107 protein-coding genes, 2 pseudogenes and 1 riboswitch (2 of these 110 running past the window's edge) are annotated in these 112,933 nt (G+C 67.7%); of the genes and pseudogenes, 73 read left to right on the top strand and 36 right to left on the bottom strand.

Translation table 11 applies throughout. The features are described from left to right. The 6 genes in view from ACWDUN_RS14940 to iolC are tightly spaced (at most 14 nt apart) and all read right to left on the bottom strand, a layout consistent with a single transcriptional unit that may run on beyond the window. A protein-coding gene (locus ACWDUN_RS14940) for a Gfo/Idh/MocA family protein (RefSeq protein WP_449929870.1) crosses the window boundary here: on the bottom strand, positions 1-475 show its start. 557 nt of this gene lie to the left of the window's left edge; only the first 475 of its 1,032 coding nucleotides appear in the window; it begins with the start codon at positions 473-475; its stop codon lies off the left edge, out of view. A 12-nt stretch (positions 476-487) separates the two neighbouring features. Further along, the gene (locus tag ACWDUN_RS14935) at positions 488-1,408 is read right to left on the bottom strand and encodes a sugar phosphate isomerase/epimerase family protein (protein WP_449929868.1); all 921 of its coding nucleotides are present in this window, start codon (positions 1,406-1,408) and stop codon (positions 488-490) included. A 14-nt stretch (positions 1,409-1,422) separates the two neighbouring features. Further along, positions 1,423-3,372, bottom strand: coding sequence for a 3D-(3,5/4)-trihydroxycyclohexane-1,2-dione acylhydrolase (decyclizing) (gene iolD / locus ACWDUN_RS14930; RefSeq protein ID WP_449929866.1), 1,950 nt, complete (start codon positions 3,370-3,372; stop codon positions 1,423-1,425). A 3-nt stretch (positions 3,373-3,375) separates the two neighbouring features. Next, on the bottom strand, positions 3,376-4,245 hold the full coding sequence (iolB, locus tag ACWDUN_RS14925; protein ID WP_449929864.1) for a 5-deoxy-glucuronate isomerase: 870 nt from the start codon (positions 4,243-4,245) through the stop codon (positions 3,376-3,378). A gap of 2 nt (positions 4,246-4,247) precedes the next feature. After that, positions 4,248-5,132 carry a Cgl0159 family (beta/alpha)8-fold protein gene (locus ACWDUN_RS14920; protein ID WP_449929862.1) on the bottom strand — a complete coding sequence of 295 codons (885 nt, stop codon included), beginning with the start codon at positions 5,130-5,132 and terminating at the stop codon, positions 4,248-4,250. Continuing rightward, positions 5,125-6,111: a 5-dehydro-2-deoxygluconokinase gene (gene iolC, locus ACWDUN_RS14915; RefSeq protein ID WP_449929860.1), complete on the bottom strand. Its 987-nt coding sequence runs from the start codon at positions 6,109-6,111 to the stop codon at positions 5,125-5,127. Before iolC ends, ACWDUN_RS14920 begins: the two co-directional genes overlap by 8 nt. A gap of 149 nt (positions 6,112-6,260) precedes the next feature. Here iolC and ACWDUN_RS14910 point away from each other — a divergent pair, with 149 nt between their 5' ends. Continuing rightward, complete coding sequence (locus tag ACWDUN_RS14910; protein ID WP_449930183.1) at positions 6,261-6,998, top strand: GntR family transcriptional regulator; 738 nt, start codon at positions 6,261-6,263, stop codon at positions 6,996-6,998. Between the two features lie 19 nt (positions 6,999-7,017). Here ACWDUN_RS14910 and ACWDUN_RS14905 read toward each other — a convergent pair whose 3' ends face one another. Further along, complete coding sequence (locus tag ACWDUN_RS14905) at positions 7,018-7,782, bottom strand: TIM barrel protein (RefSeq protein ID WP_449929858.1); 765 nt, start codon at positions 7,780-7,782, stop codon at positions 7,018-7,020. Positions 7,783-7,926: 144 nt separating this feature from the next. Between ACWDUN_RS14905 and ACWDUN_RS14900 the strand changes: the two genes are divergently transcribed. The 5 genes from ACWDUN_RS14900 to ACWDUN_RS14880 all read left to right on the top strand — a co-directional run bounded on the left by ACWDUN_RS14900 (position 7,927) and on the right by ACWDUN_RS14880 (position 12,596). After that, positions 7,927-8,937 (top strand): LacI family DNA-binding transcriptional regulator, encoded by a 1,011-nt coding sequence (locus ACWDUN_RS14900; protein ID WP_449929856.1) that lies wholly within the window; start codon positions 7,927-7,929, stop codon positions 8,935-8,937. A gap of 145 nt (positions 8,938-9,082) precedes the next feature. Further along, positions 9,083-10,102, top strand: coding sequence for a substrate-binding domain-containing protein (locus ACWDUN_RS14895; protein ID WP_449929855.1), 1,020 nt, complete (start codon positions 9,083-9,085; stop codon positions 10,100-10,102). Between the two features lie 22 nt (positions 10,103-10,124). After that, positions 10,125-11,183, top strand: a complete 1,059-nt coding sequence (locus ACWDUN_RS14890) for an ABC transporter permease (protein ID WP_449929853.1) — start codon at positions 10,125-10,127, stop codon at positions 11,181-11,183. A 4-nt stretch (positions 11,184-11,187) separates the two neighbouring features. Beyond that, a complete protein-coding gene (locus tag ACWDUN_RS14885; protein WP_449929851.1) occupies positions 11,188-12,009 on the top strand; it encodes an ATP-binding cassette domain-containing protein in 822 nt (273 codons plus the stop codon). A 113-nt stretch (positions 12,010-12,122) separates the two neighbouring features. Then, complete coding sequence (locus tag ACWDUN_RS14880; protein ID WP_449929849.1) at positions 12,123-12,596, top strand: SRPBCC family protein; 474 nt, start codon at positions 12,123-12,125, stop codon at positions 12,594-12,596. A 63-nt stretch (positions 12,597-12,659) separates the two neighbouring features. Here ACWDUN_RS14880 and ACWDUN_RS14875 read toward each other — a convergent pair whose 3' ends face one another. From ACWDUN_RS14875 to ACWDUN_RS14860, 4 genes are read right to left on the bottom strand one after another with little or no spacing between them, the layout of a single operon-like run. Continuing rightward, positions 12,660-13,631, bottom strand: coding sequence for a Gfo/Idh/MocA family protein (locus tag ACWDUN_RS14875; RefSeq protein ID WP_449929847.1), 972 nt, complete (start codon positions 13,629-13,631; stop codon positions 12,660-12,662). Then, positions 13,628-14,494, bottom strand: coding sequence for a sugar phosphate isomerase/epimerase family protein (locus ACWDUN_RS14870; protein WP_449929845.1), 867 nt, complete (start codon positions 14,492-14,494; stop codon positions 13,628-13,630). Before ACWDUN_RS14870 ends, ACWDUN_RS14875 begins: the two co-directional genes overlap by 4 nt. Then, positions 14,491-15,498: a Gfo/Idh/MocA family protein gene (locus ACWDUN_RS14865; RefSeq protein WP_449929843.1), complete on the bottom strand. Its 1,008-nt coding sequence runs from the start codon at positions 15,496-15,498 to the stop codon at positions 14,491-14,493. Before ACWDUN_RS14865 ends, ACWDUN_RS14870 begins: the two co-directional genes overlap by 4 nt. Continuing rightward, the gene (locus ACWDUN_RS14860) at positions 15,495-16,655 is read right to left on the bottom strand and encodes a phytanoyl-CoA dioxygenase family protein (RefSeq protein WP_449929841.1); all 1,161 of its coding nucleotides are present in this window, start codon (positions 16,653-16,655) and stop codon (positions 15,495-15,497) included. The genes ACWDUN_RS14865 and ACWDUN_RS14860 overlap by 4 nt, the downstream gene beginning before the upstream one ends. Before the next feature lie 172 nt (positions 16,656-16,827). Between ACWDUN_RS14860 and ACWDUN_RS14855 the strand changes: the two genes are divergently transcribed. The 7 genes and pseudogenes from ACWDUN_RS14855 to ACWDUN_RS14825 all read left to right on the top strand — a co-directional run. After that, positions 16,828-17,829, top strand: coding sequence for a LacI family DNA-binding transcriptional regulator (locus ACWDUN_RS14855; protein ID WP_449929839.1), 1,002 nt, complete (start codon positions 16,828-16,830; stop codon positions 17,827-17,829). 115 nt (positions 17,830-17,944) lie between these two features. Beyond that, positions 17,945-18,790 carry a PfkB family carbohydrate kinase gene (locus tag ACWDUN_RS14850; protein ID WP_449929837.1) on the top strand — a complete coding sequence of 282 codons (846 nt, stop codon included), beginning with the start codon at positions 17,945-17,947 and terminating at the stop codon, positions 18,788-18,790. A gap of 314 nt (positions 18,791-19,104) precedes the next feature. Further along, on the top strand, positions 19,105-21,033 hold the full coding sequence (locus tag ACWDUN_RS14845; protein WP_449929835.1) for a 2-oxoacid:acceptor oxidoreductase subunit alpha: 1,929 nt from the start codon (positions 19,105-19,107) through the stop codon (positions 21,031-21,033). Continuing rightward, positions 21,030-22,109 (top strand): 2-oxoacid:ferredoxin oxidoreductase subunit beta, encoded by a 1,080-nt coding sequence (locus tag ACWDUN_RS14840; RefSeq protein WP_449929833.1) that lies wholly within the window; start codon positions 21,030-21,032, stop codon positions 22,107-22,109. The genes ACWDUN_RS14845 and ACWDUN_RS14840 overlap by 4 nt, the downstream gene beginning before the upstream one ends. A gap of 9 nt (positions 22,110-22,118) precedes the next feature. Beyond that, a complete protein-coding gene (gene mobA, locus ACWDUN_RS14835; protein WP_449929831.1) occupies positions 22,119-22,688 on the top strand; it encodes a molybdenum cofactor guanylyltransferase in 570 nt (189 codons plus the stop codon). A gap of 1,141 nt (positions 22,689-23,829) precedes the next feature. Beyond that, positions 23,830-24,063, top strand: a pseudogene (locus ACWDUN_RS14830) (transglycosylase family protein); the annotation flags it as partial. Positions 24,064-24,392: 329 nt separating this feature from the next. Next, positions 24,393-24,623 (top strand): annotated as a pseudogene (locus tag ACWDUN_RS14825) (transglycosylase family protein); the annotation flags it as partial. A gap of 167 nt (positions 24,624-24,790) precedes the next feature. On the opposite strand, the gene ACWDUN_RS14820 reads toward ACWDUN_RS14825, so the two are convergent. Then, entirely contained in the window at positions 24,791-25,939 is a 1,149-nt protein-coding gene (locus ACWDUN_RS14820) for an FAD-dependent oxidoreductase (RefSeq protein WP_449929829.1), read from the bottom strand. Between the two features lie 113 nt (positions 25,940-26,052). Here ACWDUN_RS14820 and ACWDUN_RS14815 point away from each other — a divergent pair, with 113 nt between their 5' ends. The 3 genes from ACWDUN_RS14815 to ACWDUN_RS14805 are packed head-to-tail and all read left to right on the top strand — an operon-like array spanning position 26,053 to position 28,501. Further along, entirely contained in the window at positions 26,053-26,586 is a 534-nt protein-coding gene (locus ACWDUN_RS14815; protein WP_449929827.1) for a dimethylamine monooxygenase subunit DmmA family protein, read from the top strand. Continuing rightward, positions 26,583-27,527, top strand: coding sequence for a PDR/VanB family oxidoreductase (locus tag ACWDUN_RS14810; protein ID WP_449929825.1), 945 nt, complete (start codon positions 26,583-26,585; stop codon positions 27,525-27,527). Before ACWDUN_RS14815 ends, ACWDUN_RS14810 begins: the two co-directional genes overlap by 4 nt. Further along, on the top strand, positions 27,524-28,501 hold the full coding sequence (locus tag ACWDUN_RS14805) for a heme-dependent oxidative N-demethylase family protein (RefSeq protein ID WP_449929823.1): 978 nt from the start codon (positions 27,524-27,526) through the stop codon (positions 28,499-28,501). The genes ACWDUN_RS14810 and ACWDUN_RS14805 overlap by 4 nt, the downstream gene beginning before the upstream one ends. Before the next feature lie 56 nt (positions 28,502-28,557). Here ACWDUN_RS14805 and ACWDUN_RS14800 read toward each other — a convergent pair whose 3' ends face one another. Both ACWDUN_RS14800 and ACWDUN_RS14795 read right to left on the bottom strand, forming a co-directional pair. Beyond that, entirely contained in the window at positions 28,558-28,776 is a 219-nt protein-coding gene (locus tag ACWDUN_RS14800; protein ID WP_449929821.1) for a hypothetical protein, read from the bottom strand. After that, entirely contained in the window at positions 28,777-30,108 is a 1,332-nt protein-coding gene (locus ACWDUN_RS14795) for an ammonium transporter (protein ID WP_449929819.1), read from the bottom strand. 210 nt (positions 30,109-30,318) lie between these two features. Here ACWDUN_RS14795 and ACWDUN_RS14790 point away from each other — a divergent pair, with 210 nt between their 5' ends. From ACWDUN_RS14790 to ACWDUN_RS14720, 15 genes are all read left to right on the top strand, one after another. Next, entirely contained in the window at positions 30,319-30,939 is a 621-nt protein-coding gene (locus ACWDUN_RS14790; RefSeq protein ID WP_449929817.1) for a hypothetical protein, read from the top strand. A 21-nt stretch (positions 30,940-30,960) separates the two neighbouring features. After that, positions 30,961-32,925, top strand: a complete 1,965-nt coding sequence (locus ACWDUN_RS14785; protein WP_449929815.1) for an alpha/beta fold hydrolase — start codon at positions 30,961-30,963, stop codon at positions 32,923-32,925. 11 nt (positions 32,926-32,936) lie between these two features. Next, on the top strand, positions 32,937-34,193 hold the full coding sequence (locus ACWDUN_RS14780) for a saccharopine dehydrogenase family protein (RefSeq protein WP_449929813.1): 1,257 nt from the start codon (positions 32,937-32,939) through the stop codon (positions 34,191-34,193). Between the two features lie 68 nt (positions 34,194-34,261). Beyond that, positions 34,262-34,858, top strand: a complete 597-nt coding sequence (locus ACWDUN_RS14775) for a DUF937 domain-containing protein (protein ID WP_449929811.1) — start codon at positions 34,262-34,264, stop codon at positions 34,856-34,858. 109 nt (positions 34,859-34,967) lie between these two features. After that, complete coding sequence (locus ACWDUN_RS14770) at positions 34,968-37,607, top strand: valine--tRNA ligase (protein ID WP_449929809.1); 2,640 nt, start codon at positions 34,968-34,970, stop codon at positions 37,605-37,607. Between the two features lie 13 nt (positions 37,608-37,620). Further along, positions 37,621-39,045: a bifunctional tetrahydrofolate synthase/dihydrofolate synthase gene (gene folC, locus ACWDUN_RS14765; RefSeq protein ID WP_449929807.1), complete on the top strand. Its 1,425-nt coding sequence runs from the start codon at positions 37,621-37,623 to the stop codon at positions 39,043-39,045. A 1-nt stretch (position 39,046) separates the two neighbouring features. Further along, positions 39,047-39,502 (top strand): DUF4233 domain-containing protein, encoded by a 456-nt coding sequence (locus tag ACWDUN_RS14760; RefSeq protein ID WP_449929805.1) that lies wholly within the window; start codon positions 39,047-39,049, stop codon positions 39,500-39,502. A 27-nt stretch (positions 39,503-39,529) separates the two neighbouring features. Further along, positions 39,530-39,949: a nucleoside-diphosphate kinase gene (ndk, locus tag ACWDUN_RS14755; RefSeq protein WP_449929803.1), complete on the top strand. Its 420-nt coding sequence runs from the start codon at positions 39,530-39,532 to the stop codon at positions 39,947-39,949. A gap of 295 nt (positions 39,950-40,244) precedes the next feature. Then, the gene (locus tag ACWDUN_RS14750; RefSeq protein ID WP_449929801.1) at positions 40,245-43,331 is read left to right on the top strand and encodes a translation initiation factor IF-2 N-terminal domain-containing protein; all 3,087 of its coding nucleotides are present in this window, start codon (positions 40,245-40,247) and stop codon (positions 43,329-43,331) included. 162 nt (positions 43,332-43,493) lie between these two features. Then, positions 43,494-43,817 carry a 50S ribosomal protein L21 gene (gene rplU, locus ACWDUN_RS14745; RefSeq protein WP_449929799.1) on the top strand — a complete coding sequence of 108 codons (324 nt, stop codon included), beginning with the start codon at positions 43,494-43,496 and terminating at the stop codon, positions 43,815-43,817. A 13-nt stretch (positions 43,818-43,830) separates the two neighbouring features. Beyond that, the gene (rpmA, locus tag ACWDUN_RS14740) at positions 43,831-44,097 is read left to right on the top strand and encodes a 50S ribosomal protein L27 (protein ID WP_019513236.1); all 267 of its coding nucleotides are present in this window, start codon (positions 43,831-43,833) and stop codon (positions 44,095-44,097) included. Positions 44,098-44,200: 103 nt separating this feature from the next. After that, positions 44,201-45,640, top strand: coding sequence for a GTPase ObgE (gene obgE, locus ACWDUN_RS14735; protein ID WP_449929792.1), 1,440 nt, complete (start codon positions 44,201-44,203; stop codon positions 45,638-45,640). A gap of 126 nt (positions 45,641-45,766) precedes the next feature. Then, a complete protein-coding gene (gene proB / locus ACWDUN_RS14730) occupies positions 45,767-46,879 on the top strand; it encodes a glutamate 5-kinase (protein ID WP_449929790.1) in 1,113 nt (370 codons plus the stop codon). Positions 46,880-47,071: 192 nt separating this feature from the next. After that, positions 47,072-47,695 (top strand): PIG-L deacetylase family protein, encoded by a 624-nt coding sequence (locus ACWDUN_RS14725; protein WP_449929788.1) that lies wholly within the window; start codon positions 47,072-47,074, stop codon positions 47,693-47,695. 2 nt (positions 47,696-47,697) lie between these two features. After that, positions 47,698-48,990 (top strand): protoporphyrinogen/coproporphyrinogen oxidase, encoded by a 1,293-nt coding sequence (locus tag ACWDUN_RS14720; protein WP_449929786.1) that lies wholly within the window; start codon positions 47,698-47,700, stop codon positions 48,988-48,990. A 7-nt stretch (positions 48,991-48,997) separates the two neighbouring features. Here ACWDUN_RS14720 and ACWDUN_RS14715 read toward each other — a convergent pair whose 3' ends face one another. Further along, the gene (locus ACWDUN_RS14715) at positions 48,998-49,624 is read right to left on the bottom strand and encodes a TetR/AcrR family transcriptional regulator (protein ID WP_449930181.1); all 627 of its coding nucleotides are present in this window, start codon (positions 49,622-49,624) and stop codon (positions 48,998-49,000) included. Between the two features lie 75 nt (positions 49,625-49,699). Between ACWDUN_RS14715 and ACWDUN_RS14710 the strand changes: the two genes are divergently transcribed. Further along, the gene (locus ACWDUN_RS14710) at positions 49,700-50,965 is read left to right on the top strand and encodes a cytochrome P450 (RefSeq protein ID WP_449929784.1); all 1,266 of its coding nucleotides are present in this window, start codon (positions 49,700-49,702) and stop codon (positions 50,963-50,965) included. 32 nt (positions 50,966-50,997) lie between these two features. Here ACWDUN_RS14710 and ACWDUN_RS14705 read toward each other — a convergent pair whose 3' ends face one another. Next, complete coding sequence (locus tag ACWDUN_RS14705) at positions 50,998-51,834, bottom strand: SIR2 family NAD-dependent protein deacylase (RefSeq protein WP_449929782.1); 837 nt, start codon at positions 51,832-51,834, stop codon at positions 50,998-51,000. 37 nt (positions 51,835-51,871) lie between these two features. Here ACWDUN_RS14705 and ACWDUN_RS14700 point away from each other — a divergent pair, with 37 nt between their 5' ends. From ACWDUN_RS14700 to ACWDUN_RS14690, 3 genes are all read left to right on the top strand, one after another. Then, positions 51,872-52,798: a phosphotransferase gene (locus ACWDUN_RS14700; protein ID WP_449929780.1), complete on the top strand. Its 927-nt coding sequence runs from the start codon at positions 51,872-51,874 to the stop codon at positions 52,796-52,798. A 55-nt stretch (positions 52,799-52,853) separates the two neighbouring features. Further along, complete coding sequence (locus ACWDUN_RS14695; protein ID WP_449929778.1) at positions 52,854-54,890, top strand: NAD(+) synthase; 2,037 nt, start codon at positions 52,854-52,856, stop codon at positions 54,888-54,890. A 95-nt stretch (positions 54,891-54,985) separates the two neighbouring features. Continuing rightward, positions 54,986-57,499, top strand: coding sequence for a CocE/NonD family hydrolase (locus ACWDUN_RS14690; RefSeq protein WP_449929776.1), 2,514 nt, complete (start codon positions 54,986-54,988; stop codon positions 57,497-57,499). Here ACWDUN_RS14690 and ACWDUN_RS14685 read toward each other — a convergent pair. Then, complete coding sequence (locus ACWDUN_RS14685; RefSeq protein ID WP_449929774.1) at positions 57,476-58,288, bottom strand: enoyl-CoA hydratase/isomerase family protein; 813 nt, start codon at positions 58,286-58,288, stop codon at positions 57,476-57,478. The genes ACWDUN_RS14690 and ACWDUN_RS14685 overlap by 24 nt on opposite strands. 32 nt (positions 58,289-58,320) lie before the next feature. Beyond that, entirely contained in the window at positions 58,321-59,172 is an 852-nt protein-coding gene (locus ACWDUN_RS14680; RefSeq protein ID WP_449929772.1) for a ribokinase, read from the bottom strand. A 57-nt stretch (positions 59,173-59,229) separates the two neighbouring features. On the opposite strand from ACWDUN_RS14680, the gene ACWDUN_RS14675 reads away from it, so the two are divergent. The 8 genes from ACWDUN_RS14675 to ACWDUN_RS14640 all read left to right on the top strand — a co-directional run bounded on the left by ACWDUN_RS14675 (position 59,230) and on the right by ACWDUN_RS14640 (position 66,168). Continuing rightward, complete coding sequence (locus ACWDUN_RS14675) at positions 59,230-60,468, top strand: glutamate-5-semialdehyde dehydrogenase (RefSeq protein ID WP_449929770.1); 1,239 nt, start codon at positions 59,230-59,232, stop codon at positions 60,466-60,468. A 23-nt stretch (positions 60,469-60,491) separates the two neighbouring features. Further along, positions 60,492-61,376 (top strand): AAA family ATPase, encoded by an 885-nt coding sequence (locus tag ACWDUN_RS14670; protein WP_449929768.1) that lies wholly within the window; start codon positions 60,492-60,494, stop codon positions 61,374-61,376. A 10-nt stretch (positions 61,377-61,386) separates the two neighbouring features. After that, the gene (locus ACWDUN_RS14665; protein ID WP_449930179.1) at positions 61,387-62,829 is read left to right on the top strand and encodes a vWA domain-containing protein; all 1,443 of its coding nucleotides are present in this window, start codon (positions 61,387-61,389) and stop codon (positions 62,827-62,829) included. Between the two features lie 125 nt (positions 62,830-62,954). Further along, a complete protein-coding gene (nadD, locus tag ACWDUN_RS14660; protein WP_449930177.1) occupies positions 62,955-63,569 on the top strand; it encodes a nicotinate-nucleotide adenylyltransferase in 615 nt (204 codons plus the stop codon). Continuing rightward, positions 63,566-63,946 carry a ribosome silencing factor gene (rsfS, locus tag ACWDUN_RS14655; protein ID WP_449929766.1) on the top strand — a complete coding sequence of 127 codons (381 nt, stop codon included), beginning with the start codon at positions 63,566-63,568 and terminating at the stop codon, positions 63,944-63,946. Before nadD ends, rsfS begins: the two co-directional genes overlap by 4 nt. Continuing rightward, positions 63,943-64,599: a glucosyl-3-phosphoglycerate phosphatase gene (gpgP, locus tag ACWDUN_RS14650; protein WP_449929764.1), complete on the top strand. Its 657-nt coding sequence runs from the start codon at positions 63,943-63,945 to the stop codon at positions 64,597-64,599. The genes rsfS and gpgP overlap by 4 nt, the downstream gene beginning before the upstream one ends. Further along, entirely contained in the window at positions 64,589-65,335 is a 747-nt protein-coding gene (gene octT, locus ACWDUN_RS14645; protein WP_449929762.1) for a diglucosylglycerate octanoyltransferase, read from the top strand. The genes gpgP and octT overlap by 11 nt, the downstream gene beginning before the upstream one ends. After that, the gene (locus ACWDUN_RS14640) at positions 65,332-66,168 is read left to right on the top strand and encodes a DegV family protein (protein WP_449929760.1); all 837 of its coding nucleotides are present in this window, start codon (positions 65,332-65,334) and stop codon (positions 66,166-66,168) included. Before octT ends, ACWDUN_RS14640 begins: the two co-directional genes overlap by 4 nt. On the opposite strand, the gene ACWDUN_RS14635 is transcribed toward ACWDUN_RS14640, so the two are convergent. Then, complete coding sequence (locus ACWDUN_RS14635; RefSeq protein WP_449929758.1) at positions 66,152-67,207, bottom strand: NAD(P)H-dependent amine dehydrogenase family protein; 1,056 nt, start codon at positions 67,205-67,207, stop codon at positions 66,152-66,154. The two genes, ACWDUN_RS14640 and ACWDUN_RS14635, sit on opposite strands and share 17 nt — an antisense overlap. An 87-nt stretch (positions 67,208-67,294) precedes the next feature. Between ACWDUN_RS14635 and ACWDUN_RS14630 the strand changes: the two genes are divergently transcribed. The 6 genes from ACWDUN_RS14630 to holA all read left to right on the top strand — a co-directional run bounded on the left by ACWDUN_RS14630 (position 67,295) and on the right by holA (position 72,736). After that, positions 67,295-67,975, top strand: coding sequence for a TetR/AcrR family transcriptional regulator (locus tag ACWDUN_RS14630; RefSeq protein ID WP_449929756.1), 681 nt, complete (start codon positions 67,295-67,297; stop codon positions 67,973-67,975). Continuing rightward, positions 67,972-68,859 (top strand): alpha/beta fold hydrolase, encoded by an 888-nt coding sequence (locus tag ACWDUN_RS14625; protein WP_449929754.1) that lies wholly within the window; start codon positions 67,972-67,974, stop codon positions 68,857-68,859. Before ACWDUN_RS14630 ends, ACWDUN_RS14625 begins: the two co-directional genes overlap by 4 nt. A gap of 16 nt (positions 68,860-68,875) precedes the next feature. After that, positions 68,876-69,277, top strand: coding sequence for a DUF6841 family protein (locus ACWDUN_RS14620; protein WP_449929752.1), 402 nt, complete (start codon positions 68,876-68,878; stop codon positions 69,275-69,277). 102 nt (positions 69,278-69,379) lie between these two features. Next, entirely contained in the window at positions 69,380-70,186 is an 807-nt protein-coding gene (locus tag ACWDUN_RS14615; RefSeq protein ID WP_449929750.1) for a ComEA family DNA-binding protein, read from the top strand. A gap of 9 nt (positions 70,187-70,195) precedes the next feature. Next, complete coding sequence (locus ACWDUN_RS14610) at positions 70,196-71,701, top strand: ComEC/Rec2 family competence protein (RefSeq protein ID WP_449929748.1); 1,506 nt, start codon at positions 70,196-70,198, stop codon at positions 71,699-71,701. A gap of 90 nt (positions 71,702-71,791) precedes the next feature. Then, complete coding sequence (gene holA / locus ACWDUN_RS14605; protein WP_449930175.1) at positions 71,792-72,736, top strand: DNA polymerase III subunit delta; 945 nt, start codon at positions 71,792-71,794, stop codon at positions 72,734-72,736. A gap of 71 nt (positions 72,737-72,807) precedes the next feature. Here holA and rpsT read toward each other — a convergent pair whose 3' ends face one another. Then, the gene (gene rpsT, locus ACWDUN_RS14600; protein ID WP_449929746.1) at positions 72,808-73,068 is read right to left on the bottom strand and encodes a 30S ribosomal protein S20; all 261 of its coding nucleotides are present in this window, start codon (positions 73,066-73,068) and stop codon (positions 72,808-72,810) included. Positions 73,069-73,362: 294 nt separating this feature from the next. On the opposite strand from rpsT, the gene ACWDUN_RS14595 reads away from it, so the two are divergent. From ACWDUN_RS14595 to ACWDUN_RS14585, 3 genes are read left to right on the top strand one after another with little or no spacing between them, the layout of a single operon-like run. Further along, positions 73,363-74,922, top strand: coding sequence for a circularly permuted type 2 ATP-grasp protein (locus tag ACWDUN_RS14595; RefSeq protein WP_449930173.1), 1,560 nt, complete (start codon positions 73,363-73,365; stop codon positions 74,920-74,922). Beyond that, positions 74,922-75,899 carry an alpha-E domain-containing protein gene (locus ACWDUN_RS14590; protein ID WP_449929744.1) on the top strand — a complete coding sequence of 326 codons (978 nt, stop codon included), beginning with the start codon at positions 74,922-74,924 and terminating at the stop codon, positions 75,897-75,899. Before ACWDUN_RS14595 ends, ACWDUN_RS14590 begins: the two co-directional genes overlap by 1 nt. A gap of 3 nt (positions 75,900-75,902) precedes the next feature. Continuing rightward, positions 75,903-76,742 carry a transglutaminase family protein gene (locus ACWDUN_RS14585; RefSeq protein ID WP_449929742.1) on the top strand — a complete coding sequence of 280 codons (840 nt, stop codon included), beginning with the start codon at positions 75,903-75,905 and terminating at the stop codon, positions 76,740-76,742. A gap of 10 nt (positions 76,743-76,752) precedes the next feature. Here ACWDUN_RS14585 and ACWDUN_RS14580 read toward each other — a convergent pair whose 3' ends face one another. After that, positions 76,753-77,610: a ribonuclease Z gene (locus ACWDUN_RS14580; protein ID WP_449929740.1), complete on the bottom strand. Its 858-nt coding sequence runs from the start codon at positions 77,608-77,610 to the stop codon at positions 76,753-76,755. A 109-nt stretch (positions 77,611-77,719) separates the two neighbouring features. On the opposite strand from ACWDUN_RS14580, the gene ACWDUN_RS14575 reads away from it, so the two are divergent. The 6 genes from ACWDUN_RS14575 (at position 77,720) to ACWDUN_RS14550 (ending at position 82,709) form a co-directional block, all read left to right on the top strand. Then, positions 77,720-78,148: a CBS domain-containing protein gene (locus tag ACWDUN_RS14575; RefSeq protein ID WP_449929738.1), complete on the top strand. Its 429-nt coding sequence runs from the start codon at positions 77,720-77,722 to the stop codon at positions 78,146-78,148. A 9-nt stretch (positions 78,149-78,157) separates the two neighbouring features. Further along, entirely contained in the window at positions 78,158-78,763 is a 606-nt protein-coding gene (locus ACWDUN_RS14570) for a GNAT family N-acetyltransferase (RefSeq protein ID WP_449929736.1), read from the top strand. Further along, positions 78,729-78,869, top strand: a riboswitch (cobalamin riboswitch). (Overlaps the previous gene by 35 nt.) A 42-nt stretch (positions 78,870-78,911) precedes the next feature. Further along, positions 78,912-79,928 (top strand): ABC transporter substrate-binding protein, encoded by a 1,017-nt coding sequence (locus ACWDUN_RS14565; RefSeq protein ID WP_449929734.1) that lies wholly within the window; start codon positions 78,912-78,914, stop codon positions 79,926-79,928. Continuing rightward, positions 79,928-80,935 carry an ABC transporter substrate-binding protein gene (locus ACWDUN_RS14560; RefSeq protein ID WP_449929732.1) on the top strand — a complete coding sequence of 336 codons (1,008 nt, stop codon included), beginning with the start codon at positions 79,928-79,930 and terminating at the stop codon, positions 80,933-80,935. The genes ACWDUN_RS14565 and ACWDUN_RS14560 overlap by 1 nt, the downstream gene beginning before the upstream one ends. Beyond that, positions 80,935-81,957: a FecCD family ABC transporter permease gene (locus ACWDUN_RS14555; protein WP_449929730.1), complete on the top strand. Its 1,023-nt coding sequence runs from the start codon at positions 80,935-80,937 to the stop codon at positions 81,955-81,957. Before ACWDUN_RS14560 ends, ACWDUN_RS14555 begins: the two co-directional genes overlap by 1 nt. Then, complete coding sequence (locus tag ACWDUN_RS14550; RefSeq protein ID WP_449929728.1) at positions 81,954-82,709, top strand: ABC transporter ATP-binding protein; 756 nt, start codon at positions 81,954-81,956, stop codon at positions 82,707-82,709. Before ACWDUN_RS14555 ends, ACWDUN_RS14550 begins: the two co-directional genes overlap by 4 nt. Here the strand turns inward: ACWDUN_RS14550 and ACWDUN_RS14545 are convergent. The 4 genes from ACWDUN_RS14545 to ACWDUN_RS14530 are packed head-to-tail and all read right to left on the bottom strand — an operon-like array spanning position 82,706 to position 86,758. After that, positions 82,706-84,124: an NtaA/DmoA family FMN-dependent monooxygenase gene (locus ACWDUN_RS14545; protein WP_449929726.1), complete on the bottom strand. Its 1,419-nt coding sequence runs from the start codon at positions 84,122-84,124 to the stop codon at positions 82,706-82,708. The genes ACWDUN_RS14550 and ACWDUN_RS14545 overlap by 4 nt on opposite strands. Further along, positions 84,121-85,050, bottom strand: coding sequence for a MetQ/NlpA family ABC transporter substrate-binding protein (locus ACWDUN_RS14540; RefSeq protein ID WP_449929724.1), 930 nt, complete (start codon positions 85,048-85,050; stop codon positions 84,121-84,123). Before ACWDUN_RS14540 ends, ACWDUN_RS14545 begins: the two co-directional genes overlap by 4 nt. A gap of 26 nt (positions 85,051-85,076) precedes the next feature. Beyond that, positions 85,077-85,760: a methionine ABC transporter permease gene (locus tag ACWDUN_RS14535; protein ID WP_449929722.1), complete on the bottom strand. Its 684-nt coding sequence runs from the start codon at positions 85,758-85,760 to the stop codon at positions 85,077-85,079. Continuing rightward, positions 85,757-86,758, bottom strand: coding sequence for a methionine ABC transporter ATP-binding protein (locus ACWDUN_RS14530; RefSeq protein ID WP_449929720.1), 1,002 nt, complete (start codon positions 86,756-86,758; stop codon positions 85,757-85,759). Before ACWDUN_RS14530 ends, ACWDUN_RS14535 begins: the two co-directional genes overlap by 4 nt. 283 nt (positions 86,759-87,041) lie before the next feature. Here ACWDUN_RS14530 and ACWDUN_RS14525 point away from each other — a divergent pair, with 283 nt between their 5' ends. After that, positions 87,042-87,215: a hypothetical protein gene (locus ACWDUN_RS14525; RefSeq protein ID WP_449929718.1), complete on the top strand. Its 174-nt coding sequence runs from the start codon at positions 87,042-87,044 to the stop codon at positions 87,213-87,215. Further along, on the top strand, positions 87,206-88,300 hold the full coding sequence (locus tag ACWDUN_RS14520) for an LLM class flavin-dependent oxidoreductase (RefSeq protein WP_449929716.1): 1,095 nt from the start codon (positions 87,206-87,208) through the stop codon (positions 88,298-88,300). The genes ACWDUN_RS14525 and ACWDUN_RS14520 overlap by 10 nt, the downstream gene beginning before the upstream one ends. A gap of 83 nt (positions 88,301-88,383) precedes the next feature. On the opposite strand, the gene ACWDUN_RS14515 is transcribed toward ACWDUN_RS14520, so the two are convergent. Beyond that, the gene (locus ACWDUN_RS14515; protein ID WP_449929714.1) at positions 88,384-88,971 is read right to left on the bottom strand and encodes a type II toxin-antitoxin system PemK/MazF family toxin; all 588 of its coding nucleotides are present in this window, start codon (positions 88,969-88,971) and stop codon (positions 88,384-88,386) included. A gap of 244 nt (positions 88,972-89,215) precedes the next feature. Here ACWDUN_RS14515 and ACWDUN_RS14510 point away from each other — a divergent pair, with 244 nt between their 5' ends. Beyond that, positions 89,216-90,739: a SulP family inorganic anion transporter gene (locus ACWDUN_RS14510; RefSeq protein WP_449930171.1), complete on the top strand. Its 1,524-nt coding sequence runs from the start codon at positions 89,216-89,218 to the stop codon at positions 90,737-90,739. Here the strand turns inward: ACWDUN_RS14510 and ACWDUN_RS14505 are convergent. Further along, a complete protein-coding gene (locus tag ACWDUN_RS14505; protein WP_449930169.1) occupies positions 90,733-91,113 on the bottom strand; it encodes a MerR family transcriptional regulator in 381 nt (126 codons plus the stop codon). The two genes, ACWDUN_RS14510 and ACWDUN_RS14505, sit on opposite strands and share 7 nt — an antisense overlap. 147 nt (positions 91,114-91,260) lie before the next feature. On the opposite strand from ACWDUN_RS14505, the gene lepA reads away from it, so the two are divergent. Genes lepA through ACWDUN_RS14485 form a run of 4 tightly spaced genes read left to right on the top strand, consistent with a single transcriptional unit; the run spans position 91,261 to position 95,974 of the window. Further along, positions 91,261-93,168 (top strand): translation elongation factor 4, encoded by a 1,908-nt coding sequence (lepA, locus tag ACWDUN_RS14500; protein WP_449929712.1) that lies wholly within the window; start codon positions 91,261-91,263, stop codon positions 93,166-93,168. 31 nt (positions 93,169-93,199) lie between these two features. Beyond that, positions 93,200-93,922 (top strand): sensor domain-containing protein, encoded by a 723-nt coding sequence (locus tag ACWDUN_RS14495; protein ID WP_449929710.1) that lies wholly within the window; start codon positions 93,200-93,202, stop codon positions 93,920-93,922. Positions 93,923-93,942: 20 nt separating this feature from the next. Next, positions 93,943-94,482: a class I SAM-dependent methyltransferase gene (locus tag ACWDUN_RS14490; RefSeq protein ID WP_449929708.1), complete on the top strand. Its 540-nt coding sequence runs from the start codon at positions 93,943-93,945 to the stop codon at positions 94,480-94,482. Between the two features lie 58 nt (positions 94,483-94,540). Further along, on the top strand, positions 94,541-95,974 hold the full coding sequence (locus ACWDUN_RS14485) for a DUF222 domain-containing protein (RefSeq protein WP_449929706.1): 1,434 nt from the start codon (positions 94,541-94,543) through the stop codon (positions 95,972-95,974). Positions 95,975-95,994: 20 nt separating this feature from the next. On the opposite strand, the gene ACWDUN_RS14480 is transcribed toward ACWDUN_RS14485, so the two are convergent. Together ACWDUN_RS14480 and ACWDUN_RS14475 are read right to left on the bottom strand one after the other, a co-directional pair. Continuing rightward, the gene (locus ACWDUN_RS14480) at positions 95,995-97,983 is read right to left on the bottom strand and encodes a glycoside hydrolase family 15 protein (protein ID WP_449929704.1); all 1,989 of its coding nucleotides are present in this window, start codon (positions 97,981-97,983) and stop codon (positions 95,995-95,997) included. A 65-nt stretch (positions 97,984-98,048) separates the two neighbouring features. Then, positions 98,049-99,215: an FAD-dependent oxidoreductase gene (locus tag ACWDUN_RS14475; RefSeq protein WP_449930167.1), complete on the bottom strand. Its 1,167-nt coding sequence runs from the start codon at positions 99,213-99,215 to the stop codon at positions 98,049-98,051. 95 nt (positions 99,216-99,310) lie between these two features. Between ACWDUN_RS14475 and ACWDUN_RS14470 the strand changes: the two genes are divergently transcribed. The 6 genes from ACWDUN_RS14470 to ACWDUN_RS14445 all read left to right on the top strand — a co-directional run bounded on the left by ACWDUN_RS14470 (position 99,311) and on the right by ACWDUN_RS14445 (position 103,591). Further along, positions 99,311-99,505, top strand: a complete 195-nt coding sequence (locus ACWDUN_RS14470) for a hypothetical protein (RefSeq protein ID WP_449929702.1) — start codon at positions 99,311-99,313, stop codon at positions 99,503-99,505. Positions 99,506-99,640: 135 nt separating this feature from the next. Further along, positions 99,641-99,733: an Ms4533A family Cys-rich leader peptide gene (locus ACWDUN_RS14465; protein WP_449929700.1), complete on the top strand. Its 93-nt coding sequence runs from the start codon at positions 99,641-99,643 to the stop codon at positions 99,731-99,733. 120 nt (positions 99,734-99,853) lie between these two features. Then, a complete protein-coding gene (locus tag ACWDUN_RS14460) occupies positions 99,854-100,876 on the top strand; it encodes a sulfate ABC transporter substrate-binding protein (RefSeq protein WP_449929698.1) in 1,023 nt (340 codons plus the stop codon). Positions 100,877-100,917: 41 nt separating this feature from the next. Continuing rightward, positions 100,918-101,718: a sulfate ABC transporter permease subunit CysT gene (cysT, locus tag ACWDUN_RS14455; protein WP_449930165.1), complete on the top strand. Its 801-nt coding sequence runs from the start codon at positions 100,918-100,920 to the stop codon at positions 101,716-101,718. Beyond that, entirely contained in the window at positions 101,715-102,533 is an 819-nt protein-coding gene (gene cysW / locus ACWDUN_RS14450) for a sulfate ABC transporter permease subunit CysW (protein ID WP_449929696.1), read from the top strand. The genes cysT and cysW overlap by 4 nt, the downstream gene beginning before the upstream one ends. A gap of 14 nt (positions 102,534-102,547) precedes the next feature. Then, entirely contained in the window at positions 102,548-103,591 is a 1,044-nt protein-coding gene (locus tag ACWDUN_RS14445) for a sulfate/molybdate ABC transporter ATP-binding protein (RefSeq protein WP_449929694.1), read from the top strand. Here the strand turns inward: ACWDUN_RS14445 and ACWDUN_RS14440 are convergent. The 3 genes from ACWDUN_RS14440 to ACWDUN_RS14430 are packed head-to-tail and all read right to left on the bottom strand — an operon-like array spanning position 103,588 to position 106,650. After that, a complete protein-coding gene (locus tag ACWDUN_RS14440) occupies positions 103,588-105,057 on the bottom strand; it encodes an amidase (protein ID WP_449929692.1) in 1,470 nt (489 codons plus the stop codon). The genes ACWDUN_RS14445 and ACWDUN_RS14440 overlap by 4 nt on opposite strands. Continuing rightward, positions 105,054-106,004, bottom strand: coding sequence for a sterol desaturase family protein (locus tag ACWDUN_RS14435; RefSeq protein ID WP_449929690.1), 951 nt, complete (start codon positions 106,002-106,004; stop codon positions 105,054-105,056). The genes ACWDUN_RS14440 and ACWDUN_RS14435 overlap by 4 nt, the downstream gene beginning before the upstream one ends. A gap of 1 nt (position 106,005) precedes the next feature. Beyond that, positions 106,006-106,650 (bottom strand): TetR/AcrR family transcriptional regulator, encoded by a 645-nt coding sequence (locus ACWDUN_RS14430; RefSeq protein WP_449929688.1) that lies wholly within the window; start codon positions 106,648-106,650, stop codon positions 106,006-106,008. Positions 106,651-106,840: 190 nt separating this feature from the next. Between ACWDUN_RS14430 and ACWDUN_RS14425 the strand changes: the two genes are divergently transcribed. After that, positions 106,841-107,917, top strand: a complete 1,077-nt coding sequence (locus ACWDUN_RS14425; RefSeq protein WP_449929686.1) for a class I SAM-dependent methyltransferase — start codon at positions 106,841-106,843, stop codon at positions 107,915-107,917. Positions 107,918-107,920: 3 nt separating this feature from the next. Here ACWDUN_RS14425 and ACWDUN_RS14420 read toward each other — a convergent pair whose 3' ends face one another. The 3 genes from ACWDUN_RS14420 to ACWDUN_RS14410 are packed head-to-tail and all read right to left on the bottom strand — an operon-like array spanning position 107,921 to position 111,052. Continuing rightward, positions 107,921-108,664, bottom strand: coding sequence for a sirohydrochlorin chelatase (locus tag ACWDUN_RS14420; RefSeq protein ID WP_449929684.1), 744 nt, complete (start codon positions 108,662-108,664; stop codon positions 107,921-107,923). Continuing rightward, entirely contained in the window at positions 108,643-109,350 is a 708-nt protein-coding gene (locus ACWDUN_RS14415) for a phosphoadenylyl-sulfate reductase (RefSeq protein WP_449929682.1), read from the bottom strand. The genes ACWDUN_RS14420 and ACWDUN_RS14415 overlap by 22 nt, the downstream gene beginning before the upstream one ends. A gap of 7 nt (positions 109,351-109,357) precedes the next feature. Beyond that, complete coding sequence (locus tag ACWDUN_RS14410; RefSeq protein WP_449929680.1) at positions 109,358-111,052, bottom strand: nitrite/sulfite reductase; 1,695 nt, start codon at positions 111,050-111,052, stop codon at positions 109,358-109,360. A 311-nt stretch (positions 111,053-111,363) separates the two neighbouring features. Between ACWDUN_RS14410 and hemW the strand changes: the two genes are divergently transcribed. Beyond that, positions 111,364-112,497 (top strand): radical SAM family heme chaperone HemW, encoded by a 1,134-nt coding sequence (gene hemW / locus ACWDUN_RS14405; RefSeq protein WP_449929678.1) that lies wholly within the window; start codon positions 111,364-111,366, stop codon positions 112,495-112,497. A 175-nt stretch (positions 112,498-112,672) separates the two neighbouring features. On the opposite strand, the gene ACWDUN_RS14400 is transcribed toward hemW, so the two are convergent. Further along, on the bottom strand, positions 112,673-112,933 hold the 3' end of the coding sequence (locus ACWDUN_RS14400) for a type I polyketide synthase (RefSeq protein WP_449929676.1). It continues 4,857 nt past the right edge of the window; 261 of the gene's 5,118 nt are visible here — the last part of the coding sequence; its start codon lies beyond the right edge, outside the window; the stop codon is at positions 112,673-112,675.

Below are 112,933 nucleotides of genomic sequence, written 5' to 3'. Positions count from 1 at the left end.
CAGGGTTGCGATGGGTACAGTGCAGGACGAGTGCTCGGCCCAGATCACCGGAGTCCAACAGCGCCTTCAGCTTCGCGTACTCGTGATCGAAGCGTCGCATGAAGCCGACCTGGATGAGGCGCTTGCCCAGCTCGGCTTCGCGCTTGACGACCTCCAATGACGTTGCGACGTCGGTGGTCAGCGGCTTCTCGCACATCACCGGTTTGCCGTGTTCCAGGCAGGCCAGCAACTGCTTCTCGTGGGTGGGGCCGGGCGTGGCCAGCACCACCGCATCGACGTCCGGGTCGGCGATCGCGTCGAGCGGATCGGCGATGGCCCGGCAACCATCGATACCCGCCGCGATGTGCTCGGCCTTCTCGGTGACGTAATCGTTGACCACGACGACCTTGGCGCCGGAGATCTTCGTGTTCAGGCGCGCGACATGGTCGGCGCCCATGATGCCGACACCGAGGACGGCTACGCGGAGGTCAGACATGACTTGGTTCTCCTACTTGAAGCGCACGGACGGGATGCCACAGGAACCCAGGTACTTCTGGGTGCGCTTGGCGATGGGCAGGGGAGCGTCGACCGCGCAGGGGTACATGTCCTGCTCGACGATCGCGAACACGTCGATGCCCAGCTTCTCGATCTCGGCGAGTAGCGGTGGCATCTCCGGGATCCCCAGCGGCGGTTCGATCATCGCGCCGAGCTTGACGGCCTCTCCGAAGGGTAGGTCCTCGGCCTCGACCTTGGCGCGCACCTCGGGATCGACCTGCTTGAGGTGCAGGTAGCCGATGCGCTCCGGAGCCCGGCGGATGATGGCGATGTTGTCGCCGCCGCAGTAGCTGATGTGACCGGTGTCCAGGCACAGGTTGACGAATTCGCCGTCGGTGCCGTCGAGGAAGCGGTAGACGTTCTCCTCGGTGTCGACATGGCTGTCGGCGTGCGGGTGGTACTGGGCACGGACACCGTACTTCTCGTACATGGCCTTGCCCAGCTCGTTCATGCCCTGGGTCTTCTTGCGCCACTGCTCGGGAGTGAGATTGCGATCCTCCAGCACGGCACCGGTGGCAGGGTCGCGCCACATCTCGGGGATGACGACGACATGCTTTCCGCCGACGGCGGCGGTCAGCTTGGCCACGTCCTCGATCTGGGTCCACACCGAGTTCCATGCGTCGTCCCCACGGAATCCAGATTGATGCAGGTGCTCGAACACCGTGCCTGCAGACAGCTTGAGGTTGCGCTTGCCGAGCTCGTCGAGCAGTTGCTGCGGATCGGTCGGTAGGTACCCGTAGGGGCCGAGTTCGATCCATTCGTAACCGGATTCGGCGACCTCATCCAGGAAGCGGGTGTACGGGGTCTGCTGCGGGTCATCAGGGAACCAGACACCCCAGGAGTCCGGTGCGGATCCCACCAGGATTGACGACATTCGGTGCGTCCTTCTCAGCGATCTGACGGGTTGATGAGCGGGCGCTGGACCTTCTTCCAGTCCGCATACCGTTGGTAGGCGGTCCGGGTGGACTCCAGCGTGGACGTCTCGCTGACCGGGACATCCCACCAGGAGAAGCTGTCCGGGGCGTAGATCCGGGGATCGGTCTCGACGTAGATGACCGTGATGCGGTCGGCGGCCTTGGCGACCTTGACCGCGTCGGTGAACTCTGCCGCGGTGGCGACCTTGATGACGTCGGCGCCCAGGCTGGCGGCGTTGGCGGCCAGGTCGACCGGCAGTGTGTCGCCGTCGAGGCGCCCGTCGGCACCGCGGTAACGGTAGGCGGTGCCGAAGCGTTGCGAGCCCAGTGACTCGGAAAGCCCGCCGATGGACGCGAATCCGTGGTTCTGCACCAGTACCGGGATGATCTTGACGCCTTCTTGTACGGCCGTGGCGATCTCGGTGGCCATCATCAGGTAGGAACCGTCGCCGACCATGACGAACACGTCACGGTCGGGCGCGCCCATCCGGACGCCGATACCGCCGGCGATCTCGTACCCCATGCAGGAGAACCCGTACTCGACGTGGTAGCCCTTGCGGTCGCGGGTGCGCCACAGCTTGTGCAGATCACCGGGCATCGAACCGGCCGCGCACACCACGACGTCACGCGGCTCCGACAGCGTGTTGACCAGACCGATGACCTGGTTCTGGTTGAGTTGCACACCTTCTTCGGTGGCATAAGCCGAAGCGACGGTTTGCTCCCATTCGGCGGCCAGATCGCAGACCCGGGAACGGTATACGTCGCTGACGGTGTAACCGGACAGTACCGTTCCCAGCGCCTCGATCGCCTCGCGCGCATCGGACACGACGCTGATCCCGCCTTGCTTGACCGAGTCCGGCGAGGCCACATTGATGTTGATGAACCGCACGTCGGGATTGTTGAACGCGGTGCGCGACGCCGAGGTGAAATCGCTGTAGCGGGTGCCGATCCCGATGATCACATCGGCATCGGCGGCCAATGCGTTGGCCGCGGTCGTTCCGGTCGAGCCGATCGCCCCGACGCTCTGCGGATGGTCGTAGTTCAGCGAACCCTTACCGGCCTGGCTCTCGGCGACCGGAATCCCGGTCTGCTCGCAGAACGCCGCCAACGCCTCCTCGGCAAACGAATAGTGCACGCCGCCGCCGGCCACGATGAGCGGCTTGGTGGCCGAGGCGATGACCTCGGCGGCACGCGCGATCACCGACCGCTCGGGCAGCGGACGGGCGATATGCCAGGTGCGCTCGGCGAACAGGGATTCCGGCCAGTCATGCGCCTCGGCCTGCACATCCTGCGGGATGGACACCGTCGCCGCACCCGTCTCGACCGGGTCGGTCAGCACCCGCATCGCACCCAGCAACGCGGCGGGCAACTGCTCGGGTCGCCACACCCGGTCGAAATATCGGGACAGCGGCTTGAAGGCGTCGTTGACGGTGACATCACCTGAAGACGGCAGCTCCAGTTCCTGCAGCACGGGGGAGCTGACCCGGGTGGCGAAGGTGTCGGCGGGCAGCAGCAGCACCGGTAGCCGGTTGATGGTCGCCAGTGCGGCTCCGGTCAGCATGTTGGTCGAGCCGGGTCCGACACTCGCGGTGACGGCCCAGGTCTGCAGCCGGTCCTTCTGCCGGGCATAGGCGACGGCGCTGTGCACCATGGCCTGCTCGTTACGGCCCAGCACGTACTTCATGCCGGGTTCGCGGCCTGCTTCCAAGGACTCGTTCTCGTCCTGCAACAGTGCCTGGCCCAGGCCGGCCACGTTGCCGTGACCGAAGATGCCGAAACACCCGGCGAAGAACTTCGTCCGTTCGCCGTCGTGCTCGACGTACTGGTTGGCCAGGAACCGAATGGTGGCCTGGGCCACGGTGAGTCGCACGGTGGCCTCGGTGTCCGCCAGTTTCTCGGTGGATTTCGGCGCGGTGGAAACCACGGGTCAGGCTCCTTGTGTCTTGCGCATCGGCAGGCGCGGATCGATTTCCTGGTGTTCCCAGCTGCCACGCAGCCAGGTGTGGTCGGGGTTGTCGCAGATCAGCCAGGCCCGCTCGGGCCCGGAACCGGCCATCACGTTCAGGTAGTACATGTGGTGGCCGGGCGCGGCGATCGACGGGCCGTGGTAGCCGTGCGGCACCAGCACGACGTCGCCGGAGCGGACCTCTTCGAGTACCTCGATGGGTCGCTCGGGAGTGCCGAAGACCCGGTGGTAGCCGAATCCCGTTGTCCCGGATGGGCTGTCGTCGATCTCGAAGTAGTAGATCTCCTCCAGCTGGGTTTCGACGTCGCTGTTCTCGTCGTGCTTGTGGGCGGGGTAGCTCGACCAGTTGCCGCCGGGGGTGATCACCTCGCAGGCGATCAGCGAGTCGGCCTCGAAGGTCGTGGCGGTGCCGAAGTTGTGCACCTGGCGGCTGCAGTTTCCCGCACCGCGTAATTCGACCGGGACATCGGCGGCGGCGAGGTGGCGATTCGGGAAGGACCGCTGGGCCCGCGCACCGCAGACGGCGATGCGGCCATGCCCGGACAGGGTGTAGGTCTGGTCGATGCCGATGTACACCATATCGGCGGGTCCGTCGAAAACCGATGCGCGCGGCGATAGTTCGAATGTCGCGCCGTCACACGAGACGGTGCCGCCGCCGGACAGCGGCAGGATCATCACCTCGGTCGCGCCGGTGCTGCGGGTCACCGAGCCGGCGGCATCGAGGTCGACGACGTGCAGGCTGGACTCGGCCCAGCCGGCCGACTCGGGGGTCACGTCGACGGTCAGCGGTGCCGTCGCGCTACCGGCGGGCACATACCATTTCGAGTTCATCGTCACCTCACCATCGCCACGGCCGTGGACACGGCTCCGGCGACATCGTCATCGGGCGGGTACAACAGCGTGCGGCCGACGATCAGGCCCTTGACGGCCGGCAGCGCAAGTGCCTTCTCCCAACTGGCGAAGGCCTCATCGGGGTCGGTGGGGTCACCACCCAGGAGCAATGTCGGCATGGTCGTCGCCTCCATCACCCGGTCCATTTCGTCGACGACGGGCAGCTTCATCCAGGTATAGGCCGAGGTCGAACCCAGACCCTGGCTGATGTGCACGGACTTGATGACGGCATCGGGGGTCAGATCGTTGCGGACCTTGCCGTTCACCCGCGTCGACAGGAACGGTTCGAGCATGGCGATCAGCCCGTGTGCGGCCAGCTCGTCGACCGCCTGGGCGCAAGAAGCCATGGTGGCGACGGTGCCGGGGTCATCGAGATCGATGCGGCACAGCATCTTTCCGCCGTTCATCTTCGCCGCGGCGGTCGACGCGGCGGTGGCACCGGTCATCCGGTCGTCGAGCTCGAAGCTCGCGCCGGCCAGTCCGCCGCGGTTGAACGAGGAGAACACCACCTTGTCCTCGAGCGCGCCGAGCAGGACCAGATCGTCGAGGATGTCGGCGGTGGCGAGCACCCCGTCCACGCCGGGATCGGCGAGGGCCGCGCGCAATCTGTCCAGCAGGTCGACCCGACTGTTCATGGCGGTCGGCCGGTCACCGACGGCGAGCGCGCCGCGGGCGGGGTGATCGGCGGCGACGATCATCAGGCGGCCGTCGTCGCGAACCGTCGGCCGGGTGGTGCGGGCCTGCCAGGCTTGCGCAACGGCGGCCGGGTTCGAGGTACGGATCTCGGTGACGTCGGCATAGCTCTTGGCGGGGGCGGACCTAGACATTGACGGCCTCCACGGCGGTCTGTTCGGCGAGTTCGGCCACCTCGGCGGCGGTCGGCATCGCGGTTGAGCATTCGAGGCGGGAGGCGACGATGGCACCCGCGGCATTGGCGTAACGCAACGTCTTCTCCAGCGACCAGCTGTGCAGCAGGCCGTGGATGAGGCTGCCACCAAAGGCATCTCCGGCGCCCAGGCCGTTGACCACTTCGACTTCGTTGGGCGCGACGGTCACCGAGCTGTGCTTGGTCTTGCCGAGCACACCGCGCGGGCCCTGCTTGACGATGGCCAGTTCGACCCCGAGGTCCAGCAGCGCATCGGCGGCCTTGTGCGGGATGGTCTCGCCGACGGCGATCTCACATTCCTCCCGGTTGCCGACGGCGACGGTGACGTGCTGCAAGGCCTTCTGCACCTGCTCGGACGCGGCGGCCGGGGTCTCCCAGAACATCGGCCGGTAGTCGAGGTCCAGGACCGTCAGCGGCTTTCGTGCGCGCGCCTCCCATGCCGCGAAGTGGGCGCTGCGGCTGGGCTCCTCGGACAGGCCGGTGACCGTCGACCAGTACAACCGGGCGTCGCGCACGGCGTCGGTGTCGATCTCCTCGGCGGTGATCTGCAGGTCCGGTGCCGAGGGCTTGCGGTAGAAGTACAGCGGGAAGTCGTCGGGCGGAAAGATCTCGCAGAAGGTGACCGGGGTGGGGTACGCACCGTGGGTGCGCACGTAGCGGTTGTCGACGCCCAGGCGAGCGAGCTCGTTGCGCACGTACCGGCCGAAGGGGTCGTTGCCGGCGCCGGAGATGAGCGCGGCGCGGTTCCCCAGGCGGGCGGCGGCGACCGCGACGTTCGCGGCGCTGCCGCCGAGGAACTTGCCGAACGATTCGACGTCTTCGAGTCCGACGCCTGTCTGCAGGGGATAGACGTCGACGCCGGCTCGCCCGATGGCGATCACATCGAACGGTTCCGTGCTGGACGGCCTTTCAGAGGACACTGTGGCTCCCGAAGATGGTGGGCGGGCACTTCACCTAAGACTGTGCCTCGCGTCACTCGCTCATGTCAATAGTTTGTCCTGACATTCGAACTTTCAATCATTTGGGCGCGGTTCGGTTACTCTTCTTGAGCAACAGACTTCAGATCGGAGTGGACGTGCCCTTAGCTGTTGAACTCGATAGATCCAGTCCTGTGCCGCTCTACTACCAGCTCGCGCAGGCCATCGAGACGGCGATCCGCAACGGTGAGCTCGCACCCGGGGACCGGTTCGAGAATGAGCTGGCGCTGGCCAGTCGACTGGCGCTGTCGCGTCCCACCACCCGCCGCGCCATCCAGGAACTCGTCGACAAGGGTCTGTTGGTGCGCAAGCGCGGAGTGGGAACCCAGGTGGTGCAGAATCCGGTGCACCGGCGCGTCGAACTCACCAGCTTGTTCGACGATCTGGCCAAGTCCGGACAGGAACCCACCACCCAGTTGCTCGAGTATCACGTCGGTCTCGCCGACGAGGAGATCGCCGCCGAACTCAACCTCGGCAAGGACCACGAGATCGTCACCATTCAGCGACTGCGCTGCGCCAACGGCGAGCCGCTGGCGGTCATGACGAACCATCTGCCCGTCGAACTCGCGCCCGATGCCGCCGAACTGGAGGCCAGTGGCCTGTATCAGGCACTGCGCGGGCGCGGCGTCCACATCCGTCTCGCCCGGCAGCGCATCGGGGCGAAGCCGGCCAATCGCACCGAGGCGCGGTTGCTCGATGAGAAGGCGGGCTCGCCGCTGTTGACCATGAGCCGCACGGCATTCGACGACTCCGGTCGCGCGGTGGAGTTTGGTAGTCACTGCTATCGGGCGTCGCGGTACTACTTCGAGACGACGCTCGTCGACCGCTGATCACGACCACCGGAACCCTTCAGCCGAACGCGGCGCGGAACGCCTCCAGAGCCACCGTGCTGTCGCCCGCGGCCCACGCCTCCAGTCCGACGGTGCCCTCATACCCGATCTCGCGCAACGCCTTCGCGATCGCGGGGTAGTGGATCTCGCCGGTGCCCGGCTCGCAACGGCCCGGGACGTCGGCGACCTGTACCTCGCCGATCGCCGCACCGCAGCGGCGCACCAGTTCGACGAGGTTTCCCTCGCCGATCTGGGCGTGATAGAGGTCCAGCATCATTTTCACGTTGGGATGCCCGACGCCCTCGATGAGCGCCAGGGTGTCCCTGGCGCGCGCCAGTGGCACACCCGGATGGTCGACGATGGTGTTGAGGTTCTCGACGCAGAACGTCACTCCCGCCCGCGCGCCGAGTTCACCGATGCGCTCCAGCGCCCGCAGCGCCGTGAGCCACATCTGGCCGGTGGCGCGCTGCCGTGGCCGGGCCGCCTGACCGTCCACCAACTCGGCGGTGTGCAGGTTCAGCCGCGGCACACCCAGCGTCTCGGCGGCTTTGATGCTCAGTTCGGCGGTGCGTACCACCTCGTCGGCGCCGTCGGGGTCGATGAGATCGCCGTGCAGGTATCCGGTCATCGACGAGAACCGGGCTCCCGTCTCGGCCAGCGCGTCCAGATCCTTGTCGTGCCAGCTCCAGATCTCGACATCGAAGCCGAGCTCGTCGATCTTGGTCACCCGCTCCAGGATCGGCAGGTCGCGGAACACCATCTCCGAACAGACCGCGAGCCTCATGCGGCGATCTCGCCGGCGCCGATGAGGCCGAAGGACAACGGTGGTGGCATGGGAACTCCGATCGACTAGAACGTTCTAGAAGTAAGGTAGAACCGCGTCGACGGATTCGTCAACGACCTCTCTAGAACGTTCTAGACTGCGACGGTGGACCGCAGACCGACGCTGGCCGATGTCGCCGCACACGCCGGCGTCTCGGTGGCGCTGGTGTCGATCGTCATGCGCGGGGCGCCCGGTGCCAGTGAGCGGACCCGTGATCGGGTGCGCGGCGCCGCCGATGAACTCGGCTACCGGCCGGATCCGCGTGCGCGCCGGTTGCGCCAGCATCGAACCAAGCTCATCGGCGTCACGTTCACCGTCGGTCAGGAATTCCATGCCGATCTGGTCGACGGCGTCTACGTCGCGGCCGAGAACCTCGGGTATGACGTGGTGCTCAGCGGGATCACGCCGCATCGTGACGAGGTCAGGGCGCGTCGCACGCTGATCGATGAGCAGTGCGAGGGCCTGGTGCTCGTCGGTCCGCAATCCCCGGCCCGGCAGATCGATGAGCTGGCCGAGCGGGTGCCGGTCGTGGTGTTGGCCCGCCGGGTACGCGGCGTCGATGCCGTGCGCAGCGACGACGTCGCCGGGGCGATGCTGGGGACCGAGCACCTGATCGGTCTGGGCCACCGGCGAATCGTCTACCTCGACGGCGGACGCGCGCCCGGTGCTGCGGAGCGCCTGCGAGGCGTTCGGCGGGCCGCCCGCGCTGCAGGGGTGTCCGTGCAGGTGTGCCCCGGTGGCCTCACCGAACGGGAAGGGGCTACCGCCGCGACGGTGCTGCTGGCCGAATCCGAGCTGCCCACCGCGGTGTTCGCGTTCAACGACCGCTGCGCCCTCGGGGTGATGGATGTGCTGATCCGTGCCGGAGTGTCTGTGCCGCAACAGGTATCGGTTGTGGGCTTCGATGACAGCCCGCTGGCCGGACTGGCGCACGTGGACCTCACCACGGTAGGCCAGGACGCCATAGGCTTGGCGGCGACGGCGGTACGGCGACTGGCCGAGCGTCTGGATCATCCCGCCGGTGCGATCGATAGGGTGGATCTGGTGCGCGAACCGACGCTCGTCGTTCGCGGATCGACGGGCCCGCCGCGCAGTGACCTGCGGAAATGGGCCTGACAAATGACTTGCAGTCCTAATGTCAGGACAAAGTATTGACTTTCGTGTGTGAGCCGTATTACATCAACTGTGCAGGCGTGCAGTCCGACACCGGGCCCATCCCGACGGCGGCGACACGGCGACATGACAACGAGGAGAGACAGCGATGAGCGCTCGCGCGAAGAGCCGAGTAACAAAGCCGTTCAAGCGGCTCGCAGCCCTTACCGGAGCGGGCGTTGTGGCGATGAGCATGGTGGCGTGTTCGTCCACCGGTGGTGCACCCGAGGGCTCGGGCGACGGAGGCAGCGGTGGTGGCACCGTCGACACGCCGCGCATGACGATCGCGATGATCACCCATGAGGTGCCCGGCGACTCGTTCTGGGACCTGATCCGCAAGGGTGCCGAGGCCGCAGCCAAGAAGGACAACGTCGAGCTGCGCTACTCCAATGATCCTGAGGCGCCGAACCAGGCCAACCTGGTGCAGAGCGCGGTGGATTCCGACGTCGACGGCATCGCGGTGACCCTCGCCAAGCCCGACGCCATGCGCGCGGCAGTTCAGGCCGCCGAGGCGAAGGGGATTCCGGTGGTGGCGTTCAACGCAGGGATGGACGCCTGGCAGGAAATGGGTGTGCACGAGTTCTTCGGCCAGGACGGCTACATCGCCGGCCAGGGTGCCGGCGACCGGCTCACGAAGGACGGGGCCACCAAAGCCATCTGCATCATCCAGGAGCAGGGCCACGTCGACCTCGAAGCCCGTTGCGCCGGAATGAAGAACACCTTCCCGGCAACGGAGATCCTGAACGTCAACGGCAAGGACATGCCGTCGGTGGAGTCGACGATCACCGCCAAGCTGCAGCAGGATCCCGCGATCGACATGGTCGTCGCGCTCGGTGCGCCGTTTGCGCTGACGGCGGTCACCTCGGTCAAGAACGCGGGCAGCTCGGCGAAGATCGGCACATTCGACACCAACGCCGCCCTGGTCGACGCCATCAAAGCCGGTGACGTCCAATGGGCGGTGGACCAGCAGCCCTACCTGCAGGGCTACCTCGCCGTCGACTCGCTGTGGCTCTACAACACCAACAAGAACGTCATCGGTGGCGGCCAGCCGACGCTGACCGGGCCCGCGTTCATCGACAGCACCAACGTCGACGCCGTGGCCGAACTGGCCAAGGCCGGCACTCGATAGCCGTACAGGGAAAGAGTAGAAGATGGTCACCCAAGCAGATCTGGACGTCGCCGACCACAAGGTCGTCCGCGACGAGCGCGTCAAGGAACGAAATCGCGTCCAGCGCATATTGATCCGCCCAGAGATGGGTGCCGGTATCGGTGCGATCGGAATCTTCATCGCCTTCTTCATCGTGGCGGCGCCGTTCCGTGAGGCCTCCTCGCTGGCCACCGTGCTCTACGCCAGCAGCACCATCGGGATCATGGCGTGCGGCGTCGCGGTGCTGATGATCGGCGGCGAGTTCGACCTGTCGGCCGGTGTGGCGGTGACGTTCAGTTCGCTGGCGGCATCGATGCTGGCCTACAACCTGCACCTGAACCTGTGGGTGGGCGCGGCCTTGGCGTTGGTGATGGCCTTGGCGGTCGGATTCTTCAACGGCTTCCTGGTGATGAAGACCAAGATCCCCAGCTTCCTCATCACCCTGTCGACCTTCTTCATGCTCGCCGGTATCAACCTCGCGGTCACCAAACTGGTGTCGGGACAGGTGGCCACCCAGAGCGTCAGCGACATGGCCGGCTGGGACTCGGCGCAGAAGGTGTTCTCCTCCACCTTCACCGTGTTCGGCGTCGGCATCCGGGTGACGGTGCTGTGGTGGCTGGTCTTCACCGCGGTCGCCACCTGGGTGCTGTTCAAGACGAAGATCGGGAACTGGATCTTCGCGGTCGGCGGCGACGCCGAAAGCGCCCGCGCCATCGGCATTCCGGTGACCAAGGTGAAGATCGGCCTGTTCATGTTCGTCGGGTTCTGCGCCTGGTTCGTCGGCATGCACCTGTTGTTCGCCTTCAACACCGTGCAGTCCGGTCAGGGCATCGGCAACGAGTTCTTCTACATCATCGCCGCGGTCATCGGCGGCTGCCTGCTCACAGGTGGCTACGGCACCGCGATCGGGGCGGCCATCGGTGCGTTCATCTTCGGCATGACCAACCAGGGCATCGTCTATGCGGGCTGGGATCCGGACTGGTTCAAGTTCTTCCTGGGCGGCATGCTGCTGTTCGCGGTGATCGCCAACAACGCCTTCCGTAACTACGCAGCGAAGAAGTGATCTGATGACCGCAACAGTCGAAACCCCCAGCAACGCAGCTTCCGAGGGCAACAAGGTGCCGCTGGTCGAACTGCGCAACGTCGGGAAGTCCTATGGCAACATCACCGCCCTGAAGGACATCAGCCTGCGGGTGCACGCCGGTCAGGTGACCGGCATCCTCGGGGACAACGGCGCCGGCAAGTCGACGCTGATCAAGATCATCGCCGGTCTGCACCAGCAGACCGAGGGTGAGTTGCTCGTCGACGGCGAGGCGACCAAGTTCGCCTCACCCGCCGACGCGTTGGACAAGGGCATCGCGACCGTCTACCAGAACCTGGCCGTCGTGCCGCTGATGCCGGTGTGGCGTAACTTCTTCCTGGGCCAGGAGATCCGCAAGAAGTCGTTCCCGTGGTCACTGGATGCCGGTGCCATGCGGGCGACCACGCTGACCGAGCTGGCCAAGATGGGCATCGAACTGCCCGATGTCGACGCGCCGATCGGTTCACTGTCCGGCGGTCAGCGCCAGTGTGTGGCGATCGCGCGGGCGGTGTTCTTCGGGGCGCGGGTGCTGATCCTGGACGAGCCCACTGCTGCGCTCGGCGTCAAGCAGTCCGGTGTGGTGCTCAAATACATCACCGCGGCCAAGGAGGCGGGATTCGGCGTCGTGTTCATCACGCACAACCCGCATCACGCCCACATGGTCGGTGACCACTTCGTGCTGCTCAACCGCGGACGACAGAAGCTGGACTGCACCTATGACGAGATCTCGCTCGAACACCTGACCCAGCAGATGGCCGGTGGCGACGAACTCGAGGCGCTGAGCCACGAGCTACGCGGAAACAAGTAGTCCTGAGTCGCTTCGGCGCGGTTTCGTACGGTCACCGTACGAAACCGCGCCGAAGTCGTCTGCGCACTGGGCGCGGGGTGTAGGGCCTGCGGTCATCGGGTATCAGGAACCTCATGACATCTGCAACGCTGAAGACCGAAGATGCCGAACCCAAGGCCGTGAGCCGCAGTGTCCAGGTGGCCGCACCCGTCGCGACGCTGTTCGAGATGATCGCCGACCCGCACCGCCATCACGATATCGACGGCTCCGGTACCGTCCGCGATGTCGAGGTCAAGGGCCCGCACAAGCTGACCACGGGTGACAAGTTCACCGTCGGCATGACGCAGTACGGCCTGCCATACAAGATCACGTCGACAGCCACCGCGGTGGAGGAGAACCACCTCGTCGAATGGCAGCATCCGCTCGGTCACCGGTGGCGCTGGGAGTTGGCCGAGGTCAGCCCCGGCATGACCAAGGTGACCGAGACCTTCGACTACTCGACGGCCAAGGTCCCCTTGGTCATCGAACTGCTCGGCATGCAGAAGAAGAACGCCGAGGGCATCGAGTCCACGCTCACCGGTCTGGCCGACCGCTACGAGACGCACTGACACCGGCCGACACAACACGGCCGCCACCCATCGGGTGTCGGCCGTGTTGTGTCGGTGTAGCTGCTAGCGCGGGTCGAGGTCGGCCGCCCGGTGCGCCGCGTCCACCATCGCCATGTTGGCCACCGCATCGTCGGTGCCGAACGGCAGTGGCGCGCCGTGCTCGACGTGCGCGGCGAACGCCTCGAGCTGATAGGTGTAGGACGCCCGGGTGCCCAGATGCTCGACGCTCGTCCCGGTATCCGTGGTCAGCGTCAACCGATCATCGGTGCCGGGACGGATGAAGTCATGGACCAGCACCTCGCCGGCGCTTCCCGCGATCAACAGTGTGAACGAATAGTCCTGCGCCACCATCGAGTTCGTCGACAGTCCGGTGGCGCCACCGGCGAAGGCGATCTCCACATCGCAGCTCGCGTCCACGCCCGGTGTACGCAGTTCGGCCCGCGCACCGGTGATCGACGGCGTACCGAGGCCGAACCGGCCCAACGTCCGCATGATGTGCAGGCCGTAGCACCCGAGGTCCATCAGGGCGCCGCCGGCCAGTTCCAGCGACCAGCGCGGGTCCTCGGCGGCGGGTTCGGGCATCGCCATCCGCACCTCGACACGCCGGATCTCGCCCAGTGAACCGTCGGCGGCGAGGTCGAACGCGCGTTGTGTCACCGGATGGAAGAAATAGTGGAATCCCTCCAACACGGCGACGCCGGCCTCGTCGGCGGCCTGTGCAACGCGCACCGCCTCGGAATGGTCACGGGCGAAGGGCTTTTCGCTGAGCACCGGCTTGCCGGCCGCGATGGCCGCCAGGTTCCACGGAGCGTGCAGCGCATTGGCCAGCGGGTTGTAGATGACGTCGACGTCCGCGTCGTCGATGACCTCTCGATACGAGCCCAGTACCCGTTCCACGCCGTACTTCTGCGCGAACGTCTCGGCGCGTCCGCGGTCGCGCGCCGCCACCGCCACCACCCGGTGGCCGAGCTCGGCGGCCGGGCCGATGATGGCGGACTCGGCGATCCGGGACGCGCCGAGGACCCCGATTCTCATCCGACGACGCTGTTGAGGTACGCGACGCTGGTCCGCACATCGGCGAGCGGACCGTCACCCTCGGGTGCCGCCTCCAAGATGGTGTCCTGTTCCATGACGAACCAGCCGTCGAATCCGTTGTCGCGCAGCACCGAAACGATCCCGGTGATATCGACATCACCCGTGCCCAGCGGGGTGTACATCCCGGCCTTGACGGCATCGGTGTAGCTGAGCTCGCCGGACTGCACCTTGGCGGCCAGTGCCGCGTCGACGTCCTTGAGATGGGTGTGTGCGATGCGCTGGGGAACCGCCTTCGCCAGTTCCAGCGGGTCGGTGCCACCGATCAGCAGATGGCCGGTGTCCAGACACAGCGGGATCGACGATCCGTCCAACACCCGGTCCACTTCTGCGCGGGTCTCCACCATGGTGCCCACATGCGGGTGCAGCACCGCGAGCAGGCCGCGCTCTGCGACGATCCCGGCCAGCCGGTCCAGGTTCGCCAGCAGCGTGGCCCATTGCGCGTCGTCGAGCACGGGGCGGGAGTCATAGCCGTCGGCCCCGGTGGCGGCGGCCAACACCACCACACCTGCACCCGCGGCGACCAGCGAATCCAGCGGCCCGGCAAGGTCATCGGCGGGGTCGTGCTCGGCGTCGTGCAGCACCACCGGCACGAATCCGCCGACACACGCCAGACCGTGCTGGGCCAACACGGCCTTCAGTTCGTCGGTGTCGGTGGGCAGGAAGCCCTCCGGACCCAGTTCGGTGGCGGTCAGGCCGACACCGCGCATCTCGGTGAGGACGCGGTCGGGTTCGAGCTGGTGACCCCAGCCCGGTACCTCACAGACACCCCACGAAATCGGTGCTCCGGCAAGTTTGATGCTCATGCTCCTCGTACCTCCTCAAGTGCTACCGGGGCACCCCGGCGCAGGGACTCGGTGGCGGCCTCGGCCAGCCAGGCGACCTCGACGGCGTCGGCGACCGTCGCGCCCAGGACCGGGCCGCCCTTGGCGACCTCGACGAATCCGGCCAACTCCGTGCGGAAGGCCTCGGTGAAGCGGTCCATGAAGAAGTTGTGCGCCGGCCCCGTGGGGAACTCATTGGCAGGGTCGACGTTCTTCAGTGGCGCACCTTGATCCCAGCCGGCGGCGACGGAATCGTCGAAACCGTGCACCTCGAGGCGGCAGTCGTAGCCACGGGCGTTGTAGCGGGCGTTCGAGATCACGCCGAGCGCACCGCCGTCGAACCGCACCACGACCGCCGCGGTGTCCACGTCGCCGTATTCGGTGAACAGCGGGTCGCCCTGCACGGTGCCGGTGGCGTAGACCTCCACGGCGTTCTGGCCGGTGATCCAGCGCACGACGTCGAAATCGTGGACAGCGCAATCCCGGAAGATGCCACCGGAACCCTTGATGTAATCCATCGGCGGGGGAGCGGGATCCATGGTGGTGCTGCGGACGGTGTGCAGGATGCCCAGGCTGCCGCTGTCCACGGCGCTCTTGGCGGCGGCGAAGGCCGCATCGAAGCGGCGCTGATAACCGACCTGCACCGGGACGCCGGATGCCGCGATGATCTCGGCGACGCGGGCGCTCTCGGCGGCGGTGGAGGCGATGGGCTTCTCGCAGAAGGTGGGGATACCGCGCTCCACCGATGCCAGGGTGAGTTCGGCGTGCGCGGGCGTGGCCGCGGCCACCACCACACCGTCGACGCCGGCGGTCAGCAGTTCCTCGACCGACCCGACGGCCTTGGCACCGTGCTTGGCGGCCACCGCGGCGGTGACATCCGGTCGTTCGTCGGTGATCACCAGACCGTCGATACCGTCAAGGGCGGCAAGGGTTTCGGTGTGGAACGCGCCGATTCGGCCGAGGCCGATCACGCCGATGGTGGTCATGGGATTCTCCGTTCGTTCTGTGCGTCGAGGGCGGTGGCGAGTTGATCTGCGCTGTGCCGGTCGGCCAGCGCGGCCAGGACGGTGTCGACCTGGCTGGGTGGGGCCAGGCTGCCGATGGGCTGGTCCCGGTCGAGATTGGTGGGGAAGGCGTAACCCTCGGCGGTGGCGTTGACGACGTTCTCCAGCTCGGCCTGCGAGCGGCCCGCCGCCTGCATCGCCAGCAGTGTGGGGTAGACGGCCTTGATCATGGCGGTCCGGTCGAGGGACTCCATCGCACGACCGAACGGCGAGGAGATCTGCAGCAGGTTGGCCATCCGGCTGATATCGGCCGAGGTGTTCTCGCCCGCACCGTGATACAGCGCGGGATTGAAGAACACCGCATCACCCTTGCGCAGCGGCACCTGCACGTGGTGCGCGGCGAAGAACTCGATGAATTCCGGCCGGTAGAACGCGATGTAGCCGGCCTCGAACCGCTGCGAATAGGGCAGCAGCATGGTCGGACCGCTCTCGGTCGGCATATCGCAGTGCGCGACGGCGCCCTGCAGCGTCAGCGCCGCCGACATGCGGTGCATATGTGCCGGATAGGACGCCAGTTGATCGACGTTCACGAAGCCGAGGTGGTAGTCGCGATGCGGAACCTGGGCCGCCCCACCGGGATTGACGACGTTGACCTGCGAGGTCACCTGATAGCGCGGACCGAGCCAGGCCTGCGATACCAGCGCCAACGTGTCGGCGGCGTAGTAGTGCGCGTATACCTCGGGGGAGTGCAATGCGAGCTTCTGAGCCGCGTTCCACACCCGGTCGTTGGCGCCGGCCTTGCCGAAGTGGTCGCCGGCTGCCGCGCCCTGGGCTCGCTGCGCGGCGATGATCTCGGTGAAAGCGGTGGTGGCGCGGTCCAGCACGTCGTGGGCGAAGGCCTGTTCGAACACCACCACCCCGGGCCCGTCGGTGAGTGCGCGGATCAGCTCGGCCTGCAGCGCGTGCCGATCGGCATCGGCGATCGCGGCAGCCGAGTACACCAGCACATTGCGGCGGACGTCGACGGCATGCGGATAGTCGGCCGGATCTGTGGTGCACAGCACCTGGGCGCGAAAGGCGGCCAGATCGCAGTCCGACTCGGCGATCCAGCCGTTCGAACGGGTGAGGGATGCGGACATGCCGGTTAGTCTTGCTGTGACCCGACGCGCAATCAACAGCAGAAACCCATCAAAAAACCATCACTGCGCATCACCATCCATTCGCGAGCAGTCGCGAATGGCCCCGGAATCTCGACAGTCCGGGGCCAGTCACGTCTGCTCGCGGGAAGAAGTGGCGGGAGAACGAGCGCCCATGCACCGGTACAAGGTCCGCGAGATCGCCCAGCAGTCCGGCCTGTCGGAGGCCACGGTGGACCGTGTCCTCAACGACCGGCCCGGCGTGCGGGAGAACACCCGCGCCGAGGTGCTGCAGGCCATCGCCGATCTGGACAAGCAGCGGGCGCAACTGCGCCTCAACGGCCGTCGCTACCTCATCGATGTGGTGATGCAGACACCGCAGCGGTTCTCCGATGCGTTCCGGGCGGCCGTGGAGGCCGAACTGCCCGCGTTCGCGCCGGCCGCCCTGCGTGCCCGGTTCCACCTGTGGGAGTCGGGCTCGGCCGCCCAGACCGCAGACGTGCTGGGCCGGATCAAGGGCAGCCACGGCGTCATCCTCAAGGCCCAGGACGAGCCGGAGGTCGCCGAGGCGGTGGACCGTCTGGTCGCCACCGGTGTGCCGGTGGTCACCTACACCACCGATGTGGCCAACAGCGACCGCTGTGCCTACGTCGGCATCGACAACCACGGCGCCGGCGTCACCGCCGCCTACCTGGTGGATCAGTGGCTGGGTGACGCGCCGGCCGATGTGCTGATCACGCTGAGTCGCACCGTTTTTCGCGGGGAGGGCGAACGCGAGGTCGGATTCCGGTCCGGGCTGCGTGGCTCCGGGCGCAACATCATCGAGGTCAGCGAGGGCGACGGTATCGACGCGACCACCGAACGCCTGGTGCTCGACGCGCTCGGGCACCATCCCGGTATCGAGGCGGTCTACTCACCCGGCGGCGGCAACGCGGCCACGGTCGCGGCATTCGAGAAGGTGGGCCGCACCTGCCGGGTGTTCGTCGCCCATGATCTCGACGTCGACAACCGCAGGCTGCTGCGCGAGGGCAAGCTCTCGGTGGTGTTGCACAACGATCTGCGTGCCGATGCCCGGCTTGCGATGCGGGTGCTGCTGGCTCAGCACAATGCGCTGCCGGAGGAGTCGGTGCGGCCCGCGCCCATCCAGGTCGTCACCCCCTACAACCTGCCCGCATGACGGACGGGACGCCGGCGAATCGCTGAAAACGGGCGAGGCGGACTACCATTTCACCGCTCGGCCTCGTGAACATGCGCCGACGACAGGACAAACCACAAGCAGGGGTATTCGATTGATGGCGCCAGAGCTCGTCCCGGGCGTGACCGTGCTGGGGAATCTGGCGATCGACGTCATCAACGGCGCGCCGCCGAGCCCCGGTGGCTGCGCGTCCTTCGCGGGCGTGGCGCTGGCGGACGCGCCCGGCACCACGCACATCGTGGCGATGGGCGAGCAGGAGCACCACGAGCTCTTCGACCCGGTGCTGGAGCGGTTCGGCTCCCTGGTGCGGCTGCTGCCGTCGGACCGGACCAGCGGATTCAGCCTGGACTACGACGACACCGACCACCGGCACATGGGCGTCGGAGCGATCGGGCCGGTGTGGACCCCGGCCGATATCGACGCCGATGATCCCCGCACCACCTGGATTCACCTGGCCCCCCTGCTGCGGACGGATTTCCCGGCCGAGACGCTGGCCCATCTGGCCGCGCGCGGCCACCGCATCGCCTACGACGGCCAGGGCCTGGTGCGCGCCGACGAGGTCGGTCCGCTGAAACTGGACCGCAACTTCTCACCCGAGCTGCTGCGTCACCTCAGCGTGCTCAAGCTCGCCGAGGATGAGGCCGTCATCGTCGCCGACGGCGCGTTCGACCTCTCGACCGCGCAGCGTCTCGGTGTGCCGGAGATCCTGGTGACCTACGGCTCCGAGGGCTGTGACATCTACAAGGACGGCACCGTGGTGCGGGTGCCGGCGGCCTGGCGGGTGATGGACGTGCAGACCACCGGAGCGGGCGACATGTTCACCGCCAGCTATGTGGCACATCGTGCGACGGGTGCGGAACCGCGCCGCGCGGTCGAGATCGCCAGCGAATTGGTGGCCCGTGAACTGCAGAAGCGGGTGCAGGTGGGATCGGCACAGCCGTAACCCCGCCAGGTGACTTGACAGGTGTCAAGTTCGGCGGTCATGCTGCTAGCCGACAGCTACTGCGCGGTAACCGAATTCCTTAGAGAATGACATTCTCCAAAAGTGACGAAAACCACATGATGTGTCGCCTGCCACAAGCTACACGCGGCTGAACTGGGCGTTTGCCCGCAGTCAACCCGCGTGTCGCCGACTCGCCTGGCAGAAGACACCCTAAGAGAAGTGCCATACTGGTTACTCGCAGTGACACCAAAAGTTTTTGACGTAACGCCCACCTGGCCAAGCTCGACCGGTCGGGGCGTGAAAGGCAGGAAGTCGTGGGTCAGAACGGCAACACCGGCGCTCCGCGGCAGAAGCTGGAAAAGGTCGTAATCCGCTTCGCCGGCGACTCCGGTGACGGCATGCAGCTTACCGGCGATCGCTTCACTTCGGAGGCCGCCCTCTTCGGTAACGACCTTGCCACCCAGCCGAACTATCCGGCCGAGATCCGTGCACCTCAGGGCACCTTGCCCGGTGTGTCGTCCTTCCAGATCCAGATCGCCGATTACGACATCCTCACCGCCGGTGACCGCCCCGACGTCCTGGTGGCGATGAACCCCGCGGCGCTCAAGGCCAACGTCGGCGATCTGCCGCGCGGCGGCCTCATCATCGCCAACTCCGACGAGTTCACCAAGCGCAACCTGGCCAAGGTCGGCTATGACGCCAACCCGCTGGAGACCGAGGAACTGTCCGACTACGTGGTGCAGTCGGTGGCCATGACCACCCTGACCCTCGGTGCGGTGGAGGCCATCGGCGCCACCAAGAAGGACGGTCAGCGCGCGAAGAACATGTTCGCCCTCGGCCTGCTGTCCTGGATGTACGGCCGGGAGCTGGAGGCCAGCGAGGCCTTCATCCGCGAGAAGTTCGCCCGCAAACCCGAGATCGCCGAGGCCAACGTGCTGGCGCTCAAGGCCGGCTGGAACTACGGCGAGACCACCGAGGCGTTCGCCACCACCTACGAGGTCGCCCCGGCCAAGCTCAAGTCCGGCGAATACCGCCAGATCTCGGGTAACACCGCGCTGGCCTACGGCATTGTCTCCGCGGGGCACCTGTCCGGCATCCAGGTCGTGCTCGGTACCTACCCGATCACGCCGGCCTCGGACATCCTGCACGAGCTGTCCAAGTACAAGCATTTCAACGTCATGACGTTCCAGGCCGAGGACGAGATCGCCGGTATCGGCGCCGCCATCGGGGCGTCCTACGGCGGGGCCATCGGTGTGACCAGCACCTCGGGCCCGGGTGTCTCGCTGAAGTCCGAGGCGATCGGCCTGGCCGTGATGACCGAGCTGCCGCTCATCGTGATCGACGTGCAGCGCGGTGGTCCGTCGACGGGTCTGCCCACCAAGACCGAGCAGGCCGACCTGCTGCAGGCGCTCTACGGCCGCAACGGCGAATCGCCCGTCGCAGTGCTGGCGCCGTGTTCACCGTCGGACTGCTTCGACATCGCAGTGGAGGCCGCGCGCATCGCGATCGGCTACCACACTCCGGTGATCATCCTGTCCGACGGCGCGATCGCCAACGGCTCGGAGCCCTGGCGCATCCCGGACATCAGCACGTATCCGGCCATCGAGCACACCTTCGCCAAGTCGGATGAGCCCTTCGAGCCCTATGCCCGCGATCCGGAGACGCTGGCCCGCCAGTTCGCCGTGCCGGGCACCCCGGGTCTGGAGCACCGCATCGGTGGACTCGAGGCGGCCAACGGTTCGGGCAATATTTCCTATGAGCCGAAGAACCACGACCTCATGGTGCGGTTGCGTCAGCTCAAGATCGACGGCATCACGGTGCCGGATCTGGCCGTCGACGATCCGACCGACGACGCCGAACTGCTCATGTTGGGCTGGGGCAGCTCGTACGGCCCGATCGGCGAGGCCTGCCGGCGTGCGCGCCGCAAGGGCATCAAGGTCGCACACGCGCAGTTGCGTCATCTCAACCCGTTCCCGGCCAACCTCGAAGAGGTACTGCGCAAGTACCCCAAGGTGGTCGTGCCCGAGATGAACCTGGGCCAGCTGGCACTGCTGCTGCGCGGCAAGTACCTGGTCGACATCCAGTCGGTCACCAAGGTCGAGGGCATGGCGTTCCTGGCCGACGAGGTCGAGGGCATCATCGACGCGGCGCTGGACGGCACGTTGCGCGAGAAAGAAACTGACAAGGCGAAGTTCGCACGGTTGGCCGCCGCCACCGTGGAATCTGTGGGAGCAGGAGCATGACCGACCTCGTTGGCTCTGATCTGGGCCTGACCGAAGCCCTCAGCAAGACGGCACTGGTGCCGACCACGGACCAGCCGCAGAAGGGCAAGGACTTCACCAGCGACCAGGAGGTGCGCTGGTGCCCCGGTTGCGGTGACTACGTCATCCTCAACACCATCCGCAACTTCCTGCCGGAGCTGGGTCTGCGCCGCGAGAACATCGCGTTCGTCAGCGGCATCGGCTGCTCCAGCCGGTTCCCGTACTACCTGGAGACCTACGGCTTCCACTCGATCCACGGCCGTGCCCCGACCATCGCGACTGGTCTGGCGCTGGCCCGCGAGGATCTCTCGGTCTGGGTGGTCACCGGTGACGGTGACTCGCTGTCGATCGGTGGTAATCACCTGATCCACGCGCTGCGCCGCAACATCAACATCACCATCCTGTTGTTCAACAACCGGATCTACGGCCTGACCAAGGGCCAGTATTCGCCGACCTCCGAGGTCGGCAAGGTCACCAAGTCCACCCCGATGGGCTCGCTGGACTACCCGTTCAACCCGGTGTCGCTGGCACTGGGCGCCGAGGCCACCTTCGTCGGCCGGGCGCTGGACTCCGACCGCAAGGGCCTGACCGAGGTCCTGCGCGGCGCGGCCCAGCATCGGGGTGCCGCACTCGTCGAGATCATGCAGGACTGCCCGATCTTCAACGACGGCTCCTTCGACGCCCTGCGCAAAGAGGGCGCTGAGGATCGGCTTATCAACATCACCCACGGCGAGCCGATCACCTTCGGCGCCGACGGTGAGTACGCCGTGATCAAGTCCGGTTTCGGGTTGGAGGTCGCCAAGACCGCCGACGTGCCTGCCGATCAGATCGTCGTTCACGATGCGACGCTCGACGACCCCGCCTACGCCTTCGCGCTGTCGCGGCTCTCCGAGCAGAACCTCGACCACATGGTGATGGGTATTTTCCGTCAGGTGAACAAGCCGACCTACGACGACGCCGCCCGCAACCAGATCGCCGCGGCACGCGAGGCCAAGGCACACGACACGGCCGCACTGCAATCGCTGCTTCGCGGTAAAGACACCTGGTCGGTGGATTAGCCTGCTGGTGTGACCCCGCACCTGCAGCCGGCCGCCGTCGTACTGGCCGGTGGGGCGTCGCGGCGGATGGGTCGGGACAAGGCGACACTGCTCTTCGACGGGCGCACCCTCGTCGAGCGGGTGGTCGACGTCGTGGCCGCCCGCTGCGATCCGGTGTTCGTCGTCGCCGCGCCGGGGCAATCGTTGCCGACGCTGCCTGCCCGCATCCTGCGTGACGACGTGCGCGGCGTCGGCCCGCTGCTGGCGACCGCTCGTGGGTTACGCGCGGCCGCTGAGGCGGGCGCCCGCTGGGCCTTCGTCAGTGCGGTCGACATGCCGCACCTCGACACCGAGCTGATGGATGCGTTGCTGACGCCGGCCGTCACCGCCGAGGCGACGGTCATCCTGCCGTGGGACGGCCGTGACCACTATCTGGCCGGCTTGTACCGCACCGCCTTGGCCGATCTGGCCGACGAACTGGTCACCGCGGGGGAGCGCAGCATGCGCGCCCTGGTGGACGCCGCCGACACCCAGCGCATCGTCATGCCGGACCAGCACGCGCTGACCAACGTCAACACGCCCGCCGACCTGGACGTCTGAATTTTCGCCGGTTCGGTCAGCAAATAAGCAATTATGACGCCATCGTCGCCGAATTTGTCCTTCGGCGAAATTCATCTGGTCGATAACACGCATATAACGAGTGCGTGAACGTCACAATTCACCGTCCGCGGCTCGCGCGATCACGGCCGGTTCTTGCCGCAGTGAAGCGAAAAGCTTTGATGCACAACCTATCTGGTGGTAGTGCGGACACTGTGGAAAACCGATGATTCCGTAGACATTTCGTTGTGCCGGTGTTGTTCGACTGTCTAAGTCGTGCGCGTGAAAGTGTGCTGACGGCTGCGCCGCGATGCGGCGCGGACTGACCCGCTCGGGCAGCGCGTGAGACAAACGGCGGTACGAAACGAAAACTACTGCGCAATATAGGTATACGTGCCGTGGACGCTCTATGAGCGCGAATCATGCTGAGAAAGAACATGGTTCGACCGGCCTGGAGAATCGACCAAAAGCATGGCAGGACAGACATTTTCGCTGTTGAGATCCCCGATCGATGCCGGGCCGGGCGCAGCGAACATGGCCGTCGCGGCACCGCGTGAAACGGGTGTGAAAGCCCGCTCTTCGGGGTATCCACACGTTGGCTGCGTCCGTCGACACGCGGCCAGGTGGCGCAGCTCACAAAATGGCTGTGATCTGCCTCACCGATAACGCCTCTACCTGCGATTCAGGGTTGATAGTCGAATTCACGGCTGACCTGCGTAATTGGCCGATCGCCCAAGCTGTGATCTTCTCGTGATCAAAGAGCGACACGTTCGTCATTGAAGTGACTTCGTCCGCGGAGTTTTGTACGTTCATTTTCAACTCCGGTACGGAGCAAACAATTTCACATTCAAGCACCTGCGTGTGAGTGGGCCGGATGCAGACTGAATTCACGTCTGTCGGTCGCCGGGTATGACGCCCGGCGAGACTTGTGTCTCCCACTGTCGTGCCTGACCGAGACGGCACGCCCCAAATCCGCCGCCTGAGCAATTCAGGTCTTCGCGTCCGCATCCGTGTGGACGTGTTCTTTGGCGCGCGCTCGGCGAGAGGATCGATTTTGAAGAACATCCGCAAGACGTTCGGTATGGCCGCCATCGCTGGGGCGCTCGGCGCTGCCCCCCTGATGCTGGCGACCGGAACCGCACATGCGGACTCCGTGAACTGGGACGCCGTTGCTGCCTGCGAGTCGGGCGGCAACTGGGCCATCAACACGGGCAACGGTTACTACGGGGGCCTGCAGTTCACCCTCGGCACCTGGCACGGCAACGGCGGCAGCGGCATGCCGCACGCCGCCAGCCGCGAAGAGCAGATCCGCGTGGCGGAGAATGTCCTGCGCAGCCAGGGCATCGGCGCGTGGCCGAGCTGCGGTGGCCGGGGCTGACGCCTCCGATAGCAAGAATTGGTGCAATGGCGCCGGGCATTGAGCTCGGCGCCATTGTTTTCTCATGAACACCGCCAATCACATAAGAAACTGTTAAAACTTCAGCCTCCTCGGTAACGGGTGATATCCGTCGCTCGACACATCGGATAACCGCGTCGCAAGAATGCTTCACGCTTGGTTCGCGGCCCTCGTGTCACCGGTCGGGGAAGGACCGCAAGATGAGCAGCTTTCGCAACACCATCAAGAATGTCGTCACCAAGAGCCTATGGGTGGCCGCCGCGACCGGCGCCCTGTCGGTCGCCCCGATGGCGATGACCGCCACCGCCGGCGCGGACAGTGTCAACTGGGACGCCATCGCCCAGTGCGAGTCGGGCGGCAACTGGTCGATCAACACGGGTAACGGCCACTTCGGCGGCCTGCAGTTCAAGCAGGCGACCTGGTCCGCCAACGGCGGTGTCGGCTCGCCGGCCCGGGCCTCGCGCGCCGAGCAGATCCGCGTCGCCGAGAACGTGTTGCGCACCCAGGGACTCAAGGCCTGGCCCAAGTGCGGTTCGCGGGGAGCCACCCCCGCCGTCTGGGGCACCCCGACCCTGCCGCAGGCCCCCGCGCCGGCCGCCACCGGCTGCCAGGCCATCCGCGGCGGCGCCGTGCTGGGCATCTTCGACTTCCGGCAGATGTGCAAGGGCATGGAGGCCGCCGTCCGCGCCTTCCAGCCGCGCTGAACGGATCAATCCGGGAGGACGAACGCCGATCTGCCGGCGACCGTCGACAGATGACGGGCCAGCAGCCACTCCGGCACCACCGCCGAGGCCCGACTGGCCAGCGAGCTCAGCGCTGCGGGCCGCAGGTTGACCATCCGTCCGATGGTGCGTGACTCGGCGACCAGGCGCTGCACCCGACGTCGCCGTACCTGGGCGAACTTCTGAAACGCTGCCGAGAGATCGCCGTCACCGGTGGTGAGCGCCGCGAGAATCGCCGCATCCTCCAGGCCCTGACAACCGCCCTGGCCCAGGTGTGGCCGCATCGGATGCGCGGCGTCCCCCACGATCACCGCCCGGTCGCGGGCCCACCGATCGGCCCGCTTGCGGTCGTAGAGGTCGTTGCGCAGCACGGCGGCGGGATCGGTCGCGGCCAGTAGCGCCGGGATCGGGTCGGCCCAATCCGCGAACAGCCGGTGTAGGTGGGCCAGCTCGCCGTCGGGAGCGGACCGCCCCTGAGCGGCGCGCTGGGTGGCGAACCAGTAGGTGTGCCGCGTTCCCAACGGCACATGACCCACCTCCATCCCCGGACCCATCGTCTCGCCGGCCAGATCCGGGTCGAGCGCATACTCGGCGACACCGCGCCAGGCGGTGTAGCCGGCATAGCGTCTCGGCAGATCGCCATTGAGCCGCCTGGCCACCATGGAATCGACACCGTCGGCCCCGACGACGGCGTCGGTCGCCAGCCGGCCGCCGTCGCCCAGCGTGATCGTCGCTCCCGAAGGGGAGACATCGAGGTCGGCGGCCGCCACCCCGTGCCGGACGACACCCGAGGGCAGCGCATCGGCCAGGATGGCGGTCAGGACGGCTCGGTGGATTACCACGAGGGGTTCGCCGAGGGCATGCACCATCCGGTCGGCGGCCGGGCGCCGCAGCCAACGACCGTCGTGCCAGCGCACCGCGCCGGCGCTCACCCGGCCGCCGGCGTCCCGGACCTGATCGCCGAGGCCGATGGCGTCCAACGCCGCCAACGCGTTGGGCCAGATGCTGATCCCCGCGCCCGCACTCGTATCCGCCCGCTGTTCGACGACCTGAACCTCGTGACCGGCGCGGCGCAGCGCGACGGCAGTGGCCAAGCCGGCGATGCCGGCGCCGATGACGGTGATGTGATGCGGCATGCGCCTGACAGTAGGCGTCAAGCAGTCGAGACATTCGGGTCACATCCACGAAACGGAGCACTGGTTTCCTGAAAGGCAACTCAGTCAACCGTAGGTGTACAGGGAAGGGCTCGATGAAACCCGATATCGATGTGACCAGTGTGCCCGGATGGGCGATCCGCCCGAGCCGTCCGCCGGCCGACACCTCGGGGCGATCCTGGACCGTCATCGTCCTCGACGAGGGTGCATCCGAGATCGCCGACCGATGGCGTCAGCAGATCGCCGCGACCGGAGGGGAATCCGGGATGGTGGTACATCGGGTCACCGGTATCGACGCGGCGCTCACGGCATTGCGCACCGATCTCGCCGGCGCGCGCGTCGGATGGCGGCTGATGCTGGCGGGCTCGGCGCAGAGTTGTCTGGTGCTCCGGGCCGAAGCGGTCTCGCTCGGCGTCGCCGATGACGAGATCACGGTCGCGACCACCGACGTGGCGGCGCGATCCGTGCGATGCGTGCACTGCCTGACCGTCACCGGTGCCCGGGTGGCCGTCGAGGAGGTCCTGCCCTGTTCCGGGTGTGGTCGCAATCTTGTTGTCTACTATCACGTCTCGCGACGTGCGGGCGCGCACCTGGGATTCATGGTCGACGCCGAGGCGATGCCGGCATGACGACGCTCAAGCTGGTCGTCACCGCCATCGACGACACCGTCGCCGATATCCGCACGCTGACCCTGACCGACCCCGACAGCGCAACCCTTCCCGCGTTCCCGGCGGGCAGCCACCTCGTCCTCGAATGTGGGCCGGTGTCGAATGCCTATTCGCTGACCGGTGACGGGACCGCACCCGAGGCATACGTGATCTCGGTGCTGCGTTGCCCCGTCGAGGCGGGTGGATCCGGCGGATCGCAGTGGATCCATGACGAACTCGAAGTCGGCGACACGCTGATCGCGAGCCTGCCGCGCAGCGCCTTTGCGCCCGTGCTGCGCGCCCGGCGTCACCTGCTGGTGGCCGCGGGCATCGGCATCACCCCGATGGTGTCGCATCTACGCGCGGCGCGGATCTGGGGCCGCGACACCCGGCTTTTCTACATTCACCGGCCCGGCCGCGGGGCGTATCTGGACATCGTGTCGGCACTGGCCGGGCATGCCGCGATCCACACCAGTCGGGTGCAATTCATCGCGGATGTGCGTGCTGCGCTTGCCGATCAGCCGTTCGGCACGCACCTCTACATGTGTGGACCCGCCCAGTTCATCGAGCAGGTCACCGCGTTGGCCGTCGAACTGGGTTGGCCACCAAGTCGAATGCATCACGAGCACTTCGGGTCCGCCGCACTGGACCCGGGCGCGCCCTTCACCACGCGGATTGCCTCCACGGGGGAGGAGTTCGTGGTCGATGCGGGGGTATCGCTGCTGGAGGCGTTGGAACGCCGCGGAATCACTGTCCCCAACCTGTGCCGCAAGGGTGTGTGCGGGCAGTGCCAGATCCCGGTGACCGCCGGTGCGATCACGCACCGCGATCTGTACCTCGACGCCGAGCAGAAGCGGGCGGCTGACTCACTGATGGCATGCGTGTCCCGCGGTGCCGACGGAACCCTGGAGGTGGCCTTGTGATTTCGGCGAGCGATCTGATCGAGACGTTCCCGTTCCCGTTCCCGGCGGACAGCTACCGGTACTCCACCAACGTGGAACCGGCGGGGGCGGCGGTGTCGACACCGGCGGGCCGGTGGGGTGAACGGGTGGTCGAGGTGGACAGCGAGTACCGGCGCGAACTGGCCGAGCGGGCCGCGGTCCTGGCGGCCGATCCCACCCGGTATGCCGTCCTGCCGCATATGCGCCCGGCCTGCTGGGATGCCATGCTGACGTTGATGCGGGAGTTGGCCCGCTCCTACCCGGAAGCCATGTCGCTGCACCGTGACGGCGAGCAATGGCGTTGGTGCAACGACAAACTGGGCATCGAGCAGACATTTGTCATCGGCGACGAGACCACGCTTCCCGCCGAGCCGCTGGCCTATATCGCCGCTCAGGTGCAAGAGGACATCGTCCTGCTCGACCAGCGCGAAAATGACCTGTTCGGGGACGCGGGCGTGGTGACGTTCGCCGCGGACTGGTCGTTCGGTTTCGACGTCGGGATGACATTCCTGGAGATTCACGGTCCGGTGCCTCGACTGCGGGCCACCGGCGTCATCACCCGTGCCCGGGAATTCCTCATGCGGCTACAGCCGGGCGAGACCTACCGGCGCACCAATTGGACGCTGACGGTCGGTCGGCGGCTGGATGTCTCGACCGAGCGGTACCACGAGTGGGGGCCTGACCGCGTCCTGATCACCGGTGTCGACGACGAGGAGTTCGGCCGGCTGGTCCATCTGCGGGTCGAGGTTCAGCACCTGATCCGACTGCCCGAGTCCGGTGCCATCTGTTTTCTGATCCGCACCTATCTGTTGCCCTTCACCGACCTCGCGACGGTGCATCCGTGGCGTGAGCGCACCGCCGCGGTGCTGGCCGACCTGCCCGAGGACATGGCCGACTACAAGGGCATCATCGGCTACCGTGACCGCGCGGTGCGATGGCTGCGCGACCACGGCTGAAACCCGGACGTGAAAATGCCCGGACCCATTGGGGTCCGGGCATTTTCGGAGTTCTGCTAGTACGGCGTCGGTTCGCCCTCGGCCGCCGGTCCCGGCTCCACCGGCTTGTGCTCGATGATCGCCCGGTAGGCCTTGTTCTCGTGCTGGATCATCCGGACGAAGAATCCGATGAACACCGCCAGGGCGAGCAGGAACACCAACCACACACCGAGCGAGTTGCCGCCGAAGGTGAACACCACGCCGGCCTCGTCGTAGCTGTCGATCGGGCTGAACATCTACTTGACCTCCTCGGTGACGACCAGTACTGCCCCGTTGGTGCGCATCGCGGTGATGGGGATGCCTTCGGGATACGGCGTGGCAGGCACCTCGGTGAGGTCCAGGCCCTGCATCTCGACTTCCTTCGGAATGCGCAGCAGACCAACCTTCTTCAGCCCCAGCGACACCAGGTAGGCCGGGATGAAGCCGAGGGCGGCGAACACCACTGCCCCGACGACCTGACCCCACAGCGACACCGGCGGGTTGCCGTCGGTGTTCGGGTAGCCGGACAGGAACACCCCGGCCATCAGCACCGAATACAGACCGATGCCGCCGTGCACCGACACCGCGCCGACCACATCGTCGATCTTGAACCTCTCCAGCAGCTTTCCGATGAAGGGAGCCAGGCAACCCGCGCCGAACGCGATCAGGAAGCCCAGCGCCGGGTGATAGAGATCCATTCCCGATGCCACGCCGATGATGCCGCACAACCCGCCGGAGATGGTCCAGAAGGGTTCGCCACGCGACGTCAGGTACGCGCCGATGATGCCGCCCGCCAGGCCCATCAACGTGTTGAAGGCAAAGGCGCTCAACGTCGTCGGGCTGGCGTAGATGGTGGCGTAACCATCGCCGGCGTAGATCACGCAGCCCATCAGGAAGCCGAAGAAGCCGGCGAAGATGAGCATCAGGCCCACCATGGTGAGCGGCAGGTTGTGCGGACGGATCGTCACCGGCTTACCGTCGGGCAGGAAGCGTCCGATGCGCGGACCGAGGTTGATCAGGATCCCCAGGGTCGCGAAGCCGGCGATCATGTGCACACACCCCGCCGCACCGACATCGTGGAAACCGAGCTTGGTGAGCATCCATCCGGCGCCGTGCCACCCCCAGGCGGCGCCGATGATCCACGTGACCGAGCCGACCATCACGGTGAGCACCAGAAATCCGCTGGTGCGAATGCGTTCCAGGACAGCGCCGGACATGATCGACCCGGTCGTCGCGGCGAACAGCGCGAACGCACCCCAGAAGATGCCGCTGGCCGAGTCGGCGGTGTTCGGACCCATGTTGTCGCCCCACGGCAGGGCGGCCTTGGCCGCATCGTTGAACTCGATGAAGCCGCTGGGCATCGCGTTGTACAGGAACCAGCCGACGAAGTAGAAGGACGCCACGATGGTGGCGAGCGCCAGCAGGTTCTTCATGGCCGTCGCGAGCACGTTCTTCGACCGGGACGCGCCGACCTCATAGGCCAGGAACCCGGCGTGGATGAGCATCATCAAGGCGATGGACATCCAGTAGAAGAACTCGTTGTTGACGGACGCCATCGTCGAGAGGGCGTCCTCCACTTCAGGTGTCAAAGGGACCTCCGCCGTTGTTGGGGGTTTGCGACACGGCGCTGCGTTTATCCGCAGTGTCCGTGAGGTACTGACGGTGTACCGAGATGAAGGTAACCGCGCCAATGTGTCTCGGCCGTCATCGCCGGTTAAATCGGCGTGAAGACGCCGTACCGCCGTGTTACGCCCCGAACTTGGGATCGGTAGCGCGCCGCTGCCGCCACAGTCGTTGCCATGACGACATACACCCGCTTCGGTATCGGCCTGGCCGCCACCGCCCTGTCCATCACCTTCCTGACCGGATGCTCGAAGGTCGCCGAGATCCAACAACTCACCGACGCCGCGAGCACCGCGGTGGAGCAGCTCAACGAGACCGCCGACGGCCTCGTCGACATCGCCGCCGGTGACATGCTGACCACCGAATCGATCGACGCCGCCATCACCGCCATCTCCGAGAAGGTCGGCGCCGACCCGATGCAGGTGGTGGAACTCGTGTTCACCGACATGTCGGTGACCGCACAGGCCATCGATCCCGCCGCGCCCACCGAACTGAACCAGTGGACCTATACCGCGGGCACCGTCGGCCCCATGCGGCCGGTGGACTACGGCGACGACGCCGAGGCGCTGCGGCAGAACCTGTTCTCGGTCACCGAGGTGCCGACCACCGCGATCGTTGCGGCGATCGACAAGGCGGCGGCCGCCAGCGGAATCGCCGATGCCGCCGTGCAATCGGTGGTGATCAAGCGCAACCTCCCGTTCGGTGACGAGCTGCAGATCCTGCTCAACGTCCAGGGCGAGCGCAGCAGCAAGCAGGTCCGCGCCGATGTCACGGGGCAGATCACCGAGGTCGTCTGACGGCCGCACTACGGTGAGGGCATGACGCCGTTCGAGGATCTGGATTCCTATCTGGCACTGCCCAGGGTGGCCGGCCTGGCCGTCACCCCGGGTGGTGACCGGGTGGTCACCACCATCAGTGAACTCAACGACGACCGCACCGAATACATCACCGCGGTCTGGGAATTGGATCCCGAAGGACGCCGGCCCGCCCGCCGGCTGACCCAGGGCGCCAAGGGGGAGTCGAGTCCGGCCTTCACGGCCGACGGGGATCTGCTGTTCTTGGCCAGCCGGCCGAGGCCGGGCGAGGAAGCACCTCCCGCGGCGCTCTGGCGGCTGCCGCGCGACGGCGGGGAGGCGGTCGAGGAACTGGCCCTGGCCGGCGGGATCACCACCGTGCACCCCGCCCGGCGGGCGGCACGTACCCTGGTGACCGCGCCTCTGCTGTCGTCGGCCACCGGGATCGATGACGACGAGCGGCTGCGAAAACTGCGCAAGGACAACAAGGTCTCGGCGATCCTGCACCGCAGCTACCCGATCCGGCACTGGGACCACGATCTGGGACCCGATCAACCGCACCTGTTCGACACCGACGGTATGCGTGACCTGGCCCCGGCCGCCGGTGTCGCACTGCGCGAGGCCGCATACGACCTCAGCCCGGACGGCAGCTTCGTGATCACCGGCTGGCATGCGCCGACTTCCGGGGTGGCCGTGCGGTCACGGATCGTGCGCATCGACATCGCCACCGGGGAACACACCGTCATCGCCGATGACCCCGACGCCGATCTGGACGGGCCGGTGATCTCCCCGGACGGCCGCCGGTACGCCTTTCTGCGCGAGACCACCTCGACACCCGAGCGGGCGCCCCGGGTCACCTTGTGCTGGGCCGAATTCGGGCGGCGATGGCAGGAACTCGGCGACTGGGACCGCTGGCCCGCCTCGGTCGTCTGGAGCGCCGACGGCACCCGCCTGATCGTCACCGCCGACGACAACGGCCGACACCCGATATTCACGGTAGACCCCGCAACCGGCACCGTCACCCGGCTCACCGATGACGATTACGCCTACTCCGATATCCGCACCGCGCCGGGCGGGATCATCTTCGCGCTGCGCAGTTCGTACCTGCGGCCGCCGCACCCGGTGCGCATCGATGCCGACGGCGCCGTCAGCGTGCTGCCCTGCGTCGAACTGCCCGAGCTGCCGGGCACCGTGGAGGAACTGACGGCCGCGGCGCCCGACGGCACACCGGTGCACTCGTGGCTGGTGTTACCCGACGGTGAAGGGGCGGCACCGCTGCTGCTGTGGGTGCACGGCGGACCGCTCGGTAGTTGGAACACCTGGCACTGGCGGTGGAATCCGTGGCTGCTGGCCGCCGCGGGCTATGCGGTGCTGCTGCCGGATCCGGCCCTGTCCACCGGCTACGGTCAGAACTTCATCCAGCGCGGCTGGGGCGCGTGGGGTTCGGCGCCCTATACCGATCTGATGGCGGCCACCGACGCCGCCTGCGCGCATCCACGGGTCGACGAACGGCGCACCGCCGCGATGGGCGGATCCTTCGGCGGCTACATGGCCAACTGGATCGCCGGTCACACCGACAGGTTCGCCGCGATCGTCACGCACGCCAGCCTGTGGGCACTGGACCAGTTCGGACCCACCACCGACGGGGCGTACTGGTGGGAACGCGAGATGACCGAGCAGATGACACAGCACAATTCGCCGCACAGCCACGTCGAGTCCATCCGCACCCCGATGCTGGTCATCCACGGCGACAAGGACTATCGCGTTCCCATCGGCGAGGGTCTGCGGCTGTGGTACGAACTGCTCAGCCGGTCCGGGCTGGCCGCCGCCGACGACGGGTCCAGCCCGCACCAATTCCTGTACTTCCCATCCGAGGGGCACTGGATCGCGGCACCCCAGCACACCAAGATCTGGTACCAGGTGATCACCGCATTCCTGGACAACCATCTGTTCGGTCGGGAGGTAGGCCTGCCCGAACTCCTCGGGTAGCTTCGGGACCCATGACCTCCTCGCAGCGCGAATTCGACATCGTCCTGTACGGCGCCACCGGGTTCGCCGGCAAGCTCACCGCGCAGTACCTGGCCGGGGCCGGCTCGGGCGCCCGGATCGCACTGGCCGGACGCTCGCTGGTCAAGGTGCGCGAAGTGCGCGACAGCCTCGGGCCCGCCGCGCAGGACTGGCCGCTGATCGAGGCCGACACCGCCCAGCCGTCCACGCTGGCCGACCTGGCCGCGCGCACCCAGGTCGTCGTCACCACCGTCGGTCCCTACACCAGGTACGGGCTGCCGCTCGTGCAGGCGTGCGTCGCGGCGGGCACCGACTATGCCGATCTCACCGGCGAGACCCTGTTCATCCGCGACAGCGCCGAACAGTTCCACAAGCAGGCCATCGACACCGGCGCGCGGATCGTGCATTCCTGCGGATTCGATTCGGTCCCATCGGATATCACCGTCTACGCCCTGCACGACCGGGTCGTCGCCGATGGCGCCGGTGAGCTGACCGAGACCAACCTGGTGCTGCGCACCTTCGCCGGGGGCGTCTCCGGTGGCACCGCCGCCTCGATGGTCGAATTCATGAAGACCGCCGCCGACAACCCGGAATCACGTCGCTACCTCGACGACCCCTATACCCTCACCACCGATCGGGGCGCCGAGCCCGAGCTCGGACATCAGTCGGACAACCCGTGGCGGCGCGGCCGCGATATCGCCCCTGAACTCGACGGCATCTGGACCGGCGCGTTCGCGATGGCCGCCCCCAATTCCCGCATCGTGCGACGCAGCAATGCGCTGCTGGACTGGGCCTACGGTCGACAGTTCCGCTATGCCGAACAGATGAGCCTCGGCTCGTCGGTGCTGGCACCGGCGGCCGCGGCGTTGGAGACCGCCGCCAGCGTGGCGACGTTCAGCCTGGGCAGCCGCTATATGAACAAGGTGCCCACCGGTCTGCTGGAGCGCGTCCTGCCCAAGCCCGGCACCGGACCCAGCGAACGCACCAGGGAGCGCGGCCACTACCGCATCGAGACCTACACCACCACGACCACCGGTGCCCGCTACCGCGCGACCATCGCGCAGCAGGGCGACCCGGGCTACAAGGCCACCGCGGTGTTGCTGGCCGAGTGCGGCCTGGCCCTGGCGCTGGACCGCGACGAACTCTCGGATCTGCGCGGTGTGCTCACCCCGGCGGCCGCGATGGGTTCGGCACTGCTGACCCGGCTGCCCGCGGCCGGGGTCACCCTGGAGACCGCCCGGCTCAATTGATTCCGGCCGTCCGCCCGCTCGGCTAGGGTCCGATCCGGGGGGCCGAAGTGCAACGGAATGGGTGGACCATGGCAGGTTTGGACGATCTTTATGCGCAGATCCCGGTGGCGGACATCGCCGCGAGATTAGGGGCCGGCCAGAGCGAGGTGGACAACGCCATCCGGACGCTGGTGCCCGCGTTGGTCGGCGGTGTGCAGGCCAACGTGCAGGCCGACGACATCGACTCCACGGATCTGGAGGCGGCGGTCGGCTCGCAAGCCGGCAGCCGTCTGTTCGATGGCGGGGTCACGGTCGACGATGTCGACACCGCCCACGGCGACAAGATCGTCGCCGACATCTTCGGCGGCAACGACAGCAACAGTGTCGCCTCGGCACTGACCGGCGGTGGCGTGGCCAACGGCGACCTGATCAGGAAGCTGCTACCCATCCTGGCGCCGATCGTCCTGGCCTATATCGGCAAGCAGTTCGGTGGTGGCGCGGACCGAACGCAGGCCGGCGGCGGCGGGCTCGGCGACGTGCTGGGAGGCATCCTCGGCGGCGGATCGAGCGGCGGCGGTGACAACCCGCTGGGCAGCATCCTGGGCAGTGTGCTCGGTGGCGGTTCCGGTGCGCAGGGCAATCCGATCGGCGACATCCTCGGCGGCCTGCTCGGCGGCAGGAAATAGCCGCGATCTGTGGAGCTCTCGTCGGAATGGTTCCGACGAGCACTCCACAAATCGCAGCCGAAATCGGGGGCTCGCGTGGCCGCTGCGGCGGTTTCCCTAGAATCGAGCGGTGACTGCCAGCCCCTCCTCGCGCGCCGATGCCCTGCCCAAGTCCTGGGAACCGGGAGCGGTAGAGAGCGACCTGTACCAGGGCTGGGTCGACGCCGGGTACTTCACCGCCGACCCCAGCAGCGACAAGCCCGGCTATTCCATCGTGCTGCCGCCGCCGAACGTCACCGGCAGCCTGCACATGGGACATGCGCTCGACCACACCCTGATGGATGCGCTGACCCGTCGGCGACGCATGCAGGGATTCGAGGTGCTGTGGCTGCCCGGCATGGACCATGCCGGCATCGCGACCCAATCGGTGGTGGAAAAGCAGCTCGCCGCCGACGGCAAGACCAAAGAGGATTTCGGCCGTGACCTGTTCATCGACAAGGTCTGGGACTGGAAGCGTGAGTCCGGCGGCACCATCGGCGGGCAGATGCGCCGCCTCGGCGACGGCGTGGACTGGAGCCGCGACCGCTTCACCATGGACGAGGGCCTCTCGCGTGCCGTGCGCACCATCTTCAAACGGCTCTACGACGCCGGGCTGATCTATCAGGCCGAGCGGCTGGTCAACTGGTCGCCGGTGCTGCAGACCGCCATCTCCGATCTCGAGGTCAAGTACGAGGACGTCGAGGGTGAGCTGGTGTCGTTCCGCTACGGGTCGATGAACGACGACGAACCGCACATCATCGTGGCCACCACCCGACTGGAGACCATGCTCGGTGACACGGCAATCGCCGTGCACCCCGACGACGACCGCTACCGGGCGCTGGTCGGCACCACCCTGGCGCACCCGTTTCTGGCCGACCACTCCATCGTCATCGTCGCCGACGCGCACGTGGATCCCGAATTCGGCACCGGCGCAGTCAAAGTCACGCCCGCCCATGATCCGAACGACTTCGAGATCGGGTTGCGGCACAACCTACCGATGCCGTCCATCCTGGACACCGCGGGCGCCATCTCCGGAACCGGGACGCAGTTCGACGGGATGGACCGCTTCGAGGCGCGCGTCGCCGTGCGCGAGGCATTGGCCGCGCAGGGCCGCATCGTCGCCGAGAAGCGCCCGTATCTGCACAGCGTCGGGCACTCCGAGCGCAGCGGCGAACCCATCGAGCCACGGCTGAGCCTGCAGTGGTGGGTCAAGGTGGAGTCGCTGGCCAAGGCTGCCGGTGACGCGGTCCGCAACGGCGACACCGTGATTCATCCGGCCAGCCTGGAACCCCGCTGGTTCGCCTGGGTGGACAACATGCACGACTGGTGCATCTCGCGTCAGCTCTGGTGGGGCCATCGCATCCCGATCTGGCACGGGCCCGACGGCCAGCAGGTCTGCCTGGGACCCGACGAGACCCCGCCACAGGGGTGGGAGCAGGACCCCGACGTCCTGGACACCTGGTTCTCCTCGGCGCTGTGGCCGTTCTCCACCATGGGCTGGCCCGACGCCACCCCGGAGCTCAAGAAGTTCTATCCGACAACGGTTCTGGTCACCGGCTACGACATCCTGTTCTTCTGGGTGGCGCGGATGATGATGTTCGGCACGTTCGTCGCCGGCGACGATGCGATCGACGCCGCTGCGGTGCCGTTCGAGAACGTCTTCCTGCACGGCCTGATCCGCGACGAGTTCGGCCGCAAGATGAGCAAGTCCAAGGGCAACGGCATCGACCCGCTGGACTGGGTGGAGAAGTTCGGCGCGGACGCGCTGCGCTTCACCCTGGCCCGCGGCGCGAGCCCCGGCGGCGACCTCTCGATCGGTGAGGACCACGCCCGCGCATCGCGCAACTTCGCCACCAAACTGTTCAACGCCACCAAGTTCGCCCTGATGAACGGTGCCGAACCGACCGAACTGCCGGCCGCCGACCAACTCACCGACGCCGACCGCTGGATCCTGGGCCGGTTGGAGCAGGTGCGCGCCGAGGCCGACGAGGCGCTGGAGTCCTACGAGTTCAGCCGCGCGTGCGAGGCGCTGTACCACTTTGCCTGGGACGAGTTCTGTGACTGGTACCTCGAATTGGCCAAGGTCCAGATCTCCGAAGGGCTTTCGCATACCCCCGGGGTGCTGGCCGCGGTGCTCGACACGCTGCTCAGACTCCTGCACCCGGTGATGCCGTTCGTCACCGAGACGCTCTGGAAGACGCTGACCGGTGCCGAATCGCTCGTCATCGCGGCGTGGCCGAGCGCATCCGGGTACGCAACGGATGCGGTTGCCGCTCAACGCATCACCGACATGCAGAAGCTGGTGACCGAGGTGCGCCGCTTCCGCAGCGATCAGGGTTTGGCGGATCGGCAGCGGGTGCCCGCCCGGCTCGCCGGTCTGGACGCCGCCGATATCGAATCCCAGCGGCCGGCCGTCACCGCGCTGGCCTGGCTCACCGAACCGGCCGACGGGTTCACCGCGTCGGCCTCGGTCGAGGTGCGGCTGTCCGGTGCCACCGTGACCGTCGAACTGGACACCTCCGGGACCGTCGACGTCGCGGCCGAGAAGCGCAGGCTGGAGAAAGACCTGGCCGCCGCGCAGAAGGAACTGGCCCAGACCGCGGGCAAGCTCGGCAACGCGGAGTTCCTGGCCAAGGCGCCCGAAGCCGTCGTCGAGAAGATCAAGGCCCGTAGGCAACTGGCCGAGGAAGAGGTCGAGCGGATCACCGCCCGCCTCGCGGCGTTGGCATGACCTGCACGGCCGGATGCGAAGCGGATCGCACGTGAGCCCCGAACCTGCCCCGGACGAGGTCGCCGCGCTGCTGCAGGTCGAGCATCTGCTCGACCAACGCTGGCCGGAAACCAAGATCGAGCCCAGCACCGCGCGCATCGCGGCGCTACTGGAACTGCTCGGGTCCCCGCAGCGCGCGTACCCGGCCATCCACATCGCCGGCACCAACGGCAAGACCTCGGTGGCGCGCATCATCGATGCGCTGCTGGTCGCGCTGCACCGGCGCACCGGCCGCACCACCAGCCCGCATCTGCAGTCGGCGGTCGAACGGATCGCCATCGACGGTAGGCCGATCACCCCGGCCCGGTACGTGGCGACCTACCGCGAGATCGAACCCTTCGTGGAACTGGTCGACCAGCAGTCCGAGGGTGCCGGCGGGCCGAAGATGAGCAAGTTCGAGGTGCTCACGGCGATGGCCTTCGCCGCGTTCGCCGACGCGCCCGTGGACGTGGCCGTCATCGAAACCGGGCTCGGCGGTCGCTGGGATGCCACCAACGTCGTCGGCGCCCCGGTCGCGGTGATCACCCCGATCGGGCTGGACCACACCGACTATCTGGGCGACAGCATCGCCGAGATCGCAGCCGAGAAGGCCGGGATCATCCACAAACAGGAGGACGCGCTGATCCCGACCGACACGGTCGCCGTGATCGGCCGCCAGGTCCCTGAGGCCATGGAGGTGCTGCTTGCCGAGACCGTGCGCGCCGATGCCGCCGTCGCGCGCGAGGATTCCGAGTTCGCGGTGCTGGACCGCCAGGTCGCCATCGGCGGCCAGTTGCTGACCCTGCAGGGCCTCGGCGGCGTGTACGACGAGATCTTCCTGCCCTTGCACGGCGAACATCAGGCGCACAACGCCGTCGTCGCGCTGGCCGCGGTGGAGGCTTTCTTCGGCGCCGGCGCCCAGCGCCAACTCGATATCGACGCCGTGCGGGCCGGATTCGCCGCCGTGGCCAGCCCGGGCCGGCTGGAGCGGGTGCGCAGCGCGCCGACGGTGTTCGTCGACGCCGCGCACAACCCGGCCGGCGCCGCCGCGCTCACCCAGGCGCTGGCCGACGAATTCGACTTCCGCTACCTGGTCGGCATCGTCTCGGTGATGGCCGACAAGGACGTCAACGGCATCCTTGAGGCGCTGGAACCGGCGTTCGACATGCTGGTGGTCACGCACAACGGGTCGCCGAGGGCGTTGGACGTGGAGGGGCTGGCGAGCCTGGCATCGGAACGGTTCGGGCCGGATCGCGTCATCACCGCTGCCGCTCTGCCGGATGCGATCGAGGCCGCCACCGCGCTGGTCGAGGACTTCGGCAACGACGGCGAAGGACTGTCCGGGAGCGGCATCGTGATCACCGGCTCCGTCGTCACCGCCGGTGCGGCGCGCACCCTGTTCGGGAAGGACCCCGCCTGACATGAGCGAGTCGAGCGAACCGCCCGTGACCCCCGGTGAATCCGCCGATCCGGACGCCGCACCGGCCGTCGCCGGCTCGGACCCGTGGAAAAGCTTCCGCGGGATCATGGCCGGCACGCTGATCCTGGAGGCCATCGTCGCGCTGCTGGCGCTGCCGGTGGTGGCCAACGGGGAGGCCGGGTTGACCGCGGCCAGCGGCGGATTCCTGATCGGTGCGGCGGTCGTGCTGGTGCTGATGTCCGGGGTGCGGGGCCGGCCCGGGATCATCTGGGTCAATCTCGGGGTGCAGTTCGTCCTGGTCGCGGGGGCCCTCGTCCATGCCGCGATCGGGTTCATCGGCGTGGTGTTCGCCGCGGTCTGGGCCCTGATCATCTACCTGCGCGCCGAGGTCAAACGACGCCAGGACCGCGGTCAACTGCCCTGGCAGCAGGCCGCCCGCCGACCCGAATCCGACTAGTCATTACTGCCCGGTAGGCTGTGCGCCGTGACTGAGCGGACTCTCGTGTTGATCAAGCCCGACGGCGTACAGCGCAACCTGATCGGCGAGGTCATCAGCCGGATCGAGCGCAAGGGCCTGACGTTCGCCGCCCTGGAACTCAAGACCGTCAGCGAGGACGTGGCCCGGCAGCACTACGCCGAGCACGACGGCAAGCCGTTCTTCGGATCGCTGCTGGAATTCATCACCTCCGGGCCGGTGGTGGCCGCGGTCGTCGAGGGGGAGCGGGCCATCGCCGCGTTCCGTCAGATCGCCGGTGGCACCGATCCGGTCGAGAAGGCCACCCCGGGCACCATCCGCGGTGACTTCGCACTCGTGACCCAGGAAAACTTGGTGCACGGTTCCGACTCGCCCGAGTCGGCCGCGCGGGAAATCGCGCTCTGGTTCCCCGAGCTGACCGGCGCTTAGCGGCCGCTTTCGCCGCCTTGGTCAGATTCGGGCGCGCGATATGGGATACTGACCTCGGGAGACCGGCAACCACACTGGGGCCGGGAACCCGGATGAAGACTTCGACGAGCGCGACCATCGTGTATGCGGTGTGGCGCCAGACCGTCCAGCCATCATTCAGCCAGGCACCGAGCGGGTTCGTCGTGGACCCCTCGGGGCGAGACCATAACAAGTTCGGGAGAAGTTCCCCGGACCCATAGCGGAAGCCCTCGTGTGGCCGCGTTGTACGACGCGCCCGGGGGCTTGAGGAGAATTTGTGGCCGAAGATGCCCCTAACCAAGACCTATCCGAAAACACCCAGGGCAGCGAGGAACTGCCGGCGAAGCTGAGAGTCCACTCGCTGGCCCGCGTGCTGGGAACCACCAGTAAGCGCATCGTCGATGCACTGGCTCAGCTCGACGGCCGCGCTCGCAGCCCGCATTCGACCGTCGAGCGCGCCCAGGCCGAGCAGGTCCGCGAGGTGCTCAACGCCGAGGCCGCCGCCTCCGCGGTCGAGGTCCCGGCCGTCGAACCGGCGCAGCCCGAGCCGCCGGCCGCCGAGCCCGTGGTGGTCGAGGCCGCCGTGGAGGTGATCCAGACCCCGACCGATGAGGTCGTGATCACCGAGACCATCACCGAGGTGCCGGCCGTGGCCGCGGACCCCGTCACCGAGGAGCCGGAGTCGCGGCTGCTGCTGGAGACGCCGCCGAGCCCGCCGCCTGCCGAGGAACCCGCCCCGTATCTGCCGCTGTTCGTCGCGCCGCAGCCGGTCGATTTCGCCGCCCGCCCGGCTCCCGACACCGCGGCCGACGACAGCGATACCGATGATGACGCCGACTCCGAGGACGGCGACGGTGACGGCGACGGCGACGAACGTCCCGCCGCGCGCCGGCGCCGGCGCGGCCGTCGTGGCCGCGGTCGCGGCCGGGGCGAGCAGAGCGCCGATGACGGTGAGGACGCCGACTCAGAGGGCTCCGACGCCGAGACCGAGTCGGCCGAGCAGAGCGGCACCGATGACACCGAGGATTCCGAGGAGTCCGAGGACGACAACGGTGAGGACGGCAACGGCGGGGAGGCCGGCAGTCGTCGTCGCCGCCGTCGCCGCCGCCGCAAGTCCGGATCGGGCGACTCCGATGACAGCGGATCGCCGGACGACCCGCCGAACACCGTGGTGCACGAGCGCGCACCGCGCGCCAAGGCCGACAAGTCCGATAAGGACGAGATCCAGGGCATCTCGGGTTCGACCCGCCTGGAGGCCAAGCGGCAGCGGCGTCGGGACGGCCGCGACGCCGGACGGCGTCGTCCGCCGATCCTGAGTGAGGCCGAGTTCCTGGCCCGCCGCGAGGCGGTCGAGCGGACGATGATCGTGCGCGACAAGGTCCGCACCGAACCGCCCCATGAGGGCGCCCGCTACACCCAGATCGCGGTCCTGGAAGACGGCGTCGTCGTCGAGCACTTCGTGACCTCTGCAGCATCCGCCTCGCTGGTCGGCAACATCTACCTGGGCATCGTGCAGAACGTGCTGCCTTCGATGGAGGCGGCCTTCGTCGACATCGGCCGCGGCCGCAACGGCGTGCTCTACGCCGGCGAGGTCAACTGGGAGGCCGCCGGCCTCGGCGGCGCTCAACGCAAGATCGAACAGGCTCTCAAGCCCGGTGACTATGTCGTGGTCCAGGTCAGCAAGGACCCGGTCGGACACAAGGGTGCCCGTCTGACCACGCAGGTCTCATTGGCCGGCCGCTATCTGGTCTATGTGCCCGGCGCCTCCTCGACCGGCATCAGCCGCAAGCTGCCCGACACCGAGCGCCAGCGGCTCAAGGAGATCCTCAAAGAGGTCGTCCCTGCGGGTGCCGGCGTCATCATCCGCACCGCGTCCGAGGGCGTCAAGGAAGAAGACATCCGCACCGACGTCAACCGGTTGCAGGAACGCTGGACGCAGATCGAGGCGACCGCGGCCGAGGTGACCCAGAAGAAGGCCGGCGCCGCGGTGGCGCTCTACGAAGAGCCCGATGTCCTGGTCAAGGTCATCCGCGACCTGTTCAACGAGGACTTCTCCGGCCTGATCGTCTCCGGCGACGAGGCCTGGAACACCATCAACGACTACGTGAACTCGGTCGCTCCGGAACTCGTTCCGCGGCTGACCAAGTACGAGGCCGGATCTCCGGACGGACCGGACGTGTTCGCGGTGCACCGCATCGACGAACAGTTGGCCAAGGCGATGGACCGCAAGGTCTGGCTGCCCTCGGGCGGCACGCTGGTGATCGATCGCACCGAGGCGATGACCGTGGTCGACGTCAACACGGGCAAGTTCACCGGCTCGGGCGGCAACCTGGAACAGACCGTCACCCGCAACAACCTGGAGGCGGCCGAGGAGGTCGTGCGGCAGCTGCGGCTGCGCGATATCGGCGGCATCATCGTCATCGACTTCATCGACATGGTGCTGGAGTCCAACCGCGATCTGGTGCTGCGGCGGCTCACCGAGGCGCTGGCCCGCGATCGCACCCGCCATCAGGTCTCCGAGGTGACCTCGCTGGGTCTGGTGCAGTTGACCCGGAAGCGGCTGGGCACCGGGTTGGTCGAGGCCTTCTCGACGACCTGCTCGCACTGTGCGGGCCGCGGGATCGTGCTGCACGCCGATCCGGTCGACTCGGCGGCGCCGTCGGGCAACGGTCGCAAGTCCGAGAACGGCGGTGGTGGCGGCGGTCGCCGCGGCAAGCGCGGCAAGAAGGCGGCCGCCAAGACCGAGGAACCGCAGGACGCGATCCAGATGGCCAAGGTCCCCGTGCACGGTGCCGGTGAGCACCCGATGTTCAAGGCGATGGCCGCGGCGGGTCGTGATGAGTCCGACGAGGACCTGACCGACGAGTCGTCCGAGGCCGACGACACCACCGCGACCGACGACAGCCGGGCTCAGGGTGTCGAGCCGGTCGACGGTGACGACGTGGACAGCGACGACGTGGACAGCGACGACGTGGACAGCGATGTCGAGGACGATCTGGACGAGGACTCGGACGATGACGACTCCGACGATGACGACTCGGATGACGAGTCCGACGACGACGACTCGGACGACGAGGACGATGTCGACGCCGGTATCGATGACGAGATCGACGTTCTGGACGACGACTCCGATGACGAGGACTCCGACGAGGACTCCGACGAGGACTCCGACGAGGACGACTCCGATGAGTACGACGAGGACGAGTCAGACGACGACTCCGATGACGAGTCCGACGACGACGATTCGGACGACGAGTCCGACTCGGCCGAACCGGAGTATCAACCCGTCGCCGCGGTGCCGGCACGCAGGCCGCGGCGTCGCGCGGCGGCCCGCCCGGCCGGCCCGCCGACCGGGGAGGACTGACACCGAGCAGCCGGTTTGACCCTCTAGGCGCTGGTCACGTACCCTTGACCAGTTGTCGCGGGGCTTGTAGCCGCAACTGCTGGCTCGGCCCGCACCCAAGACCTGCACGTGCATGCTTCATAGTGCGCGCGCCCAGACGAACGAAGCAGAGGTAGATCCACGATGGCAGCCGAGAACGCCACGTACGCAATCGTCAAGACTGGCGGCAAGCAGTACAAGGTCGCCGTCGGTGACGTTGTCAAGGTCGAGAAGCTCGAGTCCGAGCCGGGCGCCTCTGTGTCGCTGCCGGTCGCGCTGGTCGTCGCCGGCGCCAAGGTGACCACCTCGGCCGACGAGCTGGCCAAGGTCGCCGTCACCGGTGAGGTGCTCGAGCACACCAAGGGTCCCAAGATCCGCATCCACAAGTTCAAGAACAAGACCGGCTACCACAAGCGGCAGGGTCACCGTCAGCAGCTGACGGTGCTCAAGGTCACCGGAATCAAGTAAGGGGACGACTGACATGGCACATAAGAAGGGCGCATCCAGCTCTCGTAACGGTCGCGACTCAGCCGCCCAGCGGCTCGGCGTCAAGCGCTTCGGCGGCCAGGTCGTCAAGGCCGGCGAGATCCTCGTCCGTCAGCGCGGCACCCACTTCCACCCCGGCGTGAACGTCGGCCGTGGCGGCGACGACACCCTGTTCGCCACCGCCCCCGGTGTGGTCGAGTTCGGTGCCAAGCGTGGACGCCGGACGGTGAACATCGTCCGCCTCGTGCGCTCGGAGGCCTAGGTTTTACGGGACGGTCTTCGGGACCGTCAACGAACAGTGAAGCTGCTGCGAGTTCTCTAGAGGACACTCGCAGCAGCTTCGCTTTTTTCTGGAAGGACCCGCAATGCCCCGTTTTGTCGACCGTGTGGTGATCCACGCGCAGGCCGGCAACGGCGGTAATGGCTGCGCCTCGGTACATCGCGAGAAGTTCAAGCCACTCGGCGGTCCCGACGGTGGCAACGGCGGCCGTGGCGGCAGCATCGTCCTGGTCGTCGATCCGCAGGTGCACACCCTGCTGGACTTCCACTTTCACCCCCATGTCGTAGCGCCCTCGGGCAAGCAGGGCGCGGGCAGCAACCGCGACGGTGCCGCCGGTGCCGATCTCGAGGTGAAGGTGCCCGACGGCACCGTGGTCCTCGATGACGAGGGCCGGATGATCGCGGATCTGGTCGGCGTCGGCACCCGGTTCGAAGCCGCCGTGGGCGGCCGGGGCGGCCTGGGCAATGCCGCGCTCGCCTCCCGAGCCCGCAAGGCCCCGGGATTCGCCCTGCTGGGCGAGAAGGGTCAGATCCGGGATTTCACGCTGGAACTCAAGACCGTCGCCGATGTCGGTCTGGTCGGGTTCCCGTCGGCGGGCAAATCCTCGCTGGTGTCCACCATCTCGGCGGCCAAGCCCAAGATCGCCGACTATCCCTTCACCACCCTGGTACCCAACCTCGGCGTGGTGTCCGCCGGTGACAACACGTTCACCGTCGCCGACGTGCCGGGCCTGATCCCGGGCGCGTCGGACGGCCGCGGGCTCGGCCTGGACTTCCTGCGCCATATCGAACGCTGCGCGGTGCTGGTGCACGTGGTGGATTGCGCCACCATGGAACCCGGGCGTGACCCCATCTCCGATATCGACGCACTGGAAGCCGAACTGGCGGCGTATCAGCCGACGCTGCAAGGTGACTCGACACTCGGTGATCTGGCCGAGCGGCCACGTGCGGTGGTGCTCAACAAGATCGACGTGCCCGATGCCCGCGAGCTGGCCGATTTCGTGCGCGACGAGGTCGCCCAGAAGTACGGCTGGCCGGTCTTCGAGATCTCCACCGTCAGCCGGGACGGGCTGCGCCCGTTGATCTTTGCGCTGTGGGACATGGTTGCGGCCTACCGTGCCGCACAACCCGAGGTGGCCCCGCGCCGACCGGTGATCCGTCCGATCCCGGTGGACGAGACCGGATTCACCGTCACCTCCGACGGCCAGGGCGGCTTCATCGTGCGCGGCACCCGCCCGGAGCGCTGGATCGCCCAGACCGCGTTCGACAACGACGAGGCCGTCGGTTATCTCGGCGACCGGTTGGCCCGCCTGGGTGTCGAGGACGAACTGATGAAACAGGGCGCCAAACCGGGCTGCGCGGTGACCATCGGCGATGTCACCTTCGACTGGGAGCCCCAGACGCCGGCCGGCCTGGACACCATGATGTCCGGTCGCGGCACCGATGTGCGTCTGGAGCAGACCGAGCGGGTGTCGGCCGACGAACGTAAGGCGGCACGGAAGGCGCGCCGGGAGCACAGCGAATGAGCGACGCTTGCGGAGCGAATCATGTGTGGGCATTCGTCGGGCGAGCCTGCGAGGCGGGCGAATGAGCGACGCTTGCGGAGCGAATCATGTGTGGGCATTCGTCGGGCGAGCCTGCGAGGCGGGCGAATGAGCTCTACCCGGGAAGCCGTGCGCACCGCCCGCAGTGTCGTCGTCAAGATCGGCACCACGGCACTGACCACCCCGACCGGCGTCTTCGACGCGGGCCGGCTCGCGGCCCTGGTGGAGGCCATCGAGGGCCGCATGCGGGCGGGTTCCGATGTCGTGATCGTGTCCTCGGGTGCCATCGCCGCGGGCATTGAGCCGCTGGGTCTGACCAAGCGGCCCACCGATCTGGCCACCAAGCAGGCCGCCGCCAGCGTGGGCCAGGTGGCCCTGGTCAACGCGTGGAGCGCGGCGTTCGGCCGGTATGACCGCACCGTCGGCCAGGTGCTGCTGACGGCGCACGATATCGCGATGCGCGTGCAGCACAACAACGCACAGCGCACCCTGGACCGGCTGCGCGCGTTGCACGCCGTGGCGATCGTCAACGAGAACGACACCGTGGCCACCAATGAGATCCGCTTCGGTGACAACGACCGGCTCTCGGCGCTGGTCGCGCAGCTGGTCGGGGCCGACGCGCTGGTGCTGCTGTCGGATATCGACGGCCTCTATGACGGTGATCCGCGCAAGGCCACGCCCGAGAATCCGGCCCGCTTCATCCCCGAGGTCGCCGCTTCCGGGGATCTGGCCGGTGTCGTCGCGGGGCGGGGGAGCAACCTGGGTACCGGCGGGATGGCCTCCAAACTGTCCTCGGCTCTGCTGGCGGCCGACGCCGGGGTACCGGTGCTGCTGGCCGCGGCGGCCGATGCCGCGGCGGCCCTGTCCGACGCCTCGGTGGGCACGGTGTTCGCACCGCGTCCCGAGCGCATGTCGGCGCGCCGGTTCTGGGTGCGGTACGCGGCCGAGGCCACCGGTGTCCTGACGCTGGACGAGGGCGCGGTCCGCGCGGTCGTCAAGGGCCGACGCTCGCTGCTGCCGGCCGGCATCACCGCGGTGTCCGGGCGATTCCACGGTGGTGACGTGGTGGAACTGCGCGGCCCCGACGGCCCCACGGTCGCCCGCGGGGTGGTGGCCTACGACGCGGTCGAGCTGGCCGCGATGATCGGACGTTCGACCCCGGACCTGCCGCCGGAACTGCGCCGTCCGGCGGTGCACGCCGACGACCTGGTCGCCGTCTGAGCGAGCCGCCCGCAAACTGGCCGCGCCGTCAATAGCTGCCGTTTGCTGCGGGTTCGGGTCGCAATTTGCCGTTTGGCAGATCCTGCCGCCAAAATGGGGCGAACACCAGCGGGTGAGCTAATCCTTACATGGGGGCGATTGTCGGGGTATGCTCGCTCAAAATCCGGTGTCAGCAAAGTGGAAGCTGGGGGCATGACACGTCGTTCGGTTCTCGCCGTGGGGGCGCACCCCGACGATATCGAGCTGGGCTGCGGGGGCGCTCTGGCTAAGCATGTTGCTGCTGGGGACCAGGTCACCATGTTGGTGGTCACCCGCGGCGAAGAGGGCCCGGGGCGCTCGGCGCAGCGCGTGGCCGAACAGAAGGCGGCCGTCGACGTGCTCGGGGTGGACAAGTTGATCTGGGGTGAGGGATTCCTGGACTGCCGGGTGTCGCTGCAGGAATTCGAGTTGGTGCATCTGATCGAGGACGCCATCGAGCAGGTGTCGGCAACGGTCATCTACACCCACATGGCCAATGACAGCCATCAGGACCACCGGGTCGTCTCGCGGTGCACCATGGGCGCGGCCCGCTGGGTGTCGACGATCATGGCCTACGGCGGCCCGTCCGCGGTCGGCTTCAATCCGACCGCGTTCATCGACATCTCCGATTCGCTGGACAAGAAGATCGCGGCGCTGATGTGCCATGTCTCGCAGGCCGAGGCCAGTGAGAAGGTCAGCGCGTCCTGGGTGCGCAGTTCGGCCGAACACTACGGTTTCCTGTGTCGGCGGCCGTTCGCCGAGGGTTTCGAACCGATCCGCCAGGTCGTCGACTTCTAGGCGTGCCCACGTTTCTCGTCATCGGCGCCGGTACCACCGGAATCGGCGCGGCGGTCCGCCTGACCGAACTGGGCATCGATCATTTGGTGGTCGATGCCGCACACCGACTCGGCGGGATGTCGGCCTCGGTGACCGATGAGGCCGGGTTCACCTGGGATCTCGGCGGCCACGTGCTGCACAGCCACTTCCCGGATTTCGACCATGCCGTGCGAGCCAGCGGTGTCGAGCTGAACCATGTCACCCGCAACGGTTGGGTGTGGCTGCACGGTGACGGGCCGTCCAGTCTGGTTCCGACGCCCATCCAACAGCAGCTCGACGAGATCCCGGCCGACCTGCAGCCCGAGGCCCCGGTGCGACACCTGGCCGACTACTACCGCAACAACTTCGGGCACAAGCTGTTCCGGGAGTTCTTCGAGCCGTACAACCGCAAGATGTGGACGTTGCCGCTGGACCAGATCGACGACGAGTGGACGTCGCTGCGCAGCGGTAGCGAGGCGCGTAATGTGCCCGTGCTGGCGTTGGCGGGCAGCATGGACACGCCGGCCTCGACGTTCCCGTATCCGGTCGGCGGCACCGGGGCGCTGTGGCAGGCGGTCCACGACCGGCTGATGACGCCGGGATCGGTCCGCCTGGGCACCCGGGTGGTGGATCTGGATGCCGCGGCGCGGGTGGCGCACCTCGACGACGGCACCACGGTGTCGTATCGGTACTGCATCAGCACGGCGCCGGTCACGACGGCGCTGGGCTGGATCGGGTGGTCCGACCGCGCGGTGTCGCTGCGGGCCAGCCGGCTGCACGCGGTCGGGATCGGCTATGCCGGGCAGCCGCCGCAGGCCCTGGCCGACAAGACCTGGCTGTACTGCCCGCACGACTCCGTGCCGTGGTACCGCGCGACGATGCTCAGCAATTACGACCAGACCAATGCCGGGCCCGGACGGTGGAACATCCTGTGTGAGGTACCGGTTTTCGCCGACGAACCGATATCGGCAGATGACGCGGTCGAGTCGGTGGTGGCATCGCTGCAGCGGCTCGGGGCCGAGGGCGCTCAGGTGGCGAGCCGATTCGTCACGACACTCGATTTCGGTTACCCGGTGCCGACGCTGGGGCGCGATGACCTGTTGCGCGCGGCCGACGAACAGCTCATCGCGCTGGGGATCTACAGTCGCGGCCGGTTCGGCGGCTGGCGCTACGAGTCGTCAAATCAGGACTACGGCTACGTGCAGGGGCGCCAGGCGGTCGACCACGCCCTGTTCGGCACCGCCGAAGAGGTCTACTGGCACCCCGAGCGTTTCTGAAGCACAGCTAGCCGTCCAGATACAAAGCGCCGCGGACGATCTCGGTCAGCGCGGTGGCCAATTGCGGGTCGTACTCGGCCGGCCTACCGGGCAGGTTCTGCTGGCACACCCGCTCCACCATCCAGACCAGACTGCTCGCGGTCGGCTCGGCGAGCAGCGTCGACCGGATCGAGCCGTCGGCCTGGCCCGTCTCGATGACAGCGGTGAACTGCGCGGCGATCCCGCTCAGCAGCTCCCGGTAGGTCTGACCGACCTGGGCGTCATAGGCCGCCATCTCGTTGAGCGCGACCAGCACCGGCTGATGCCTGCGGTAGCTGGCGATCAGCCTCGTCATGGCGGCATGGATATCGGTCGGGTCGCGATGGCCGGCCACCGTCCACCACTGCGCGGCGTCCTCGGTCAGATCGCCGAAGACCTGTCCGGCCAGCCGGCGCAACAGGTCGCCCTTGTCCTCGAAGTAGATGTAGAAGCTGGCCCGGGAGATACCCGCCTCGGTGGCCAGCCGGTCGACGCTGAGCTCGGTGAAGCTGGCGCCGTCGGCCATCAGCCGATCGGTCGCGTCGAGCAGCTGCCGCTCGATCTGCTGGCGGCGTTCCTGGCGGTTGGCCTGTGGCTTGCGGGTCGCCCGGGTCACTGATGCCATGCGGCCAGCGTATCCGGCGCACCGACTTCTTGACTAGACACTCTGTCTAGACTTAGTGTCAGCGACATGACTGTGTCACCGATCACATCCGTCGACCGCGCCTACGACCCGATCGACCTGTCCTCGCGCGCCTTCTGGTCGACCACCGCCGCCGATCGGGAGAACGCCTTCGCCCGACTGCGCGCCGAACGTCCGGTCAGCTGGCATCCGCCGGTCGAGGACTCGCTGATGCCGGACCCGGCCGACCGCGGCTACTGGGCGGTGACCCGGCACGCCGATGTCGTGGCGGTCAGCCGCAACAGCGAGGTGTTCCTGTCCGGGCAGGGCGTGCTGTTCGAGAACGTCCCGCAGGAACTGCTGGAGGCATCGCAGTCCTTCCTGGCGATGGACCCACCGCGGCACACGCTGATCCGCAAGGTGGTGCACTCGGCGTTCACGCCTCGTCAGGTCCGCTGCATCGAGGACTCCATCAAGGCCAACGCCGCCGATATCGTCACCGAACTGCAGGCCGCGGGCAGCGGGGCGGACTTCGTCGACATGTGCGCCAAGGAATTGCCCATCCGCACCCTGTCGGACATGGTCGGCATTCCCGATTCCGAACGCGACCAGGTGGCCGCGGCCGCCGATGCGCTGGTGTCCTGGGGCGATCCGGTCTACCTCGACGGACGAAATCCGTTGGAGGTCCTGGTGGCCAACCAAATGTACCTGCACCAGGTGGCGCTGACGCTGGCCGCGCAACGTCGGGAGAACCCGGGCGATGATCTGTTCAGCGCGCTGGTGCACGCCGAGGTCGAGGGTGCGCGGCTCACCGATCCCGAGGTGGCGGCATTCTTCGTGTTGCTCGCCGTCGCAGGTAACGACACCACGCGGCAGACCACCAGCCACGCCATGAAGGCCCTGACCGACCACCCCGACCAGCGCGCCTGGCTGCTGGCCGGCTTCGACGACCGGATCGGCACCGCCGTGGAGGAGTTCATCCGGTGGGCGTCACCGGTGATGACCTTCCGGCGCACCGCCGCATGCGATCACGAACTGGGCGGGCAGCGGATCGCCGCCGGAGACAAGGTGGTGATGTTCTACTCGTCGGCCAACTGGGACGGCGACGTGTTCACCGATCCGCAGCGCCTCGACCTGAGCCGTCACCCCAATCCGCATGTCGGATTCGGCGGGGGAGGACGGCATTTCTGCCTGGGAGCGCATGTCGCTCGTGCCCAACTCCGCGCGATCTTCGGCGAACTGCTCAGCAGGCTGCCGCACCTGGAGGTCGGTGAACCGTCCTATGTCGCGGGCAACTTCGTCCACGCCATCCGTGCCATGCCGGCCACATTCTGATGGTTTCGCGCGCTCGCGTTCACTCGGGGACGTCAGCGCGCCGAAATCGCCAGCGGGAGCTCACCGGCCAACAGCGTCAGCAGCTCCGAACAACCACCGTCGACCTTGACGGTCGCCTGCGCGTCGCCGCGGGTCGGACCGCGGTTGATGATGGCGATGGGCATGCCCGCGGCGGCGGCATGCCGGACGAACCGGTACCCGGAGAACACCGTCAGCGACGAACCCGCGACCAGCAACGCGTCGGCGGCGTCGACCATCGAAAATGCCTGCTGCACACGCTCCTTGGGAACGCTCTCGCCGAAATAGACGATATCGGGTTTCAGCATGCCTGCGCATCGCGGACAGTCCAGGTAACGGAAGCTCGACGTGTCGGTGATGACGGCGTCGGCATCCGGGGCGACCGCGATGCCGCCGACGCGCTCGGCGCGCTCGGCGAAGCCCGGGTTCAGCCGTTCCAGTTCGTCGGCCAGCGCCTCCCGGGTCATCGTGTACCCGCAATTCAGACAGACCACCTGCCGATACGTGCCGTGCAGATCGACGACCGCGCGGCTGCCCGCCTTGGTGTGCAGGAGATCGACGTTCTGGGTGATCAGTCCCGTCACCACCCCGGCATGTTCCAGATCGGCCAGCGCTCGATGCCCGGCGTTCGGCGCCGTCTGGTCCATGTGCCGCCAGCCGACGTGGTTACGCGCCCAGTACCGCTGCCGGAACACCGGGTCCGACCGGAACTGCGCGATGGTCATCGGGTTGCTCGGCGGAGAGTCCGGCCCGCGGTAATCGGGGATGCCCGAGTCCGTCGACATGCCGGCGCCGGTCAGCACCGCGACACGACGCCCGGCCAGGGTGGCGACGAGTTCCGGGGCTTCCATGAGATCGAGGATAGGCCGCGCATGGCAGGGTGAACGGGTGGCGTGGCTTTCCCCTGATCAACTCGCTGACCGGACGTCGCGGGCGGCAGATGCGGCGCTCCGCGCCGGCCGAGCCCTGGGCCTGGACGTCGAACGCGCAACGGTGCTGCACGACGTCTTCTCCGTCGTCGTGCACCTGGAACCGGCGCCCGTGGTGGCCCGCGTGCCGGTGGTGCTGCCGCACAGTTACACCCCCGAACTGCAGGCCGCTCGCCAACAACGCGAACTCGACGTGGTGGCCTGGCTCGACACCCAGGGCGTGCCGGTCGTACCGCCCAGTCCGCTGGTGCCGCGCAACCCGGTGCGCCGGGACGGCTTCGCCATGACCTTCTGGGAACTGGCCGATGTCGCCGCCGATCACCAGCCCTATGCGGGAGTGGCCATCGCCAAGAGCGCCGAACTGCACGCCGGGTTGGCCGCCTATCCCGGGCCGCTGCCGTTCCTGGTGCCGTTCAACGAGGCGGCACCGGGCATGTTCGACGCGTTGGAACCCTCGCAGCTGCTGAACGCCGACGATATCGACCGGGCCCGCGCCGAGTATGCGGCGCTGCGCGCGGTGCTGGCCGACCGCGCCGCGTTCACGGCAAAGCACGCGGGCGTCGGCGTGCAACCGGTGCAAGGAGATGGGCCGTCGCACAACGTCATCCGGACCACCAGCGGTATCAAGTTCTCCGATTTCGAGGACATCTGCTGCGGCCCGGTGGAGTGGGACCTGGCCATGCTCGGACCCGAGGCGACCGCCGAGTACGACGACGCCGCCGCCGCAAGGGGATTGCGGCGCACCGACCCGGAGGTGCAACGGCTGATGGACGCCGCCCGCCGACTGCAGTTCGTCAGTTGCGTCGCGCTGATTCCCCAGCTGCCGCTGCTGGCCGACGGCCTGGCACCGGCCATCGAGGACTGGCGCGCCGCGTCCGCCAGATAACGAACGCTTCGGTGAGGCCCGGCGGGGCCCGCAGCGGCAATGCCAGAATGGCGGGGTGGACTTCTACTCCGCCTACCGGCACGGGTTCGTCCGAGTGGCCGCCTGCACCCACCACACCACGCTGGCCGATCCGGCCGCCAACGCCGCATCGGTGCTGGGCATGGCCCGCGCGCTCCACGATGACGGTGTGGGTCTGGCGGTGTTTCCCGAACTGACGCTGACCGGCTATTCCATCGAGGACATCCTGCTGCAGGACACCCTGCTCGACGCGGTGGAGGAGGCGGTGGCGACCATCGTCTCCGCCTCGGCCGATCTGTTGCCGGTGTTGGTGGTGGGCGCACCCCTGCGGCACCGGAATCGGATCTACAACACCGCCGTGGTGATCCACCGCGGCGCCGTGCTCGGCGTGGTGCCGAAGTCCTACCTGCCGACCTACCGCGAGTTCTACGAACGCCGTCAACTCGCCCCCGGCGACGACCTGAGCACGACGATCCGACTCGGCGGCGCCGACCTGCCGTTCGGCCCCGATCTGTTGTTCGCCGCCGCCGACCTGCCCGACTTCGTGCTGCACGTCGAGGTCTGCGAGGACATGTGGGTACCGGTGCCGCCGAGCGCACGGGCCGCGTTGGCCGGCGGCACGGTGCTGGCGAACCTGTCGGGCAGCCCGATCACGATCGGTCGCGCCGATGACCGCAAGCTGCTGGCCAAGTCGGCCTCGTCGCGGTGCCTGGCCGCCTATGTCTACGCCGCCGCCGGTGAGGGGGAGTCCACCACCGATCTGGCGTGGGACGGCCAGACGATGATCTACGAGAACGGTGTGCTGCTGGCCGAGTCCGAGCGCTTCCCCAAGGGTGAGCGATATAGCGTCGCCGACGTGGACACCGCGTTGCTGCGCGCGGAACGGCTGCGGATGGGCACCTTCGACGACAACGCCCGCACCCTGGACGGTCCCGAATTCCGGCGTATCGAGTTCACCCTCGACCCGCCGGCCGGCGATCTCGGGCTGCGCCGCCGGGTGGAGCGGTTCCCGTTCGTGCCCTCGGATCCGGCACGGCTGCAACAGGATTGCTATGAGGCCTACAACATCCAGGTTTCCGGACTGGAGCAACGGCTGCGGGCGCTGAGCTACCCCAAGGTGGTCATCGGCGTGTCCGGCGGCCTGGACTCCACCCATGCCCTGATCGTGGCGGCCCGCGCAATGGACCGCGAGGGCCGGCCACGCAGCGACATCCTGGCGTTCACCATGCCCGGCTTCGCCACCGGTGACCGCACCAAGGGCAACGCCATCGCCCTCAGCCAGGCACTGGGCGTGACGTTCGCCGAGATCGACATCCGCGACACCGCGCAGCTGATGCTCACCGAGATGGATCACCCGTTCGGCCGCGGCGAGAAGGTCTACGACGTCACGTTCGAGAACGTGCAGGCCGGCCTGCGCACCGATTACCTGTTCCGGCTGGCCAACCAGCGCGGCGGCATCGTGCTGGGCACCGGGGACCTCTCCGAGCTGGCGTTGGGCTGGTCCACCTACGGCGTCGGCGACCAGATGTCGCACTACAACGTCAACGGCGGGGTGCCGAAGACCTTGATCCAGCACCTGATCCGCTGGGTCATCTCATCCGGTGAGTTCGACGATTCCGTCGGCGCGGTACTGCAGTCGGTGCTGGACACCGAGATCACCCCGGAGTTGGTGCCGGCCGGTGAGGACGAGGAAATCCAGAGCAGCGAGGCTAAGGTCGGACCGTATGTGCTGCAGGATTTCTCGCTGTTCCAGGTGTTGCGCTACGGGTTCGGGCCGGCCAAGATCGCGTTCTTGGCCTGGCACGCCTGGCACGATGCCGAGCGGGGTCACTGGCCGTTGGGCTACCCGTTGGACAAACGGCCGCAGTACTCGCTGACGGAGATCCGGCGCTGGCTGACGGTGTTCGCCCAGCGGTTCTATTCGTTCGCCCAGTTCAAGCGTTCGGCGCTGCCCAACGGACCGAAGGTCTCCGCCGGTGGCGCACTGTCGCCGCGCGGCGATTGGCGGGCACCGTCGGACATGTCGGCGCGCATCTGGCTCGACGCCATCGAGCGCGACATCCCGCAGGGCTGACGCCGCGGCGGCGACGTTCGCCGAAATCGGACTCCGGCGCGGATCACGCGGTAGCGGCTGCCTATCTGCGTCGACGTCAATTTCGGGGGTCCATGATGGGTGCTGCATGTTTCATCGGTCGCGTCGGCGGCCTCGCGGTGGCCCTCGGCGTCGGCGTCGCGGTGTTCTCCGGCGCCGGGGCCGCCTTTGCCGAGACCGACGGCACCGGGGTGTCGGCCGGTTCCTCGGCGGACGCCGCACCGAACCCGGCGCCGAAAACGGAGTCGGCCGCCCCGGACGAGACCGATGGCGAACAGACCTCCCCGCGGCGGTTGTCGACGGCGAAGTCCCTGCGCGACAACGATTCCGAGGACGACGAACTGCGCGACAGTACGCCGCGCACCTCGGTCACCGGACGTGACCGGTCCGCGGCGTCGAGCCCGGATGAGTTCGCCGACCAGGACGTCGAGACCACCGAGGCCGACACCACGGACATTCAGGACGACGAGGGCACGCACGCCGTGCCGGTGTCATCGCCGGAACCCGAGGTGAGCGCGGCGGATACGGCACCGCTGCCCGAGATCGAGAGCGACCCGGCTCCCGCCGCAACGCGGCCCGAAACCACCGCCGGCGAGACGCTGCCCATCGACGCCATGGGCGAATGGGCGCTGCTGGGCAGCGCCCGGCGCGAGGCCGTCGACAGCGCCGACGGATACGCGCCCGATATCGCGGTGCACGACGGCGTCATCACCGGCACCAACGCCACCCCGGACCCGAAGAACTCCTACGCCGTCATCGGACGGCCCGTGACCCACGGCAAGGTCACCTTCGACTCCGCCACCGGAAACTTCACCTTCCTGCCGAACTCGACGCAACTGCAACCCTGGGGCTACGACCAGTTCCGCGTCCTGACCATGCAGAAGTCCGGATTCGTCCAGTTCCTCGAGACCATCCCGGTGCTCAAGTACTTCGTGCAACCGATCGTCGTTCGGCTGCACCAGATCCCGATCCTGGGCACGTTGTTGACACCGATCATCGGCAACGCGCAGCGCACCGATGTCCGCATCGAGGTGGCCGACTACATCGGTGCCGATCCGATCGCCTTCACCACCGAGGTGACCTCCTTCGACGGCACCCGGATCAGCGTGAACTATTTCCCGATGATCGGGCTGGCGACGGGCGATACCGCACCGACGATCCTGAACGGTCCGAGCCTGGCCACCCGCGGATACACCGATCCGACCCAGGAGACCACGGTGCTGGGTCTGGTACCCGGGCTGGCGAAGCTGCGGCCCGACTACAACGTCGTGACCTGGGACCCGCGCGGCGAGTTCGCCTCCACCGGACGGATGCACCTGGATTCGGAACTCTTCGAGGCGCGGGATGTGGCGGCGATCATCTCCTGGGTGGCCCAGCAGGCGGGCACGGCATTCGACCCCGGCACCACCGGACGGCTGAACCCACTGGTGGGCATGGTCGGCGGCTCCTACGGCGGTGGCATCCAGCTGTCGTCGGCCGGCATCGACAGCCGCATCGATGCGATCGTGCCCGGTATCGCCTGGAATTCGCTGACCGGTGCCCTGTACCCGGAGAACGCCTTCAAGACCTCATGGGCGTCGCTGTTGCTGCTGGCCCTGGTCGTGCAGGAGTCCCGACTGGACCCCGAGATCTACACCGGCATCATCACCGGCGCCCTCACCGGCTTCCTCACCGGGCATCAGCAGGACTTCCTGCACCGCAACAGCCCGGCCACCGTCGTCGGGAACATCACCGCGCCAACGCTGTTCATGCAGGGCACCGTCGACACCCTGTTCCCGTTACAGCAGGCGATGGCCAACGCCGCCGCCCTCGCCGACGGGGTCCCGGTGAAGATGATCTGGTACTGCGGCGGCCACGGGACGTGTCTGGACCCCGGCGACACCGCGGGCCAGAGCGCCTTCTTGCTCAGCGAGACGATGCAGTGGCTGGACACCTACGTCATGAACAAGACGGCGGGCACACCCCCGCCGGTCGACGGCCCGAAATTCACCTGGGTCGACCAGCTGGGCAACTGGTATGCCAGCGAGGATCTGCCGATCGACCCGGGATTCGAGCAGCCGGACCCGATCAGCGTGTCCGATGGCGGGGGATACCTGGCCATCGCGCCGTTCCTGGGCGGATCCGGTCCGCAGAACCAGTGGGCCTTCCCGCTGGGCTACACGCTGGCGGCGCCGGCGCGGCACGCACTGAACACCGCGATCCCGGACCCGGCCGAGACCACGTACATCGTCGGCGCCCCGACGTTGACCATGACCTACTCGGGCCTGGGCACCAGCAGGCACGTCTTCGCCCAGATCGTCGACCGCAGCACCGATCGGGTGGTCGGCAACATCGCCTCGCCGATCCCGGTCCGCCTCGACGGCGGCAGGCACACCGTCACGGTCGACATGGAGGCCATCGCGTACACCCTGAATCCCGGTGATGATCTGGTGCTCCAGATCGTCGACTCGGCAACATCATTCGCCAACGGGACCGCCTACGGTCTGATCCACATCTCCGATGTGACCCTCGATCTGCCGGTCGCGGCGGATGTCATCCCGCTGATGATGGGGTCCGGCGTCGGCGCGCTACAGCCGGCCGTCGGTGCGTAGCTCGGGGTGCACCCAGTCCGGTGACCGGCGCTCCTTGAACGCGACGAACCCCAGCTTCGCCTCCGGACCGCTGTAACTGGCCTTCATCCCGATGCGGTCGAACAGGCCGAGGTAGTTGTCCAGGCTGGACTTCACCACTGACCGCGCGCCCGGTGCGGTCCGGCACACCTGGGCCAGGACCTCACGCGCCTCATCGAGCAGCCGCTCGTGCGGCACCACCCGGGACACCAGACCCCAGTCGGCGGCCTCGGCCGCCGTCAGCACCCGACCGGTGAACATCAGATCGCGGGTGCGCACCGGGCCGATGAGCCGCGCCAGCATCTGGCTGTAGTACGTGTCGGCGATCCCGCGGAACAGTTCGGGCACCCGGAAGGTGGCCCGGTCACTGACCACCGCCATGTCACTGCACAGCGCGATCTGCATCCCGCCGCCCTGCGCCAACCCGTTGACCGCCGACACCACCGGCGTGACGGACTGGCGCAGCGCCTCGAACGGTGTGACATCCATGGACAGGGCCGCGCCCCACGTCATCCAGTCGTCGGAACCGTCGCCGCCGCCCAGATCCCCGCCGGGGGCGAAGACATCGCCGGTGCCGGTGATCAGCAGACCGGCGAGGTCCGGATCGTTCTCGACATGGCTGATCGCGTACCGGATGCCGAAGTACATGGCCGGGGTCATCGCGTTGCGGGCCTGCGGCCGATCCAGCGTGACCACCCCGAATGGGCCCTGGCGCTCGAACCGCAGGTAGGGGGTGCCGAGCCAGTCGCCGTCGGGCGGTCGCGCTGTCATGCCTGCCGACTATAACGGCAACTGTTGGTGATTCAGTTGAGCGCGTCCTCGACGGCCTCGGCGTTCGGCGCGCAGTCACCGGCACCCGGGACCAGGGTGGCCAGCGCACCGGCCGCACACGCCCAGCGCAGCGCCTCCCGCGGGCCGGTCGGCCACCGCGCGGCCAGCACACCGGCGAACACGTCACCGGCTCCGGTGGTGTCCACCGGCTCCACCTCCACGGCGGGCACCGTGCTCTCCTGCGCGCCGCTGCGCAGCACCGCGCCGCGGTCACCCAGGGTGGTCACCAGGTGGGGAACAGGCCACGTCCAATGCCGCGCTTCGGTTTCGTTGACGATGACGACATCGGTCACCTCGGCCAGCTGGGCCAGTATGTCCGGGTCCGCGCCGGTCGGAGAGGCGTTGAGCAACACGGTGGCACCGGCATCGTGGGCCAGGCGGGCCGCCGTCAACGCGGTGTCCACCGGGATCTCCAACTGCATCAGCAGCACCTCGCAGGCGGCGACGATCTCGCGCACCCGCGCCGAGGACAGGCTCAGGTGCGCGTTGGCTCCCGGCGCGACGACGATCATGTTCTCGGCGTGCGCATCGACCAGGATGCCGGCCGTGCCGCTGGGGACCGGTAGTGCCGTGACGCCGGCGGTGTCGACGCCGTTGTCGTTCAGATGGGCGCGCAGCGCCGCGCCGGTGGCGTCGTCGCCGACCGCACCGACGAACGTCACGTCCGCGCCGACGCGGGCCGCGGCGACGGCCTGATTGCCGCCCTTGCCGCCGGGGGACCGAACCAGCGCCGAGGCCAGCACCGTGGCCCCGGGACCGGGCAGCGCCTCGACGGCGAAGGCGATGTCCATGTTCACACTGCCCACCACGCACAAACGCGTCATGAGGCTCACGGTAACCCCAACCGTTCCATCTTCGCGGATGGTCGATACGCTGGCTCGATGAGCGTGCAAACACTCGATCTGCGCCAGCAGGTCCACGATGCCGCGGCGGCCGCCCGGACGGCGTCGCGCAGCCTGGCCACCCTGAGCACCGCCACCAAGAATCGCGCGCTGCATGCGGCCGCGGACAGCGTTCTGGCCCAGGTCGACGACATCCTGGCCGCCAACGCCGAGGACGTCGCCGCCGCCCGCGCCGCGGGCACCGCCGAGGCCATGCTGGACCGCCTCGCCCTCAACCCGCAGCGCGTCGACGGGATCGCCGCCGGGCTGCGGCAGGTCGCCGGTCTGCCCGATCCGGTCGGTGAGGTGTTGCGCGGCAACACGCTGCCCAACGGTCTGCAGCTGCGCCAGCAGCGGGTCCCGCTCGGTGTCGTCGGCATCGTCTACGAGGGACGGCCCAACGTCACCGTCGATGCCTTCGGGCTCACCCTCAAATCGGGGAACGCGGTGCTGCTGCGCGGCAGTTCGTCGGCGGCCCGCTCCAACGCCGCCCTGGTGCGTGCGCTGCGCGCCGCACTGGTCGCCGAGGGACTTCCCGCCGACGCCGTGCAGTTGCTGCCGAGCCAGGACCGCGCCACCGTCACCCACCTGATCCAGGCGCGCGGCCTGGTCGATGTGGTGATCCCGCGCGGCGGCGCGGGCCTGATCGATGCGGTGGTGCGCGATGCGACCGTGCCGACCATCGAAACCGGCGTCGGCAACTGCCACGTGTTCGTGCACGAAGCAGCCGATCTCGATGTGGCCGAACGGATCCTGCTCAACGCCAAGACCCGCCGGCCCAGCGTGTGCAATGCCGCCGAGACGCTGCTGGTCGACCGCGCCGTCGCCGATACCGCGCTGCCGCGGCTGGTGAACGCCCTGCAGGAGGCCGGTGTCACGGTGCACCTGGACCCCAGCGAGGACGAACTGCGCGCGGAGTTCCTGTCCATGGACATCGCCGTGCAGATCGTCGACGGTGTCGACGGCGCCATCAGCCACGTCAACGAGTACGGCACCGGCCACACCGAGGCCATCATCACCACCGAACTCGCTGCCGCCCAACGGTTCACCGGTGAGGTCGACGCCGCGGCGGTGATGGTCAACGCGTCGACGGCGTTCACCGACGGCGAGCAGTTCGGGTTCGGCGCCGAGATCGGCATCTCCACCCAGAAGCTGCACGCCCGCGGCCCGATGGGGCTGCCCGAGCTGACCTCGACCAAATGGATTGTGTGGGGTGACGGCCAGACCCGGCCCGCCTGAACACCTTCACGAAAAGAGAACATGTGAGCGTCCCCGCCCGCCCCGCCCCGCTGTTCGCCGATATCGACGACGTCGCCAAGCGGCTCGCCGAGACCGGATACCTGCCCGACAAGGCCACCGCGACCGCGGTGTTCCTGGCCGATCGGCTCGGCAAGCCGCTGCTGGTCGAGGGACCGGCGGGCGTGGGCAAGACCGAACTGGCCCGTGCCGTCGCGCAGACCACCGGCAGTGAACTGGTCCGGTTGCAGTGCTACGAGGGCGTCGACGAATCCCGGGCGCTCTACGAGTGGAACCACGCCAAGCAGATCCTGCGGATCCAGGCCGGTACCGCGGGGACGGGCGACTGGGATCAGACCAAGACCGATGTGTTCGGAGAGGAATTCCTGCTCAGCCGGCCGCTGTTGACCGCTATCCGCCGCACCGACCCGACCGTGCTGCTGATCGACGAGACCGACAAGGCCGATATCGAGATCGAGGGCTTGCTGCTGGAGGTGCTCTCCGATTTCGCCGTCACCGTGCCCGAGTTGGGTACCATCCGGGCCGAACGAGCACCGTTCGTGGTGCTGACCTCCAACGCCACCCGTGAACTGTCCGAGGCGCTCAAGCGCCGCTGCCTGTTCCTGCACATCGATTTCCCCGACGCCGAACTGGAACGGCGCATCCTGCTCTCGCGGGTGCCCGAACTGCCGGACACCATCGCGGCGGAGCTGGTGCGCATCATCGGGGTGCTGCGCGGCATGCAACTGAAGAAGCTGCCGTCGGTGGCCGAGACCATCGACTGGGGCCGCACCGTGCTGGCCCTGGGCATGGACACCATCGATGACGAGATGATCGCGGCCACCCTCGGTGTCGTGCTCAAACACCAGTCCGATCAGATCAAGGCGGCTGGGGAATTGAGATTGAACTGATGAGGCTCAACTGATGTCCCGCCGCACCCGCCCGCCGCAACCGCTGGCCCCGCACGGAATCCCCGGGCACCTGGTGGAATTCGTCGAGGCGCTGCGCGGTGCAGGCATTGCGGTGGGTCCGTCGGAGACCGTGGACGCCGGCCGGGTGCTGAATGTGCTGGGACTCGGTGACCGGGCCGCGCTGCGGGAGGGACTGGCGTGCGCGGTGCTGCGGCGCTCGGATCACCGCGAAACCTACGACGCGATGTTCGACCTCTGGTGGCCCGCGGCGCTGGGCGATCGCACCGTCGTCGAGGACGAACCCGACGCCGACGAGGCCGAGGGCATGCCGCCGCAGGACATCGAGGCGATGCGGGCGGCGTTGATCGACATGCTGGGCCCCGATGCGGATCTGGAGAACTTCGACGATCGGTTGGCGGCGATGATCGCCCGGATCGTGGAGGCCTACGGCCGGTACAACTCCAGCCGCGGCCCGTCGTACTCGTCGTATCAGGCGCTCAAGGCGATGGCGCTGGACGACCTGGAGGGCAGGCTGCTCGCGGGGCTGCTGGCCCCCTATGGTGAGGAGCCCACGCCGACCCAGGAAGAGATCGCCAAAGCGCTCGCCGCCCAACGGGTTTCGCAGCTGCGCAGGATGATCGAGGCGGAGACCAAACGGCGCACCGCCGAACAACTGGGCCGTGACCACGTCCAGATGTACGGCGTGCCGCAACTGGCCGAGAACGTCGAGTTCCTGCGTGCCTCCGGTGAGCAGCTGCGCCAGATGCGCAAGACGGTGCAACCGCTGGCGCGCACGCTGGCCACCCGGCTGGCGGCCAAGCGTCGGCGGGCCCACAACGGACAGATCGACCTGCGCAAGACGCTGCGCAAGTCGATGTCCACCGGCGGGGTGCCGATCGACGTCGTGCTCAAGAAGCCGCACCCGGCCCGCCCGGAACTGGTGGTGCTCTGCGATGTGTCGGGCTCGGTGGCCGGGTTCAGCCACTTCACCCTGATGCTGGTGTCGGCGTTGCGTCAGCAGTTCTCCCGGGTGCGGGTGTTCGCCTTCATCGACACCACCGACGAGGTCACCCACATGTTCGGCCCCGAGGCCGATCTGGCGGTGGCGGTGCAGCGCATCACCCGCGAGGCCGGTGTCTACACCCGCGACGGGCACTCCGACTACGGGCACGCCTTCGTCTCGTTCACGCAGAACTTCCCCGATGTGCTGTCCCCGCGGTCCTCGCTGCTGATCCTGGGCGACGGCCGCAACAACTACCGCAACCCGGAGACCGATCTGCTGAGCCGGATGGTGAACGCCAGCCGGCACGCGCACTGGCTCAACCCCGAGCCCCGGCATCTGTGGGGCAGCGGCGACTCGGCCGTGCCGCGCTATCAGGACCTGATCCCGATGCACGAGTGCCGGTCGGCCAAGCAGCTCGCCGCCGTGATCGACGCATTACTCCCTGTGTGATTCCGCCCAATCGAACAAACGGGCGCCGAAGTGCGAGTGGACGCCGCCGAAACGTCAACTTCGGCACGCGCAGAGCCGTCGCACCCACTCCCGTAAGCTGCCTTTTCGTGGCGACACGGCGCAGGTTGGGAGTGATGGGCGGGACATTCGATCCCGTGCATCACGGGCACTTGGTGGCTGCCAGCGAGGTCGCCGACCAGTTCGACCTGGACGAGGTGGTCTTCGTCCCCACCGGTCAGCCCTGGCAGAAGCGCGATCGTCATGTCACCGCCGCCGAGGACCGGTACCTGATGACGGTCATCGCCACCGCCGCCAACCCCCGGTTCTCGGTCAGCCGGGTCGACATCGACCGCGGCGGGGCCACCTACACCACCGACACGCTGCGCGACCTGGCGCGACTGAACCCCGACACCGACCTGTACTTCATCACCGGCGCCGACGCGCTGGCGTCGATCCTGTCGTGGCAGAACTGGGAGGAACTGTTCGCCCTGGCCCGCTTCGTCGGGGTGAGCCGACCCGGCTACGAACTTGACGGCGAACACATCGCCGCGGCCATGAAGGAACTGCCCGAGGACGCGTTGAGTCTGGTGGAGGTGCCGGCTCTGGCGATCTCGTCGAGTGACTGCCGGCAGCGCGCCCACCAGTCGCGGCCCATCTGGTACCTGGTGCCCGACGGCGTCGTCCAATACGTGTCCAAACGCAACCTGTACACCCCAACCGCCCAGGAGGCCCGGTCGTGACGGCAACGACAGAAGCAGTTCAGATGGCCACCGTCGCGGCCCGGGCGGCCGCCGACAAGCTGGCCGATGATGTGGTGGTCATCGACGTGTCCGAGCAGTTGGTCATCACCGACTGCTTCGTGATCGCCTCGGCGTCCAACGAGCGTCAGGTCAACGCCATCGTCGACGAGATCGAGGACAAGATGCGCGAGGCCGGGCACAAGCCGGCCCGGCGCGAGGGCACACGGGAGGGGCGCTGGACCCTGCTGGATTACGTCGACATCGTCGTGCACATCCAGCACACCGAGGAACGCGAGTTCTATGCGCTCGAGCGGTTGTGGCGGGACTGCCCGACGGTACCCGTCGACCTCGACGCGCCCCAGGAAGGTTCGCAGTGACGGTGCGTCGCCTGGTCCTGCTGCGCCACGGGCAGACCGAGTGGAACGCCGGCAGCCGGATGCAGGGACAGCTCGACACCGATCTGACCGATCTGGGCCGCGCTCAGGCGGCCGCGGTGGCGGAGGTGCTGGCCAAACGGAACCCGGTGGCCATCGTGTCCTCGGATCTGCGGCGTGCCCTGGACACGGCTACGGCGCTCGGCGAGCGGGCCGGGGTATCGGTGCGCGTCGACGAACGGCTGCGCGAAACCCATCTGGGGGAGTGGCAGGGTCTGACGCACATCGACGTCGACGCGCGGGCGCCCGGCGCCCGGCTGGCGTGGCGGGACGATGCCCGGTGGGCACCGCACGGCGGTGAGAGCCGAGTCGATGTCGCAGCCCGCAGCGTGCCGCTGGTCGAAGAACTGCTGGCCGCCGAATCCGACTGGGGTTCCGAAGGTTTGGACCGTCCCGTCGTCCTGGTGGCGCATGGTGGGTTGATCGCGGCGCTGACCGGTGCGCTGCTGGATCTGCCCGTGGACAACTGGCCGGTGCTCGGCGGGATGGGCAACGCGAGCTGGGCGCAGCTGTCCGGGCATATCGTCGGCGACGCCCTCAAGTGGCGCCTCGATGTCTGGAACGCCTCGGCGCAGGTGGCCGCCGATGTCCTCTGAGGGCGGCCGCAGAACGCTGCTGGTCTTCTGCGACTCGCTGTCCTATTACGGCCCGACCGGCGGGCTGCCCGCCGATGATCCCAGGATCTGGCCCAATATCGTTGCTGGACAATTGGGTTGGGATGTCGAGCTGATCGGTCGGATCGGCTGGACCTGTCGCGATGTGTGGTGGGCGGCCACCCAGGATCCTCGCTCGTGGGCGGCACTGCCGAAGGCGGGTGCGGTGATCTTCGCGACCTGCGGTATGGATTCGCTGCCCTCGCCGTTGCCGACCGCGCTGCGGGAGCTGATCCGCTATGTCCGGCCGCCGTTCCTGCGGCGCTGGGCGCGCGACGGTTACGGCTGGCTGCAACCCCGGCTGTCGCCGGTGGCCCGTCCCGCGCTGCCGCCGCACCTGAGCGTCGAGTACCTCGAGCAGACCAGGGCCGCTATCGATTTCAACCGTCCCGGGATACCGGTGGTGGCCACCGTACCGTCGGTGCACATCGCCGACACCTATGGCAGGTCGCATCGCTGGCGTGATGCCACCGTCGCGGCGATCACCGGCTGGGCCGGTGAGCACGACGTGCCCGTCGTTGACCTGAAGGCGGCGGTCGGCGAATACGTCATGAGCGGGCAGGGCAACCCCGACGGCATCCACTGGAATTTCGAGGCGCACGCCGCGGTGGCCGAACTGATGCTCAAGGGACTCGCCGAGGCGGGGGCCTATCAGCCCGAAACCCGCACGCTGCCATGACCGTTCAGGTGGTCATCGACTCGTCGGCGCGGATGGGCCTCGACGAGCGCAAGCGCTGGTCGATCCGGCAGGTGCCGTTACACGTACTCGCCGACGGTGTGGACCTGCGCGACGGGGTGGACGAGATCCCCTACGACATCCATGAGCGCAATCAGGTGACCACCTCGGGTGCGGCACCCGCGGATCTGGCCCAGGCCTACCGTGAGGCGCTCGTCGACAGCGACGGCGACGGGGTGGTCGCGGTCCATCTGTCGGCGGCGCTGTCCAGTACGTTCTCCACCGCTGCCGCGGTCGCCCGCGAGTTCGGTTCGGCTGTGCGGGTGGTGAATTCGCGATCGGCGGCGATGGGTGTGGGTTTCGTGGCGCTGGCGGCGGCCCGAGCCGCCGCCGGCGGTGCGGAGCTGGACGCGGTCGAGGCAGCGGCCCGCGCCGCGATCCCGCGCGGACAGGTCTTCATCGTCGTGCACCGCTTGGACAATCTGCGGCGCAGCGGCCGGATCGGCAAGGGCGCATCCTGGTTGGGCACGGCGCTGTCGCTGAAACCGCTGCTGCATCTCGATGTCGACGGCCGCCTGGTGCTCGCGCAACGTGTGCGCACCGTGTCGAAGGCGCACGCGGCGATGGTCGATGCGATCGCCGAGGTCGTCGGGGACCGGCCCGCCGCGATCAGCGTGCACCACGTCGACAACCACGATGCCGCAGCCGAACTCGGGGCGGCGCTGACCTCGCGCCTACCGCAACTGGAATCGCTCACCGTGACCGATATGGGTGCCGTGCTGGCGGTGCACGTCGGCGGCGGGGCGGTGGGGGCCTGCGTCAGCCTTTCGGAGTGAACCGTCCCGTCACCGGCGGCAGGTCTTTGAGCGTCACGATGCCCGGGGCGGCGGCGACCACGGCCGGTACGGCATTGGTGACCGGCATCGCGGTGTAGATCATGCCCAGGCCCATGAAGCCCGGTTCGGTCCAGTCCTTGGGCGGTAGGCAGTGCAATACCGTGCGCATGTTCGGCAGGCCGAACACCTGGATGACATGGCCGTGCTCAAGGGGTTTGGGCGGTTGGACGTGGTCACCCATGGTCCAGTTGAAGCCGACGCTGACGACATTGCGCTCGCCCACCCAACCGCGGTGATAGCCGTACACGCCGCCGACGGTGCCCTTGGGGATCTGCATGAAGCCCAAATCGGTGTCCCCGGTCGCGGCGGTGAAGGTGACATCGAATGTCATCCGGTCGAGTCTGGCACCGATGGCGTCGGCCATCATCGCCGCCGACTCGGCGAACACCTCGCTCTCCCGGCGCACGCTCTCGGCCAATCCGGGTGTGTCGGGATCCTGGGAAAATCCCATCGCGGTCTGGGTGCCGGCGGACTCGTAGGTGGAGCAGTCCACCGATTCGGTGATCCGGATCTCGTCGACCCGTTCGCAGGAACCCGACAGCACCATGCCGACCATGTTCGTCATCCCGGGATGCGCGCCGCTGCCGAAGATCGTGGAATTGCCGGTGGTGCAGGCATTCCTGATGCGGTCGAGATCCTCGATGGTCTGCTTGCCGCCGGTGATCCAGGCCGCGCTGGAGCACACGTTGATCCCGGCCTCCAGCAGCGCGACGAGTTCATCGATGTTCGGCCACAGCGGGTTGTAGCAGCAGGCATCGGGTTTCAGCGCGATGAGTTCACCGATGTCGTTGGTGGCCTTGATCCCGGTCGGTGTCGACCGGCCGGCCAGGTCGGCGGCATCGACGCCGACCTTGTCCGCGCCGTGGGCGTAGACGCCGACGAGTTCCATGTCGTCGCGGCCGAGGATGGCGTGCAGTGAACGCTTACCGATGTTGCCGGTCGTCCACTGGATGACGCGGAGCGGAGAGGGTGCGGTCATGAGTTGACACTATTACCGGGTTGTACACCGCTGTAACCGGGGTCACACGATTGGTCGGCGAGGCGTTCGAACGTTACGATACGAAACGTGTCGTACTTGAAAGAGTCGACGCCGACACCTCGCCGCGGCGGGCGTCCGCGCGACGATGCCCGTGAAGTTCACATCCTCGAGGTCGCCTACCACCTGCTGGCCGAGGTCGGCTACGAGAACCTCACGTTCGAGGAGGTGGCCCGGCGTGCCGGTGCCTCGAAGGCGACGCTGTACCGACGTTGGAAGACCAAACGCGAGATGGTGACCGCCGCGCTGAAAGCGGTTCCGGCACAGCGTGACGAACCCGACCACATCGACACCGGAAGCCTGCGCGGTGACCTGTTGGCCCTGTGTCGGAGGCTGATCACCACCATGCGGTCGACGGACGGCCAGACCGCACTGTTGCTGTTACAGGCCGGCCTCGACGATCCCGCACTGTGCGACGAGATCGAGCGGACCGTCGGTCCCACCGGAGCACGACTGCCCGCGAACGTGGTGGCGGCCGCGGTCCGTCGCGGCGAACTGCCCCACGATGTCGACCCGTTCGCCTTCGAGGAGGTGGCCGGCGCGGTCCTGCTGCTGCGCCGGATGAACGGACTCGACACCGACGACGACTACCTGGAAGCGCTCGTCGATGCGATCTTGTTGCCCGCGCTGCGGACCGCGGCGCCGGCCGGGCGGCAGTTGCCCGCCGGAATTTTCTCCGGACACCCCGAACGTGCGAAGGAAAACTCATGAGTGACTTGCGAATCGACGGATTCCGCTACTCGCGCCTAGTTGGGCACCACGGTGTCCCCATCCACGTCGCGGTCGGTGGCTCCGGCCCCGCGATCGTCCTGTTGCACGGCTTCCCTCAGACGCACTACATGTGGCGCCATGTCGCCCGGGAACTGGCCGAGGAGTTCACCCTCATCATCCCCGACCTGCGCGGTTACGGGGCCAGCGGTAAACCGGCCGAAGCCGGCCCGGACACCTACTCCAAGCGCACCATGGCACTGGATATCACCGCGGTCGCGGCGGCTGTGGGGCACAACCGGTTCGGGCTGGTGGGCCACGATCGCGGCGCACTCGTGGGTGTGCGGGCGGCCCTCGACCACGCCGAGACCGTCCGATTCCTCGGAATCCTCGACGTGTTACCGACGATGGACACCTGGGCGGTGCTGCACGGGGTGGACGCCAAGGTGGCCTGGCATCTGTACCTGATGGCGCAGCCGGCCGGCCTGCCCGAGAAGATGATCAACGCGGTGGCCGAGGAGTTCTTCGCGTCATTTCTGGACGCATGGGACACCGACGGATCGAGCTTCGACGACGAGGTTCGACGGCACTATCTCGACAGTTCGGTCGCGGCGGTGGACTCCATCGTCGCCGACTTTCGGGCGACCGCAGGAATCGATCTGGACACCGACCGCGCCGACCGCGCGGCCGGCCGCCGCCTGGCGATGCCGGTCGGGGTCATCTCGCAGGACTGGGGGTCGCAACTGGGTTTCGATCCCACCGCCATCTGGTCGGCGTGGGCCGGCGATCTGCGTTATCAGCCCATCACCGCCGGCCATTTCATGGCCGAGGAGCAGCCCGCGGAGATCGCCCGGTTCATCAGGAACCTGTCCGCACGCAGTCGGTGAACAATAAACTCGGGCAATGACAATGGATTCGGCCGACGTGCAGCGCTGGTTCGACGAGTACCTCGCGGTCTTCGCCGCGGCCGCGCGAGGGCAGCGCCCGATGTCGGATCTGCTGGCCCGCTACGCCGTGCCGTTGACCATTACCACCGACTCCGGTGTCGTCGCACTGACCAACACCGACCAGGTGGCCGCCGTCATCGAGGACCAGATCGACGGATTGCGGGCGCAGCGATACCGATCCACCGCCTTGCTCAGCGCCGCGGTCACCGAGTTGAACGCAGCATCGGCGCTGTATCGCGGCGCCTTCGTCCGCCATGACGTCGACGGCGCCGAAATCGGTCGGGTGGCGGTGACCTATCTGTTGATCGACGGCGCCGACGGCCCGCAGATCGGGGTACTCGCCTCGCACGGGGACTGACGCCCGACCGGTTGTCCACAATGGCGGGTTCGTCCACAGCCGCCCCGTCGGCGCCCGCCGCACCGGGCGGTCGGGTCACCGGCCGTGCCTACCGTCGGGCGCATGGACACCGAATCACCGGCGCAGCGCCTGTCCCGACGCATCGGTCGTGAGGCGGCGCCCGAACCCGAGGACGGCGCCGACGAGTCCGACACCACGCTGGCCCGCTGGTTGCCCGATACCGCGAATCCGCGTTCGGCCCGGGACTGGATGGCGACGCTGCGGGCCGATCCGGGACGCGCCGGTGTCCTGGCGTTGCTCGGCATCGGGCTGATCGCGGTGCTGGTGACGGTGTTCACCGTCGTCCGCAATCCCGATGAGCCGGTGACCGCCGTCGACCTGCCTCCGGTACAGATGGTCTCGACCGCCGCCGCACCGTCCGCCGAGGCGGCGCCGGACGGCCCGGTGGTTGTCAGTGTCGTGGGACTGGTGCACAAACCGGGGCTGGTCACGCTGACCGCCGGTGACCGGGTCGCCGACGCCCTCCAGAAGGCCGGCGGGGCGCTCGACGGTGCCGATCTGGTGGGTCTGAACATGGCCCGACGGGTGAACGACGGCGAACAGATCATCGTCGGCCTCGCCGCACCACCGGGATCACCGTCACCGATGGGCAGTTCGGTCCGCTCGGAGACACCATCGGGCGCGCCGTCGGACGCCGGCCCGTCCGCCGAGCCGGCAGCCGCGGTGAACCTGAACACCGCGACCGCCGAAGAATTGGATGCCCTTCCCGGCGTCGGACCGGTCACCGCCACGGCCATCATCGCCTGGCGCGACGCCAACGGGCCGTTCCGCAGCGTCGACCAACTCGGCGACGTGGACGGTATCGGGCCGGCCCGGCTGGACAAGCTGCGCGCCCTGGTCGTTACGTGAACCCCGCGCGTGAATCCCGACGAGCGTCCGCTCGACGTCCGATTGGTGCCCGCGGCGCTGACGTCCTGGGCGGTGACCGCGGCCGGTATCGCGTGGCCTGGAGTGGTGCCGATCGCCGTGGTGGTCACGGCGGTGGCGCTGACGGCAGCACTGGTCCGGTGGGGTCCGGCCCGGGCCGGGTTGCCGGCCGTGGCCGCCGTCGCGGTCATCGGCGCGACGTTCGGGGTCGCGGTCGCGCTGCGTACCGACGACGTCCGTCAGCACCCGATTGCCGGGCGCTACGGCGATTCGGCCATCGTGACGGTCGCGCCCACCGAATCGCCGCGCTCGCTGGGGCGTGGCCGGATGATGTTCCGGGCCGGTCTGCGCGAGGTCGAGGGCCGGCCGCTCGGCGGCATGGTCGTGGTGTTCGCGCCGGTGGCGGAGTTCGCCGACCTGACCGTGGGCCGCCGGGCCACCTTCCGGGCCCGCATCGCCCGGCCGCTGCGCGCCGACCTCACCGTCGCGGTGCTGACCGCGGTCGGGGAGCCGACGCTGGCGCAATCGCCGACGGTGCGCCGCCTGTCCGGCCACGTGCGGGCCGAGTTCTCCGCCGCGGCACGTCGGGTACTGCCCGCCGAGCAGGCCGCGATGCTGCCCGCCCTGGTGCTCGGTGACACCTCTGCGGTGACCGCGACGACGGCCGCGAATTTCAAGGCATCGGGCTTGACACATCTGACCGCGGTGTCGGGCGCCAACGTCACCATCGTGTGCGGGGCGGCGCTGTTGTCGGCCGCGTTGGTGGGGCCGCGACTGGCCGCGGCCGCCGCTCTGGTCGTCCTGATCGGCTTCGTCATCGTCGTCGAACCGTCGGCCAGTGTGTTGCGGGCGGCGGTGATGGGTGCCATCGGGTTGTTCGCGGTGGTGTCGCACCGGCGCAGACAGGCGATCCCGGTGTTGTCGACGACCGTGATCGCGCTGATGGTGAGCACACCGCAACTGGCGGTGGACGCCGGCTTCGCGCTGTCGGTGGTGGCCACCGCGGCGCTGGTGGTGATCGCGCCGGCGTGGTCGCGCCGCCTGGTCGCCCGTGGCTGGCCGAAACCGGCGGCCGACGCGGTGTGCATCGCCGCGGCCGCGCAGGCCGTCACCGCCCCGTTGGTGGCGGGGATCTCGGGCAATGTCAGCGTGTTCGCGGTGCTCGCCAATCTGCTTGTCGGCGTGGTGATCCCACCCATCACGCTGATGGGCACGGTGGCCGCGGCGCTGTCGACGTGCTGGCCGCCCGGGGCCGAACTGCTGATCCGGTTCACCGGCCCCGAACTGTGGTGGCTACTTGCCGTCGCCCACCGGATCGCCTCGATACCGGGCGCGTCGTTGGCGGTGCCCGACGGGGCGGTGGGCATGGCGCTGGTAGCCGGCGTTACTGGAGCGGTGATCGTCACCTGGCGGTGGCGCTGGGGGCGACGCCTCGCGGCGGCCGGGATCTGCTGCCTGCTGGCGTGGACCGTGTCCGGGGTTGTCGGGTCGGCGTGAAACGATTGGCTACGTGAGCGAAGCTTGCGCGCGAACCATGGGTACCGAACGTGACGTCCGAGCCTGCGAGGCCGTCACGTGAGCGAGGGACTGCATCTGGTTCTCGGTGATGAGGAACTGCTCGTCGAGCGCGCCGTGGCGAGCGTGCTGCGTGCGGCCCGCAAGCGTGCCGGCACCGTCGATGTCCCGGTCGATCGGTTGCGTGCCGGTGAGGTCAGCACCAGCGAACTTGCCGAATTGCTCAGTCCGTCACTGTTCGCCGAGGAGCGGGTCGTCGTCCTGGAGGCGGCGGCCGAGGCCGGCAAGGACGCGGTCGCGTTGATCGTCGCCTCGGCGGTCGATCTGCCGCCGGGCACGCTGCTGGTCGTCGTGCACTCCGGCGGCGGACGGGCCAAGGCGATGGCCGATCAGCTGAAAAAGCTCGGTGCCGAGGTGCACCCGTGCGCCAAGATCACCAAACCGGGTGACCGGGCCGACTTCGTGCGCCGCGAGTTCCGGACGCTGAAGATGAAGGTCGATGACGCCACCGTCACCGCGATCCTGGACGCGGTCGGCTCCGATATCCGGGAACTGGCCGCAGTCTGCTCGCAGTTGGTCGCCGACACCGACGGCCAGGTCGACGCCGCCGCGGTGCGGCAGTACCACAGCGGCAAGGCCGACGTGAAGGGCTTCGATATCGCGGACAAGGCGGTCACCGGTGATGTGCCCGGTGCCGCCGAGGCGCTGCGCTGGGCGATGCACAGTGGCGAGCCGCATGTCGTGCTGGCCGATGCGCTGGCCGAGGCGGTGCACACCATCGCCCGGGTCGGTCCGTTGTCGGGCGATCCGTACCGGCTGGCCGGCGATCTCGGCATGCCTCCCTGGCGTGTGCAGAAGGCGCAGAAACAGGCGCGGCGGTGGTCCAAGGACCGGGTGGCCGAGGCGATCCGCGTGGTCGCCGCGCTCAACGCCGATGTCAAGGGCGCCGCGGCGGACGCCGACTTCGCGCTGGAGCGGGCGGTGCGTAAGGTCGCCGAACTGGCGGCGGCCGACTGACGACCGGTGCGCGGACACGCAAAAACCCGCGCGTGACGAAGATCGTCGACGCGCGGGTCAGCGAAGAAAAGTCAGAGCTTGTTGACGGCCAGCGACAGCGCGGACTTCTTGTTGGCCGCCTGGTTCTTGTGGATGACACCCTTGCTGGCGGCCTTGTCGAGCTGGCGGTTGGTGGCGACCAGCAGAACGCCGGCCTTGTCCTTGTCGCCGGAGTCGATGGCCTCACGGAGCCCGCGGATGGCCGTGCGCAGCGACGACTTCACCGACTGGTTGCGCAGTCGACGGCGCTCGTTGGTCTTGATGCGCTTTTCCTGCGACTTGATGTTGGCCACGCGTGTAGTTCCTTCTAACCGTCGGTGTGAATTGCTGAGTCTCGGGTGCCCGGCGCAGCGTTCGCGGCTGGGCAGCAGTTGTTCAGGTTACCAGCGGGGGTGCCAAACCCCCAAAGCGGCGGGACCGGCCTGCCTGAACGCCCGAATTACGGCAGCATGTGAACAGTGAGCCCACGAACCCTGTCGAACGACACCGTACGCACGTCACGCTCGAACTCACGATCTCAGAAACGCCAGGCGGGGATCTTCGACGGTTATCCGGACCAGGGCGGTTACGGTCTCGCCTTTGATGAGATGTTCGACGGCTCGGGCAACGTGCGGCCGCCGTACAAGGGGATATTCGCTGAACTCTCGCCGTCGGATGCCTCCGAGTTGGAAGCCCGCACGGATGCGCTCGGCCGCGCCTTCATCGACCAGGGCATCACCTTCTCGCTGTCGGGGCAGGAGCGCCCCTTCCCGCTGGATTTGGTGCCGCGGGTCATCTCGGCTGCGGAATGGACCCGGCTGGAGCGCGGCATCGCGCAGCGCGTCCGGGCACTGGAGCTCTACCTCGACGACATCTACGGCGAGCAGGAGATCCTGCGCGACGGCGTCATCCCGCGCCGGTTGATCACCTCGTGTGAACACTTCCATCGCGAGGCCGTCGGCATCGTGCCGCCCAATGGGGTGCGCATCCACGTGGCCGGTATCGATCTGGTCCGCGACGCCCAGGGCACCTTCCGGGTGTTGGAGGACAACCTGCGCTCACCGTCGGGGGTGTCCTACGTCATGGAGAACCGCCGCACGATGGCGCGGGTCTTCCCGAACCTGTTCGCCAGCCACCGGGTGCGCGCGGTCGGCGACTACTCCTCGCACCTGTTGCGTGCGTTGCGCAAGGCCGCCGCCTCCAACGAGGCCGATCCGACGGTCGTCGTGCTCACTCCCGGGGTGTACAACTCCGCGTACTTCGAGCATTCGCTGCTGGCCCGGCAGATGGGCGTCGAACTCGTCGAGGGCCGCGACCTGTTCTGCCGCGACAACACCGTCTACATGCGCACCACCGAGGGTGAACGCCAGGTCGACGTCATCTACCGCCGCATCGACGACGACTTCCTGGACCCGATGCAGTTCAAGCCGGACTCGGTGCTCGGCGTGGCCGGGGTGCTCAACGCCGCCCGCGCCGGCAACGTCGTGATCTCCAGCGCCGTGGGCAACGGGGTCGGTGACGACAAGCTCGTCTACACCTACGTGCCCACCATCATCGAGTACTACCTCGGGGAGAAGCCGCTGTTGGCCAATGTCGACACCTTCCGCTGCTGGCTGGACGACGAGCGCGAGGAGGTCCTCGACCGGGTCGACGAACTGGTGATCAAACCGGTGGAGGGATCCGGCGGCTACGGGATCGTATTCGGGCCGGACGCCTCGCCCAAGGAACTCGCGACGATCTCCAAGAAGATCCGCGCCGACCCGCGCGGCTGGATCGCCCAGCCGGTCGTGCAGCTGTCGACGGTGCCGACCAAGATCGGCGACAAACTCGCGCCGCGCCACGTCGATCTGCGGCCGTTCGCCGTCAACGATGGTGACGACGTCTGGGTGCTGCCCGGTGGCCTGACCCGGGTCGCGCTGCCCGAGGGGTCGCTGGTGGTGAACTCCAGTCAGGGCGGCGGATCCAAGGACACCTGGGTGCTGGCCTCGCGCGCCTCGGCGGCCGACCGTGAGCTGGCCGCCGCCGAGCTGGTTCCCGCCGCCAAGGCGAAGGCGGCCAAAGTGCCACGCGCCGAACAGGTTTCCGAGCTCTCCTCGCAGCAGCAACAGCAGAATCAACAGAACCAACAACAGCAGCAGGCGCGCGGCGACGTGCTCGGGAGGCGATGATGCTGGCTCGTAACGCGGAATCGCTGTACTGGATCGGCCGCTATGTCGAACGCGCCGATGACACCGCCCGGATCCTCGATGTCGCGGTGCACCAACTGCTGGAGGATTCCAGCGTCGACCCCGATCAGGCCTCGCGAGTGCTGTTGCAGGCCCTCGGTATCGAGCCACCGGACACCGAACTCGACGTCTGGTCGCTGACCGATCTGGTGGCCTTCAGCCGCGATATCTACGGCGGCAATTCGATCGTCGACTCCATCTCGGCGGCCCGGGAGAACGCCCGCGGCGCGCGGGAGGTGACCTCCACCGAGATGTGGGAATGCCTCAACACCACCTACAACGCGCTGGCCGAACGTGAACGCGCCGCCCGGCGTCTGGGGCCGCACGAGTTCCTGGGCTACGTCGAGGGCAGGGCAGCGATGTTCGCCGGGCTGGCGGACTCGACGCTGTCGCGCGATGACGGCTACCGGTTCATGGTGCTGGGCCGCGCCATCGAACGTGTCGACATGACGGTGCGCCTGCTGTTGTCCCGCGTCGGCGACAGCGCGTCCTCGCCGGCGTGGGTGACCGTGCTGCGGTCGGCGGGTGCCCACGACACCTATCTGCGCACCTACCGCGGCGTGCTCGACGCCGGCCGGGTGGTCGAATTCCTGCTGCTGGACCGGCTTTTCCCGCGTTCGGTCTTCTACTCGCTGCGGCTGGCCGAACACAGCCTCGAGGAACTGCAGAACGGTAGGCACAACCGGGTGGGCTCCACCGGTGAGGCACAGCGCCTGCTCGGGCGTGCCCGCAGCGAGTTGGAGTTCCTGCAGCCCGGCCTGCTGCTCGAATCGCTGGCCGATCACCTGTCGGGGCTGCAGAAGACGTGTGCCGATGTCAGTGAGGCGTTGGCGGTGCAGTACTTTCACTCCGCTCCGTGGGTGGCCTGGACCGACGCGGGCAAGCACGGTGCCGTCGTCATCGAAGAAGGGGAGATCTGACAGATGTGGCGGATGCGCGTGGTCCACGCGACCGGATACGCCTACAAGTCACCGGTCACCGCGTCGTTCAACGAGGCGAGGCTCACCCCGCGGTCGGACTCCCGGCAGAACGTCATCCTCAACCGGGTCGAGACCGTGCCGGCCACCAGGTCGTATCGCTATCTCGACTACTGGGGTACCGCGGTGACGTCCTTCGACCTGCATGCCCCGCACACCGAACTGGAGGTCACCTCGTCCTCGGTGGTGGAGACCGAGGTCGGGGAGATGCCCGCGGAGGCGGTCAGCTGGGAGGATCTGCGCGCCGAGGCGGTGATCGACAGGTTCGACGAGGTGCTCAGCCCCACCGACTACACACCGGCGAGCAAACGCATCCAGCGTGTGGGGCAGCGCATCGCCAAGGAGTACGAACCGCAGGAGGCCGTGGTGGCCGCCGCGAACTGGGTGCGCAGCGAACTGGACTACGTCCCGGGCACCACCGGTGTGCATTCGTCGGGGCTCGACGCGCTGCGGGAGGGCAAGGGGGTGTGCCAGGATTTCGCGCACCTGACCCTGATCCTGTTGCGTAGCATGGGGATTCCCGCCAGATATGTGTCCGGGTACCTGCACCCCAAGCCGAAGGCGGCGGTCGGTGACACCGTCGACGGGCAGAGCCACGCCTGGGTGCAGGCCTGGACCGGCGGTTGGTGGAACTACGACCCCACCAACGACACCGACATCAACGAGCAGTACATCACCGTCGGCGTCGGCCGTGACTACTCCGATGTCACCCCGTTGAAGGGCATCTACTCCGGCGAGGGTTCCACCGATCTGGACGTGGTGGTCGAGATCACCCGCCTGGCCTGAGCGGGCGACCTCACGACGTCTTCGTGCAGACGCCGGGGTGGACCTGGACCCGGTGCAGATCGTCACCGAGTTCGATCTGCCGGTCGAACCGGCCGGCGGCCAGCGCCCGCCACTGGTCCTCGGTGCCCTTGACCATCGCAGGCACATAGTGGGTGAGGATCAGGATGCCGACCCCGGCCCGGGCCGCGGTCTCGGCGGCCTGCTCGACGGTCGAATGATAGTCGCAGATGTCGCGGATGCGTTGGAGCGGCATCGAGTCGATCAGGTCCTTGCGAATCACCGTGTGCACCAATGCGCCCGCGCCGGCGGCCAACTCGTCGAGGGTGTCGCACGGAACGGTGTCACCGGCCAGCACGACCGAGGCACCGTCGTGCTCGATGCGGAAGCCGATGGTCGGCGCCACGGGCCGGTGGTCGGTCGGGGCCACGCTGACCCGCACACCGACCTCGTCCCAGACCGCGCCCTCGGTGAACTCGTGCACCCGGACCAGCGGCGGAGCGCTCAGATCGCCGTGATGGGCGATGCGGTAGCCGATATCGTGCCCCAACGCGGTCAGCGTCGCCTGCACCAGGGCCGACGTGCCCGGCGGCCCGATGATCGGCAGCGGCACCGGGTCCGGGGTGAACGTGGTGATCCACCTCGTGATGAGGACGTCGCCGAGATCCACGATGTGGTCGCTGTGCAGGTGCGTCAACAGCAGCGCGCTGAGCATGTTGGCGCCCGACCCGGCGGCGGCGAGCCGCTGCAGCACCCCGCGCCCGCAATCGACCAGGAAGGTCTGCTCACCGGCGCGGATGAGGGTCGACGGGCCGGCCCGGTCGGGGTCGGGGAGGGGGCTTCCGGTGCCCAACAGGGTGACCTCGATCATCGCTCAGATATACCGTTCGGATGCCGGTCGGTTGCCGACATTCGTCGAATCGGATCGCGATCCGTCGTAGCCTTGATTGTGTTCGTGGTCACACTGTGGGGAGGGTGTCATGCGCATCGCCGACGTGCTGAAGAACAAGGGAGCCAGCGTCGCGACCATCACCGCCGAGACGTCGGTGGCCGACCTGCTGGCCGGGTTGGTCGATCGCAACATCGGGGCGATGGTGGTCGTGGGCCCCGACGGGCCGGTCGGCATCGTGTCGGAACGCGATGTGGTGCACCGGCTGCACGAGCTGGGCGGAGATCTGCTGAACCGTCCGGTCAGCGAAATCATGACGACCCACCTGGTGTTCTGCTCACCGGACGACTCGGTCGACAGCCTGAGCGCGGCCATGACGCACCACCGGGTGCGGCATATCCCGGTGCTGCAGGACGGCCGACTCGCCGGCATCGTCAGCATCGGTGACGTCGTCAAGACCCGCCTGCAGGAACTCGAATCCAGCACCGAGCACTTGCAGGCATACATCACTCAGGGCTGAAATGAGGGCATGAGCTCCGTTGCCGTCCGCCCCGCAGTGCGGGCCGACACCGCCGCGCTGTCCCACGTACTCGGTCGGGCCTTCTTCGACGACCCGGTGATGGCTTGGATGCTGCCCGACCCACAGGCTCGCCGGGCCAAGCTGCACAAGCTGTTCGCCGCACTCACCCGGCACCACCATCTGGCCCGCGGCGGGGTCGAGGTGGCCACCGCCGGATCCGGTATCGCCGCAGCCGCGCTGTGGGATCCGCCGGGGCAGTGGCGCCACACCACCGTCGAGGAGTTGCGCGCCGCGCCGTCGATGTTGTGGACCTTCGGTGCCGCGGTGCGCCGCGGTATGCAGGTCTCGGAATTGATGAAACGGTCCCATCCCGAAGAGCCGCACTGGTATCTGGCGGTCATCGGCAGCGACCCGCAGGTGCGCGGCGGCGGACTGGGCCATGCCTTGATGCGGTCCCGGTTGGACCGCTGCGACGCCGAGTTCGCGCCGGCCTATCTGGAGTCCAGCAATCCGGACAACATCGGCTACTACGAGCGCTTCGGATTCGAGGTGACCGGCGAGATCACCGTTGCAGACGGGCCGACCCTGTACCCGATGTGGCGCACGCCAAGGTAGGGTGCGGGGACCGACAGCAGGGGAATCCGGTGTGAATCCGGAGCTGACGCGCAGCGGTGTCGAGGTGTGACCTCGGAGCCCGAATGCCTGCCGCCGGTGAATCGTTGGCGGCTCCGCGTTCGAGCCCTGCACCGAAGGAAGTCATCTCGTGCGTGTGTTCACCACACTGTCAGCTGCACTGATCCTGCTCACCGGTTGTGGGGCCGCTGATGTCCCCGACGCCGCGCCTGCCGCACCCGACACCGGCGGCCGCACCAGCTATCCGCTGACGCTGGACAACTGCGGCGTGCAGGTCACCTTCGACGGACCGCCGCAGCGGGCGGTGTCGCTCTATCAGGCCTCCACCGAGATTCTGTTGTCGCTGGGATTGGCCAACCGCATGGTCGGCACCTCGACATGGTTCGATCCGGTGCTACCCGAACTGGCCGAGGACAACGAACGGGTGCCGCGGTTGGCCGACAACGATCCGGGGCTGGAGACGGTGCTCGATGTCGAGCCGGACATCATCACCTCGGCCAGCGCGCACACCTTCACCCCGGCGGTGGTGGGCGAGCGCGCACGACTGGCCGAATTGGGCATCCCCACCTATCAGTCACCGTCGGTGTGCGTCGACGCCGATGTCGACGGTGAGACGGTGACCAGGACCGCGCCCCTGAAGATGGACACGCTGTTCCGCGAAATCACGGAACTGGCACAGATTTTCGATGTCCAGCAGCGCGGCGAGGAGCTGATTTCGCAATTACGCTCACGGCTGGCCGACGCGCCGGAGATGCCCGGTGACGGTGCCACCGTCGCGTTCTGGTTCTCCGGGCTGCGCACGCCGTACATGGCCGGGTGCTGCTCGGCGCCGGGGCTGTACGCGACCGAGGTCGGTGCCACCAACGTGTTCGCCGACGCGCGCGAGGATTGGCCCGAGGTCAGCTGGGAGGCCGTCGCCGACCGCGATCCCGACGTCCTGGTTCTGGCCGACCTGAGCCGCAAGCGCATCGACGGTGACGCGTTGGACGCCAAGATCGGTTTCCTGGAATCGGATCCGGTGACGCGCAACATGTCGGCGGTGCAACAGCAGCGCTATGTCGTGCTGACCGGCTCGGAACTGGATCCCGGGATCCGTCAGATCGACGCCATCGAGAAGATCGCCGCCGGCTTCGGGGTACGCCGGTGATGGCGCGTCGATACGCGGCGCTGGCCGCGGTCCTGCTCGTGGCCGGCTGCGGGCACGACGACACCTCGGCCGAGGCGGCGACCACCCCGGGTTTCCCGATCACCGTGCACAACTGCGGCCGCGACGTGGTGATCGACGCACCACCGCAGCGTGCGGTCGCGCTGAACCAGGGCTCCACCGAGATCCTGCTGTCGCTCGGGCTGGCCGACCGGATGGTGGGCACCGCCACCTGGACCGACCCGGTCCGGGAGAATCTGGCCGACGCCAACGCCGCGGTGCCGCGGCTGGCGGACAACAAGCCCGCTTTGGAAACCGTGCTGGACGCGGAACCGGATTTCGTCTCGGCGTCCTTCGCGGGAACGCTGGGGCCCGGTGGTGTCGCCGACCGCGACCAGTTCGAATCCCTCGGTGTGCCCAGCTATCTGGCGCCGAGCGACTGCGTGGGGAAGGTGTCGGTCAACGCCGACGGGGCCCGCACCGAACCGTTCACCATGGCGGCCGTCTACACCGAGATCCGGGAATTGGCGCGCATCTTCGACGTCACCGACCGCGGTGAGGAGCTGATCGCCGATCTGGAACAACGGGTCTCGGCGAGCCGAATGCAGGCCGATGCCGATCTGGCGTACTGGTTCTCCGATGTTCGTGCCCCGTACTTCGGCGGGTGCTGCGGATCCCCGGGGGTGATCACCGACACCGTGGGGGCCCGCAACATCTTCGTCGACACCACCGAGGAATGGCCGCAGGTGAGTTGGGAGGTCATTGCCGAGCGGGATCCCGACGTGCTGGTGCTCGCCGATCTGAGCCGTCGCACCATCGACGGTGATGCCCTGGACACCAAGATCCGATTCCTGGAGAGCAATCCGGTGACATCGCGGATGACGGCCGTGCAGCAGAAGCGCTATGTGGTGGTCAACGGTGCCGATCTCAATCCGTCCATCCGTACGGTCGACGGCGCCGAGAAGGTGGCCGCGGGGTTGCGCCGATTCGGATTCGCCGACGGCCGTTGATGGTGCGCACGCGTTCGTTGCCGGTGCTGTGGGTGCTGGGTCTTGCGCTGCTGGTGTTCTCGGCGGCCGTGGCGATCACGATCGGCCCGGCGGCGCTGTCGGTCCGGGACGTATACGGGATCGTGGCCGAGCATCTGGGTGCCGGTCCGTCGGGTGCCACCCGGATCCAGGACGGCATCGTGTGGCAACTCCGGCTGCCGCGGGTGCTGTTGGCCGCGGTCTGCGGTGCCGGGCTGGCGCTGTGCGGGGCGATCCTGCAGTCGTTGCTGCGCAATCCGTTGGCCGATCCGTTCGTGCTCGGGGTGTCCTCGGGTGCGTCGACCGGGGCGGTGCTGATCGCGGTGCTCGGCGTCGGTGCCGGCACCGTGACCCTGTCGGGCGGCGCGTTCGTCGGTGCGGTGCTGTCCTTCGGGGTGGTGCTGCTGCTCGCGTATGCCGCCGGTGGTGGTACCGATCGGGTGGTGCTGGCCGGAGTCGCGGCCACCCAACTGTTCTCGGCGCTCACATCGTTCATCGTGCTGTCCTCGGCCGACGCCGAGCAGACCCGCGGCGTGCTGTTCTGGCTACTGGGCTCGTTGGCCGGGGTGTCGTGGAACGACGTCGCGGTGTGCAGTGCGGTGGTGGGCGTGGGTCTGGTGTGCTGCCTGGCCTACGCCCGGGCGCTGGACGCGTTCGCCTTCGGTGACGATGCCGCGGCCTCGCTGGGCGTGTCGGTGCGCCGGGCGCGGATCGTGCTGCTGGTGCTGACCGCCCTCATCACGGCCGCGCTGGTCAGCGCCGCCGGTGCCATCGGGTTCGTCGGGCTGGTGCTGCCGCATGCCGCGCGCTTCGTCGTCGGGCCGGCGCACCTGCGCCTGTTGCCGACGGTGGCGATCTTCGGGGCGGTGTTCATGGTGTGGGTCGACACCCTGGCCCGCACCCTGTTCGCGCCTCAGGAGCTGCCCACCGGCGTGGTGACGGCCTTACTGGGTGTCCCGGCGTTCGCGATGATCCTGTTGCGCCGCAGGGGGATACCGTCATGAGCTTGCAGGCGAACGATATCGGTTGGACCCGCTCGGGCCGGCTCGTGCTGGACGGCGTCACCATCGGACCGGCGCCCGGCGCCACGGTCGGGCTGTTGGGGCCCAACGGCTCCGGGAAGTCGTCACTGCTGAAACTGTTGGCCGGTGTGCACCGGCCCAGCGAGGGCACGGTGCACCTCGACGGCGAGCCGGTGGCGCGGATATCGAAGCGCGCGCTGGCCCGCCGGGTGGCTCTGGTGGCTCAGCACTCCGAGACCGAACTGCACATCACCGTGCGGGATGTCGTGCGCCTGGGCCGCATTCCCTACACCGGCATGACCGGCACCGACGACGCCGGGACGGTGATCGTCGAGACCGCGTTGTCGGCCACCGGCCTGCTCGACATGACCGACCGGTACTGGCACACACTGTCGGGCGGGGAGCGCCAGCGGGTCCAGATCGCCCGGGCGCTGGCGCAGGATCCCGACTATCTGCTGCTCGACGAGCCGACCAACCATCTGGACATCGCGCATCAGCTGGAGATCCTGCGTCTGATCCGCCGACTCGGGGTGACGTCGGTGGTGGCGCTGCACGACCTCAACCTCGCCGCGATGTTCTGCGACCACATCGTGGTGCTGTCCGCCGGGACGGTGGTCGCCGCCGGCGCACCGGCGCAGGTGCTGACCGAGGAACTGGTCCGTTCGGTCTACGGCGTGGCATGCACCGTGACCGTCGAGGACGGCTATCCGCACGTCCGGTTCGCATACCGTTAAGCGCTGGTGCTGATCGGCTGTTGAGCCCGGTCGGCCAGTGAGTTGTCGTCGAACGCCCCGCGGTACCTGGCCGCCGGATGGCTGTCCGGCAGCCGGTCGCCCCGGCCGAGTAGTTTGTGGCGCAACGTGCCCGACTTGTCGGTGCCGATCAGACCACGCTCACGAAGGGTGGGGAACAGCCGGTCGGCGATCTCCCGGAATGATTGCGGCACGGTCGCGTGATAGACGTTGATACCGTCGACGCCGGCCTCCCGCCACTCCTCCAGGCGATCGGCGATCTCGTCGGCGGTGCCCACGACACGGTTGGCGCCCTCCAGGACCCAGGCCATGTCCCGGATGGTGGGTTCGTCGTTGCCGGAGACCTCGGTTGCCCAGCGCTTGAAGCTCTGGATGCCGGTGAACTCGCCGAGCTCGCTGATGGGCGTGTCCAGGGGCAGGTTGCCTGCGTCCACCCCCGCATCACCCAGCGCATGCAGCGCGATGCCCTCCAGATCGAGGTACCGCTTGAGCTCGTCGTTGCGCCGGATCGCGTCGGCGTGGGTGTCGCCGATGACGAACGACAGTCCTTGAGCGAAGGTGATGTCGGCGGGGTCGCGCCCGTATTCGGCGGCCAGGGAGCGTGTTTCGGTCGTCAGCTGGTAGGCGTCCGCCGGTGTCGGGCTGCCGATGTAGACGCCTTCGGCGTTGCGGGCGGAGAACAACTGACCGGCAGGTGACGAGCCGGCCTGGAACAGCACCGGGGTCCGCTGCGGGGAAGGTGAGGTGAAATGGGGGCCTTCGACGCTATACCGCGGTCCCACGTGATTGATCTTGTGGATCTTCGTCGGATCGGAGTGCACGCCGCGCTCCTTGTCCTGAACCAGCGCGTCCTCGTCCCATGAGCCCTCCCACAGCTTGTAGGCGACGTCGACGTACTCGTAAGCCCATTCGTACCGCTGATCGTGCACCAGCGTGCCCTCGTGACCGAAGCTGCGGAACATGTTGGCGTTGAAGCTGGTGACGATGTTCCAGCCCAGTCTGCCCTCGGTGTAGTGGTCCAGCGAGGACATCCGCCTCGCGAAGTTGAAGGGATGATCCTGGATGATCGAACTGGTGAACACGATGCCCAGGTTCTCCGTCGCCGCTGCCAGCGCCGAGGCCAGCACCGATGGATCGTTGACCGGGATCTGAATCCCGCCCTCGACGGATTTGCGCCAGTTGCCGTTCCACGGTGCCCGCAACCCGAAGACGTCGGCGAAGAACAACAGGTCGTATCCGGCCCTGTCGACCTCGGCGGCCAGCGACGTCCAGTGCCGCAACGAGTTGAACCTGTGGTTCTGCGCCTCCGGTGCCCGCCACAACCCGTGCAGCACATGGGAGGCGGTGTTCATCACGAACGCCGAGTAGTACAGCGGTTTGCGGTCGCGGGCCGTCATGAGGTGGCCCCGGACCCCGCCGAATCCGACTCGCCGATCGGGCCGAGGGTGTCGCGGATGAGCGCGTTGTCGGTGGTCTGCAGGAACTCCGCGATCTTGGGATCGGTGAAGGTGGCGACCAGCTTCTGCACATTCGGATCGTCGAGGTGCTTGTTGCTGACGACGAGCCCGCCTTCGCTGCCGACCGGCGCGGGATGCCGGTCCAGGATCTGGTCTTCGCGTAGCCCGGCGGCATAGACGTCGGAGATGTGCACCACGACGGCGTCCACATCGGGCAGGCTGCGGGCCAGCTGACCGATCGGCACCTGGACGAACTCGTAATTTTTCGGGTTGGTGGCGACATCGCTGAGCTGCGGCAGTCCTTCGACGGTGTCCTTGCCCGGCGCCAACGTGATCTGACCGGCCTCGGCGAGGTCCAGCAGCGCGATGGCCTGGCCGGCCGGGTCGTCGCGCAGCGCGACCTTGGCGCCGGCGGGCAATTCCTCCCAGCTGTCGTACCTGTCGGAGTAGGTGGCCTGGTCCCAGGTGAACGCCGGTGCGGCCAGGGTCAATTCGAACCCGTTGGCGGCAATCGCGTCGTTGAGGAAGGGCTGGTGCTGGAAGAAGTTGCCGGCCACCGTGCCCGCGTCGACCGCCCGGTTGATTTCGATCAGGTTGTCGATCTGTACCGGCTTGATCGTGATGCCGTGGTCCGGTGCCACGTTCTCGCTGATATAGGCCAGCAGATTTTCGGCCGCGATATCGGTGCTCCAGGTCGCCACTTCGAGTTCGGTGCCGAACGGCTGGTCGCGGTTGGACACCTGGCTGTAGGCGATACCGCCGGCCGCCACCACCACGGCCGCGGCGGCCAGCGCGATCCACGGCCAGCGCTTGCGTTGCTTGATCTCGATGTCGACGCCGGGGGCGGCGCTGCTCTGGTCTGCCACAGTGTTCCTTCTGTTCTTGTTCGGGGTCAGCGGGTGAGGGCTTTGATGACACGGTCACCGGTGAACTGCACCAACTGGATGGTGAGGATCAGCGCGATCACGGTGGCGATCATGATGTTGTCGTCGAAGCGGTTGTAGCCGTATGTGATTGCCAGATGCCCGACGCCGCCCGCGCCGATGGATCCGGCGATCGCCGAGTACTCGATCATGGCGATGGTGTTGACGGTCAGCGCCCCGGCCAGTGCCGGCAGGGCCTCGGAGAGTTGCACCGACCGGATCACCTGGACATGGGATCCGCCTGATACCAGTCCCATGTCGGCGACATCGGAGCGGACTTCGCGCAGCGCGTTCTGCACCAGGCGGGCAAAGAATGGCACACCGGCAACGGTCATCGGCACGATTGCCGCCGCGATGCCGATGGTGGTGCCCACGATGAACCGGGTGACCGGGATGATGGCGGCCATCAGGATCAGGAACGGCAGTGAGCGGCCGATGTTGACGATGGTGTTCAGCACGTTGAAGACCCGCGGATTCGGGAACAGCCCGAACGACGAGGTGTTGTGCAGGACGATGCCCGCGGGTGTGCCGATCAGCACGACGAGGGTCATGGTGACGCCGACCATCACCCAGGTCTGGCCGTACGCGGGCAGCAGGAGATCGGGCACCCGCGACCATGGGGTGCTGAAATCCTCGGCGGCGAGCAGGTTCACGCGGCTGCCTCGCCGCCGGCCGTGGCGACGGCACGCACGTGCAGGCCCCGGTCGCGCAGGTGTTCGGCGAAACCCGCTGGTGCGGTGGGGGAGATGGCCAGCACCGCGCGGCCCACCGCGACTCCGCGGATGGCCTCGACGCTGGCGCTGAGCACGCTGATCTGTGCGCCGGCCAGTCCCGGGGTGTATCCGATGGAGGTCAGCCAGTCCAGCGGCACATCGCGGGAGGCATAGGACACCTCCCACACGTCACCTGCGTCGCGCACCGGCACACTGGGCCGATCCGGCAGGAGTTCATGCGCCAGAGCGGAATTCGGGTCGAGGATGATGTCCTCGACCGAGCCGCTCTCGATGATGCGGCCGTTGTCGATCCGGGCCACCGAGTCGGCGATCTCGCGGACAACCTCCATCTCGTGGGTGATCAGGATGATCGACAACCCGAACTCGTCGCGGAGATGGCTGAGCAGTCCCAGGATCGATTTGGTGGTGGCCGGATCCAGCCCGGAGGTCGCCTCGTCGGAAAGCAGATTGGACGGCCCGAGCGCGAGCGCCCGGGCGATGCCCACACGCTGCTTCTGTCCGCCGGAGAGCTGGGCGGGGAAGAACTCGCGGCGGTCGCTCAGCCCGACCCGTTCCAACAACTCGTCGACACGTTTGGTCACCGAGGCCTCGGTCGCGTGCAGATATTGCAGTGGCAGTGCGATGTTCTGCGCCACGGTGCGGCGGCGCAGCAGCGGAGCGGTCTGGAAGATCACGCCGACGCTGCGGCGTGCGGTCACCAACTCGGCACGGTCGAGCCGGGTGAAGTCCTTACCGTCGACGCGGACGGTGCCGCTGGTCGGCCGCTCCAGGAAACTGACGCAGCGCGACAGGGTGCTCTTGCCGGCGCCGCTGGGGCCGACCACGGCGAGGATCTCGCCGCTGCCGACCGACAGCGAGATGCCGTCGAGGACGGTGCGGTCGCCGAACCGTTTGGTCAGGTTCTCGATCTCGATCACAGGTGTGGCTCTCTTGGTTGAACGGTCGTCGGCCGTGCACAGCGCGCGGTGGCGACATGCATCGACATGTGGAGATTGAGGAATCGCCAGCGGACTGACGTTCAGGGAACTCGCTCAACCTACTCACGACCGCACGTTGGGCGAAGAGTAGCGATCTGAATGATTCGAAATGGGCCGCACTTTTCTCAAAGTGCTTGTAGCTGAGTACTTTTGTGTGGTGCCGACGGAACGAGCGACCTCACAAAGACCACAGTTCCGAGCGTGGGCCAACGTGCACGTCACGATGGCCGCGCTCGCCCATCCCGTCGCGCGGCGCATCGTGGACTGGTTCGGCGACGGGATCGGTACTTACATGTTGGCGTCAAAGACCTTTGAGGCCGAGTTGGAATGCTCTGCTGCGGTGATCATGCCGCGCGTGGATGCGCTCACCGAGGAGAGGTTGGCGTCATGGCGTTGAAGTTTCACTGGTATCTGCCCACTCACGGGGACACCACGACGATCGCCGATAACAGGGGCGACTCGGCGACCCGCGCGCAGTCCCATCTGCAGCCGACGTTGCAGAACCTGACCGCCTTGGTGCGCGCCGCTGAACATCTCGGCTTCGAGGCCGCGCTGACCCCGACCGGTTCGCATTGCGAGGACTCCTGGTTGGCCACTGCCGCGCTGGCCCAGCACAGTGAGCGGCTGAAATTCCTGGTGGCGTTCCGGCCCGGGGTGCTTTCGCCCACGCTGGCCGTCCAGCAGGTCAGCACTTACCAACGGTTCACCGGAAACCGGTTGGCGCTCAACATCGTCACCGGTGGTGACGATCTGGAGATGCGTCGCTACGGGGATTCCGCCGACAAGGCGGCGCGATATCGGCGTACTGGCGAGTTCCTCTCGGTGGTCCGCGGTGCGTGGTCCAATCCGGAGTTCTCGTTCCGAGGGGAGTTCTATGACGTGGAAGCGGCGCGGACGGCTTATCCGGTGGAGGCCGTCCCGACCGTCTACTTCGGCGGCTCCTCGCCCGAGGCGATCGAGGTGGCGGCCGAGCACGCCGACGTCTACCTGACCTGGGGCGAGCCGCCCGAGCAGGTCGCCGAGAAGATCGACCGGGTGCGCAGCACTGCCGCCCGGCATGGGCGCGAACTCGCGTTCGGTCTCCGCATGCACACCGTCGCACGGCCCTCCGAAGAGCAGGCCTGGCAACGTGCCGAGGAACTGATCGCCGGTCTGGATCCCGCTGCGGTGCGCCGGGCGCATGACCGATACCTGTCCAGCGGCTCCGAGGGGCAGCGGCGGATGGCGGCACTGACGACGGGCGAGCTGGTGGACGCGCGCAGCCTGGAGGTGCATCCCGGACTGTGGGCCGGGCCGAGCCTGTTGCGCGACGGGGCGGGCACCGCTGCGGTCGGCAGTTACGAACAGGTCGCCGAGGTGTTCGCGGAGTACGCCCGGCTGGGTATCAGCGAGTTCGTCCTGTCGGGGTACCCGCAGGCCGACGAGATCCGTCACGTCGGGGAGGGTGTGCTCCCCTTGGTGCGTGCGGGCGTTTCGGTCTGAGCGCGCGCCGAGACTGACGGAATGCTGGTATCCACTCGCAAATTTTCACCCGTTTGTTCGGTTGGGCGGAAGGGCGCAGGGGTTCAGGACCAGGAGAAGTCGGCGCGCAGCCGGGTGGCGATGCGTTCGAAGCGGTCGCGGTCCAGGATGGCACCCTCGCGGCGGATACCGTCCTCGGGCACGTCGAGCACCCGGTCCAGCCGCACCCAGCTGGGGCGGCCGTCGTCGTCCCAGCTACCCGAACCGATGCCGATCCAGTCGGGATCGTCGGAGTGGTGGTCCTGACTGGACAGCATCAGTCCGAGCAGGATGCTGCGGTCGCGACCGACGACGAGGACCGGGCGGTCCTTGCCCCGGGTCGGGTCGTCCTCGTAGACCACCCAGGTCCACACGATCTCGCCCGGGTCGGCCTGCCCGTCCAGGGCGGGGGAGTATTCGATGCGGCGGGCGCGTTGCGCGGTCGGCACGCTGGACTTCGTCACGGGACGCCCACTGGGCAGCGCGGTTCGCGGCGCGGCGGCGGTACCGGCACCGGCGAGCGCGTCCATGCCGATCTTCAGTCCCTGCTGGATGACCCGCTCGGGCTTGGGGAGCTGGCGGATGAGCTTGGGAGCCTCATTGAAGACGATGTTCTCGGCGAATCTCTGGAACGCCTTCCACTGCGACGCCATGGATCGAGCATAGGTGACGCCGGACGCCCGGCAGCGTGAGCGACCTTCGACACCGGATGCCAACTCTTCCCTCCGGTAAGGGTAGAGTTTCGCTCCGGCAGCGTCGGCCGCCGGATGACCCGCTCGGGTCCCGCCGCCTGACCGTGCACCATTGCACCTGCCGACCCGACTCGACGGGCGATGGGCCCGGAGGCTGTGTGCTGCGACGTGAACGGAGTGTGCCTTGAGCAAGGCAGGAAAACCGATCAGCGGATCGACAGTCCGCGAGGCCGGCGATCCGAGTACGTCGGTATGGGCCGCGCTGCGGTCGCCGCGGCGTCTCAAAACCGAGGTGCTCGCCGGCCTGGTGGTGGCGTTGGCCCTTATCCCCGAAGCGATTTCATTCTCGATCATCGCCGGGGTCGATCCCCGGGTCGGATTGTTCGCCTCGTTCACGATGGCGGTCACGATCGCCATCGTGGGTGGCCGGCCCGCGATGATCTCGGCGGCGACCGGCGCGATCGCGCTGGTGATCGCGCCGTTGGCGCGTCAGTACGGCATGGACTACTTCATCGCGACGGTGATCCTGGCGGGCATCCTGCAGATCGTGCTGAGCGTGGTCGGGGTGGCCCGACTGATGCGCTTCATCCCGCGCAGCGTCATGGTGGGCTTCGTCAACGCCCTCGCCATCCTCATCTTCACCGCGCAGTTCCCACACCTGATCGGGGTGCCGTGGTTGGTGTATCCGTGCGTGGCCGTCGGCATCGTCATCATGATCTGCCTGCCCAAACTGACCACCGCGGTCCCGGCCCCGCTGGTGGCGATCGTGCTGCTGACGGCGGCGACCGTGGTGTTCGGCCTCAACCTTCCGGATGTGGCCGATCAAGGCGAGTTGCCGTCGAGCCTGCCCGCGTTGTTCTTCCCGAACGTCCCGTTCACCGTCGAGACGCTCGCGATCATCGCGCCCTACGCGCTGGCCATGGCGCTGGTGGGCCTGTTGGAGTCGCTGATGACCGCCAAGCTCGTCGACGACATCACCGATACGCATTCGGACAAGACCCGTGAGGGCTGGGGCCAGGGTGTCGCCAATGTCGTGACGGGCTTCTTCGGCGGTATGGGCGGCTGCGCCATGATCGGCCAGACCATGATCAACGTGAAGGTTTCGGGTGCCCGCACCAGGATCTCGACCTTCCTGGCGGGCATGTTCCTGCTGGCGCTGGTCGTGGGGCTCGGCGACATCGTCGGGTTGATCCCGATGGCGGCGCTGGTCGCGGTGATGATCATGGTGTCGGTGGCGACGATGGACTGGCACAGCATCGCCCCGACGACGCTGCGGCGGATGCCGCGCAGCGAAACCCTGGTCATGGTGGCCACGGTGGTGGTCACGGTGGCGACCCACAACCTGGCCTACGGCGTCATCGTCGGCTCCATCACCGCCATGGTGTTATTCGCCCGCCGGGTGGCGCACCTGGTCACGGTCGAGAAGATGGCCGAATCCGACGTCGACGGCGACGGCAGCATCGACCGGGTGGTGTACCGGGTGCGTGGCGAACTGTTCTTCGCCTCCAGCAATGACCTGGTCTACCAGTTCGACTACAGCGGTGACCCGAACGAGGTGGTCGTCGATCTGTCCGAATCGCATATCTGGGACGCTTCGACGGTGGCCGCGCTCGATGCCATCACCACGAAGTACCACTCGCGCGGCAAGTCGGTCGAGATCATCGGCCTGAACCGGGATTCAGCCGACCGCCACGACCGGCTGTCGGGGCGGCTGGGAGCCGGTCACTGACGCGCGCGGGAGCGTTCGTCGAGCAGATCGGCCAGTTCTTCGGCGTAGGCGAGTTGGCGACGTAACCGATCGGCGCTCTCGGCGGTCTTGTCGCGAAATTCCTTGAGGCAATCGACCGCTCGTTGCCGATCGGCGGGCGAGGACGCCGCATCGTCGAGGTCGTCCAGGGCGGCCAGTAGATCGTTCATCTCGGCCAGGGTGAAACCGAGCGGCTTCATCCGCCGGATCACCAGCAGGCGGTCGACATCCTGTTCGGTGTAGAGGCGGAACCCGCCGGAGGTGCGCGCCGAGGGCGTCACGAGGCCGACCTCGTCGTAATGCCGCAGGGTGCGGATGGACAACTCTGTGCGGGTGGCGACCTGCCCGATCTGCATGTGAACAGCATCGTGCTTGTCGGTCATGCCGCGGGCACCTCCTCGCACCCCCGGCGCCGGGTGCGTCGGGTCTGACCACCTTAACGTCGGCCACGTGTCGTACCGCGGGTCAGACGCGCGACGTCTGACAACCCGGCGCGGTCGATTGTGTCCACCGCGGCAACAGTCGATACCCTGGGACAACACGATCACGCCAGGACCAGGAGCATCCCAATTAGCAGTTTCGCCGACAAGACGTTCACCGCGCCGGCGCAGATTCGGAACTTCTGCATCATCGCTCACATCGACCACGGCAAATCGACGCTGGCCGACCGGATGTTGCAGCTCACCGGCGTCGTCGACGACCGTTCCATGCGCGCCCAGTACCTGGACCGGATGGACATCGAGCGGGAGCGCGGGATCACCATCAAGGCGCAGAACGTGCGCCTGCCGTGGGAGGTGAACGGCGAAGAGTTCGTGCTGCACCTGATCGACACGCCAGGCCACGTCGACTTCACCTACGAGGTGTCCCGCGCACTGGAGGCCTGTGAGGGGGCGGTGCTGCTGGTCGACGCCGCCCAGGGCATCGAGGCGCAGACGCTGGCCAACCTGTACCTGGCGCTGGACCGCGACCTGACCATCATCCCGGTGCTCAACAAGATCGACCTGCCGGCCGCCGACCCGGATCGCTACGCCGCCGAGATCGCGCACATAATCGGCTGCGAGCCGTCCGATGTGCTGCGGGTGTCGGGCAAGACCGGTGCCGGTGTCACCGAGCTGCTCGACGAGGTGGTCCGGTTGATCCCGGCGCCGGTGGGTGATCCCGATGCCCCGACGCGGGCGATGATCTTCGACTCCGTCTATGACATCTACCGCGGCGTGGTCACCTACGTCCGCGTCGTCGACGGCAAGATCACCCCGCGCGAACGCATCGCGATGATGTCCACCGGCGCCACCCACGAACTGCTCGAGGTCGGCATCGTGTCGCCGGAACCCAAGGCCTCCGACGGCCTCGGCGTGGGCGAGGTGGGTTACCTCATCACCGGGGTGAAGGATGTGCGGCAGTCCAAGGTCGGTGACACCGTCACCACCGCCCGCAAGGGCGCCACCGAAGCGCTGACCGGATACCGCGAACCCAAGCCGATGGTGTACTCCGGGCTGTACCCGGTGGACGGTTCGGACTACCCGAACCTGCGTGAAGCGCTGGACAAGCTGCAGCTCAACGATGCCGCGTTGACCTACGAGCCGGAGACCTCGGTGGCGCTGGGCTTCGGCTTCCGTTGCGGCTTCCTCGGGCTGCTGCACATGGAGATCACCCGCGAGCGGCTCGAGCGCGAGTTCAATCTGGACCTCATCTCCACCTCGCCCAACGTGGTGTACCGGGTGGTCAAGGAGGACAACACCGAACTGATCGTCACCAACCCGTCCATCTGGCCCGAGGGCAAGGTCCGCGCCGTCTACGAGCCGGTGGTCAAGACGACGGTGATCGCCCCCAGCGAGTTCATCGGCAGCATCATGGAGCTGTGCCAGTCCCGGCGCGGCGAACTCGGCGGTATGGACTATCTGTCGCCGGAGCGCGTCGAGATGCGCTACACCATGCCGCTGGGCGAGATCATCTTCGACTTCTTCGATTCACTGAAGTCGCGCACCCGCGGCTACGCCAGCCTGGACTACGAGGAGGCCGGCGAGCAGGAGGCCGATCTGGTGAAGGTGGACATCCTGCTGCAGGGGGAGGCCGTCGACGCGTTCAGTGCGATCGTGCACAAGGACGGGGCCAGCGCCTACGGCAACAAGATGACGACCAAGCTCAAGGAACTCATCCCGCGCCAGCAGTTCGAGGTTCCGGTGCAGGCCGCCATCGGTTCGAGAATCATTGCCCGCGAAAATATCCGGGCCATCCGCAAGGACGTGCTGTCCAAGTGCTACGGCGGTGACATCACCCGTAAGCGCAAGCTGCTGGAGAAGCAGAAAGAGGGCAAGAAGCGGATGAAGACCATCGGCCGCGTCGACGTGCCGCAGGAAGCCTTCGTGGCGGCGCTGTCGACCGACGCGGCGGGGGACAAACCCAAGAAGTGACTCCGGGCGCGGCATCGGTCACAATGACGCGGTGAACAGTGCCGCAGTATCGCCGCGCGCGCGGTATGCCCGCCATGCACTCGTCGCGGTGGCGATCGGCTGCGCGCTGCTGACCGGCTGCAGCAGCACCGTCAGCGGCCAGGCGGTCCGCGACCCGGATGCCGCGCCGCTGGATGTGCCGCCGTTGCGGGAAACCCAACTCGACGATGTGTTGCTGTCCATCGGCGATATCAACGACATCATGGGTTCGTCCACGATGGAGATCACCGGTGAGCTCGATCAGATGGTCGACCACTCCGGTGACGTGTCCGATCCGGAATGCCTCGGCGCGATCTTCGGTGCCGAGCAGCCGGTCTACGGCGACAGCGGATACACCGCAGTGCGCGACCAGGTCTCCCGCGAACCCGACGAGGACAACGAGCACTGGGTGGAGCAGACCGCGGTGCTCTACCCGTCCGCCGCTGACGCCCAGCGGTTCTTCGAGGACTCGCAGTCGATGTGGGAGAACTGCGCCGGGACGTCGATCGGCATCGACGACGGTCTGGACACCTACACCTGGCAGATCGAGGATGTGACGGTCACCGACACCGTGCTCACCCAGGTGACCGTGCAGGACGATGCCGAGGGCTGGGAGTGCCAGCACGCGCTGTCGTTCGTCTCCAATGTGACCGTCGAGGCGTGGGCATGCAGCTACGGCGCTGGCGACGAGGCGGCCGATATCGCCGCGCAGATGGTGGAGAACGCCGGAAAGTAGTTGTCGGACAACATGACACGATGAGCGCGCAGGATCGCCAACGCTGGGACGCGGCGTACGCCGATCGTGACGCGGCGTCCGCGCCCATGCTGCCCGCGGTGTTCGGCGCTCATGAGGACAACTTCCCGCGCACCGGCACCGCACTGGAGATCGCCTGCGGCAGCGGCGAAGCCGCGGTCTGGCTGGCCCGCCGTGGGCTCGATGTGCACGGTGTGGACGTATCTGCCGTGGCCATCGGGCGGGCCCGGGCGCTGGCCGAGGGCTGTGGTGTCGAGATCCGTTTCGCAGTTCACGACCTCGATGCCGGGCTCCCGCCCGGAGGTCCGGTAGATGTGTTGCTGTGTCACAATTTTCGTGATCCTTTCCGCTATGCGGATATGATCGCCCGGCTCAAGCCGGGTGGCCTGTTGGCCGTCTGCGTGCTCAGCGAGGTGGGTGCCGCCGCGGGCCGGTTCCGGGCCGAGCCGAGGGAACTGCGCGCAGCGTTCGCCGAACTCGACATCATCGCTGCCGAAGAAGGCGGGGGACAGGCCTGGATGCTCGCGCGGCGCCGGGATTGACCCTGTCGCCCTAGTCGGCGAGCGACACTTGTCGGTGGTGCGCAGTAATGTTCGTGTCATGGTCGAACAAACGTTCGAAACACCGGGTGGGGTGGTCGCCCACCTGGACGCCGCGCGCGATCTGCTGCGCGCCGAACGCGCAGCGGTGGCGGGCAAGATCCTCGCGGCCGGCCGGTTCGCATCGGCGCGGATGGCTGAGTTGGGCCACGCCTTCGAGGACATGATTGTCGATGACTGGGAACTGGCCGCTGCCGAATTGGGCGCGGAGTTGGGTATCAGTCGGGGCCGGGCGCGCACGTTGATCACTCAGGGTCGTGACCTGATCACCCGGCTGCCGGAGTTCTGTGAGGTCTTCGCCCAGGGCCTGGTGGATCTGCGGGTGTTGCGGGTGATCTTGCACCGCACCGCGCTGATCACCGATCCGGACATCATGGCTGTCCTTGACGCCCAACTGGCTTCGGCCGCGCCGAGCTGGAACTCGCTGTCGGATGATCGCATCGCCGAACGCATCGACTGGATGGTCCTCGATGTAGATCCCGAGGCGGTGCGCCGGGCGCGGGAAGCCCGCCGCCGTCGTGGGATCAGCGTCGAACCGGTCGGGGACGGCCTGGTCGAGATCCATGGTGTGGTGGATGCCGCCAAGGGCGCGGTGTTCGATCAGGCGTTGGATGCGCTGGCGCGGACTACCTGTCCCGATGATCCGCGCACCCATGCCGAGCGGCGCGCCGACGCCGTCGATGCCCTGGGTGCCGGCAGCATCGCGTGCCTGTGCGGGCGCGAGGACTGCCCGGCCGCCGGCAACGAGGTGCCGACCGGCCAGTTCGTGATCCATGTGATCGCCGGGCAGGAAACCGTCGAGGGCGCGACCGCCCAGACCGACGAACCGGTTGCACCTCCGGCCCCGAAGACACCGCGTCCGGCACTGATCCCCGGCTACGGCCCGATCACCGCCGAACAGCTCCGTGACTTGCTGCCGTATGCCGTCATCCGGCCCGTCGCCGACCCGGCCGAGCTGGGTACCGAATGCGGCTATCGCCCCTCACGCACGCTGACCGATTTCGTCGGCTGCCGCGACCTGATCTGCCGCTGGCCGGGCTGCAATATCCCGATCCAGCGGTGCGATGTCGACCACACGACTCCGTGGCCCTACGGGTCCACCCATCCGTCGAACACCAAGTTGTACTGTCGAATTCATCATCTGATCAAAACATTCCACGATTGGCATGATCGGCAGCATCCCGACGGCACCATCACCTTCACCGCCCCCAACGGCCGGGTGTACACCACCAAACCCGAAGGCACGCTGTTCTTCCCCCAATTCGCGGTTCCCACGGCCCAACTGGACCCGGTCACCCTTCCGCCACCGAGTACGCACCGCGAGCGGGCCGCTCCCCGACGCCGCCGCACCCGCGCGCAGAACCGTGCCTACCGGATAGCCCACGAACGCGCCCGCAACCGCGCCCACTACGAAGCCAACCCACCTCCGTTCTAGGGGACGCGACGGCCGACCGCTCACATGGGTGCGTTGGCGGGCTGGAACGTGCCGGTGCTGTCGGCCTCCTCCTCGGCGCGGATCACGTGCACGACCGCGTTGATGAGCGCCAGATGGGTGAAAGCCTGCGGGAAGTTACCCAGGTGCCGGCCGGTGCGCGGCTCGATCTCCTCGGCGTACAGGTGTAGCGGGCTGGCGAACGACAGCAACCGCTCGCACAACCGCTTGGCCTTGCCGACCTCGCCGATCTCCACGAGTGCGGACACCAGCCAGAACGAACAGATGGTGAAGGTGCCCTCCTCACCGGAGAGCCCGTCGTCGGTCTCCTCGGTCCGGTACCGCAGCACCAGCCCGTCCTCGGTCAGTTCCTCGGCGATGGCCATCACGGTGGCGCGGATCCGCGGGTCATCCGACGGCAGGAAGCGGGTGAGCACGGCCAGCAGCAGCGAGGCGTCCAGCGCGTCGTCGCCGTAACGCTGGGTCAGCACGCCGCGCGAGTCGACACCGTGGGCCAGGATGTCGGCCTTGATCTCCTCGGCAATCTCGCGCCACTGCTGGGCGTAGGACTTCTCACCCTGCAGTTCGGCGAGCTTGGATCCGCGGTCCATGGCCACCCAGCACATGATCTTGCTGGAGGTGAAGTGCTGCGGCTCACCGCGCACCTCCCAGATCCCACGGTCAGGCTGCTTCCAGTGTTTGATGGTCTCCTCGACCTGGTTCTTCAGCACCGGCCACAGCGCCTCGGGAATCTGCTCACGCGATTTCGCGTGCAGGTACACCGAGTCGAGCATCGTGCCCCAGATGTCGTGCTGCATCTGGTTGAAGGCGCCGTTGCCGATGCGCACGGGCCGGGCATTGTCGTAGCCGGAAAGGTGGTGCAACTCCTCCTCGACCAGGCTGCGTTCGCCGCCGACGCCGTACATCACCTGCAGCGGATGGCGTTCGCCGTTGGTGGCACCCGAGACGTCGGCGATGAACGAGAAGAAGTCGTCGGCCTCCCGGTCCAGGCCAAGGGTGTACAGACCCCACAGCGCGAACGTCGAATCACGTATCCACGAATACCGGTAGTCCCAGTTGCGTTCGCCCTGCGGTGTTTCGGGCAGTGAGGTGGTGCTGGCGGCCAGCAGAGCGCCGGTCGGCGAGTACACCAGGCCCTTCAGCGTCAGCGCGCTGCGCTGCAGGTAGGCCCGCCACGGGTGGTCCGGGAAGTCTCCGACGTTGATCCACTGGCGCCACGATTCGCTGGTCTTCCACATCTTGTCCGCGGCTTCCTCATAGGTCTGCGGCGCGGGATGCTTGGACCAGCTCAGCGCGACGAACACCTGATCACCCTCGGTCAGTCGGGTGCGCGCGCGTGCCTCGTGACCTTCCAACCCGATGCGCAGGTTGGTGGTCAGGCGCAGGGTGGGGTTGGCCTCGGGATCCTTCTGCGCGCGGGCGATCGCCTCGCCATAGGCCGCCGACGAGTACTCCCAGGTGGCCGGGCTGCGGCCGTAGTCGAAGGAGGGCTCACAATTCATCACGAGCTCGACCACACCGCTGACGCAGCGCACCGTGCGCAACAGGATGTGTTCGGCATCCCAGTCGGTGGGGGTGCGCCGGTGGGTGCGCGAGCGGGTCTCGGTGTCGTGCCAGGGACCCATCACCAGCGCCTCGCGCACGATCATCCACCCCGTGTGGGTCTGCCAGGTGGTCTCCATGATCAGGCTGCCCGGCAGGTAGCGGCGCGCCGAGGGCACCGAGACGCCGTAGGGGCTCAGTCGGAAGTGGCCCGCGCCACGGTCGAGGATGGCGCCGAACACACTTGGGGAATCCGGCCGCGGGACGCACAACCATTCCACCGATCCGGCCGAGGACACCAGGCAGGTGTTCTCACAGTCGGACAGGAACGCGTAATCCGCAATGGGCGGGAACGGGTTTCGCAGGTTCCCCACGCCCGCGCTGGCGATCGGCGCCGTCGCGGTGAACGGCGTCGGCGTCGAGATCTGGTCGGAGTGTTCGAGAACCATGCCGCCCATAATGGGTCCAGAATCCGCACACGTCTAGTTCACGACGACGCGCGTCGGCCACGGTGTCAGCGTCGCGCGAAGGCCGGCACATGCTCGGGTAGCGGGCCGATCGCGACGCCGTAGCCGATGACGCTGCGCAGCAGGGCAATCCGGCTGACGAATCGCACCGCCGCCGGCGGTGGCACCGGGGCGTCATCGGCGACCGCGACGGCGATCACCCGGTTGTGCACGGTCTTCTGCACGCCCTGCACCATGACCGTCGGCAGCCACCGGCGGACCTGTACGCGCCGGAGGTGCCGGGTGGACACGCTCGCGGTCCGCAGCGGCGCGGCGAGCAGGCGCGCCGCGGCGACCGCATCGGCCACCGCGAGGTTGATCCCGACCCCGCCCACCGGCGACATCGCGTGAGCTGCGTCACCGATGAACAGCAGTCCGTCGGTGTACCAGCGTGGCGGCCGATTCAGTTGCACGTCCAGCAATTTGACGTCATCGAACGATGTCACCGACTCGATCCGGTCGGCGACCCAGGGCACCACCGCGGTGACGCGCCGGTGCAGCGACTCGATTCCCTCGGCGCGCAGTCGGTCATCGGAACCCTTGGGAATGACGAACGCGCACTGGTAGTAGTCGCCGCGGTCGATCATTGCCACCACATGGCCGGCTCCCAGCGCCCCGGCCAGGCCCGCCGGGTCGGATTCGGTGCGCGGCAACCGGAACCACCAGACGTCCATCGGTGCGCCGAAACTCGTGGGCGTCAACCCCATCGCCGTCCGCAGGGTCGAACCGCGGCCGTCGCAGGCCACCGTCAGCGGTGCGTGCAACTCGCGGACGGCGCCCTCGGCATCGCGATAACGGACGCCGGTCACCGCCGACCCGGTCCGCAGCGGCCCCAGCACCTCACTGCTGCGCAGCAGGGTGAAGGTCGGCTCCTGCTCCGCCGCGCCGGCGAGCAGTTCCAGGAAATCCCACTGCGGCACCAGGGCGATGTGTTTGTGCTGCCCCGGTAGCCGGCGCAGGTCGATCTCGATCGGCATTCCCTGCACCGCCAGCCGCAGCGACTCGATCAACCGGTGCGGGATCGCGGCGAACTGCTCACCGAGTCCGAGCTCGTCGAGCAGACCCAGGGTGCTGGCGTGCACGGTGTCACCCCGGAAGTCACGCAGGAAATCGGGGTGTTTCTCCAATACCGTGACGGACACGCCCGCCCTGGCCAGGATCAACGCCAGCATCATCCCGGCCGGGCCGCCGCCCACGATGGCGCATCCGGTCGAGTTCACACCCTGCTGGGCTGGGGGCACCCGTCCATCGTGGCACTAGTGTGAGGTGCATGGGCGATTTCCTGAGCTGGTGGGACGGTGTCGAGCTGTGGCTGTCGGGCCTCGGGTTCGTCGCACAGACGGCGATCGTGATGCCCGTCGTCCTGCTGCTGGCCTATGGCATCGCGGTGCTGCTCGACGGTGCACTGGGCAACGGGATCAAGGTGCTGCGCCGCGCCCGCCACGAAGAGCAGGACCAGTCGTGAACCGGATGCCGCGCTCCCGGGTGACGCTGGCGCTGGTGGCGCTCATCATTCTGGTCATCGTGATGTGGTGGCTGACCAGGTAGCCTCCGGCATCGGCTCCGGGAGATATGCGCTGGTTCTGATAATGTTCCGGCCATGCACGCGGCGTCTGGCAACAAGAGCGGCCACATCCTGGCCCTCATTGCCGTGGGTTTTTCCGCCGTTGCCGATGTCTGTTGTTGTCGCTGACTCCACACCCGTCTGCGGTTTGGCGTTGGTAGCGGCAACTGATCGCGTCGCGCACCGATCCATCACCTTTCCGTACGTACGGGACCCCTGACCCCTGTACCCGCCCCGGAAAGGCCATCAATGCGCAGCATGCTCACTTCCACCAAACGTTGGAGCGCACTCACCGCGCTCGCGCTCTCGACCACTCTCGTTGCGGCCTGCGGCGGTGGCGCGAGCGATGTCGCCGGCGAGGCTGGCGGAGCCGACGCCGACACCACGCTGACGTTGGTGGCATTCGCGGTTCCGGAGCCGGGCTGGTCGAAGGTCGCCCCGGTGTTCGCCGAGACCGAAGAGGGCAAGGGCGTCGGTGTCACCGCCTCCTACGGCGCCTCGGGTGATCAGTCCCGCGGCGTCGAATCCGGCAAGCCCGCCGACATCGTGAACTTCTCCGTCGAGCCCGACATCACCCGGTTGGTCAAGGCCGGACTGGTCGACGAGGACTGGAACGCCGGCGCGCAGAAGGGGCTGCCGTTCGGTTCGGTGGTGACCTTCGCCGTCCGAGAGGGCAACCCGAAGAACATCCGCGACTGGGACGATCTGCTCAAGCCCGGTATCGAGGTCATCACGCCCAGCCCGCTGAGCTCCGGCGCGGCCAAGTGGAATCTGCTGGCGCCGTACGCCGTCAAGAGCAACGGCGGCCAGGACCACGCGGCGGGCATCGCCTATGTCCAGGAACTGGTCAGCCAGCACGTCAAGCTGCGTCCCGGATCCGGTCGCGAGGCCACCGACGTGTTCCGGCAGGGCACCGGTGACGTGCTGCTGGCCTATGAGAACGAAGCGCTGCACTACAACCTGGAGCACGTGAACCCGCCGCAGACCTTCAAGATCGAGAATCCGGTCGCCGTCGTCAACACCAGCAAGCACCTGGAAAAGGCCACCGAGTTCGTCAATTTCCAGTACACACCGGAGGCGCAGAAGGTGTGGGCCGAGGCCGGCTTCCGCCCGTCTGACCCGGCGGTCGCCGAGGAGTTCGCCGACAAGTTTCCGGCACCGGAGAAGCTGTGGAGCATCACCGATCTGGGCGGCTGGTCGGAGGTCGATCCGCAGCTGTTCGACAAGGACAACGGTGAGATCACCAAGATCTACAAGCAGGCCACCGGGTGACCCAACGCGTAGACACCGATCCCGACGCCGCCGCACGGCGATTGCCCACCCGTCCCAACGGCGCCACCCTGCAGGTCGGGGTGGCGGTGCTGTGGCTGTCGCTGATCGTGCTCCTGCCGCTGGCCGCCATCCTGTTGACCTCGGCCGAGGGCGGCTGGGAAGCGTTCTGGTCGGCGGTGTCCTCGCCGTCGGCGCTGGCGTCCTTCCGGGTCACGTTGGTCATCTCGGTCGGCGTGACGCTGGTCAACGTCGTCTTCGGTCTGCTGATCGCCTGGGTGTTGGTGCGCGACGACTTCCCGCTCAAGCGGGTGGTCGACGCCATCATCGACCTCCCGTTCGCGCTGCCGACCATCGTGGCCAGTTTGGTGTTGCTGTCGCTCTACGGCCCGGGCAGCCCGGTCGGCATCCACATCCAGCACACCGCGTGGGGTGTGGCCCTGGCGCTGGCCTTTGTGACGCTGCCGTTCGTGGTCCGCGCCGTGCAACCGGTGCTGCTCGAACTCGACCGCGAGGTCGAGGAGGCCGCGGCATCGCTGGGGGCCAACAACGCCACCATCTTCTTCCGGGTGATCCTGCCCGCGCTGGCGCCGTCGCTGCTTTCCGGCGCCGGCCTGGCGTTCTCGCGCGCCATCGGTGAGTTCGGCTCCATCGTGCTGATCGGCGGTGCGATCCCCGGCGAGACCGAGGTGTCTTCGCAGTGGATCCGCACCCTGATCGAGAACGACGATCGTGTCGGCGCGGCCGCCATCTCGATCGTGCTGCTGCTGATCTCTTTCGTGGTGCTGTTCATCCTGCGCTATTTCGGAGCGCGGGCGGCCAAGCGGGAGGAATCGGCGCGATGATCCTGTCCCGGCCCACCAAACTCATCCTGCGGCTCACCGCGTCGCTCTACATCTTCGCGCTGCTCGTGGTCCCACTCGGGGCCATCCTGTGGCGGGCGCTGGCACCGGGCGTCGGGGAGTTCTTCGCGTCGATCTCCACCCCGGCCGCGCAGTCGGCGCTGTCGTTGTCACTGTTGGTGGTGGCCATCGTGGTGCCGCTGAACGTCATCTTCGGGGTGCCCACGGCCATCGTGTTGGCCCGGCGCAAGTTTCGCGGCAAGAACGCGCTGCAGGCGGCCATCGACCTGCCGTTCGCGGTATCGCCGGTGGTCATCGGTGTGGCGCTGATCGTGCTGTGGGGCAGCGCCGGCCTGTTCGGTTTCGTGGAGAACAGCTGGGGATTCAAGATCATCTTCGGCTTCCCCGGCATCGTGCTGGCCAGTCTGTTCGTCACCATCCCGTTCGTCATCCGGGAGGTCGAGCCGGTGTTGCACGAGGTGGGCACCGATCAGGAGGAGGCCGCGGCCACCCTCGGCGCCAACTGGTGGCAGACGTTCTGGCGCATCACGTTGCCCTCGATCCGGTGGGGACTGACCTACGGGGTGGTGCTCACCGTGGCCCGCACCCTCGGCGAGTTCGGTGCGGTGCTGATGGTGTCGTCCAACCTGCCGGGCCAGTCGCAGACTCTGACCCTGCTGGTGCACGACCGCTACACGTTGGGCAACTCCTACGGCGCCTACACCATCTCGGTGGTGTTGATGGCCGTCGCGCTCATCGTGCTGGTGGCACAGATTTTGTTTGACGCCCAACGTTCGCGCGTCAAGACTCAGGACTGAAGGAGACCGATCCGATGAGCGAGACCGCTATCACGGTGAAGGGCGCGAACAAGCACTACGGTGACTTCGCGGCGCTGGACAACATCGATTTCGTGGTGCCCAAGGGCTCGCTGACCGCCCTGTTGGGGCCCAGCGGCTCGGGTAAGTCGACACTGCTGCGCGCCATCGCGGGTCTCGACCAGCCCGACACCGGGTCCATCACCATCAACGGCCGAGACGTGACCGGGGTGCCACCGCAGAAGCGCGGCATCGGTTTCGTCTTCCAGCATTACGCCGCGTTCAAGCACCTCTCGGTGCGCGACAACGTGGCCTTCGGGCTGTCGATCCGCAAGCGGCCGAAGAACGAGATCAAGGAAAAGGTCGACAACCTGCTCGAGGTCGTCGGCCTGGCCGGGTTCCAGAACCGGTATCCGGCCCAGCTTTCCGGCGGGCAGCGCCAGCGCATGGCGTTGGCTCGTGCGCTGGCGGTCGATCCTGAGGTGCTGCTGCTCGACGAGCCGTTCGGCGCCCTGGACGCCAAGGTCCGCGAGGATCTGCGGGCCTGGCTGCGCCGCCTGCACGACGATGTGCACGTCACCACGGTGCTGGTCACCCACGATCAGGCCGAGGCGCTCGATGTCGCCGACCGGATCGCGGTGCTCAACAAGGGCCGCATCGAGCAGGTCGGTTCACCGACCGAGGTGTACGACGCACCGGCCAACCCGTTCGTGATGTCTTTCCTGGGCACGGTGTCGCTGCTCAACGGAATCCTGGTGCGCCCGCACGACATCCGCGTCGGCCGTAACCCGGACCTGGCCATCGCTGCCGGCGACGGCACGGCGGAGTCCACCGGGGTCACCAAGGCCACCATCGACCGGATCGTGACGCTGGGCTTCGAGGTGCGGGTGGAACTGACCAGCGCGGTCAACGGCACCCCCTTCACCGCGCAGATCACCCGCGGTGATGCCGAAGCGCTCGGGTTGCAGGCCGGGGACACCGTGTATGTGCGGGCCACCCGGGTGCCGGCCATCGCCGGTGGGACACCGGGCGAGCAGGTGCGCGCCGAAGCGCTCACCTAGAGCGGCGCCACCCGGTCGGCCCACGGCAGCGCCGCCTCGAGCTGGGCGGCCAGCCTCAGCAGCAGCGACTCGCCGGCCAGCGGTGCCACGAACTGCACCCCGAGCGGCAACCCGTCGGCGGTCCAGTGCAGCGGCAGTGTGATCGCCGGGCGCCCGGTCAGGTTGGCCAACTGCGTGTAGGGTACCCAGCCCAGATTCTTGTCGACCATATCGTCGACGATCCCGGTGTAGCGCAACAGTTTTGCGGTGCGTGTCTTGAGCAGCACGTCGGCGCCGCGTTGCATTGCCGCGGGCAGGTCGAACTCGCCGATCCGTGGCGGCGGGGTGGCCAACGTCGGCGTCAGCAGCAGGTCGTAGCTCTCGAAGAAGGTGCTCAGCCGGCGGGTGTGTTCGTGGCGGCGCTGCACGGCGTCGACATAGGCCACACTGCTGGTCGCGCGACCCAGCGCGGCCATGATCAGGGTGTCACGCTCGAAGGCGTCATCGCCGGCGCCGGACAGGCGTTTGGCCTCATCGACCTCCCACGCCAGGTAGACGAACCAGGTGAGCAGGAAGTCGCGCGCCAGCTCGGCATCGTCGAAGGGGGCCTCCGGCAACTCCTCGACATGATGGCCGAGATCGGTCAGCGTCTGCACGGTCTTTTCGACGGCGGCAAAGGCCTCGCGGTGCGGTGTTGGGGTGATCGCCGAGGGCACCCGCACCCCGATGCGCAGCGTGCCCGGGTCCTGGCCGACGGCGGAGGCGTAGGACGCAGCGGCCGGCGCCGGCGAGTAGGGGCCGAACGGTTCACCACCGGCGATGACGTCGAGCATCGCCGCGGTGTCGCGCACCGTGCGCGACACGACGCCCTGCACGGCAGAGCCGTGCATCGCCTCGCCGCTGGCCGGTCCCATCGGGGTCAGACCGCGGCCCGGTTTGAGACCGACGAGCCCGCAGCAGGCGGCCGGGATGCGGATCGAACCACCGCCGTCGTTGGCACCCGCGCACGGCACGATGCCGGCCGCGACGGCGGCGGCCGAGCCGCCCGAGGATCCACCGGGTGTGTGGTCGGTGTTCCACGGGTTGCGCGCCGGGCCCCACAGCTGCGGTTCGGAGACACCCTTGGCGCCGAACTCGGGCAGGTTGGTCTTGCCGAAGATGACCAGGCCGGCGTCGAGCCAGCGCGCCACGATGGTGGCGTGTTCAGCGACCGGGATGTGCTGTAGCGACCGCGAACCGTTGGAGCTCGGCAGGCCGGCGTAGTCCTGGCCGAGATCCTTGATGAGGAACGGCACGCCGGCGAACGGTCCGGTCAGATCGGCGCTCGGGGTGGCCGGCACGTCGCGCACGATCGCGTTGATGCGCGGGTTCACCGCCGCGGCCCGCGCGGTGGCCAGCTCCAGCAGCTCGGCGGCCGTTATGTCCTTGTCGGCCACCAGTTTCGCCAGCCCGGTTGCGTCATATCTGCGGTACTCGTCGAACCTCATGCGCCAACACTATGGGAGTTGTCTGCCTCCGACGGCACTTTCACCGGTGCGGGCGGGTTCTCGACGAACGGCGCGGTCTCGGCCCAGCCCGGCGGTCGCAGCAGATAACCGATCCGGCCACGCCAGGTCCGGGCATGCCAGACATCGCGCATCATCGCGATGAACTCGTGGAAGTTCACCTTGATCGGGTTGTAGGTGTCGATGTTGTGGGTCAGCCCGTAGCGCACCGGTTCGACCTCGTCGGCGTAGCTGTCGAACATCCGGTCCCAGATGATCAGGATGCCCGCGTAGTTCTTGTCCAGATAGGGATTGTTGGAGCCGTGGTGCACCCGGTGGTGCGACGGTGTGTTGAAGACGAATTCGATTGCCGGGTGCAGCTTTCCGATGCGCTCGGTGTGCAGCGGATACTGGTAGAGCAAGACGATCGCCTGAGACAGGAAGATCATCCAGGCGGGCACGCCGACCAGCGCCAACGGCACGTAGACCACCGCGGTCAGGAAGCGGCCGGGGATCAGCCACGGCAGTCGCACCGCCGTCGACATGTTGAAATGCTGGCTGCTGTGATGAACACTGTGCGCCGCCCAGAACAACCGGACGCGGTGTTGCATGCGGTGCTGGGCGTAGTAGGCCAGGTCGGCGCCGACGATCGCGAGCACCCAGACCCACCACTGCGTCGGTGACAGTGCGATCGGGGCCAGTGCCGCGGCGAGCAGCACGATGGGAAGCTGGATGAAATCCTCGACCAGGTTGGCGAACCGGCCCAAGCCGTAGACGCCGAGGCTGGCGAACGTGTCGCGACCCGAGAACCCAACGCGTGCACGGTCTTCCGGCGCTCGGCCGGCCCTGCGGTCACGGCGGCGTTCGAGCCAGTCGCCGAGGAACTCGATGCTCAGCAGCAGCAGGAACGCGGGGATGGCATAGAGGCCGATATTGCCGATCCACTCCATGTCAGCGCTCTCCGTCCTGTTTGCGGGGCATGCCGGCGAGCTGCCAGCGCAGGGCCTGCCCGAACATCTCCTCGGTGACGCGTTCGGGCTCGATGCGGCGTTGCCGGATCAGGCCACCGAACATGGCCAGCGTCGTGGTGGCGAAATCGTCGACCGAGATCTGGTCGACGTCGACACCGTTGCGCTCCAACATGTTCGTCAGGATCCCGCGCACGGCGTCGAGGGTCTTGGCCGACGCGGCGGCCTCGATCTGCATCAGTTCGGGATTGCGCACCGCGTGTAACCAGAATTCGGTGCGCAGCACCGCGACGTCGATCTCCTTGTCGGCCATCTCGATCAGCATCCGGCCCAGCGCGTGCAGCGGATCGGCCGACTCGGCGTGTGAGGACCGGATGATGTCGGCGACGGCGTCCATGCGATCGACGGCCCGATCGGTCATCAGGGCCGAGAACAGTTCGTCCTTGTTGGCGAAGTTGGAGTACACCGCGCCCACCGAGAAGCCCGCGGACTCGGCGATCTCGTCTACCGAGGCGGCGGCATAACCACGACGCGCGAACACGCCGGCGGCGGCGTCGAGCAGGCGGCGGCGGGTCAGTTCCTTGCTCTCCGCGCGGGTCAACCGACGCGGTTTGGGATCATCAGACATATTCAGATAGTAGCAGTTATTTGAATTCGTGCCACTATGTGAACCTGGATTTCGGCCCTGTCCCAAAGTCATCGCCAGGAGTAACTTCAACGTCGATCGGTGGTGGCGGCCCAGAACCGGGGCCGCACTGCGTTGTGACCCCGTCCGTGACCGACCGGCCTCCGGCAGCGGAGTGAATAGGAGAGGTCACATGGGCACCACAACTACCTCGGTCGTCGACCACGACCGATTGATGGGGTTCGTCATGCGTGCGGTCGAAGAGGCCGGCGCGGCGCTGAACTGCGCGCTGGTGGTGATGGGGGACCGGTTGGGCTACTACCGGTCGTTGCGGGATCACGGCCCCAGCACGCCGGCCGAACTGGCCGAACACACCGGAACCGACGCGCACTACACGCGCGAATGGCTCAACGCGCAGGCCGCGGGACATTTTGTCGACTACGACCCGGACACGGGGCGGTACTTCCTGCAGCCCGAGCAGGCGACCGCGCTGGCCGACGAGGGCAGCCCGGCCTTCGTGGTCGGGTTGTTCCAGACCGCACACGGAACGGCCAGGGACGCGACGAAGATCTTCGAGGCGGCCACCACCGGGGCCGGTATGCACTGGGGTGACCACAATTCCGATGTCCATGTCGGGTGCGAGAGGTTTTTCCGTCCCACCTACGCCGCGCACCTGGTGTCGGATTGGCTGCCCGCGCTCGACGGCATCACGGCCAAACTGGACCGCGGGGCCCGGGTCGCCGATGTGGGCTGCGGGCACGGCGCGTCGACCATCCTGATGGCCCAGTCGTTTCCGCGGTCCGAGTTCACCGGTACCGACGTGCACGCCGGCTCGATAGACACCGCGCGGGAACGTGCGCAACGGGCGGATGTCGCACCGACGGTGACCTTCACGTGTGCACCGGCCGACGGATTCGCCGGTGGCCCTTATGATCTGGTCACCATGTTCGACTGTCTGCACGATATGGGCGATCCGGTCGGCGTCGCCCGGCACGTGCGCTCGGTGCTGGAAGACGACGGTACGTGGATGATCGTGGAACCGGTGGCCGGCGATCGCGTCGAGGACAACTTCACCCCCGTGGGACGCGCCTACTACGGGTTCTCGACGTTACTGTGCACACCGTCGTCGCTGGCCCAGCCGGTCGGGCTGGCGCTGGGCACCCAGGCCGGTCCGGCGCGCATCCGGGACGTGGTCACCAGCGCGGGGTTCGCCCGCTTCCGGGAGGCTGCACGAACGCCGTTCAACCTCGTCTACGAGGTGCGGCCATGACACTCAGGCGGCGACGCGCCTGCTGATCACCGAATCGAAGCGGTCGAGCACGGTCTCGGCCACCAGGCGATGCGCCCCGAGCGGGGCAGCCATCGGGATGCCATGTGCCGCAGCGAACTCGGCGACCCGATCGGTGATCTTGCCGTGCGCCAGGAACCACGGTGCGATGACGATGCGATCCGCGCCGCGCAGGCGCAACCGGTGCACGGCCTCGGGCAGTGAAGGTTTCGGTCCGGTGGCGAACGCCGTGGTGACACCGGACCACCGGGTGTCCAGCGCCAGCGTGGAGGCGACGGTGGCGGTGCGGGCGTTGGCATCCGGACGCGAGGACCCGACCGCGGCCACGATCACCCCGACCCCCGAATCCTTGGCCGACACACCGGCTTCGGCGATACGCCTGCGCAGCACCGCCAGCAGCTGGTCATCCTCGCCGAGCACCGCGGCCTGCCGGGCGGCCACGCCGCTCTCGGCGATCATGGCCGGGATGTCGGTACGGGCGTGGAACGCGTCGGCCAGCAGCAGGGGAGTGATCACCGCGCGGTCGCCGACGTCACGCAGCACGTCGACGAGGTTGGGGGCCGACTGCTCACAGAACGCCGGTCGGACCGGCAGTCCCGGCCGCATCCGGCGGATGGTGTCGGCCACCGCATGCGTGTTCACCGCCGAGCGGGGATCGGCGCTGCCGTGCGCGGTGAGCACCAGTACGGGTGCGCTCACCTCCGACCTCATGACGCGTGCAGACCGCATTCGGTCTTCGACTGCCCGGCCCACCGCCCGCTGCGCGGGTCCGCACCCGCGACCGGTTTGGCGGTGCAGGGGGCGCAGCCGATGGAGGGATAACCCTCGTCGACGAGCGGATTGACCAGGATGCCGTTGGCGTCGATATAGGCCTGCATCTGCTCATCGCTCCACGCGGCGATCGGGTTGATCTTGACCAGGCCGAACGCGGCGTCCCAGCTGATCAGCGGGGCGTTGGCGCGGGTCGGGGCCTCCACCCGGCGGATACCGGTGACCCACGCCGAGTAACCCTTCAACGCCTTGCTCAGCGGCTCGACCTTGCGCATCCGGCAGCAGGCCGCCGCGTCGCGGGCGAACAGATCCTTGCCGTGCAGCTCATCCTGCTCGGCCACGGTGCGCTCGGGGGTGACATTCACCACACGCACGTCGTACACGGCCTCGACGGCATCGCGGGTGCCGATCGTCTCGGCGAAGTGGTAGCCGGTGTCGAGGAACAACACGTCCACACCGGGGCGCACCTTGGCCGCCATCTCGACCAGCACGGCGTCCTGCATGTTGGACGCCACGACGTATTCACCGCCGAAGTTCTCATCGGCCCAACGCAGCAACTCCTCGGCGCTCGCGTCGGCCAGCTCGGCCGCCCCACGCTCGGCCAGTTGCTGCAGGTCCTCCGGTGTTCTCGTCACCACTGTCACTTCGTGATCACCTCAAATCAGCGTCATCGGCGCGAACCGCCCACTGAGCGAAACGCTCGCCGTCCTCGCGTTGTTTCACGAAGTTGCGAACGACCCGCTCGATGTAGTCGCCGAGCTCGGTGGCCAGCACCTTGTGCTGGCGCAGTTTGCGGCCGAATCCGCTGTCCAGGCCCAGGCTGCCGCCCAGATGCACCTGGAAACCCTCCTCGGGCCCGTTGCCGTCGTCGATCATCTGGCCCTTGAAGCCGATATCGGCGACCTGGATACGCGCGCAGGAGTTGGGGCAGCCGTTGATGTTGATGGTCACCGGCACGTCGAGCTGGGCGTTGATGTCCTCCAGACGCTTCTCCAGCTCGGGCACCAGCACCTGCGAGCGGCTGCGGGTCTCGGCGAAGCTCAGCTTGCAGAACTCGATGCCGGTGCAGGCCATCAGGTTACGTCGCCAGTGCGACGGGGCCGACGGCAGGCCCAGCGCATCCAGGCCGGCCCGCAGCTCCTCGAGCTTGTTGTCGGGGACGTCCAGGACGATCAGCTTCTGATATGGCGTGAAGCGCACCCGGTCGGCGCCGGCAGCCTCGGCCAGGTCGGCGACCTTGGTCAAGATGGTGCCGGTGACGCGGCCCGCGATGGGGGAGACTCCGACGGCGTTGAGCCCGTTCTTGAGCTTGGTCACACCCACGTGGTCGATCGGCCGGGTGACCGGGGTCGGCGCCGGTCCATCGAGCATCGGACGCTTGAGGTACTCGGTCTCCATGACCTCACGGAATTTTTCTACGCCCCAGTCCTTGATCAGGAACTTGAGCCGGGCCTTGGCGCGCAGCCGGCGGTAGCCGTAATCGCGGAAGACGCTGACCACGGCCTCCCACACATCGGGCACCTCGTCCAGCGGAACCCACACCCCGACGCGCTGGGCCAGCATCGGGTTGGTGGACAGTCCGCCGCCGACCCACAGATCGAAGCCGGGCCCGTGCTCGGGATGCACGACACCGATGAACGCGACGTCGTTGACCTCGTGCACCACATCCTGCAGACCCGAGATGGCGGTCTTGAACTTGCGCGGCAGGTTCGAGTACTCGGGCTTGCCGATATAGCGCTTGACGATCTCGTTGACCGCGGGTGTCCCGTCGATCACCTCGTCGGGATGCTGGCCGGCCAGCGGCGAGCCCAGCACGACGCGCGGGCAGTCTCCGCACGCCTCGGTGGTCTGCAGGCCGACCTCGTCGAGACGGCGCCAGATCTCCGGCATGTTCCGCACATCGATCCAGTGGTACTGGACGTTCTGTCGATCGGAGATGTCGGCGGTGTCGCGCGCGAACTCGGTCGAGATGCCGCCGAGCGTGCGCAGTGCGGCCAGGCTGAGGTCACCGCCGTCGCTGCGCACTCGCAGCATGAAGTACTCGTCTTCGAGCATGTCGGTGTTCTCGTCGCCGGTCCAGGTGCCGTCGAAGCCCGGCTTGCGCTGGGTGTAGAGCCCCCACCAGCGGAAACGGCCGCGCAGGTCGCCCTTGTCGATCGAGTCGAACCCGTTCGGGGCATAGATGGTCTCGATGCGCTGACGCACGTTGAGCGGGTTGTCGTCCTTCTTGGCCTGCTCGTTGGCGTTCAGCGGTTCGCGGTAGCCGAGCGCCCATTGGCCCTCGCCGCGGGGACGCTTGACGGGCTTTGCGGGCTTCTCGGCGGGAGTGGAAACGGTTTCGGTCATGCTGTCGGGCTCCTTGTCGGGGAGCGGCACACCGTTCGCGCGATCGCCGGAGGGCTGGCCGGCGGCGCAGATCCGGCGGCCGCCTCATGGGTAGGGCGGGCTGATTCCGATATCGACGCGGGTCAGGGCAGACAGCAACAGCTACAGATGCGCTTGAGGTCGACATGCCGCCGGACCACCAGCGCAATGCGGGTGGTGCTGTCAACGGCGGCGGTCACGCCCGACATTCTGCCACGACAGGCCCCACCTGCCCTAACCGGGCCAGATTTGGGATCGGCGTGAGTGCAACGCGCTCTGGGACAATCGGAGCCATGACCAGTGCGGGCCCCTTCGGCATCTACGTACATGTGCCGTTCTGCGCCACGCGCTGCGGCTACTGCGATTTCAACACCTACACCCCGGCCGAACTCGGCGACGCCACCCCCGACGGCTGGTTGGCCGCCGTGCGGGTCGAACTGGAACTGGCTGCCGAGCGGGTGGGGAGCCGGCCGGTGGACACGGTGTTCGTCGGCGGCGGCACCCCGACCCTGCTCGGCGGTGCCGGGTTGGCGGCGGTGCTGGCCGCGATCCGCGACCACTTCGAGCTGGCTCCCGATGCGGAGGTCACCACCGAGGCCAATCCGGAATCCAGTTCCCCCGCCCTGTTCGCCCGCCTGCGCGAGGCCGGCTACACCCGGGTTTCGCTGGGCATGCAGTCGGCGGCACCGCATGTGCTGGCGGTGCTGGACCGCGTGCACTCGGCCGGGCGTGCCCCCGCGGCGGCGCGCGAGGCCCGGGCCGAGGGTTTCGCGCACGTCAACCTGGACCTCATCTACGGCACACCGGGTGAAACCGACGATGACCTCAAGCTCTCGGTCGAGACGGCACTGGAGGCAGGGATCGACCACCTGTCGGCGTATGCGCTCATCGTCGAGGACGGCACCGCACTGGCCCGGCGGGTCCGCCGCGGCGAGCTGCCGGCACCGGATGACGATGTGCTGGCCGACCGTTACGAGTTGCTCGACGCCGCGCTGACGGCGGCGGGCCTGCACTGGTACGAGGTGTCGAACTGGGCCGTGCCGGGCGCGGAGTGCCGACACAACCTGGGCTACTGGGACGGCGGGCACTGGTGGGGTGCCGGGCCGGGCGCCCACGGCTTCCTGGACGACACCCGATGGTGGAATGTCAAGCATCCCAAGGCCTATGCGCAGTCCCTGGCCGAGCGCAGGCTGCCCGTCGCCGACTCCGAGGAGCTCGACACCGCGGCGCGGCACATCGAGGACGTGATGCTGCGGATGCGACTGCGCACCGGACTGCCGACCTCGCTGCTGACCGACGCCGAGCGGGGCCGCGCCGACACCGCGGTGACCGGCGGCCTGCTGGTACCCGCCGGTGATCGGCTGGTGCTCACCGATCGCGGGCGCCTGCTGACCGACGCGGTGATCCGCGACCTGCTCGACGACTGATACCCCGCCCGCAGCGCGCGGTGGAGCTACCAGGCTTCAGCCAAGACGGGGCGGGCCGCGACCAGGCTGAACCCTGGTAGGAAAACTCGCTCCATGACCTACCCCAGTTCAGCCGAGTGTCGACATCGACGAGGAGACTGAAGCCACGTACACGCTCGCAGCGAGTTGAGGGCACTCAGGGGCAGGCGCCGACCTCTTCGGCCACCGATTCCTCGTGCGGTGTCAGCAGTTCCACGATCCGGGTGGCGACCGCCGCGGCGGTCGGATGCTCCCACAGCAACGTCGGCGGCAGCGCCAGACCGGTCTTGCGCTCCAGTTGTTTGCGCAGCGCCACGGTCATGATCGAGTCGACGCCGATCTCGGCCAGCGGCAGCCGCGGATCGACATCGTCATCGGAGAGTCCCAGCTCGACGGCCACCGTCGCCACCACCAGCTC

Source organism: Mycobacterium sp. NPDC003323, from assembly GCF_053589535.1.
This window is presented reverse-complemented; position numbering and strand designations above follow the sequence as displayed.

What these genes read in the sequence shown, in the direction of transcription:
- folC (WP_449929807.1), top strand. Translation starts at nt 37,621, where the DNA reads ATGCGAAGCGGATCGCACGTGAGCCCCGAACCTGCCCCGGACGAGGTC.
- ACWDUN_RS14775 (WP_449929811.1), top strand. Translation starts at nt 34,262, where the DNA reads ATGGCAGGTTTGGACGATCTTTATGCGCAGATCCCGGTGGCGGACATC.
- ACWDUN_RS14840 (WP_449929833.1), top strand. Translation starts at nt 21,030, where the DNA reads ATGACCGACCTCGTTGGCTCTGATCTGGGCCTGACCGAAGCCCTCAGC.
- ACWDUN_RS14420 (WP_449929684.1), bottom strand. Translation starts at nt 108,664, where the DNA reads ATGCGGTCTGCACGCGTCATGAGGTCGGAGGTGAGCGCACCCGTACTG.
- ACWDUN_RS14635 (WP_449929758.1), bottom strand. Translation starts at nt 67,207, where the DNA reads ATGACCGCACCCTCTCCGCTCCGCGTCATCCAGTGGACGACCGGCAAC.
- ACWDUN_RS14895 (WP_449929855.1), top strand. Translation starts at nt 9,083, where the DNA reads ATGAGCGCTCGCGCGAAGAGCCGAGTAACAAAGCCGTTCAAGCGGCTC.
- ACWDUN_RS14545 (WP_449929726.1), bottom strand. Translation starts at nt 84,124, where the DNA reads ATGACGGCCCGCGACCGCAAACCGCTGTACTACTCGGCGTTCGTGATG.
- ACWDUN_RS14485 (WP_449929706.1), top strand. Translation starts at nt 94,541, where the DNA reads ATGGTCGAACAAACGTTCGAAACACCGGGTGGGGTGGTCGCCCACCTG.
- ACWDUN_RS14675 (WP_449929770.1), top strand. Translation starts at nt 59,230, where the DNA reads ATGAGCGTGCAAACACTCGATCTGCGCCAGCAGGTCCACGATGCCGCG.
- ACWDUN_RS14815 (WP_449929827.1), top strand. Translation starts at nt 26,053, where the DNA reads ATGAAACCCGATATCGATGTGACCAGTGTGCCCGGATGGGCGATCCGC.
- ACWDUN_RS14470 (WP_449929702.1), top strand. Translation starts at nt 99,311, where the DNA reads ATGGGCGATTTCCTGAGCTGGTGGGACGGTGTCGAGCTGTGGCTGTCG.
- ACWDUN_RS14725 (WP_449929788.1), top strand. Translation starts at nt 47,072, where the DNA reads ATGACACGTCGTTCGGTTCTCGCCGTGGGGGCGCACCCCGACGATATC.
- ACWDUN_RS14550 (WP_449929728.1), top strand. Translation starts at nt 81,954, where the DNA reads ATGAGCTTGCAGGCGAACGATATCGGTTGGACCCGCTCGGGCCGGCTC.
- ACWDUN_RS14785 (WP_449929815.1), top strand. Translation starts at nt 30,961, where the DNA reads ATGACGCCGTTCGAGGATCTGGATTCCTATCTGGCACTGCCCAGGGTG.
- ACWDUN_RS14920 (WP_449929862.1), bottom strand. Translation starts at nt 5,132, where the DNA reads ATGTCTAGGTCCGCCCCCGCCAAGAGCTATGCCGACGTCACCGAGATC.
- ACWDUN_RS14820 (WP_449929829.1), bottom strand. Translation starts at nt 25,939, where the DNA reads ATGCCGCATCACATCACCGTCATCGGCGCCGGCATCGCCGGCTTGGCC.
- proB (WP_449929790.1), top strand. Translation starts at nt 45,767, where the DNA reads ATGAGCTCTACCCGGGAAGCCGTGCGCACCGCCCGCAGTGTCGTCGTC.
- ACWDUN_RS14870 (WP_449929845.1), bottom strand. Translation starts at nt 14,494, where the DNA reads ATGAGCATCAAACTTGCCGGAGCACCGATTTCGTGGGGTGTCTGTGAG.
- rpmA (WP_019513236.1), top strand. Translation starts at nt 43,831, where the DNA reads ATGGCACATAAGAAGGGCGCATCCAGCTCTCGTAACGGTCGCGACTCA.
- cysW (WP_449929696.1), top strand. Translation starts at nt 101,715, where the DNA reads ATGATCCTGTCCCGGCCCACCAAACTCATCCTGCGGCTCACCGCGTCG.
- iolB (WP_449929864.1), bottom strand. Translation starts at nt 4,245, where the DNA reads ATGAACTCGAAATGGTATGTGCCCGCCGGTAGCGCGACGGCACCGCTG.
- ACWDUN_RS14410 (WP_449929680.1), bottom strand. Translation starts at nt 111,052, where the DNA reads ATGACCGAAACCGTTTCCACTCCCGCCGAGAAGCCCGCAAAGCCCGTC.
- ACWDUN_RS14780 (WP_449929813.1), top strand. Translation starts at nt 32,937, where the DNA reads ATGACCTCCTCGCAGCGCGAATTCGACATCGTCCTGTACGGCGCCACC.
- ACWDUN_RS14585 (WP_449929742.1), top strand. Translation starts at nt 75,903, where the DNA reads ATGTGGCGGATGCGCGTGGTCCACGCGACCGGATACGCCTACAAGTCA.
- ACWDUN_RS14430 (WP_449929688.1), bottom strand. Translation starts at nt 106,650, where the DNA reads ATGTCTGATGATCCCAAACCGCGTCGGTTGACCCGCGCGGAGAGCAAG.
- ACWDUN_RS14520 (WP_449929716.1), top strand. Translation starts at nt 87,206, where the DNA reads ATGGCGTTGAAGTTTCACTGGTATCTGCCCACTCACGGGGACACCACG.
- obgE (WP_449929792.1), top strand. Translation starts at nt 44,201, where the DNA reads ATGCCCCGTTTTGTCGACCGTGTGGTGATCCACGCGCAGGCCGGCAAC.
- ACWDUN_RS14685 (WP_449929774.1), bottom strand. Translation starts at nt 58,288, where the DNA reads ATGACAGCGCGACCGCCCGACGGCGACTGGCTCGGCACCCCCTACCTG.
- ACWDUN_RS14560 (WP_449929732.1), top strand. Translation starts at nt 79,928, where the DNA reads ATGGCGCGTCGATACGCGGCGCTGGCCGCGGTCCTGCTCGTGGCCGGC.
- ACWDUN_RS14680 (WP_449929772.1), bottom strand. Translation starts at nt 59,172, where the DNA reads ATGACGCGTTTGTGCGTGGTGGGCAGTGTGAACATGGACATCGCCTTC.
- ACWDUN_RS14505 (WP_449930169.1), bottom strand. Translation starts at nt 91,113, where the DNA reads ATGCAGATCGGGCAGGTCGCCACCCGCACAGAGTTGTCCATCCGCACC.
- ACWDUN_RS14625 (WP_449929754.1), top strand. Translation starts at nt 67,972, where the DNA reads ATGAGTGACTTGCGAATCGACGGATTCCGCTACTCGCGCCTAGTTGGG.
- ACWDUN_RS14905 (WP_449929858.1), bottom strand. Translation starts at nt 7,782, where the DNA reads ATGAGGCTCGCGGTCTGTTCGGAGATGGTGTTCCGCGACCTGCCGATC.
- ACWDUN_RS14475 (WP_449930167.1), bottom strand. Translation starts at nt 99,215, where the DNA reads ATGATGCTGGCGTTGATCCTGGCCAGGGCGGGCGTGTCCGTCACGGTA.
- ACWDUN_RS14705 (WP_449929782.1), bottom strand. Translation starts at nt 51,834, where the DNA reads ATGGAAGCCCCGGAACTCGTCGCCACCCTGGCCGGGCGTCGTGTCGCG.
- ACWDUN_RS14800 (WP_449929821.1), bottom strand. Translation starts at nt 28,776, where the DNA reads ATGTTCAGCCCGATCGACAGCTACGACGAGGCCGGCGTGGTGTTCACC.
- ACWDUN_RS14890 (WP_449929853.1), top strand. Translation starts at nt 10,125, where the DNA reads ATGGTCACCCAAGCAGATCTGGACGTCGCCGACCACAAGGTCGTCCGC.
- ACWDUN_RS14425 (WP_449929686.1), top strand. Translation starts at nt 106,841, where the DNA reads ATGGGCACCACAACTACCTCGGTCGTCGACCACGACCGATTGATGGGG.
- ACWDUN_RS14860 (WP_449929841.1), bottom strand. Translation starts at nt 16,655, where the DNA reads ATGTCCGCATCCCTCACCCGTTCGAACGGCTGGATCGCCGAGTCGGAC.
- ACWDUN_RS14435 (WP_449929690.1), bottom strand. Translation starts at nt 106,004, where the DNA reads ATGGAGTGGATCGGCAATATCGGCCTCTATGCCATCCCCGCGTTCCTG.
- octT (WP_449929762.1), top strand. Translation starts at nt 64,589, where the DNA reads ATGTCCTCTGAGGGCGGCCGCAGAACGCTGCTGGTCTTCTGCGACTCG.
- ACWDUN_RS14460 (WP_449929698.1), top strand. Translation starts at nt 99,854, where the DNA reads ATGCGCAGCATGCTCACTTCCACCAAACGTTGGAGCGCACTCACCGCG.
- ACWDUN_RS14595 (WP_449930173.1), top strand. Translation starts at nt 73,363, where the DNA reads ATGTTCGACGGCTCGGGCAACGTGCGGCCGCCGTACAAGGGGATATTC.
- ACWDUN_RS14640 (WP_449929760.1), top strand. Translation starts at nt 65,332, where the DNA reads ATGACCGTTCAGGTGGTCATCGACTCGTCGGCGCGGATGGGCCTCGAC.
- ACWDUN_RS14555 (WP_449929730.1), top strand. Translation starts at nt 80,935, where the DNA reads ATGGTGCGCACGCGTTCGTTGCCGGTGCTGTGGGTGCTGGGTCTTGCG.
- ACWDUN_RS14710 (WP_449929784.1), top strand. Translation starts at nt 49,700, where the DNA reads ATGACTGTGTCACCGATCACATCCGTCGACCGCGCCTACGACCCGATC.
- ACWDUN_RS14790 (WP_449929817.1), top strand. Translation starts at nt 30,319, where the DNA reads ATGACGACATACACCCGCTTCGGTATCGGCCTGGCCGCCACCGCCCTG.
- ACWDUN_RS14575 (WP_449929738.1), top strand. Translation starts at nt 77,720, where the DNA reads ATGCGCATCGCCGACGTGCTGAAGAACAAGGGAGCCAGCGTCGCGACC.
- ACWDUN_RS14590 (WP_449929744.1), top strand. Translation starts at nt 74,922, where the DNA reads ATGCTGGCTCGTAACGCGGAATCGCTGTACTGGATCGGCCGCTATGTC.
- ACWDUN_RS14865 (WP_449929843.1), bottom strand. Translation starts at nt 15,498, where the DNA reads ATGACCACCATCGGCGTGATCGGCCTCGGCCGAATCGGCGCGTTCCAC.
- ACWDUN_RS14480 (WP_449929704.1), bottom strand. Translation starts at nt 97,983, where the DNA reads ATGGTTCTCGAACACTCCGACCAGATCTCGACGCCGACGCCGTTCACC.
- ACWDUN_RS14580 (WP_449929740.1), bottom strand. Translation starts at nt 77,610, where the DNA reads ATGATCGAGGTCACCCTGTTGGGCACCGGAAGCCCCCTCCCCGACCCC.
- ACWDUN_RS14810 (WP_449929825.1), top strand. Translation starts at nt 26,583, where the DNA reads ATGACGACGCTCAAGCTGGTCGTCACCGCCATCGACGACACCGTCGCC.
- ACWDUN_RS14445 (WP_449929694.1), top strand. Translation starts at nt 102,548, where the DNA reads ATGAGCGAGACCGCTATCACGGTGAAGGGCGCGAACAAGCACTACGGT.
- ACWDUN_RS14490 (WP_449929708.1), top strand. Translation starts at nt 93,943, where the DNA reads ATGAGCGCGCAGGATCGCCAACGCTGGGACGCGGCGTACGCCGATCGT.
- ACWDUN_RS14850 (WP_449929837.1), top strand. Translation starts at nt 17,945, where the DNA reads ATGGCGCCAGAGCTCGTCCCGGGCGTGACCGTGCTGGGGAATCTGGCG.
- ACWDUN_RS14935 (WP_449929868.1), bottom strand. Translation starts at nt 1,408, where the DNA reads ATGTCGTCAATCCTGGTGGGATCCGCACCGGACTCCTGGGGTGTCTGG.
- ACWDUN_RS14440 (WP_449929692.1), bottom strand. Translation starts at nt 105,057, where the DNA reads ATGAGGTTCGACGAGTACCGCAGATATGACGCAACCGGGCTGGCGAAA.
- ACWDUN_RS14875 (WP_449929847.1), bottom strand. Translation starts at nt 13,631, where the DNA reads ATGAGAATCGGGGTCCTCGGCGCGTCCCGGATCGCCGAGTCCGCCATC.
- ACWDUN_RS14570 (WP_449929736.1), top strand. Translation starts at nt 78,158, where the DNA reads ATGAGCTCCGTTGCCGTCCGCCCCGCAGTGCGGGCCGACACCGCCGCG.
- rplU (WP_449929799.1), top strand. Translation starts at nt 43,494, where the DNA reads ATGGCAGCCGAGAACGCCACGTACGCAATCGTCAAGACTGGCGGCAAG.
- ACWDUN_RS14760 (WP_449929805.1), top strand. Translation starts at nt 39,047, where the DNA reads ATGAGCGAGTCGAGCGAACCGCCCGTGACCCCCGGTGAATCCGCCGAT.
- ACWDUN_RS14525 (WP_449929718.1), top strand. Translation starts at nt 87,042, where the DNA reads ATGGCCGCGCTCGCCCATCCCGTCGCGCGGCGCATCGTGGACTGGTTC.
- ACWDUN_RS14880 (WP_449929849.1), top strand. Translation starts at nt 12,123, where the DNA reads ATGACATCTGCAACGCTGAAGACCGAAGATGCCGAACCCAAGGCCGTG.
- hemW (WP_449929678.1), top strand. Translation starts at nt 111,364, where the DNA reads ATGACCAGTGCGGGCCCCTTCGGCATCTACGTACATGTGCCGTTCTGC.
- ACWDUN_RS14515 (WP_449929714.1), bottom strand. Translation starts at nt 88,971, where the DNA reads ATGGCGTCGCAGTGGAAGGCGTTCCAGAGATTCGCCGAGAACATCGTC.
- ACWDUN_RS14615 (WP_449929750.1), top strand. Translation starts at nt 69,380, where the DNA reads ATGGACACCGAATCACCGGCGCAGCGCCTGTCCCGACGCATCGGTCGT.
- ACWDUN_RS14465 (WP_449929700.1), top strand. Translation starts at nt 99,641, where the DNA reads ATGCACGCGGCGTCTGGCAACAAGAGCGGCCACATCCTGGCCCTCATT.
- ACWDUN_RS14885 (WP_449929851.1), top strand. Translation starts at nt 11,188, where the DNA reads ATGACCGCAACAGTCGAAACCCCCAGCAACGCAGCTTCCGAGGGCAAC.
- ACWDUN_RS14855 (WP_449929839.1), top strand. Translation starts at nt 16,828, where the DNA reads ATGCACCGGTACAAGGTCCGCGAGATCGCCCAGCAGTCCGGCCTGTCG.
- ACWDUN_RS14620 (WP_449929752.1), top strand. Translation starts at nt 68,876, where the DNA reads ATGACAATGGATTCGGCCGACGTGCAGCGCTGGTTCGACGAGTACCTC.
- ACWDUN_RS14690 (WP_449929776.1), top strand. Translation starts at nt 54,986, where the DNA reads ATGGGTGCTGCATGTTTCATCGGTCGCGTCGGCGGCCTCGCGGTGGCC.